We start from the raw sequence: 93,672 nt of genomic DNA, 5'->3' as shown, positions 1-93,672 counted from the left end.
GTGCGGCGGCCGCCGATGTAGTTGTGTCCCAGTAACGTGGTCATGAGTGATTCCTTGACCGGCCAATAAGGCTGGTAATTGAGGACTTAAAGCGCACGCACCTGGCCGATGGCCAACGGTGGGGTGCTTTCGCCGATACCGTTGACCAACGGCGCGCCGAACTCATCGAGGCTGATCTGAAAACGATCGCCCGGCTGGGTTTTCACGCCGTCGGCAAACGACAGCGTGGCGGTGCCGAAGTAGTGCACGTGGACATCGCCGGGGCGCAAAAACTGCGTGTATTTGAAGTGGTGGAATTCGAGGTTGGCGAGGCTGTGGCACATGTTGTCTTCGCCGCTGAGAAATTCCTTTTCCCATATCGTTTCGCCGTTGCGTTTGATGCGGCTGGTGCCGACCAGGTGCCTGGGCAATTCACCTACGCGCAGCTCGGGACCATACGAGCAATAGCGCAGTTTCGAATGCGCCAGGTACAGGTAATTGCGCCGTTCCATCACATGGTCGGAAAACTCGTTGCCCAAGGCATAACCCACGCGATATGGCAGGCCGTCGTCGCCAATGACATAAAGACCGGTCAATTCAGGTTCTTCACCGGCGTCCTCTGCAAACGGCGGCACCGGAAAATCCGCACCGGGGCGCACGACGATGCTGCCGTCACCCTTGTAGAACCATTCCGGTTGCGCGCCAACCTGCCCCTCCGCCGGTTTTCCGCCCTCCAGGCCCCACTTGAAGATGCGCATGGTGTCGGTCATGCCGGCTTCGACGGCGCCGTCCTGCTGGTGCATTTTGTCCCGCGCCGCTGCGCTGCCCAGATGAGTCAGGCCAGTGCCGCTGATCAGGCAATGGGCCGGGTCCTCGTGATCCAACGGCGGCAGGACCTTGCCCTGTTGCAACAGTTGCGCGTAATCCGGGCCTGCCTCGGTGCCGCGTTGAGCGACTTCTTCTTGCAGGCTACGTTGGGCGCGAATCGCCGCGAGTGCCAGTTCACGGGTGCTGCGGGTGCCTTTGAGCACCTGCACCTGGGTCCCGTCGACGAGGCCGACCTGACGCTCACCGGCAGTATTTTCAAATTGAATCAGGCGCATGACGGCCTCCAGAAAGTCGGGGATGGCGCCGCCCGAAAGCGACGCCTCAAGGTCACTCGATGATGTTGAAGTCGCTCAAATACTCATCGGAGATTTCCAGACCCAGGCCTGGCGTGTTGTCGTCGAGCTGGATGTAGCCGTTGACCGGTTGCGGCTCGCCCTTGAACACGTAGTAGAAGAGTTCGTTGCCGACCTCGACGTCGAACACCGGGAAGAACTCGGCCATTGGCGAGGCAGTGGTAGACATGGTCAGGTGGTAGTTGTGCATCTGTCCGGCGTGGGGAATAACCGGCACCGACCAGGCTTCGGCCATGGCGTTGATCTTGCGCGCGGCGGTGATGCCGCCCACGCGGTTGGTGTCGTACTGGATCACGTCGACAGCGCGACGTTCCAGCAGGTCTTTGAAGCCGTAGGAGGTGAACTCATGCTCACCGCCAGAGATCGGCATGATCCCCATTTTTTTCAGCTCGATGTAGCCCTCGATGTCATCGGCGATCACCGGTTCTTCCAGCCAGCGCGGCTCGAATTCGGCGAGTTTGGGCAACATGCGCCGCGCATATTCCAGGGTCCAGCCCATGTAGCATTCGAGCATGATGTCGATGTCGGGGCCGGCCAGATTACGCAGCGCGCGCACTTGTTCGATGTTCTTGCGCATGCCCGCCGGGCCGTCTTTCGGGCCGTAGCCGAAACGCATTTTCAGCGCGGTGAAACCCTGGTTCAAATAGCCCTGGGCTTCTTCGAGGAACAGGTCGAGGTTGTCATTGGCGTAGAGTTTGGAGGCGTAGGTCCAGATTTTTTCCTTGGTGCGCCCGCCGAGTAATTTGAACACCGGCTTGTTTACGGCTTTGCCCATGATGTCCCAGATGGCGATGTCGATGGCCGAGATCGCCGCCATGCCGATGCCTTTACGGCCCCAGGCGTGGCTCTGGCGGTACATCTTCTGCCAGATGTATTCGTTGTCGAACGGGTCTTCGCCGATGGCGATCGGGGCCAGGTAGGTGTCGATGATTTCCTTGGCCACGCGCGGCGCCAGTGCGCAGTTACCGATGCCGACCAGACCGGTATCGGTCTCGACTTCCACCACCAGCCAGCCGTGAAAACGGAACGAGCCCATGGCGTCACCGCGTTCGAACAGGATGTCGCTGGCGTTGGTGCAGAAGTGTGCTTGAGGGGGAACGACTTTGCCTTTCCACTCAAAAACGCGGGTACGGATGGCTTTGATTTTCATGAATACAGTTCCTTGCGCTGCCGGCTTCTTGTAATTGTCAGGTCGCTGCGCAGAGCCGCTCGGGAGCGGGTTCCGGCATTCGATGGAGCGACTTTAGCCAGCGCTCGGGGGAGCGGATAATCACTTATGCGTATCCGGCGATAACCCTGGGTGATCACACCAATGGATTTTTGCCTGAATGGGGTTATCAGGCACAACGCAAACCCAATGTGGAGCGACGGTTCAGCCTGTTCGAGATGGAGCCAATACAGACCACCAGGATTTTTGTATCCGAGAAAAATCCAAAAAAAAACCCCTCTTTCGAGGGGCTCTTCAAGTAACGCTATCAGGCATCAAGCCATCTGAATGATGGTCTGCATGATGGTGCTCTGGGTGGAGATGGTCTTGGCGTTCGCCTGGTAGTTGCTCTGCGCCTTGATCAAATCAACCAGTTCATTGGTCAGGTTGACGTTGGACTCTTCCAGGGAGTTGGAAACCACTGAACCCAGCGTGCCGGTTTTCGGTGCATCGATACCCGCCACACCCGAGGAAAATGTTTCTTTCCAGCTAGAACCACCGATTGGCTGCAAGCCTTGTTCGTTGGCGAAGCTGGCAATGGCTACCTGGCCGATGGCCTTGGTTTGCTGGTTGGTGAAGTTGGCGGTCATGACACCGTTTTCATCGATGGTCAGACTGGCGATCTGGCCAGTGGCGTAGCCGTCCTGGAACTGCGCAGTACGGGCGGTTGGCGAGGCGTACGACGAGGTTTTAGTCATGTCGAAGGCAATACCGCCAACAGCGGCGTCCGAACCGTTCAGGGCCCAGGTTGGCGGGTTGGCGTTGGCGTCAACCAGCACGCCCGGTTTCCAGCCTGTCATGGTCAGAGTGGTACCGGTTTGCGTCCAGCCCGCGCCACCCGTCAGGGTCTTGATGCTGCCATCAGGATTGAAGGTGAGGTCAGCCGTGATCGGCACCGGAGGGTTTGCAAGCGGGTCGGTTGGGCTACGGCCGTCCATGTAGGTGTAAACGGTCCAGGAGTTGGACGCCGCATTTTTAACGTAGTACTGGTCCATCGTGTGCTGGTTGCCCTGCGTGTCGTACACAGGGGTGGAAATGGTCTTGTTGTAGCTGTTGGTGTCCTTGACGTTGAACGGCGTCACGGTTGGCAGCGGATCCGAGGAGTTCAGGTTCATCGTCTGATCGACACGCGTGGTCGCATTCGGCGCCAGGCTCGACGTGTCGATTTTCAGGTCAGTCAGCACGCCGTTGATGATCTTGCCATTGGCGTCTACGCCATAACCCTGCAAGCGATTACCGTTGTTGTCGACCACGTAGTTTTCGGCGTTGGTCTTGAACGCGCCGGCACGGGTGTAGCTCAGGGAACCGTTGTCGCTCATGATGAAGAAACCGTTGCCCTGGATGCCCATGTCCAACACGTTGCCGGTGTTGTTCACATCGCCCTGGCCGAACTGTTGGGAGACGTTGGCCAGGCGCACGCCGTTGCCGATGGTCTTGCTGCCGGTGCCCAGGCGGGTGGCCGAGTACACGTCTTCGAATTCTGCACGGGAGGATTTGAAACCGGTGGTCGCGACGTTGGCGATGTTGTTGCCGGTTACGTCCAGTTGTTTGTTGGCTGCATAGAGACCGCTAAGGCCGATATTGAAAGACATATTCCACTCCTTTGTGCCGTGTTAGTCGGCTCTATATACCAATGGTTTGTACTTTGGACAGGGCAATGCTGCCCAGGCCGGCCAGGTTCAGCATCAACTCACCGCCGGTCTGGCTGATGGTCACGCTGTTGACGGTTGCGGGCAGGTAAGTCACCAGCGAGGTCGCCTGGCTGTCGTAAGTCGCGGTGGCGGCGAACTTGTACGTCCCGGCCTTGGCCACTTCGCCCGCATCGTTCTTGCCATCCCAGATGAAACTGGCGTTGCCGGCTGCCTGGCTGCCCAGGTCGATGGTGCGAATGACTTTGCCATCGGCATCGGTGATCTTGACCGTCACCGGGTTCGTCGATGCCGGCACGACCGCCGTACCGTTGAAACTTTTGGAGGTATCGACCACGGCGGTGTCGGTCTGGGCGACAACCGAGCGGCCGACCAGCGAAGACGCTTGCAACGCTTGCGACGAGTTGTAATTGCCGGCAATGCCGGTGACCGTATCGTTGAGCGTGGTGATGCCTTCCAGGCTACTGAACTGCGCCAACTGAGCCACGAACTCACCGTTGTCCTGCGGCTCCAGCGGGTTCTGGTTTTTCAGCTGGGTGACCAGCAATTGCAGGAACGCGTCCTTGCCCAACGCTTTCTTGCCAGTGGCACTGCCAGTGGCTCCGGCCAGGCCGTCGTTGCTGGTGGGGTTGGTCTTGACCGAAGAATTGGCTAAAACATCCTTGATGTTCACGCCGACGCTGGTATCGATAACACTCATCTGAGTCGCCCCTTATCACTGACCGAGGGTCAGGACCTTCTGCATCATGGTTTTGGCGGTGTTCATCATTTCGGCGTTGGTCTGGAACGAACGGCTCGCGGAAATCATGTCGGCCATTTCTTCGACGACGTTGACGTTCGGGTAGTAGACGTAACCCTTGGCGTCGGCAGCCGGATGGTTCGGCTCGTAGCGCGCTTCAAGGTTGCTCTGGTCTTCGACCACGCCCAGCACTTGCACGCCTTGACCGGCAGCATCCTGGTTCTGGAACAGCGAATCGCTGCCGCCGCTCTGGCCGCCCTGGAACATGGTGGCGAACACCGGGTGACGGGCGCGATAGGTCTGGTCGATGCTCGACGAAACGGTTTCGGCGTTGGCGATGTTCGAGGCCACGGTGTTCAGGCGCGTGGTTTGAGCGCTCATGCCGCTACCGGCAATGTTGAAAACACTGGAAAGGGACATGGCTTACTCTCCGCGCAGGGCTGACACCAGCCCTTTGAATTTGCTGTTGAGCAGGGTGAAGCTGGCCTGGAAGCCGACGGCGTTTTCCGCGTAGTTCGACTGTTCCAGCTGGGCGTCCACGGTGTTCTGGTCAATCGACGGTTGCATCGGCGTGCGATACAGCAGCGACTCGTCGCCATTGCCCAGGCCTTGGGCTTCGATATGACGGCTGTTGGTCATGTTCAAGGCAAACGTACCGCTCTTGGTTTTCTCGTTCTGTGCGGCGAGCACTTTCGAGAAGTCCAGGTCCCGAGCCTTGTAGTTCGGGGTATCGGCGTTGGTGATGTTGTTGGCCAGGACTTCGGCACGCTGAGCGCGGAAGCCCAGGGCTTGTTCGTGGATACCGAGCGCTTTATCGAAGCTGATGCTCATGTCGGGAAACCTTCGGGTGACCTGATTTTTCGTAACAGGAGACATAGCAAGCGGCGTGCCAAATGAAAAAAGCCCATAAACCGGGGCTTTGCCGGGAGTGGCAAGGCGGCAATGCCAGAAAAGCGGCAACCGGTTTCCGCCATCTGCCGCTTTTCTGCCGCTTTCTCACTGGCAACTCCATTCCCCTGTGGGAGGTGCTGGAGGAAAAAAATCAGGCATAAAAAACGGGAGCCCTCTGAGGTCTCCCGTTTTTTTGATCCTGCCAACGAATCACTTCGCCTGGTAAATAATCCCCGGGCTGCACTGGACCATCTGGTAATGATCCGGCAAACCGTTCAGCGCTTCGGACGCGCCGAGGAACAGATAGCCACCTGGCTTGAGCGTGCTGTGAATGCGCAACAGGATGTCTTTTTTCACCTCGGCGGAGAAGTAGATCAGCACGTTGCGGCAGAACACGATGTCGAACTTGCCCAGCGCTGCGTAGCTATCCAGCAGGTTGAACGAGCGAAACTCCACCCGGCTCTTGATCGGCGCCTTGATTGCCCAGCGTCCCGGCCCTTTCGGGTCGAAATAACGCTGAAGGCGCTCGGGCGACAGACCACGGCCAATCGCCAGGCTGTCGTACTCGCCAGTCTTGCAGTTGGTCAGCATGGTGCCGGACAGATCGGTGGCCACAATCTGCGCGCCCATCTTCAATTGGCCCAGGTTGACGCGCTCGAACTCATCGATGGACATCGACAGCGAATACGGTTCCTGCCCCGATGAACAGGCCGCCGACCAGATCCGCAAGCGCTGACCAGGTGCGGCCTTGATGGCTTCGGGCAACACCTTGTTCTTCAATACTTCAAAGGGATAGGTGTCACGAAACCACAAGGTTTCGTTGGTGGTCATGGCATCCACCACCATCTCGCGCAAACCGCTGCGTGGCTGGGTCTGAATGCGCTGGACCAGTTCACCCAGCGACTTGATGCCCTGCTGTTCCATCAGTTTGTTGAGACGGCTCGAGACCAGGTACTGCTTGTTTTCACCGAGCAAAATGCCACAGGCCTTTTCCAGGAAGACCCGGAACTGTTCGAAATCCAAATTACCCGTAGACAAAGATGCCGCCTCTTAAATCGTATGAACCACCAGGAGCAGAAGGCTCCTAGCTGATATCTGCTGCTTTGATCCGGTCGACTACCCGGGATGCCAGGTCATCAGGACGGAACTTGGCAAGGAAGTCATCGGCACCGACTTTCTTGACCATCGCCTGATTGAAAACCCCCGACAACGAAGTATGCAGGATGATATGAAGCTTTTGCATGCGTGGGTCGTTGCGGATCTCGGCCGTCAGCGTGTACCCGTCCATCTCCGGCATCTCGATGTCGGAAATCATCATCAGGAACTCTTCTTCCGGCTTTTTCCCTTCGTCGACCAGCTTGCGCAGGTAATCCAGCGCTTGCCTGCCGTCGTTCAACGCCACCACTTCAACGCCGACGGTTTGCAGGCAACGAGTGACCTGCTTGCGCGCCACCGACGAGTCATCGACCGTCAAGACCTTCAAGGACAAGGCCTTGTGCTGGGTCTCGACATCGATCACACCGGCTGAAATCGCGTCCGGTGTCGGCGCTACTTCCGCCAACACTTTTTCGACGTCGATGATTTCGACCAGCTGGTTGTCGACCCGCGTCACAGCCGTCAGGTAATGATCGCGTCCGGTACCCTTGGGTGGCGGATGAATCTCCTCCCAGTTCATGTTGACGATGCGTTCCACCGAGCGCACCAGGAAACCCTGGGTCTTGGTGTTGTACTCCGTGATGATCACGAACGGATTGCTTTGATCTTTCAACGCGCCGGAGCCGGTCGCCATCGCCAGATCAAGAATCGGAATGGTTGCCCCCCGGATACTTGCCACACCGCACACGACAGGACTGGATTTGGGCATCAGCGTGAGTTTGGGGCATTGCAGCACCTCCCGAACCTTGAACACGTTGATCCCATAAAGCTGCTGGCCGTCGAGACGGAACAACAACAGCTCGAGGCGATTCTGCCCTACCAGTTGCGTGCGCTGGTTTACCGCATCCATTACACCAGCCATGCACCGACTCCTACACAACGCTTGAGTGTGTTGCGACGCGCTGTCATCACTAAACGGCACGGCGCTTGCTTTTGAACGCTTATGAACACAGAACCGACATTTTTTCGACGCCTGACATCAAACGCTCGCCAATGGCTTTGCGCGATATCGGCCGTGTGCCTGTTCAACGCTGACAGTCCTGCCCTTGCTGATGCAGTTACCTTGCCTGACATGCTTATCGGCGTCACTCAGGGCTTTCTTGAGTTCACTGTCGAAGACTATTTGGCGAGCAGTCAAACCGAAGGTCGCTATGAGATTCAGGTCAACCAGCTCGACCCCCGACTGCGTATGCCCCTGTGCGACAAGGAATTGACAGCCACTTTAGAGAGCCCGGCGACCCCGATTGGTCGGGTCACGGTCAAGGTCCGGTGCGACAGCAGCGCCCCCTGGACGGTTTTCGTACCCGCTCAAGTCCGCCTGTTTCGCGACGTTGTCACCACCACCCGACCACTCAAGCGAGCCGGCTATATCGAACCGGGTGACGTCATGCTGCGCGAACGAGACATCAGCCTGATCAGCCAGGGTTATTTCACCTCCACGGATCAGGCGATCGGGCAGAAACTGACCCGACCAACGGTCACCGATCAGGTCCTGACGCAGGTTCATCTGGAACAGGCCGAAGTCATCACCAAGGGCGACCAGGTGGTGATTACCGCCCGCAGCGGTACGCTCAGCGTGCGCATGCCGGGCGAAGCCCTGTCGAATGGCGGTTTGCGTGAACAGATTCGGGTGAAAAACCTCAACTCCCAACGGGTCATCAAGGCGCAAGTCATCGCGCCAGGCCAGGTGGAAGTGACCATGTAGAGATCTCTGTGGGTGAAAATATGGCGCTGACCGTAGCTGTTCCCTAAACTGTGCCGCACGCCGGAAATGCGCTGGCGCATGCACGCTCATTGATAAATGGGCCTAAAGTTTTTGCAGGGAGAGCCGAAAACATGGCAAGCGTCCAAATTCCCAGAGGTTTTTAATCATGGTCATCGACTTCAACCGTTTGAACAGTTCCTCGTCACTGCCCGGCAGTACGCGTACCAGCGCCAGCAAGGACACTGCCGAAGCCGGCAAATCCGCGCCGCTGAATACCCTGGCAGAACAGGCCAGTACCGCCAAAAGCGGGGAATCGGTACACCTCAGCAATGAGGCTCAGCAGTTGCAGAAGGTCACTGACAAGCTGCGCGATCAGCCTGCCGTCGACAACGCCCGGGTGGCCGAGTTGAAAGCAGCGATTGCCGATGGCAGCTATAAAGTCGACAGCAACCGTGTAGCCAGCAAACTGCTCAACTTCGAAGCCCAGCGCTAGGCCACGGCCTGCGCCAGGCTTTTGGACGCTTAAACCCCAAGGCCAGCCATGCACGACACTAATTTACTGCAACTGATCATCGACGACTTCGCTCCAGCTCAACACTTGCTGGAATTGCTGCAGACCGAGTCCCTCGCACTGCATGGTCGCGACATGCCGCTGCTCGAAGACATTCTGGCGAGCAAACAGGCAATGATCATTCTGCTCGAACAGCATGGCCGCAAACGCAGCGAAATCCTCGCCAGCCTCAACCTGCCCACCAATCGCCAGGGCCTGGAGCAACTCGCCAGCCAATCAAGCGTCGGTGAGCAACTGCTGGAACAGAGCGACGCGCTGACAGCCCTGCTGACTCAGTGCCAGACGATCAATGTCAACAATGGTCAGTCGATCCTGATTCAGCAGGCCGCCACGGCCAATCAGCTGAAAATTCTTACCGGCGGCGAACCACCCGCGCTTTACGATGCCCGCGGATCGACCTCCCACTTAGCGAAGCCACGCCCGCTCAGTCAGGCTTGAACCTGTCGATGAGTTCGCTCTATCAAGACGTGCCACATGCTGGCAATATGCCGGCTATGCGCAGTCATATTTTGTCCGGAGAATGATGAACCGTGTCCTATGCCTTAAACGCGGAAGATGCTCCGCAGCCACCCAAGGTGCTTTCCACACCAATGGAGATCGCTGGCAACCTTCGGCAGCTACAAGAGAGTCATGACCCGCTGATCATTACGTTTCATGAGCGCAACCAGCGTTTCCAGAGCTATCTGGTAGACGTCGATCGTGACGCCAACATGATCGCCCTGGACGAAATGGTGCCGCGCGATGGCGAGCGCTATCTGCTGGCGGGCGAGTCGTTTCGGGTCGAAGGCTTCCATGATGGTGTGCGCATCGCCTGGGAAAGCAACGGCCCACTGAGCATCGACGAATTCAGCAACACGCGCTGCTATCGCGGCAAACTCCCTGACGAAGTGGTTTACCACCAGCGCCGCAACGCCTTCCGGGCGGCATTGAAGCTGGCGCAGTTGGTCGAGGTCGAACTGGGTGGTGAAAAGCTCAAATCGCCGGTCAGCGGCAAGCTGCTGGATATTTCCGCCACCGGCTGCAAGCTGCGTTTTGACGGCGACATTACCGGCCGGCTGCAATTGGGTCAGGTCTACGACCGCTTCACCGCCGCCCTGCCCTTCGGCAGCATGACCACACCCGTGGAGTTGCGTTATCTGCACTTCGAAGAAAAGGTCTCCACTACCTTCGCCGGTATCCGTTTTCATAACATGAGCGGGCTGGTGCAGCGTCAGGTCGAGCGGTTCGTGTACCAGCTTCAACGTGAAGCACGGCGCTTCGACAAAGACGACCTCTGATACGACGCGTCAAAAAAACGGGCAGTCCCTTGCGGTGACTGCCCGTTTTTTTATGCATGCAAAATCAGGGTCTGGCTTCAGTAAAACTTTGTTCGCGTCCCGAGTCAGGGTCTTGTGGTGGCGTCGAATCTGCTTCTGGCTCCACTTCGGGTCCCGGTTCCGATTCTGGATGGGGCGGGCTGTGCATCTGCTCCTGCACGACCTGCTCATCGACCCGTGGATCAAGGCACGCCACCAGCGGTGAACTCGACATGCTGTCCGGCATGGCCACGTGATGCAGCGGCGCATCGTCGACCTGATGCAGGTTGGTGACCGCTTTCGGGCGGATCCGCCACACCAGCACCAGCGCGAAGAAACTGAAAAACGCATAAAGCATCTGGCTGCCAAACAACTTCATCAGCACCCCGGCGACCAGCGGCCCGATGCTGGCGCCGACGCCGTAGGTCACCAGCAGCATCGCCGTCAGCGAGACCCGACGATCTCCTTCGACGTGGTCATTGGAGAACGCTACCGCCAATGGATACAGGCAGAACTGCACCAGCGAACACAGGAACCCGGAAATGAACAACACCTCAATCGGCACGACCTTCAGGATCGCCAGCGGTAACGCAGCCACGGCCAGACTGAAGGCAAAACAGCGGATCAACAGTGCCCGGTCATAACGGTCGGACAGCCAACCCAGCGGCCACTGCACCAGCAGGCCGGCAAAAATACAGCTACCCATGAACAGACCGACCTGCTCGTTGGACAACCCCTGTTGGGAGGCATACAACGGCGCCAGACCGTAGAACGAACCCACGATCAGCCCCGCCCCCAGCACCGTACTCAACGACTGCGGCACGCGCTTGATGAAGAAGCGCGGCTCCATTGGGGCCGGGTGCAACGCCGCCGGGTGAATCCGTCGAGTCAGCGCCACCGGCACCAGGCACAAGGCGAAGCACAGGGCGACCAGCATCAGCAGTTCCAGGCCCAGGCCGGGGTGCATGACCAGAATCAACTGACCCAGTACCAACCCCAGATAGGAAGCGATCATGTAACCGCTGAACACCTTGCCGCGCTTGTGGGCGTCGGCTTGTTCGTTGAGCCAGCTCTCGATGACCATGTACTGGCACATCATGCCCAGGCCGACGATCACCCGCAGGAACAGCCAGGCCGGCAGCCAGTCGGTCAACCCATGGCCGAGCACGGCCGCACCAACAATCCCGGCACACGCGGCATACGCACGGATATGCCCGACCCGGGCAATCAGTCGGTGACCGATCTTGCCGCCCAGCACCAGGCCGAAATAGTTGGCCGCCATCAACGCACCGACCCACAGGCTGTCGACGTTATCGGCGGCCAGGCGCAAGGCCAGGTACGTGCTTAACAGGCCCGAGCCGATCAACATCATCAGCGAGGCGAAATACAGAGCTCGAAAGGATTTCCAGATTTGGCGCATCGGCGTTCCGAGCGGCTCCTTGCAGTGAAGATCGGACTATCGAAACAATAGACCGAAGACGGCGAAGCGTCAGGCCCGGGTTGCTAAAACACGCCGTTCCCAGGGAGTAAGTTCGTCAAAGAAGCGGGTCAGCTCAAATGGACTTCGAAGCGACGTAGCCTTCGATGAACTCATTGCCAAACAGTTCCTTCGCCAATTGGCTACGTTTCAGACGCTCAAGTACAGCCTGCAAGGTACAGGGCTACGAAAAGATACTCGGCAGCTCAGATTCGTCCTGCCAGAAGGCATTCGACGACGCATACGGGTGGTACGCCCCGAACAAAATAGACTTTGCCCGCTCAGAATATCAAGCAGCGCCACACAATAAAGAATTGTCAGGGCAGGTAAAGGCTGAACACTCCACCGCCCAACGGACCGCCGTTGCTGAGCCGGGTACTCCCGCCGACACCATTACGCTGGTGCAGCGCGGCAATCCGACCGGCAAAATACAGGCCCAGGCCGGTGCTGCTACTGCTGTAATTGATGCCCTGCACATAGTCGGCCTGAAACTCGATCATCTCGCAGGGATAGCCGTCGCCATCGTCATTGACGGTCAGCACCAACTGGCCGCCCTCGTCACTGACGCTGATCAGCAATGACTGGCGCGCGTAACGAATGGCGTTGTTGATGATGTTGGCCAACACCGAGGCAACCAACTCACGGTCGAAGAAACCCAACGGGCTCAAAGGGTCGACTTCATAGGTCGCGATAATGCCGCGACTGGCGAAGACTTCCTGATGGCTGGCCAGTTGCGCTTCCAGAAAGTCATCCAGATCATGGTAGGCCGGCTGCAACGGCAGCTGATTGACGCCCAGTTTGTACAGGCCCAACAACTGCACCAGCATGCCATTGAGGTGCGCGAACTCATACTCGATGACGCCCTGCTCCGGGCTGTGCTGCGCCGGATCGGGCAAGCGGGACAGCCACTGGCTGTGAGCCTGAATCAGCATGGCCAACGAGTTCTTCATGTCGTGTACGGTGGAAGCGATCACCGTCGAAAAATCCAATGCCGGGTTGTCTGGGCTCATCCGCCGAACGCCTTGATTTTCAGTTTCTGATAGCGCGGATAACGCGCGTCGGTGTCGGGCATCAATCCGACCATTTTCAGGCAGACCCGACATTCTTCGATTTCGGCCGACGGCACACTGGTATCAGTACCGTGCAACAGCGACTGCGCCATGTTCAGGGCGATACTGATATTTTTGGGCTGCATCGCCAGCGCTTTGCGGAACACCGCTCGGGCCTCCGCCAGGTTGCCGGTCTTGTACACCCGCACGCCCTGACGGTTAAGGTCGGCGGCCGCGTTGCTGGAACTGAGGATCGTCGGGTCATCGGTCAGCTTGGCGATCCCCTTCATCACCACCGGATCGTCACCGTAGATTTCCGCGCAGTTTTTCAACATCGACGCTCCGGCGCTCGCCTGACCAAGCATCTGCAACTGCTTGGCCACCAGCAGCGCCGCTTCGGCACTCATGAATTGCTCCATGCCATCGAGGCGCATCATCGCTTGCTCGGTGAGCTTCTCGGCCGTTTCGGCGTCGTTTAGCAACAGACTGGTGGCTTTCATCAGGCGCGCACGAATCTGCAGGCCCGGGTCGCTCGGGTTCTCCTTGGCCACCAGGCTGAGGGTCGTGTTGATTTCCAGGCGAGTGCGGGTATCCAGCCCTTTCTCGCTGCCTTTGCTGATCAGGGCGTGTGCCAGTCCCAGATTGCTTTCGGCATCCTTGAAGCGCGACTGAGCACCTTGGGACACTGCCTGGCGGTAGGCCCGGGAGGCGGTGTCGAAATCTTCGTTGGCCATTGCCAGTTTGCCTAGCAGCGCTTGCCGGCGCACGGCCAGCGGCGACAGGCGAATGGCCTCTTCCAATACTTTCTGCGCGCCCCTGTTGTCGCCTTCGACCACCAGCACGTCGGCCATGCCGTCATACAGCGCCGGCATCATCGGAAACACTTTCAGGGCTTTTTCGTAGATGCCCTTGGCCTGGCTGACGTGACCGCGCTTGAACAGCAACTGGCCCAGCCCGGCAAACGCCCACGGCAACGGCCGATCAGCAATGATGCTGTCATAGAGGCGTTCCAGCGCTTCGTTCTGATTCAAGTCGCGCAACGCATCTGCGCGATAACGCAGACACAGCGGCGAATAACGGATGTCCTTTTTGCACAGTTCGATACAGGCATTGAGCACTTCCAGCGGTTTGCCACGGTCGAGTGCTTGCAGGATCGGCTTGAGCAAGTTCTTGCGCTGCTCCAGACGCTCCAGGCGCTGAGCCAGGCCAGAGCGGTTGAACGGCTTGGTCAGGTAGGCATCCGGTTCGTGCTCCAGCGCGCTGAGCACCATGGCCTGGCTGGTTTCGGCGGTGACCATGACGAACACACTTTCATGGCTGATCAGCTTCTCGATCATCAAGTCTTCGAGGACCTGCTGACCGTTCTTCTTGCCGTCGCCAAGGTGAAAATCCTGCAGGATGAAATCGTAGGATTTCTGCGAACACATGCGCAGCGCCTGTTCGCCTGTGTCTGCGGTATCCACGTCCTTGACGCCCAGCTCACGCAGCATGGACCTGACGGAACTGCGGAAATCCGAGAAATCATCGACGATCAGAAAACTCTTTTGGTGATACGACAGCATCGAAGATTTCCAGGCAATTTTAAGAAGAAGAAAAGCATGACCGTTCGGGTTATCGGCCAACAGTACCGTTACCTTTAGGTTGAGAGGGACTCATCGACGGGCGATCTGGCGGGCTCGACGCCTGCCAAAGAACTTTTAACCAACGCGTACGTTGTTTAGCGCAGCAGATGCACGGCCAGGCCGACGACTGCACAGGCCATCAGCACCTGAATCACGCCCCGCTTGAAGCGGAACAACGCAATGGCCGCTGCGATCGCGATCAGTGCAGAGGGCCAATCCAGGCTGCCGCCAAAACCGTTCGGCCAAAGCACGTGATAGCCGAAGAAACACGCCAGATTGAGAATCACACCAACGACGGCTGCCGTAATGGCAGTGAGAGGGGCGGTGAACTTGAGTTCATTGTGGGTCGATTCCACCAACGGACCGCCCGCCAGGATGAACAGGAACGAGGGCAAGAAGGTGAACCATGTCACCAGGGAGGCAGCCACAGCCCCCGCCAGAAACACCTGATCGGCACCGAATACTTGCGAGACATAGGCCCCGACAAACCCGACGAAAGCCACCACCATGATCAACGGCCCGGGCGTGGTTTCGCCCAGCGCCAGACCATCGATCATTTGTGTCGGGGTCAGCCAGCCATAATGACCGACGGCGCCCTGATAAACATAGGGAAGCACGGCATACGCACCGCCAAACGTCAGCAACGCCGCCTTGGTAAAGAACCAGCCCATTTGGGTCAAGGTGCCTTCCCAACCAAAGAGTGCGGTCAAAACTCCCATCGGCAATGCCCATAGCACAGCGCCAATTAGTGCGAGCGATACCACTTTCACCCAGCTGAATCTTGCATGATCCGGAGTCGGGGTGTCGTCGTCGATCAAGGCCGGGCCGAAGGACTTTTTGGCGGCGCCATGACCACCCACCCTGAATTTCTCGGGCGTCAGGCGGCCACCGACATACCCGATCAGTGCTGCGCCCAGAACGATCAACGGGAATGGAAGATTGAACGCGAAGATTGCTATGAATGAAGCGGCCGCTATCGCCCATAGCCAATTGTTTTTCAATGCCCGAGAACCGATTCGATGGGCCGCCTGCACAACGATGGCGGTCACGGCAGGCTTGATGCCATAGAAAAGCCCAGCCACCACAGGCACTTCGCCAAAGGCGATGTACAGCCACGACAAAGCGATCAGGATGAACAACGAGGGCAACACAAACAGCACGCCAGCAATTACCCCGCCCCAAGTCCGATGCATCAGCCAGCCGATATAGGTGGCCAATTGCTGGGCCTCTGGCCCTGGAAGCAACATGCAGTAGTTGAGGGCATGCAGAAAGCGTCGTTCGGAGATCCAGCGCCGACGCTCCACCAGCTCCTGGTGCATGATCGAGATCTGTCCGGCTGGCCCGCCAAAGCTGATGAAACCTAACTTCAGCCAGAACCAGAATGCTTCACGAAAACTGATCGCTTGCGGCCTCGACAGCTCTTCTTCATCCATGGGTATAAAGCCTCTGGAAACGAGTCAGCAGGTAGTGTGCGATGCGGGTACTGACAGAAAGGCATTCTGATGCTTTTAGGGTTAGCGACGCATGACTGCTTGTACGCTGATCCAATCAGGTTTCAAACGCCGCGTTGCGCTAGACGCCATGAAATAGATGGTGTCCCAGGGCAGGTTCGAACTGCCAACCTTCCCCTTAGGAGGGGGATGCTCTATCCAATTGAGCTACTGAGACACAAGTCGCCCGCACGAGATGTGGTGCGATAGACGGCGTGCATGTTAACGGGCGGGCTTGAGTTTGTCATGTCGTCCGTAGGCTTTTTGACTGTAGGCAGACGACCCCAAGACCGTGGCCTTGTATACCGTGCAAATTGCATCCTCTCAAAATGCCAGCATTGCAATTTGCAAGACGCCCTCCTCTTATAGATAAGTTAATTCGTTGTTTTTAAAGGAATTAATAGCCGTTAAACTCTTGGCATGCGGACTGCTTCTATTGTTCTCAAGAACAACTGAGGCCAGCCTCATGAACTGCGCACTTTTTCTCTCAAATACGATCGCCCTTGCAGTCCTGGCAGGATTTCATTTTACGCCCGAGAACAACCCGGTGCAGGTTGCTCATCGCACACCGCATTACCTTCAACTGCAAAAAGCCCCGCAATTGGCGATCATGAATGATCAGCGTGGCTTGATTCGCCAGGATGTGAGCCAGGAAGTCAGTCCGGTGTCGCAGCCTTCAGAACGCTTGGTATTTTAAGTAACCCCTTATCAGGAGCACAGCATGTCCAAATCAGCCGCAGGATTTTTGATCCTTGCCTTACTGAGCGGCATTCTTCATATGGCATTGGTTCAGGAGGCCGCCGTTACTCTGCCCCTGATTGCCTGCGGCGTTTTCGGCGGGTTGTTTGTGTTGGCGCTGATTGTCGGGCGAAAAATCAAGTTTGATCCGGTCCTGCGTTAAATTTCAGCAGACTGATCAGATGCGCAACGGTAAGCGCGAGCTCCCCTGAGTTATCGAGTCGATGAATCTGCGTATCGCCGGGTAAATCGTCCGCCGTGAAGTGACCGTTGCGGCTCAGTCGCGCTTCAATCTGCGCAAGACTCTCACGGCCACGCCGCACCAGGCGTTGACGCAATACTTCATCCTTGACGGTCAACAGTACCGGCAGAAGTGCCGGGTAGCGCCGCATCGCCTCGGCAAGATGACCGCGAGAACCGTTGATCAAGACCTGCCGGCCGTCCTTTAGCCACTGATCAATCTGAATCGGAATACCATAATCCAGCCCATGGGCGTGCCATGACAACGCGAATTGACCCTCGTCTTTGCGGCGCGCAAATTCTTCGCGGGATACACCGATGGCGTCCTCGCCCACACTCTCTGCGGAGCGCGTGATCACTCGCCGTACAACTTCAACGCCCATCGACTGCAAAGGTTTTCGAGCCGCTTCGATGAGGCTGTCTTTGCCGGCCCCGGAAGGCCCCATCAAATAAATCAGCCTGCCATCCATCTTGAATCATCCCCCCACTGCGCGTCCGCCCCTAGTAAATCGGCAAATTGCCACTATCCTGTATAAGACAAGGATCAAAGATCGAATCCGCATAGCATGCACCTTCAGGCGACTTGAGACATCTCCTGTCGGGCAGATGTCGCGGTCAGCGATACGGCGATGTATTAATTTTCCAACCAGTCCGCATTTCTGAAAGCAGGTGCTGGCAGAAAGCCTTTACCCGGTTCAATATTTGTCACAGAATTGACGCCAATGATATGGCTACGTTGAGGCATGATGCGCGCCTCTCTCAATTCAGGTTGAACATTTGGCCAGGGAGCTTGTCCTATCAGACATCCTGCGGCCAATCCCGAGAACCGCTCCCCTGAACTAACCCGGTTAAATATATGCGCCCATTGAAACAGGCAATTTATTCCAGCCGTACGGCTGACAAGTTCGTCGTACGTCTGCCAGACGGAATGCGTGAACGCATTGCCGAGGTGGCTCGCAATCATCATCGCAGCATGAACTCCGAAATCATTGCGCGCCTTGAGCAGAGTCTTATCCAAGAAGGCGCTCTGGGCGAAGAGTTGAGCATGCGCCTGGACAGCCCGGAGCTGTCATTGCATGAACGCGAATTGCTGCAACGCTTCCGTCAACTTTCCCACCGCCAGCAAAACGCACTGGTTTCGCTGATCGCCCATGATGCCGAATTGACCGCAGACGCTTCTTGATTCAACCCGAAAGCTCAAGCCAGCATAATCGCTGGCTTTTTTTTGCCTGAAATTTGGCAAAAAGAAACCCGCCGATGGCGGGTTTCTATATGCGGACAAGTCAGAGCAGGAAAATCGTCGCCAGCCCGAGGAAGATGAAAAAGCCACCGCTGTCGGTCATGGCGGTGATCATCACACTCGCGCCCATCGCCGGGTCGCGTCCCAGCCGCGCAAGGGTCATCGGAATCAGCACCCCCATCAATGCCGCCAGCAACAGATTGAGCGTCATGGCGGCAGTCATGACCACGCCAAGAGACCAACTGCCATATAGCATGTAGGCCACTACCCCAATCACACCGCCCCAGACCAGGCCATTGATCAAACCGACCGCCAGCTCTTTACGCATCAGCCGCGAGGTATTACCGGTACTCACCTGATCCAGCGCCATGGCCCGAACGATCATGGTGATGGTCTGGTTGCCGGAGTTGCCGCCGATACCGGCCACGATCGGCATCAACGCCGCCAGTGCCACCAGTTTTTCAATGGAGCCTTCAAACAGACCGATCACCCGGGATGCGATAAACGCGGTAATCAGGTTGACCGCCAGCCAGGCCCAACGGTTACGCAGTGATTTCCAGACCGACGCAAAAATATCTTCTTCTTCGCGCAGACCCGCCATGTTGAGAACTTCGTTTTCGCTCTCTTCACGAATCAGGTCGACCATTTCATCGATGGTCAGACGACCGATCAGCTTGCCGTTCTTGTCGACCACGGGCGCCGAGATCAAGTCGTAACGTTCGAATGCCTGAGCAGCGTCGTAGGCGTCCTCGTCCGGGTGAAAACTCACCGGATCGCTGGCCATGACGTCCGAAACCTGTTTTTCCGGATCGTTGACCAGCAAACGCTTGATCGGCAGCACACCCTTGAGTACGCCGTCATAATCGACCACAAACAATTTGTCGGTGTGGCCCGGCAGCTCTTTTAGGCGACGCAGGTAACGCAGAACCACTTCGAGACTGACATCCTCACGGATGGTCACCATCTCGAAGTCCATCAGCGCACCGACCTGCTCCTCGTCATAGGACAACGCGGAGCGAACGCGCTCACGCTGCTGCCCATCGAGGGTTTCCATCAGCTCGTGGACGACGTCTCGCGGCAGCTCGGAAGCCAGGTCAGCCAGTTCGTCGGCATCCATGTCCTTGGCCGCCGCCAGGAGCTCATGATCGTCCATGTCGGCGATCAGGGTTTCACGGACCGAGTCGGATACTTCGAGCAGGATGTCGCCGTCGCGATCCGCCTTGACCAGCTGCCAAAGCGTCAGACGATCGTTCAGCGGCAGCGCTTCAAGGATGTAGGCGACGTCGGCGGAGTGCAGATCATCGAGCTTGCGTTGCAGCTCAACGAGATTTTGCCGGTGAACCAGGTTCTCGACCCGATCGTGATGCGGACCTTCCTGGCGATGAGTCAGGTCTTCGATGACCCGCTGACGCTGCAACAGCTCAACAACTTGAGCGAGGCGGTCCTGCAGGCTTTCTTGCGTTTTCTTTACTTCAACTTCGGACATAGGCGAACTCCACTCCCAGCAGCGGGGCACGCCGGAAGGATCAATCAGTCAATTCATGATTGGTAAAACGGGATACTGAGTAACTACTGGGTAAGTCCATGGAGGTATTCCACAAGCCCCGGCGGGGCTGACGGGGGCAATGATACACCGCCCAACGGTTTTAAACGTTAAAAAATCGTGGCTGAAACAAGCGCTTGCAAGACAAACCTGAGCGCCACCTTATCTATCCAATTGCGACGACTCATTCTGAAAAGAAAACACACCGCCCTCGAAAAATGTAGCAGCTACCCTTGATATCGACCGTCATGGAGGACGCCAAATGCCGCCGATCGCGTACTATTTTTTGCTGACCGCCCTGCTCTGCCTGCCGCCCCAGCTGCACGCAGGCACTGTTCACCGATGTGAAGCCCCCAACGGGCAGATCACCTTCACCACCTTGAGCTGCACGGCCGAAGAGCGCCTGTCTTTGCAGGATGTGCACACCTTCACACCCGGCAGTACGATGGCACTCATGCCAAGCGCCGAAACAGGCGAAACATCCAGCATGAAAAACAAAAGGAGAGCGCCGACCATCGTGGGTCAGGCCGAGGACAAATGCGGAAACCTGATCAACGCCAAGGAACGACGCACAGCGATTATCAATCAACGTGTCGTCGCCGGCATGAGCCAGCAGGACGTCGAGAGCGCTCTCGGCAAGCCAGACAAGATCAGTATCAGGAATTCATCAACAAGCTACCGCTACGACACCAAGCGAGGTCGTAGCGCGCACGTCGAGTTTGATGAGAAAGGATGCACTAAAGGAAAAGCCAAACTCCAGACGGCAAAAAGCCCGCGTTAAACGCGGGCTTTTTGTTGTTTGGTGCACTCGACAGGATTCGAACCTGTGACCGCTCGGTTCGTAGCCGAGTACTCTATCCAGCTGAGCTACGAGTGCATTTTGTGTTTTTAAACCAGACCACAACTGGCTGAAGCAAAGTCGCTCGCATTACTGCAAACAACTCTTAAATGGTGCACTCGACAGGATTCGAACCTGTGACCGCTCGGTTCGTAGCCGAGTACTCTATCCAGCTGAGCTACGAGTGCATTTGTTGCCGCGCATTATAGGCCGTCTAATCTCTATGTCAAACACTTTTTCTAGTAATTTCAACAACTTACCGAAGAAGCCAGATTACAACGTACTACGCAAATAATGGCGGAGAACGGGGGATTCGAACCCCCGACACCCTTTTGAGGTGTACTCCCTTAGCAGGGGAGCGCCTTCGGCCACTCGGCCAGCTCTCCGCAACACGGGGCGTATCTTAACCAACCTTTTCCCCGTTTGCAAACATAAAAAACGATAAAAATTAATGGCTTGGTTCTTCGTCCTTCTCTTTCTTTATACGCAGGTAAATTTCCTCACGGTGCACTGCTACCTCTTTCGGGGCGTTCACACCGATACGCACTTGATTTCCTTTGACGCCGAGCACGGTAACGGTGATTTCGCCATCACCAATAATCAGGCTTTCTGCGCACCGCCGGGTCAGAATCAGCATACCTTTCTCCTAACGCATTTCATTTCAGGGACAACAGTCTGCAAAAAAAAGGCACTCGACCCACAACCAGAAAGATCGCAGCCCTATATGCCTGAGTATTGACCAGCGCGAGCAAAAGAACAGTCTTGGGTCGCGCTATTCAAAAAAACAAAAGGCGCGGTCAGACCGCGCCCTTCGGCAAACGCATCACTCGCCCTGTCGGGCTGGTGCGTCCAGTTCGAAAGCCGTGTGCAGAGCGCGCACGGCCAGTTCCAGGTACTTCTCTTCGATCACGACGGAGACTTTGATTTCCGACGTCGAGATCATCTGGATGTTGATGGTTTCCTTGGCCAGTGCTTCGAACATGCGGCTGGCAACGCCTGCGTGGGAGCGCATGCCAACGCCGACGATCGAGACCTTGGCGATCTTGGTGTCGCCGATGACTTCACGGGCACCCAGCTCGCCAGCGGTTTTTTCCAGCACGGTTTGCGCCGCCTGGTAGTCGTTGCGGTGCACGGTGAAGGTGAAGTCGGTGGTGTTATCGTGCGCAACGTTCTGCACGATCATGTCGACTTCGATGTTCGCGGCACTGATCGGGCCGAGAATCTTGAAGGCAACGCCCGGGATGTCTGGCACGCCACGGATGGTCAGCTTGGCTTCATCGCGGTTGAAAGCGATACCGGAAATGATCGGCTGTTCCATGGTTTCCTCTTCATCAATAGTAATGAGGGTGCCCGGACCCTCCTTGAAGCTGTGCAGTACGCGCAGCGGAACGTTGTACTTGCCGGCGAACTCGACCGCACGGATCTGCAACACCTTGGAACCGAGGCTGGCCATTTCCAGCATCTCTTCGAAGGTAATCTTGTCCAGGCGCTGGGCCACGGATACCACACGCGGGTCGGTGGTGTAGACACCATCTACGTCGGTGTAGATCTGACACTCATCAGCCTTCAAGGCTGCTGCCAGTGCCACGCCGGTGGTGTCGGAACCGCCACGACCGAGGGTGGTAATGTTGCCGTGCTCGTCGACGCCCTGGAAACCGGCGACAACCACCACACGACCGGCCTTCAGATCACCACGAATCTTCTGGTCGTCAATCTGCAAGATACGCGCTTTATTGTGCGCGCTGTCGGTCAGGATCCGCACCTGATTACCGGTGTAGGACACCGCTGGCACGCCGCGCTTGATCAGCGCCATGGCCAACAGTGCAATCGTCACCTGCTCACCGGTGGAGACGATCACATCCAGCTCGCGAGGAACTGGCTGGTCGCCGCCACTGATTTGCTTGGCCAGATCGATCAGACGGTTGGTTTCGCCGCTCATTGCAGACAGCACAACCACCAGGTCATCGCCGGCATCGCGGAATTTCTTAACCTTGTCGGCAACCTGCTCGATTCTCTCGACGGTGCCGACCGAGGTGCCTCCAAATTTCTGTACGATCAAAGCCATTTCAAAGCCGCCTCTGCCCATGAAGGGCGCCCAAATTATCACTCAAACAGCGTTCTGGCCCGCGACTAGACCGCGGGCCGGAAACACTGCCTTATAAACCCTGCTCTACAAATGGAACGGTCAGGGCCAATGCTGCATCCAGAGCGCCAGCGTCTGTACCGCCGCCCTGCGCCATGTCTGGACGACCACCACCCTTCCCGCCCACTGCCGCAGCGGCTTGCTTCATCAAATCACCGGCTTTGAGTTGGCCAGTCAGGTCTTTGGTCACACCTGCAACCAGCACGACCTTTTCCTCATGGACACTGCCGAGCAGGATCACTGCGCGGCCGAGTTTGTTTTTCAGTTGATCGACCAGCGCCAGCAGCGCCTTGCCATCCTGACCATCCAGACGCACGGCCAGTACCTTCACGCCTTTGACGTCCAGGGCAGAGGCCGACAGATCGTCGCCCGCCGCACTGGCAGCCTTGGCCTGCAACTGCTCGAGTTGCTTCTCCAGCAGACGGTTGCGCTCCAGCACAGCCGACAGCTTGTCGATCAGGTTGTCGCGGCTACCCTTGACCAGGTTGGCCGCTTCCTTGAGTTGTTCTTCAGCCGCATTCAAATAGGCCAGTGCCGCAGCACCCGTGACTGCCTCGATACGACGTACACCAGACGCCACACCGCCTTCGCTGATGATTTTCAGCAGGCCGATGTCGCCGGTACGGTTGACGTGGATACCACCACACAGCTCAACCGAGAAATCGCCGCCCATGCTCAGCACGCGCACGTTGTCGCCGTACTTCTCGCCGAACAGCGCCATGGCGCCTTTTTGCTTGGCGGTTTCGATGTCGGTTTCTTCGGTTTCAACGGCAGAGTTCTTGCGAATCTCTGCGTTGACGATGTCTTCCAGCGCTTTCAACTGCTCAGGCTTGATGGCTTCGAAGTGGCTGAAGTCAAAGCGCAGGCGCTGACTGTCGACCAACGAGCCTTTCTGCTGGACGTGATCGCCCAGCACCTGACGCAATGCAGCATGCAGCAGGTGAGTCGCCGAGTGGTTCAGCGACGTCGCGTGACGCACGTCGGCTTCAACGTGAGCTTCCACTGGAGCACCGATCGTCAAGCTGCCCGAAGCCAGCACGCCGTGGTGCAGGAACGCGCCACCGGTCTTGGTGGTGTCACGCACGTCGAAACGCGAAGCGCCGGCCTGCAAGTAACCGCAATCACCCACCTGACCGCCCGATTCCGCGTAGAAAGGCGTCTGGTTCAAGACGATCACGCCCTCTTCACCTTCACTCAATACATCGACCGCCTGGCCATCTTTATACAGACCGACAATTTTCGCCGAACCGCTGGTCGCTTTGTAGCCGGTAAATTCGGTGGCCACATCAACCTTCACCAGACTGTTGTAGTCCATGCCGAAAGAGCTGGCAGAACGGGCACGGACGCGCTGGGCTTCCATTTCACGCTCGAAACCTTCTTCGTCGATGGTCAGGCTACGCTCGCGAGCGATGTCGCCGGTCAGGTCCATCGGGAAGCCGTAGGTGTCGTAGAGTTTGAACACTACATCACCCGGTACCACGTCGCCTTTAAGGTCAGCCAGATCCTGCTCGAGGATTTTCAGGCCCTGCTCCAGAGTCTTGGCGAATTGCTCTTCCTCGGCTTTCAGAACGCGTTCGATGTGCGCCTGCTGGGATTTCAGCTCCGGGAAAGCTTCGCCCATCTCGGCGACCAAGGCCGCGACGATCTGATAGAAGAAGCTGCCCTTGGCCCCCAGCTTGTTGCCGTGACGGCAAGCGCGACGAATGATCCGGCGCAGTACATAGCCGCGACCTTCGTTGGACGGCAGCACGCCGTCGGCAATCAGGAAGCCGCATGAGCGGATGTGGTCCGCCACGACTTTCAGGGAAGCCTGAGCGTCGTTGGTGCAACCGATGGCCTTGGCCGAAGCGATCAGCAGGCTCTGGAACAGGTCGATTTCATAGTTCGAGTGAACGTGCTGCAGAACGGCACTGATCCGCTCCAGGCCCATGCCGGTGTCGACCGACGGTGCTGGCAGCGGGTGCAACACGCCATCGGCGGTGCGGTTGAACTGCATGAACACGTTGTTCCAGATTTCGATGTAACGGTCACCGTCTTCTTCCGGCGAACCCGGTGGGCCGCCCCAGATGTCGGCGCCGTGATCGTAGAAAATCTCGGTGCAAGGACCGCACGGGCCGGTATCGCCCATGGTCCAGAAGTTGTCGGACGCGTACGGCGCGCCTTTATTGTCGCCGATACGCACCATGCGCTCGGCCGGCACGCCGATTTCCTTGGTCCAGATGTCGTAGGCTTCGTCATCGCTGGCGTAGACGGTGACCCAGAGCTTTTCTTTTGGCAGGTTCAGCCACTGATCGGACGTCAGGAAGTTCCAGGCGTAGGTGATGGCGTCACGCTTGAAATAATCACCGAAGCTGAAGTTGCCCAGCATTTCGAAGAAAGTGTGGTGACGAGCGGTATAACCGACGTTTTCCAGGTCGTTGTGCTTGCCGCCGGCGCGCACGCATTTCTGGCTGCTGACCGCGCGGGTGTACGCGCGTTTTTCCTGGCCCAGGAAGCAGTCCTTGAACTGGTTCATCCCCGCGTTAGTGAACAGCAGGGTTGGGTCGTTGCCCGGAATCAAAGAGCTGGAGGCTACACGGGTGTGGCCTTGCTCTTCGAAGAAGCGAAGGAAGGCTTCACGGATTTCTGCGCTTTTCATTAGGATCTTCCACGGAGGCTGCGGCCAAAGGCCTGTTCGAAACGTCAACAGACGAAGCGACGGCAAAGGGCCGCATTATATCGGCCCTGCGCGCGGGGTACAGCGTGTTTATACGATAGAAACAGTCAATTGGAGCGCTAACGCTATCACTTGCGCAAAAAGTCGACGAATGCCGCGACGACCTGCTCGATTTGCTCACGACTGACATCCATGTGCGTGACCATACGCAGACGCCCCGCCGCACTCAACTTGATTCCGCGCTCGGCGGCGAACGTCTTGATTGCTTCAGCCCTGTCGCCCATCTGCACGTAAACCATGTTGGTCTGCACCGGTTCGACGTCGTAACCCGCCGCACGCAAACCTTCGGCGAGGCATTGCGCATTGTCATGGTCATCGGCCAGACGCTGGACATTGTTATCCAGGGCATACAAACCCGCCGCGGCCAGAAGCCCGGCCTGACGCATGCCGCCCCCGACCATTTTGCGCAGACGGCGCGCCTTGCCGATCAACTCGGCAGAGCCGCACAACACCGAACCGACTGGCGCACCCAGGCCTTTGGACAGGCATACCGACACGGAATCGAAGTGCTGGGTGATTTCCCTCGCATCAACACCCAGTTTGACGGCTGCGTTATATAGCCGCGCACCGTCCAGATGCAGCTGCAGCCCATGTTCATGGGTAAAGCTTCGGGCCCGCGCCAGATATTCAAGTGGCAGCACTTTGCCCTGCATGGTGTTTTCCAGCGCCAGCAAACGGGTGCGGGCGAAGTGGAAATCGTCCGGTTTAATCGCTGCGGCAACATGGGCCAGGTCCAGCGAGCCGTCGACTTGTACTTCCAATGGTTGCGGCTGGACCGAACCGAGCACCGCCGCCCCACCACCTTCGTACTTATAGGTGTGAGCCTGCTGGCCAACAATATATTCATCACCGCGTTCGCAATGCGCCATCAACCCCAGCAAGTTACTCATGGTACCCGTCGGCACGAACAGCGCAGCGGCGAAACCAAGGCGTTTTGCCAGTTCGGTCTCCAGACCGTTGACCGTCGGATCCTCACCATAAACGTCGTCACCGGTGGCCGCTTTGGCCATCGCGTCGAGCATCCCGGCGGAGGGTTGGGTGACGGTGTCGCTGCGAAGATCGATAACGCTCATGAATCTGGCCTCGGTAAGCAGGGGAAATCCCTTCCAGGCAGGAATTACTGCGGGCATGACACCGAATAATCAACCCTTGAGTGGGAAAAGGCCGCTCAAGCCAGCGAAAAAGTGGATAGCAATTATCAGATAGCCGTCATGTTCAGGCAGGAAATATGTGTTAAAAACGCTGCGCTGCCAGACATTCTGACGGCAAAACGTTCTCAGGGCGGGGTGCAACTCCCCACCGGCGGTAATTGCGCGCAACGCGCATAGCCCGCGAGCGCTTGGCGACAGGCACGGCAAATGGCTGTGCATGACGACAAGGTCAGCCGACCCGGTGTGATCCCGGGGCCGACGGTCATAGTCCGGATGAAGAGAGAACGGGATTCACGCCAAAGGGCAGTCCGCAGGCATTCGTACCAGCATGCGCACCCTGAAATCCCCATTCGATTCATATGCCCTGTTTTATACATAAACAGGAGTCAGAACATGCAACCCACCGCAATCGATAGCAAAAGCAAAAACCATCAGGGCGAGCGCGTTGCGTTCATCCAGGCCTGCTGGCACAAGGAAATCGTCGATCAAAGCCGCAAAGGCTTCGTGGCCGAAATGATTGCTCAGGGTTATCAGGAATCGGAAATCGATTTCTTCGAAGTCGGCGGCGCGTTTGAAATCCCGCTGCACGCCAAGTTGCTGGCCAAATCCGGGCGTTATGCTGGCATCGTCGCGGCAGGATTGGTGGTCGACGGCGGGATTTATCGCCACGAATTCGTTGCACAGTCGGTAATCAGCGGCCTGATGCAGGTCCAGCTTGAAACCGAAGTGCCAGTGTTCTCGGTGGTTTTGACCCCGCACCACTTCCATGCCGGTGAAGAACATCAGAAATTCTTCTTCGAGCATTTTGTGCATAAAGGTCAGGAAGCGGCGAAGACGTGCGCGGATACGCTGCACAAGATGCGGGCTTTGCGTCGTAGTGAGCCGCGTGCGGTAGCTGTTTAGTCTGATGATCGTTCCCACGCTCTGCGTGAGAATACCTCAATGGACGCTCCGCGTCCGCTACGGCATGGGACGCAGAGCGTCCCGGGCTGCATTCCCACGCAGAGCGTGGGAATGATCAGTTATTGGAGTCAGGCCAGGTTTTCGTCGGTGGTCGGCACGATCAGGATGCCGGCACGCAAGCCGTTCTTCACCTTGGGGTTCGGGAAGATGATCCGGGCGCCCTCTTCTTCGATAATCCAGCGGGTATTGGCGATGTCTTCCGCCAGCAGGTAACCCACGTCCAGTTCAGAAAAGTTCTCGATGTCCGCCGGAAGGTTCAAGCGGAAGCTGTCGCTGTGCTTGATGATTTCCCGTGCCACGCTGTACAGCTGCAAACCGTCCAGCGCCGATTCGGTCAGTTCCGGTTCGGTACCTTCGATGATCTGTTTCAGGCGGGTTTCCAGCAGGGAAACATTGACCCCGACGTTTTGCCCGAACGGCCGCGCCTTGCCCAGTTCGAGGGTGAAGGCCTCGGCGCCCAGCTTGTCGTAGGTGTAGGAACTGAAGACGATGGATGGTTTGTTCTGCAACAGCACCGCCTCCATGCCGGCAGCACGCAGGCGCGCCAGCTCCTTACGCGAATGCTGGCGATCTTCCTTCCAGGGGTACAAGGCGAACTGCTCGATTTTCGAGCCGCGAATCGCGGTATGCAGGTCATAGTGCAGACGCTGGCGATCCGGCAGGCTGAAGAAAACCGCCGCCAGCCGCTCCAGTTCACAAGCGCGCAAGGCTTCTGAGCCGCTGCTCTGTTCGTGACGGCCATTGAACAGCCGATTGACGTCCTGTTCGATGTAGCGCTCGCCTTTACGGATCGCGTCAGGGTTACCGAACAGAAACAGAATTCGTGCACGTGGCTTCAAGTCGCCACGAGCGATGTCATGCAACAGGCGATCAAGCAGCTCGATCGGCGCTGTTTCGTTGCCATGGATACCGGCCGACAACAGCAGGTCCAGGCCATTATCGCGAGCCTCAGGTGGCCGGACTTCCAGCGCACCTTCGCTCAACCAGCGCATCCGCACGCCTTCGACAGTCAGTTGAGTCTTCTCCGCCGGTTCGCGGCCGGCGAGGGTCAGTTCAAGCAGTTTGCCGAGGGCGAGCATAGAGCGGTTTCCTTAGTGGTCGTGTGCGCAATCCGGGCCATGCACGTGGTCTTCGTCACCGATTTCAGCCGGTTCCATTTCCAGTTGCAGACTTACCAGATTAGTCGCCAATGGACGCAGCAGCAGGTTTGCGTATTCCGCGTCGCCTTCTTCAACGTCCACACCGATCAGCAGTTGGCCACGGCCATCGTGCTGGATCCACAGCTCTTTGCCTTGCCACATGACCGCGACGCGGGTGCAGGAAGTTTCCAGTTGCGTGCCGTCGGTGTCTTCAAGGATCAGCTGCAGGGTATCGCTCATGGTTTTACGCTCTCGTTTGAGACTTTCAATTGATCTGGAATGGATAAACCGCGCCCAGTTTAAGGATTTGCGTCAGTTCATCCAGTGCCGTCCGGCACTCAAGCAGCAATTGCGGGTCCGCAAGATCGTTTTCGGTCATGCGGTCGCGGTAGTGCTTGTCGACCCATTCGGTCAACGTGCCGTACAACGGGGCCGTCATGATAACCCCTGGGTTGACCGCCGCCAGTTCGGTTTCATTCAGTGCGACGCGCAGTCGCAGGCAAGCCGGGCCACCGCCGTTCTGCATGCTTTGCTTCAGATCGAAAACCTTCACTTCGCGGATCAGGCCGCCGGAGCTGGTCAAACCTTGCAGGTATTGCCAGACACGCTCGTTGCCACGGCACTCTTCCGGCACGATCAACAGCATCGAGCCGTCAGGACGCGACAGCAGTTGGCTATTGAACAAGTAGGAACGAACGGCGTCTTCGACGGTGACTGCGGAACGCGGTACGCAGACTGACTGAAACTTCCCGCCGACTTTGGCGAGTTTGCTTTGCAGTTCGGCGAGCATCTGTTCGGTGTCGAGGAAGGCGTCCTCGTGATAGAACAACACCTCACCGTTACCCACGGCGATCACATCGTTGTGGAATACGCCCTGATCGATCACCGATGGGTTCTGCTGCGCGTAGACCACGCCGTCTTCGCTCAGGCCGTGCAAGCGGACAACGGCCTGGGACGCTTCCAGTGTCTGGCGCGCCGGGTATTTCTGTGGTGCCGGGTAGCGAGTATCAAAGGCACTGCGACCGAATACGAAGAACTCGACGCCCGCTTCACCGTATTCACGGCAGAAACGGGTGTGGTTGGCGGCGCCTTCGTCACCGAACTGCGCCACGGCCGGCAAGGCAGCGTGGTGAGCAAAGTGTTGCTGATCGGCGAACATGGCGCCCAGCACGCGGCTGGTGGTCGGGTGTTCAATGCTGCGGTGGTATTTGCAATTGAGGTTGGCAGCGGTGAAATGCACGCGGCCATCCGCGGTGTCGGCACTCGGGCTGACCGTGGCGGCGTTGGCCACCCACATGCTCGACGCCGAGCAACTGGCGACCAGCAACGGCATCGCTTCTTTGGCGGCGCGCTCGATCACTTGAGCATCGGTACCGCTGAAACCCAAACGGCGCAGTGCAGCCACGTCCGGGCGTTCTTGTGGTGCCAGAACGCCTTGTTGAAAGCCCATTTCCATCAGCGCTTTCATTTTCGCCAGACCTTGCAGCGCAGCTTCCTTCGGGTTCGAGGACTGCTGGCTGTTGCTCTGGGATGCGACGTTGCCGTAGGACAAACCGCCGTAGTTATGGGTCGGCCCCACTAGACCGTCAAAATTGACTTCATAGGATTTCATCAGCGAGGCTCCACGAAAATCTGTTGTTATAGGCATCAGTAAAATGACTGCAATGCGATCTATGTAGCAGCTGCCGAAGGCTGCGTTCGGCTGCGTAGCAGTCGTTAATCGGTACACCCTGTTTCCAGATCAGAATCATGGATACCGCTATCGCGACTGCTTCGCAGCCGAACGCCGCCTTCGGCAGCTGCTACATAAGCCCTACGAAAGCTTCACGCCTGGGGTCAGAGCGGCAGGCAACACCAGGCTCGGGGTTTCCAGCGAGGCCACCGGGTACGCGCAGTAATCTGCTGCGTAGTAGGCGCTGGCGCGATGGTTGCCCGAGGCGCCGACACCGCCGAATGGCGCGCTGCTCGCAGCACCGGTCAGTTGCTTGTTCCAGTTGACGATACCCGCACGGCTTTCCAGCCAGAACTGCTGATAACGCGCTTCGGAATCCGACAGCAGACCGGCCGCCAGACCATAGTCGGTGTCGTTGGCTTCGACGATTGCCGCTTCAAAATCAGCGTAACGGATCACTTGCAGCAACGGCCCGAACAGCTCTTCGTCTGGACGATCAGCGACAGCCGTCACATCGACGATACCCGGGGTCAGCAACGCAGCCTGAGCCTGAGGCTGGGTCATTTCCAGCAAGGCCACTGCGCCATTGGCCAGCAAGTGTTCTTGCGCATCCATCAACGCTTTCGCTGCGCCCAGAGAGATGACCGAGCCCATAAACGGTGCCGGTTGCTGATCAAATGCACCGACTTCAATCGTCGCGCAGACCGCCACCAGACGCGCCAGCAGCGTGTCGCCCCAGGCGCCCTGCGGCACCAGCAAACGACGTGCACAGGTGCAACGTTGACCGGCAGAAATGAACGCCGACTGGATGATGGTGTACACGGCGGCATTGAGGTCCGCCACTTCGTCGACCACCAGCGGGTTGTTGCCGCCCATCTCCAGCGCAAGGATCTTGTCTGGACGACCGGCAAATTGCTGATGCAAGTGATTACCCGTGCGACTGGAACCGGTGAAGAACAAACCGTCGATGCCCGGGTTCGCTGCCAGGGCGATACCGGTTTCGCGAGCACCTTGCAGCAGGTTCAATACGCCCGCCGGCAGACCGGCTTCGATCCAGCATTTAACCGTCAACTCGGCGACTTTCGGGGTCAGCTCGCTCGGTTTGAACAACACGCTGTTACCGGCCAGCAGCGCCGGCACGATGTGACCGTTCGGCAAGTGGCCAGGGAAGTTGTAAGGGCCGAACACCGCCACCACACCATGCGGCTTGTGGCGCAGCACCGCCGTGGCGTCGCCCAGCGGGCCGCTCTTCTCGCCGGTACGTTCGCGGTAGCTCTGCACCGAAATCGCGATCTTGTTGACCATGCTGGTCACTTCAGTCGCCGATTCCCACAGCGGTTTGCCGGTTTCCTCTCCGATACAGTGCGCCAGTTCGTCAGCCTTGCTTTTCAGCGCAGCGGCAAAGGCCTCAAGCACGGCAATGCGCTCGTCCAGCGTACGCCGGGCCCAGCCCGGGAACGCCTGACGCGCGGCTTGCACGGCGGATTCAACCTGAGCAACCGTGGCGCCTTCGCCGGACCACAACACTTGCTGGGTTACCGGGTTCAGCGACTGGAAGGTTTCGCCCTGGCCGGCCAGCCATTCACCTGCGATGTATAGCGAATTCATTATTTCGACTCCCTAGCTGCAGACAACGCAACGGCGCGCACTTGATCGCCAGCGTTGAGTTGAAGGCGTTTGGCGGTCAGCGGATCAACCACCAGCGTGCCGGCGGCGAGGCGTGCTGGCGCGGCAGTGATCCGGCAGTCTTCGCGCTTGCGGTTGTGAATCAGGAAAGGCGTCGCGTCATCACCTGGCGTGCCGATGGCCAACACCAGCGCCTCGCTGTCACGTACCGCGCGGATCTTGCCGGTTTCGCACTCAACGGCTGGGCCGGCGTCGAAAATATCGACGTAGCCCTGGTAGCTGAAACCTTCGCTCTTAAGCATGGCCAGCGCCGGTTCGGTGTCCGGGTGAACCTGGCCGATGACGTTGCGCGCGTCTGGCGACAGGAAGCAGGTGTACAGCGGAAACTTCGGCATCAGCTCGGCGATGAACGCCTTGTTGCCCACACCGGTCAGGTAGTCGGCCTGACTGAATTCCATTTTGAAGAAGTGACGGCCCAGGCTTTCCCAAAATGGCGAGCGCCCGGCTTCGTCGGACACACCGCGCATCTCGGCGATGATCTTGTTGCCGAACAGTTGCGGGAACTCGGCGATGAATAGCATCCGCGCCTTGGCCAGCATGCGGCCATTGAGGCCGATGCGGTAATCGGCGTGCAGGAACAATGAGCACAACTCCGAGTTACCGGTCAGGTCATTGGCCAGGAACAGCGTCGGGATCTCGCGGTAGATGTTCAGCTCTTGCGAGGCGCTGACCGTCAGACCAACCCGGAAGTTGTACCAAGGCTCGCGCAGGCCGACCGCGCCGGCGATGGCGGAAATGCCCACCACACGACCGTTGTCGTCTTCGAGCACGAACAGGTAGTCCGCATCAGCGCGCCCGGCTTCGCCGCGAAAGGTCTTTTCGGCCCAGCCGACCCGATGGGCCAGACGTTCTTCGTTGGCCGGCAAAGTGGTCAGGCCGGTGCCGGTGCTGCGGGCCAGGTCGATCAGAGCGGGTAAGTCGCTGCTGCGTACGGGACGAACGATCATGCTATCTCCTCAAACGGGTCGCTTGCGCCACCCGTGAAATTTCGCTGCTTTCCAGGCATTTCTTTCTGGAAATCCAAGCCGGCGTTAAACCGCCACCAGGCGCACGCTGGCACCCTCACCGACGCCCAAGGCTTCGGCCGCTTCCAGATCCAGGGTCACGGGTTTGCCTGGCGCGTAATCGAGCTCAAGCAACACGGCGCGGTAATCCTGCAACTGGGCATTGGCCACCAGGTACTGACGACCGGCACCTTTGACCGGCTCACCGATTTTCACCGGCACGACGCGGCTCTGGGCGATCGAACGGATTCCCGTCACACGTGCGTGCAAGGTCGGGCCGCCGTCGAAAATGTCGATGTAGTGATCGGTTTCAAAACCTTCGCGCATCAGGATGTCGAAGGTGATCTGCGCCCGTGGATGCACCTGGCCCATCGCCTCTTGAGCGGAGTCCGGCAGCAGCGGCACATAGATCGGGTAATGCGGCATCAGTTCGGCCAGGAACGTGCGGCTTTTCAGACCGCACAAACGTTCGGCTTCAGCGTAGTTGAGGTCGAAAAAGTTGCGGCCGATGGCATCCCAGAATGGCGAGTCACCGTTTTCATCGCTGTAGCCAACGATTTCGGTCACCACGGAATCGGCAAAGCGTTCCGGATGGCTCGCCACGAACAGCAAGCGACCACGAGAGTTGAGCTCGGCCCAAGGCGACCCCACCAGCTCGCGCTGTACGTAGAAACTGGTCAGCAAGCTGTTGCCGGTCAGGTCGTGGCACTGGGAGAGCACGTGAATCTTGTTATGAATCTTCAGCTCGCGGGAGGCGTGCACGAAGGTTTCATTACGGAAGCTGTAGAACGGCTCGGAATAGCCTGCCGAGGCAACGATGGCCGAACAACCGGCCAGCTTGCCGGTGGCAGTGTCTTCTAGGACGAAGAAATAGCTCTCTTCGCCGTTAAAGCTGACTTCGGCAGAGAACGAGGCCTCGCTTGCGGCGATTTTGTCGCTCAGGCGTTCAACGTCATCCGGCAAGGAAGTGACACCAATCGGGCTATCCGCAGCCAGACGCTGTACCTCGCCCAGATCAGCCATTTGCGCGGGGCGCATCACCAGCATGGTGTCACTCCTTAATCTCAGAACTTACAAAAGAAAAAATCCCGGGCCATCCCTGAAACAACTCAGAGTCAACTGTGGGAGCTAGCCTGCTAGCGATAGCGTCCTGCCAGGCAACAATGATGTTGGCTGTCAGGCCCTCATCGCCAGCAGGCTGGCTCCCACAGTTTGATCCGGCCCGGCATAAAAATTGGGTTCGACGCCTGAACAATCAGGCGCCGAAGGGTCTATCAGGCTTGCGTCAACTTCGCCACGGCACGTTCGAAGCGGTCCAGACCGGCATCGATGTCCGCATCTTCAACCACCAGGCTAGGCGCAAAACGCACCACGTCCGGGCCTGCTTGCAGAATCATCAGGCCTTCACGTTCGGCGGCGTTGAAGATGTCCTTGGCTTTGCCTTTCCAGGCATCGCTCAGCACGCAACCGATCAGCAGGCCCAGGCCACGGACTTCAGTGAAGAGACCGTATTTCTCGCCGATCTGCTCAAGGCGCGCCTTGAATTTGTCGTGCTTGGCATTGACGCCAGCCAGCACTTCAGGGGTATTGATCACGTCGATCACGGCTTCAGCGACAGCGCACGCCAGCGGGTTACCGCCGTATGTAGTGCCATGAGTGCCGACAACCAGGTGTTTGGCCAAGTCTTCGGTGGTCAGCATGGCTGCGATCGGGAAACCGCCGCCCAAGCTCTTGGCACTGGTCAGGATGTCCGGGATAACGCCGTAATGCTGGTAGGCGAACAGCTTGCCGCTGCGGCCCATACCGGTTTGCACTTCGTCGAATACCAGCAGTGCATTATGCTCGGAGCACAGATCACGAGCGCCTTGCAGGTAAGCCAGTTCAGCCGGCAATACACCGCCCTCGCCCTGTATCGGTTCCAGAACCACAGCGCAGGTCTTGTCGGAAATGGCCGCTTTCAGCGCAGCCAGATCGTTGTACGGCACGTGGGTGATACCGGTGATTTTCGGACCGAAACCATCGGAGTACTTCGACTGGCCACCGACGTTGACGGTGAACAGGGTACGGCCGTGGAAGCTATTCAGCGCGGCGATGATTTCGTACTTCTCGCTGCCGTAACGATCGAAGGCGACGCGACGGGCCAGCTTGAATGCGGCCTCGTTGGCTTCGGCGCCGGAGTTACAGAAGAACACACGCTCGGCAAACGTGGCGTCAATCAGCTTATGGGCCAGGCGCAGGGCCGGCTCATTGGTGAACACGTTGGACACGTGCCACAGCTTGTTCGCCTGCTCGGTCAAGGCACCGACCAGCGCCGGGTGTGCGTGGCCCAATACGTTAACGGCTATCCCGCCGGCGAAGTCGATCAGCTCGCGGCCAGACTGGTCCCAAACGCGGGAACCGGCACCGCGCACAGGGATGAAAGCGGCAGGCGCGTAGTTGGGAACCATTACCTGGTCGAAATCGGCGCGTTGTACCGCAGCGTGCTCAACGGACATCGGAGTCTCCTGAAGAGAAAACACTCGCCTGAAACTGGCGAGCGATGGGGGGATTGTAAGGACAGTTTTCAGCCCGGCCTTGCCGCCAAGCGACAACTTCTTATAGCGCAAACCCCGGTTTCACCCGGGTTTACGGCAATGCGACATATAGCGTCGCAAAGGCGCAGTTTAAACCGCCGGCACAGGTTATAGGCAGGCTTGTCGACCGGTGCGGTAAATATGTACCGCACGCACTGCATCCTCGTCTGTTTTGCTGGGGCTCAAACCAAACGCTAAGGGAATAGCGCATGAATCAAGACGATATTGAACTCGGCAGCCAACCGGACACCCATTTTCATCACCTCTACCGAAACCTGCCCGCGTGGGTATTGGAATCCTCAGTCGAAACGCGCAACGCCCTGAAGAACGCCAGCCTTGAAGTGCCCCAGTGGCACCGCACGGCGGACCGACTGCAACATCAGGTGCTGAAAACCTCAAGCCAGACTCACCTGGCCCAGCGAAACCGGTTGGGCTCGATGTTGGCAAAACTGCAAAACGCCCGGGATTTTGCCGAGTCGATTCTGGGGCCGGCCCTGAAAGCCCGGTTCGACCTGGACGTAGACGTCAAAACCACCTTCCTGCGCCTGTACATCCCCCAAGCCACGCCCTTCTTCGCGATCAAGACCGGCGCCGCCCGCACATGGACGGTATCGCTGCTAGACGCAGCGTTGCACAACTTTCAGGCGTCAGAGACCGAGGCTGATGCCTATGAGCCGGCTTCGACGTTTATCACCAAACCGTCGCCTACAGGGCAGTTCGAAACCCTGCCGCTGGTTTCCCGAAAAATCACGATTCCAGGCTTTACCCGGTTGTGCCGGGAGCTGGACATCGGCGGCCAGTACAACGCCTACCTAAAAGAAAACCTGGGGTTGACCAACCCGGTGATCGGGGCCGTCTTGAAACCGAATGTCATGAGCGCGAACAAAGCGGCACTGCGCTCTGCGTTGCACCTGGCCCATGCACGCAGTGATATTGATAGCGACGCCTTCAACGCGATCTACCGCGTACTGGAAGGACGCGCGAGCCTGCTTTGGGACGGTCACCCCCTGCATTGTCATGACCTGACGATGATGTCTTCATCGCTGACCGGCATTGTCATTTTTGGTGCCAAATCGAGCCGGGCAACCAAGGCTACCCGCATCATTGCCTACATTCCGGATGACCCGCAGCATCCGCTCAAGCTGTACGCCGACACCGTGGCGTTCATGACCGAACTGACCCGCAAGCTGCGTTCGCCCGCTTATCAAACCTTCTTCAGCCGCTTCGTCGATCACGCGGAACGAGGGCATTTTTTTGCCGACCTTAACAGTCGCTTGCGAATGGTGACATGGCATCAACACACTCACGGCGATCCACTGCCAAGCTGGCGCGAAACGCCCATCGACAAGCCTAACCTGCAATTTTCGATGACGCCGTTCAGAGCGGGCCTGTGGAATCACCTGTACCAACGACAACTGAACAAAATCATCAACGACGCGAGCACAATCGCCGTCTCCACCGCTCGTGTCGATCAAACTGCGCGATGGGCGCTGTGGGACGCGTTCAGCAAAATCGCCTCCACGATCCTTGAAGTAGCGACGTTCGTTGCCCTGCCCTTTGTGCCGTTTCTGGGCGAGTTGATGCTGGCCTATATGGCCTACCAGCTTCTCGACGAGACCTTTGAAGGGATCATTGACTGGGCGCAAGGGCTGAAAAAACAAGCGTTCGAGCACTTGATCGGCATCGTCGAAACGGCGGTGCAAGTGGGAACCTTCGCGGTGGGCGGCGCCATCGCCGCCGGCACCTTCAGTCGCCTCCTATCCCGCGAAACGGCGGCACTTATCGCGCCGCTAAAACCCGTACCCACACCAGAGGGCAAAACCAGATACTGGAAGCCGGATCTGGCGCCGTACGAACAAACCATCGAACTGCCGGCAGAGAAAAACCCCGATCTCCTGGGCCTGTACCGCCACGAGGGCAAAACGCTTCTGCCTCTTGAAGGAAAACTGTACGCCGTACGGCCAACTCGCGATGCCCTTCAGTTTCAGATTGAACACCCAAGCAACAATGACAGCTATAAGCCGTCATTGCGGCACAACGGTCATGGCGCCTGGCAAACAGAACTGGAGCAACCCCTGCATTGGAACCGGGAAACCGTCCTGCGGCGTCTAGGGCACAGTGTCGAATCGTTTTCCAGCGCCGAGCGTGAACAGATTCTGCGAATCAGCGGTTATCACGACAACGTGCTGCGAGAAACCCATGTCGAAAACCATCGCCCGCCATCGCTGCTGACCGACACGATCAAGCGATTCAGGATCGACCGGGATATTCAGACGTTTATCGAACAGATTGGCAGCGACCAGCCTGAGCAATACAGCAAGGCTGATCCGCTCATGCAGCATCAGTTGCTGACCCGGTTCGACTCATGGCCTGTCGATACCCTCCTGCCCGAACCGGGAGCCCAGACACATACCTTGCGAAAGCAAACCGCGGATATCGCCCGAAACTACCGCAAGTCGCTGTTCGAGCTTCGTTATCGCGAACAGGAAACGACCGAAGACCTGCCCACCCAACGACTGCTCGCCGACTTTGAGGGGCTACCGACCGATATTGCTCATGAGCTGGCGAGCAATGCGTCGGGTAACGAACTGAGGCAATTGCACAATGGGACCACACCTCAACGCCTGAAGGACGTAGCAAGAAAAGCCCTGGAGGCTGTGCGCGCATCCCGAGCCTATGAAGGCCTCTTTTCTGATGCCCTGGCGACCGCAGACACCCACACGCTCGCCTTGCACAGCCTGGATTTGCTACCCGGATGGCCTGCCGATGTGCGCATCGAGGTGAGGGACTTCGCCCCTGACGGGACCGTGCGCGACAGCATTGGACCCGTCGACGCATCGATCCGAAAAACGCTGGTGCGCAACGAAAACGGCGTTTACCAAGTGCTTGATGACAGCCAGACGCCGCTGTTCTCTGGCGACTTTTATCAAGCCATCCTTCAGGCACTGCCGGATACCGAGCGCACCACACAGGGCTTCTCCATTGGAGAAGGGCTACTGCTCAAACAGCGCATTTCCACGCAGGCCCTGGACCACCCACAGCTTCGTGCACTCTTTGCGAAAAACCCTCATCGAAAACCCTTCTATGATCCAACGACCATGCGCCTGCCCGGAGGTACGGAAGGTTACCCGCACATTGGTCCCGCAACGCCAACGCTCAACGAAAGGGTGCGCGAGGTTTACCCAAGCATCTCCGAGGACGAAATCCAGTCCATGGTCCTCATGCTGCAGCGTCATCCCAGTGGCGCCCGTGTAGAACTATCACGGCTGGCAAACGAGCTGGCCCGTCTGCACCAGGATCTGGGGCGCTGGATCAACGACGCCCCGACCGCCCACCCGCAAACCCGACTTGCACTGAGCGATCTGGACCGCGAGGTCGCGCGTCGCAATCGCACCCAGCTAGCCCAGGAAATCCAGCGCAGCTGGCGCCGCCAGTCCGAACGGGATTTCGACGCGCCAGATGGCAGCGAGCAGTATGTGCTGAGGTTTGCAGAACCGATCCTGGGCGACATGCCGACACTCACCGCCGACTTCAGCCATGTGTCGCTGCTATCTCTGGAAGGTAATCATACTGCGCAGGGTGTGTCGGAGTTCCTGAACCGATTTAGTGGGCTTCGCCGCCTGGAGCTGCGCCGTTTCGCCTTGACCACCCTCCCCGAGGCCATCACCCGAATGCCGAACCTCGATGCGCTGGTGTTAAGTAATTGCGGTATCAGGATGAACACTGCCACGTGGTCAAAACTGACTGCATTGAACAAATTGGTCATGCTGGACCTGTACAAAAACCCGTTCGAAATCGTACCTCGCATCGACTCGATGAACGAACTTGTTCACCTTGATCTAAGCGATACCAACTTGACCGCCATCCCGGTCGGAGCCCTGCAGCATCCAAAACTCGATACCCTCCTGCTGATGAACAACAAGATCAGTGAGTTGCCTGTCGAGTTGTTCGAGAGTTCGCTGTACGAAAAACGCGGTGTGCACCTTACGCACAACCCGATTTCCAACCGCTCACGGGAACTTGTCAAACAACATCATTTCGACAGCGCTTACGACATGGGGGTCTACGCACCCGAGGCGGATATTGATCGCGTCAGGACGCTGTACCCTGGTATGGAAGTCGAGCAAGCGAGTGAATTTGTCTACGAGTTGCCGGGCACACTGGAGGATGGTCGGGCAGACCTGTCGCGCCTGGAAGAGGAGCTGACTCGCTTGAGAACCGATTTGTCTGCCTGGACCGCCGACCTTCCCGCCCAGCATCCTTTAACAGGCGAACCGTTCAGCCCCCTGCAACTGATTGCCGAGCAAGCCAACCGCGACGAGTTCAAGCAACTGGTGGAGAAGTGCTGGCAGCGTGAAGCCGCACTGGATGATTTCGGCGACAGCCTGGAACCCACTTACGAGTTGAGCATTCGCCCGATCATCATCGGAGAACTGCCCACCCTGAGTGCAGACTTCAGTCATGTGTCCGCGCTGGAGTTGCTGAGTGAGGATGGCTTGACACGTGCCGGCCGATTCCTGGAGGCCTTCCCGAACCTCAAAAGCCTGAGGTTGCGCAACTGCACGCTAGGTGACATTCCCGATGCCGTGTTCAACATGGGAAAACTCAGGTCACTGTCGCTTCCCAACTGTCGTGTCAGCCTGTCAGCAGAGTCGGCAAACGCACTGGCCGGAATGGACCAGCTCGATTATCTCGACCTGGGCTATAACCCACTGACACAACCACCTGATCTTTCGCAAATGCCGGGGTTGGCGACCGTCCTGCTCAACAACGCCGGCATCACCGAAATACCCAAAGGCTTGCTTAACCTGGAGGAACTGGACTGGGCGGATTTGAGCTCGAATGCGATCACCACAGTACCCAGCGACTTGATGGAACTGCCAGTGGAAACTGCGGAAAACATTACGTTGAGAGGCAACCCGTTGTCAGAGGAAAGCCTGTTACGGCTAATCAATTATTACGAACGCACGGGAGCAGATTTCGGCTTGGACGAAGTCATCAATCGAGGGGAAATGGAAATTTCCACCTCTGAAGGTTCCGAGATCGACGAGTAACTCAACCGCGCTCGGATGGCACCGACGACAACTCGAACGGGCTGCTGCTGCGCCGCTGGTTGCGATCCTCCCGCGGCGTGGCACCGAAGAAGTTGCGGTAGGCGCTGGAGAAATGCGGCCCCGAAGAGAAGCCACACGACAGGCCGATCTGGATGATCGACTTGCTGGTTTGCATCAACATCTGCCGCGCCTTATTCAAGCGCAGCTCAAGGTAATACTGGCTCGGCACACGGTTGAGGTATTGCTTGAAGATGCGCTCCAGCTGTCGACGGGATACGCACACATGCTGGGCGATTTCGTCGGTGGTCAGCGGCTCTTCGATGTTGGCTTCCATCAGCAACACCGCTTGCGTGAGCTTGGGATGGCTGGAACCGAGACGGTTTTGCAGCGGAATGCGTTGGCGCTCGCCGCCTTCGCGGATGCGCTCGACGACCAACTCTTCGGACACGGCGCCGGCCAGTTCGGCGCCGTGATCACGGGCCAATACTGCCAACAGCAAGTCGAGTACCGACAGGCCGCCGCACGCCGTCAGGCGATCGCGATCCCAATCGAATAGATGGCTGGTGGCGATGACTTTCGGGAAGCGTTCGGCGAAATCGTCCTGCCAGCGCCAATGCACGGCAGCGCGATAGCCGTCGAGCAAACCCAATTGCGCCAATGGGTAGACACCGGCCGACAAACCGCCAATCACGCAACCGGCCCGCACCAATTGTTTCAACGCACTGCTGAGCGCCGGCGCGAGTGTGGTCGGTGGCTCATCGGCGAGCAGAAACAGCTTCTGGAAATTTTCGAGCTTGCCGGCCCACGGTTCACCCGGCAATTGCCAGGCGCCTTCGGTCGGCGGTTCGGCCTGCAAAAACGACAGTTCGTAAACCACGTCCGGATGCACACGCTGGGCAACACGCAAGGCCTCCTCAGCCAGCGCAAGCGTCAGTGCTTTAGTGCTGGGCCAAATCAGGAAACCAATTCGATGGGCAGTCATGGCGGGCAATCCGAAACGAAAATCAGTAATGAAGGCACGGACCAATGCTAGCCCGTAAATGAACGCAAATCTCAAAACCTGCAGCGATCTAAATGTGGGAGCGAGCCTGCTCGCGAAAGCGGTGAATCAGTCGACATCTACGTTGAATGTCACACCGCATTCGCGAGCAGGCTCGCTCCCACAGGGGATCGGGGCCAGCCTCTAAATTGCGAAGCATGCACTATCCCAGTGCGTAACGGGAGCTATTACTTGAGGCTGCCCGAGAGGAATTGTTGCAAACGTTCAGACTGCGGATTAACCAGCACTTCACGCGGGTTGCCACTTTCTTCGACGACACCTTTGTGCAGGAACACCAACTGGTTCGACACTTCACGGGCAAAGCCCATTTCGTGCGTCACCACCACCATGGTCCGGCCTTCCTGGGCCAGGGCCTGCATGACTTTCAGCACGTCGCCGACCAGTTCCGGGTCGAGTGCGGACGTCGGCTCGTCAAACAGCATCACTTCAGGTTCCATCGCCAGCGCACGGGCAATGGCCACTCGCTGCTGTTCGCCGCCGGACATGTGGCCAGGGTAGGCGTCCTTGCGGTGACCCACGCCTACCTTGTTCAGGTAGTGCTCGGCTTTTTCCCGGGCTTCGGCCTTGGACATGCCCAGTACGTGAACCGGCGCTTCCATGATGTTTTCCAGCGCGGTCATGTGCGACCACAGGTTGAAATGCTGGAACACCATCGACAGGCGCGAACGCATGCGTTGCAGCTGTTTCGGGTCGGCCGCCTTCAGAGCGCCGTCCTTGTTGGCGACCAGTTTCAGCTCTTCGTTGTTGAGCAGAATCTTGCCCGCGTGCGGCTGCTCCAGCAGGTTGATGCAGCGCAGGAAGGTACTTTTGCCGGAGCCACTGGAGCCGATGATGCTGATCACATCGCCAGCCGCCGCTTTCAGGGACACGCCCTTGAGCACTTCGTGACTGCCATAGCGTTTATGCAGGTCTTGGACTTCAAGTTTGTACATGCGGTCGGTTCTCACAAAAACAGTCAGTCAGTCGTTGAGCAAGCGCCCGTGACGCAGCGCTTCGCGCCCCGCCACCTTGGCCAGCCAGAAACCGGGTTGGGCATAACGCAGCCGTTCAATGGCAAACAGCACCCCGGACGTACCAGCACACACCGTGCTGACCCGATCCGACAACGGATCGATCACTTCAAAAATCTCGTCACCGGCTTCGATCCACTCACCGGGTTTACGCAGGAAACTCACCACACCCGGGTGCGGTGCAAACAGCAATTCAGTGCCGTCGAACGGCAGGCCTTCGCACGCTTCTTGCGCAGGCTGGGGCCATTCGCCGCTGATCAGTCCTTGCTCGGCGAGGAACGCCAGAATGCCTTCGGCATGAGCCACTGACTCAACACGACCGGTATCGGCCTGACCACCCAGTTCAATGGTAGTCGCCAGACAGGCCAGCGGAATTTGCGCATCGGGGAACAAGCGCGACAGACGCAACCACGGCAGCGAACAGGCCTCGTCGAAGGAACTGCCGCCGGAATCTTCTGCCAGCAAACCGACCCGCACATTCAGGTGCGCGGCCAACGAACGCCACTGCGGCCAGTGCTGCGGCAAGGCATACATGTGCAGCGCCGCTTCAGCATCGCAGTGCAAATCCAGAACGACGTCGGCGGTGCAGGCGTGGCTGAGCAAGATGCGCTGCATGCCTTGCAACTGGCTACTCGCCTCTGGCAATGCGGCCAAATGATCGGCCATTGCCTGACGGATCAGGCGAATATTAGCGTGCGGATCATCACCCAGATGTCCGTCCAGCGCAGCGGCCACTGGCGCGCTCAGCTCAACGAAATCGCGGTTGAAGTTCTTGCCGCTGCCCGCGTCGAACCGCCCCTGATGATTGCCCTGCAACAGCTGACCGAGGCCCAGTGGGTTGGCCACTGGGACCAACTCGATCACGCCATTGAGCAAGCCTTGGGTTTCGAGCTCGGCCAGGCGCTTTTTCAGCTCCCAGGCCGTGCGCATCCCCGGCAGCTCATCGGCGTGCAGGCTGGCCTGGATGTAGGCCTTGCGCTCACCGATGCCGAAACGGAACACCGAAATCTGGCGTTCGCTGCCCAGGTGGCTCCACGGCAATGCATGATCGATGCGTTCCATATCAGTGCTTCCGCGGGGCCAGGTAGCCCAGCCAGCGGCGCTCGGCCATTTTGAACAGCTTCACCAGAATGAAGGTCAGGCACAGATAGAACACGCCCGCCGTGATGTACGCCTCAAACGGCAGGTAGAACTGGGCGTTGACCGTGCGCGCGGCACCGGTGATGTCGATCAGGGTCACGATGGACGCCAGACTGGTGGTCTGCAGCATCATGATCACTTCGTTGCTGTACTGCGGCAGCGCCCGGCGCAGGGCCGATGGCAGCAGGATGCGCTTGTACATTTTGTAGCGCGACATGCCCATCGCCTTGGCGGCTTCGATCTCGCCATTCGGCGTGGCCCGCAGGCTGCCGGCGATGATCTCGGCGGTGTAGGCGCTGGTGTTGATCGCAAAGGCCAGGCACGCACAGAACGTTGCGCTGGACAGCCACGGCCAGAGGAAGCTTTCACGTACCGCTTCGAATTGCGCCAACCCGTAGTAGATCAAAAACAGCTGCACCAGCATCGGCGTGCCGCGGATCACGTAGGTGTAGAGCCAGGCAGTCATGTTGACGGCCGCGTTCTTCGAGACCCGCATCAGGCCCAGCGGCAACGCGCACAGCAGGCCAAAAAACAGCGACAGCGCGAGCAATTTGAGGGTAGTCACCAGGCCACCGAGGTACAGTGGCATGGCCTCCCAGATGACGTTGTAGTCGAAGATCATAGATCGGCCGCCCTTACGCCTACCGAGTAGCGCTTCTCAAGGTGACGCAATGCCAGCAACGAGACACTGGTGATCACCAGGTACATCGCCGCCACCGCGAGGAAGAAGGTGAAAGGCTCGCGGGTGGCATCTGCCGCCTGCTTGGCCTTGAACATCATGTCTTGCAGACCCACCACCGAAATCAACGCGGTGGCCTTGGTCAACACCAGCCAGTTATTGGTAAAGCCCGGAATCGCCAGGCGAATCATCTGAGGCACCAATACCCGGAAGAACACCTGAAAGCTGCTCATGCCGTACGCCATGCCGGCTTCTGCCTGCCCTTTCGGGATTGCCATGAAGGCGCCACGGAAGGTTTCCGACAGGTACGCACCGAAGATGAAACCCAGGGTGCCGATACCGGCGGCCAAGGGGTTCAAGTCGATGTAATCGTCAAAACCGAGCAGCGGTGCAACGCGGTTGAGCAGGTCCTGGCCGCCGTAGAAAATCAGCAGGATCAGCACCAGATCAGGAATACCGCGGATCACCGTGGAGTACAGATCGCCCAGCCAGGCCAGCCAGCGAATCGGCGACAGACGCAGCGCAACGCCGATCAGCCCCAGAACGATGGCCAGGACCATGGACGACAAGGCGAGCTGAAGCGTCAGCCATGCGCCATCGAGGATGACAGCCCCGTAGCCTTTCAACATGATTCAGGTCCTCGAAAGTTGGGATGAAAAAATGGCGCAAACCTCAGAGATCCTGTTGCTTGCGCCATTTCTGACTTGTCGTTGCGACGTATTTACTTGCCGTAAATGTCGAAGTCGAAGTACTTGTCCTGGATTTGCTTGTACTTGCCGTTCTCACGAATGGCGACGATGGCGGCGTTGAGCTTCTCCAGATCAGCCGTGTCACCTTTGCGAACAGCAATACCTACGCCGTCGCCGAAGTATTTGACGTCGGTGAAGGCCGGGCCCGCGAACGCGAAGCCTTTGCCTGCGTCGGTTTTCAAGAAGCCGTCATTCAACAGCGTAGCGTCCGCCACGGTGCCATCGAGGCGGCCAGCGGCCACGTCGAGGTAAATTTCGTTCTGCGAACCGTAAGGCTTGATCTCGGCACCCAGCGGAGCCAGGACTTCGCGGGCAAAACGCTCGTGGATCGAACCACGTTGCACGCCGATGTTCTTGCCCTTCAATTCAGTCAGGCCATCGCTGACTTGGGTGCCAGCCTTCATGACCAGGCGGGCCGGGGTGTTGTAGTACTTGTTGGTGAAGTCGACAGACTTCTTGCGGTCTTCAGTGATCGACATGGACGACAGGATCGCGTCGATCTTGCGCACTTTCAGTGCCGGGATCAGACCGTCGAACTCTTGCTCGACCCACACGCACTTGACCTTCATCTCTTCGCACAGGGCATTGCCGATGTCGTAGTCGAAACCAACGATGCTGCCGTCCGGTGCTTTGGAAGCGAACGGAGGGTAAGCCGCTTCGATGCCAATTTTCAGAGGCTTTTCATCGGCGAAGGTTGGCAGGGACAGCACGGACAGTGCCAGGGCGCCAAGCAGCACGAGTTTCTTCATCTTGGGACTCCATCGGTAAAGGGCAAAAACGGCAGAGTGAGCGATAGCCCAATATGCGAGTGAGTAGAACCAGACAACGATGCTGCGCTGTAGGAATCGCGCGCTTTTTTCAACGCGAGCCACAACGAGCGAGTGATCGGCATTCTAACGACAGGCCCGAAGCCGATATTTCTTCAATGCGACAACTAATTACAGAAGCACCGAGAAAGCCGCCAGAGCGCGTTGACAGCCCTGCAAAATCATGCAGGAGCAAAAGACAGTAAACCGATCTATGTAGCAAATTGCGGGCCTATTATTGGCAAACCCCGCAAATCCGGCAAGCTTGGCGTTGTGTCTTATTTTTCAGGGGGGCTGAAGCGGCCCGGGAATGGGCTTTGACGTTTCCCATCGCCCCGGATTTACGCGGGCGGTTACACATTCAGTTACTTGAAGGGTGATGGGTAACAGTGGGAAAGCACCTACAACTGAAGCCGATAATTATTGGACCTGCGTTGATCGTTCCCACGCTCTGCGTGGGAATGCCGCCTGGGACGCTCTGCGTCCCTTCCGGTGTGTGACGCAGAGCGTCATTGGATGTGTTCCCACGCGGAGCGTGGGAACGATCGGCACAAAAAACCCCACCAGGCTCAACACCTGGCAGGGTTTCGATGACTCAAGAACCGCTACTTAAGCAACATTCATGGTCTTGTGCGTATCAATCAAATGCTGCACCACACCCGGATCGGCCAGGGTGGAGATATCCCCCAACCCATCGTATTCAGCCGTCGCAATCTTGCGCAGAATCCGGCGCATGATCTTGCCCGAACGGGTCTTCGGCAGCCCCGGTGCCCACTGGATCACATCCGGTGAGGCAATCGGACCAATCTCCTTACGCACCCAGTTTTTCAGCTCCAGACGCAGCTGCTCGCTCGGCTCTTCGCCGCCGTTCAGGGTGACGTAGACATAAATGCCCTGCCCCTTGATGTCGTGCGGCACACCGACCACCGCCGCTTCGGCGACTTTCGGGTGAGCGACCATCGCGCTTTCAATTTCGGCAGTGCCCATACGGTGGCCGGACACGTTGAGCACGTCATCCACGCGACCGGTGATCCAGTAGTAGCCATCCGCATCACGACGCGCACCGTCACCGGTGAAATACATGCCGCGGAACGTCTTGAAGTAGGTATCAACGAAACGGTCATGGTCACCGTACAGCGTGCGCGCCTGACCTGGCCACGAATCGAGAATCACCAGGTTGCCCTCGGCAACGCCTTCGATGATGTTGCCCAGGTTGTCCACCAGCGCCGGCACCACACCGAAGAACGGACGTGCCGCCGAACCCGGCTTGAGGCCGTGGGCACCCGGCAAAGGGCTCATCAAGGTTGCGCCGGTTTCGGTCTGCCACCAGGTATCGACAATCGGGCAACGGGACTGGCCGACGTTCTTGTAGTACCAATCCCACGCTTCCGGGTTGATCGGCTCGCCGACCGAGCCCAGCAGACGCAGGCTGCTGCCATCCGCGCCTTCAACGGCAGCGGTGCCCGACGCCATCATCGCGCGGATCGCGGTCGGCGCGGTGTAGAGGATGTTGACCTTGTGCTTGTCGACGATCTTCGCCACCCGGGTGATGTCCGGATAGTTCGGCACGCCTTCGAACAGCAGCGTGGTCGCGCCATTGGCCAGCGGGCCGTAGACGATGTAAGTGTGGCCGGTGACCCAACCAACGTCAGCGGTGCACCAGTAGACTTCGCCCGGACGGTAGTCGAACACACGCTCGTGGGTCATCGCCGCATACAGCAGGTAACCGCCGGTGGTGTGCTGCACGCCCTTGGGCTTGCCGGTCGAACCGGAGGTGTAAAGGATGAACAGCGCTTCTTCGGCGCCCATCTCTTTCGGCGCGCAGACAGTGCCGGCCACTTTCATCAGGTCTTCGTACCAGATGTCGCGATGCTGGTTCCACTTGATGTCGCCACCGGTGCGCTGGCACACGATGACTTTCTGAATGCTGCTGGTTTCCGGGTTGGTCAGTGCGTCGTCGACGTTGGCCTTGAGCGGGATCTTCTTGCCGGCACGAATACCTTCGTCCGCCGTGATCACCACTTTGGATTTGCAGTCGATGATGCGACCGGCCAGGGCTTCCGGCGAGAAACCACCGAACACTACCGAGTGAATCGCGCCGATCCGGGTGCACGCCAGCATGGCGACCACGGCTTCGGGGATCATCGGCATATAGATAGTCACCACGTCGCCGCGGTGCACATCCTGGCCGCGCAAGGCGTTGGCGAACTTGCAGACTTGTTCGTGCAGCTCGCGGTAGGTGATGTTGCGGCTTTCGGAAGGGTCATCCCCTTCCCAAATGATCGCGACTTGATCGCCGCGCTCGGCCAGATGACGGTCGAGGCAGTTGTAGGAAACGTTCAAGGTGCCGTCGGCGAACCACTTGATGTCGACATGGTGATCGTCGAAGGAGGTCTGCTTTACCGTGGTGAAAGGCTTGATCCAGTCGAGGCGCTTGGCTTGCTCGCGCCAGAAGCCGTCCGGGTTGACGACCGACTGCTGGTACATGGCCTTGTAGGTCGCCTCGTCTGTCAGCGTGTTAGCCAGGACCTCGGGACGAACGGGATACAGGGAAGCCGCACTCATCTTTCTTACCTCGGTGGAATAGTTGTTTTTGTATGACACCTTTTTAGCCGTGCCAGCCCCATAGAACCATTCGACGATGGTAGTAACAAGCCCCTACAAAATGTCGTGAAATGCCCATAAACCCCTAATCCAGGCAATTTCATAACCCAGCCATAACGCAACCTGTAGCAGCTGGCGAAGCCTGCGTCCGACTGCGCAGCAGTTGTAAACCCAACTAAACGCGGTCTGGCTGATACACCGCAACTGCTGATTTTACGACTGCTGCGCAGTCGGACGCAGCCTTCGCCAGCTGCTACAGGTTGTGCGTCGCCTTGAATAAATGCCGCTCTCTCGGGGATTGTTACGAAATCTGTCAAAAGTGTTTATCAAAACCACGCCTATATGAATAAAACCCCCACGCCTAAAATCTGCCCCGCCAACCAGGCAATCTGATTAACCAAGTTGCAGCCCCCACGAAGGCCGTTAATCAAACACCCCGACATCCAAGCTCCACACGCAACCCCACAAAGGTTGCGTGACCCCATTCGACCTCTAAAAGGTAAATCCGAAATGAAAGCTTTATTAGTTCTGGCCCTCAGCAGTCTGTGCGCAACCGCCATGGCAGACGAGGTCCCGACTGATGTCGCACAGCAACAACCGGCCATTGAGCAATACACTTACGCCACCCACTTGGACATCGCCAAGGTTGTTTCCATGAGCGAAGTACCGAATGTGTGTGAAGTTGTCCCGATGAAAATGGAATACGAAGACTCCAAGGGCCAACGCCATATTCTGAGCTACAGCGTGATGGGTAATGGCTGTTCTAATGGCTGATCTGGACTGCACCGAATCGGGCTATTTCAGCTGATGGCTGAAGGTCGATTCCAGCCCGGCTCCGGTCGGGCTCAGTTGTGTTTGCAGACGGCGAAAACCGCCACGAAACACAACATGTAGTGAAAAACGGCGTTTTTGGCTATTTTTTGAGCAGAAATGTTTCAGCGTCAAAAATTACGAAAAAAAATCTACACCGTCCAAAGCCCTGTATTCCCTCGGTTTGCCCGAAAAACCCGCCCTTCCGGCCATTCCATGAGCCGATTCGCCGCACCACGCCGGTGAAAATTTCCCTATAATGCCGCCTTAACGGGCCTGCAATATCCCCTTACAGGGATGAAACGCCAGTCTGGAGCCCCGCAGTAGCGTTTAACGCTGGTTGCGCCCATCAGTGGCTCTCGCAACCCCGTACAAAATTCTGTTTTATTGCCTGCCTTGGCTGCAAAAAACGATTCCTTAAGATCCAACGCGGTCAGACCGACCGTGTGAACAACCATCACACGGGCATCTGGCCCTCACGCAGGAGACGACACGTCATGCTGAGCTGGGACGAATTCGACAAAGAAGACAGCGGCGAAGCCGTGGTAAAAGGCGCTAACGCCGGCCACGCGACCGAAGCCAACATGGACCGACTCGACACCGCTGGTGGTGTCGCCGCTCAAGAAGCTCGCGCCGTAACCGCGAACGACTCTGCCGCAATCGCCCGTGCCAAAGCTGCCCTGGACACCCTCGACGTTGCCGAAGGCCTCGCCGAACTCGAAGGCGCCTCCGCCCGCGTCGCTGTCGACGAAAAGCGCATGATCAACTGCCGCGCCGACCTCAACCAACTCGTACCGTTCAAGTACGACTGGGCCTGGCAGAAGTATCTGGACGGTTGCGCAAACCACTGGATGCCGCAAGAAGTCAACATGACCGCCGACATCGCCCTCTGGAAAGACCCGGAAGGCCTGACCGACGACGAGCGCCGCATCGTCATGCGCAACCTCGGCTTCTTCTCCACCGCCGACTCCCTGGTTGCCAACAACCTGGTCCTGGCCGTGTACCGCCTGATCACCAACCCGGAATGCCGCCAGTACATCCTGCGCCAGGCGTTCGAAGAGGCGATCCACACCCACGCCTACCAGTACTGCATCGAATCGCTGGCCATGGATGAAGGCGAGATCTTCAACATGTACCACGAGATCCCATCGGTCGCGAAAAAAGCCACCTGGGGCCTCAAATACACCCGTTCGATCTCCGATCCGAAGTTCGAAACCGGCACCGTCGAAACCGACAAAGAACTGCTGCGCAACCTGATCGCCTACTACTGCGTTCTGGAAGGCATCTTCTTCTACTGCGGCTTCACCCAGATCCTCTCCATGGGCCGCCGCAACAAAATGACCGGCGTCGCCGAGCAGTTCCAGTACATCCTGCGCGACGAATCCATGCACCTGAACTTCGGCATCGACGTGATCAACCAGATCAAAATCGAAAACCCGCACTTGTGGGATGCCGAGATGAAGGAAGAGGCTTCGCAGATGATTCTGCAGGGCACTCAGCTGGAAATCGAATACGCACGTGACACCATGCCTCGCGGGGTTTTGGGGATGAATGCGGCGATGATGGAGGACTATCTGAAGTTCATCGCTAACCGTCGTTTGAGCCAGATTGGTTTGAAGGAAGAGTATCCAGGGACGACTAACCCGTTCCCTTGGATGAGCGAGATTATGGACTTGAAGAAAGAGAAGAATTTCTTTGAGACGCGGGTTATTGAGTATCAGACTGGTGGGGCGTTGAGCTGGGATTAAGCCCAAAACTTTAGACCACCTATAAAATTTAAAAAACCTCGCAGTATGCGAGGTTTTTTTTAACAAAAAGAACAGAAAATGAGCGTAGTTTTTCAACATCTTCTGAAATTTTTTCAGTCTTAAATTGAAACGATGCTTGTCAGATCAAACGTCACCAACCATCGGGGACTCAGTTCCTCGATGGTTTCCACTTCGGCGTTTCCCCTCCATCCGGCGACCCTACGCCCATCCAGAAAGCAGCTTAGCTTCTCCCCTCATCTGTATTACCAACAGCCATATACACAGAAGATATTTAAGCCACAACATTTTGATCCCTTAACGGAAATGACGGCAACATCGAGGTTGTCGGTGTAAGCCTCTCGGATACTTGAACTGCCTTCCTCTTCCCACCTTTTGCAAAACCCGCTGCGCGTGTCTCTATTCGCTTTCGCTCTGCATTCAGCCCTCATTGCCGGTATCATTTTATTGACCGCTGTCGCCGGCTAACCGTCAAAAGTTCAGTCAATAGGATGACTAAGGCCCAACGGGCTATCTGACCTTTTGGGAAGGGATAAACGCTATCTATCTATAATGGGTCGTTTGCGCCCCATAGCGACAGGCAGAAGTCGCCAATAAGGAGTCGTCTGGCTCGAACCTAATGCTCTACGTTGAAAGGTCTGCTACTGATCGCGCGTAGGCCGCCGTTGCAATTTTCAATCAGCGCCAACACATCTGATGGTATAAAGCAGTGACTGGCTGGCTGTGTCAGCCCGTTTCCGGAATGGTTTCCGCCGGCGTGGCGCCATGCTTTCTGTGGTTCAACGGCGACACGCCTGCCCGTTGTTTGAATGCCTGTCTGAATACCCGATCCGATTGAAAACCGAGCATCTGCGCGATGACAGGGATCGGGTGCCTAGTCGCTGATAGCAGCTCTGAAGCCAGTTGCACCCGCCATGAAATGAGATATTCAATCGGCGGCTGACCCACCAAGTGCGTGAAGCGCGCTGCAAACGCTGAGCGCGACATACCTGCCGTCGATGCCAATACCGGCACGGTCCAAGGGCTGGCGGGTTTGGCATGCATCGCCTCCAAAGCCTTCGCCACTTTTTCGTCTCCAAGCCCACGTAACCAACCGATTGGGTGGTGTGGTTCGGACTGTATGAAGGCTCGCAACAGGCTGACAAAGGTCATCTCCGCAAGCAGTTTGGCTACGGCGAAGTAACCGGGCTTGGTTTCTTCGCGCTCAGCCTGTAGCAGCGCCACTGCGGACTCGACACCCGGAAACACGCCATTATCGACGCTTCTCAGCACAATGAACTCTGGCAAAACATCCAGCAGAAGATTCCGCCCCCGTCCCTGGAACGTGAATGCCAGGCCCAGCAGTTGCGTTTCCTCGCCACCGGCTCCCCACTCCACCCGTACGGGCGCGGACGGCCGATGTTCGGTGTCCAGGCCTTCGAACGTTGGTTGTTGCCATACCTCAGACAAAGAGGCCAATGCCGAGTCTGGAGCCGACGCCAACGCACATACGCCCCCACGGGGAGCCAGCAATGTATCGCCGCGCGACAGTTTTTGCGGAGGATGTCCTGGCGCGTAAAACCAGCAATAGCCCTCAATCAAGGTCATGCAGAACCCAGGGCTGAAGTCTCTGATATCCACGCCCCAAGGAGCCGACAGTCGCCATTCAGAGATGACAGTCGACTCGACTTTTAGCGAAAGTAGTACATTGCTGAGCAGATCCATCGTATGCCCGATTCAGGATGATAAATCCGAAATACTGGGCCAAATGTCGAATTCGTTCAACGTTCACCTCACTGCTTACGCCTGAAGATGATGGGTATGGGCTCAAAGTAAATGTCCACGGATTGCGCGCTTACAGGAGCGACTTTTAGCTCTGTAAGCGCTTAGTTGGCGAACTCGCCGAGACGAGAGCCCGCCGAGTAAGCGATTTGGAATCCTCTAGTCGCTTGCAACCGCTTGTACCAATCCGACACTTTTGGCAGGTCACTCCATAGCGAACTCATTCCCAAGTCTTCGAGCCGCACAATACTCGGCATGACTGCTATATCCGCAAGCGTCAACCGGTCGTTGGCGAGCCAAACGGTTCGCGCCAGAGCATGCTCCATGCGATTTAACGTTTGATTGATACGCTCCATTGCCCCATCAAGCTTCTGCTTGGCGAAACCTTCAGCGCCAACCTCCAATGCAAAATATTTACGCAGCGGTAGACGACTCGCAAATTGCTGGCGCTGGTCGTCACTCATTGCCCTCAAGGCGCCGCCAAAAAAATTTTGAAAGGAGGGATAACGAATAGAAGGCGTCATGACTTCGTCGAGGTATTGAACCCATGCGCGCATATGCGCTCGTTCAACCGGATGTTCAGGTACGAAACGGGGCAGGGGGAAAACCTCATCGAGGTATTCATTTATTACGCTCGAATCAGTGATTACCGCGTCATCGTGAACAAGAGAAGGGACAAGACCGTTGGGGTTTATCGCTAAATATTCCGGGGAAATATGTTCGCCTAGCTCCAGGCGAAGTCGCTTATCTACATAAGTCACGCCCTTCTCACCTAAGACAAAGCGTACCCGCTGACTGCAGGTGGAAAAACCAACATTATAGAGCTCTATTTCGCTCATCTTCTTATTTTCCTTATATCTACGGAACACATGGCAGCGACAACCTAAGGCAGTCTGATCAAAAGACTATAAAGTCTGTGTCACTTTTACCAATGGCTAACAACGATGGGTGCTATCAGGGCGAGCGATAGCATCCTCCGTTACCTGCCACGCATTAATTACGCAAGGTTAGCTTGCCCAATAATCGAGCCCCCTACTCGAGCTAATTTCGCAATAGCTGATAAGCACGCCTTATCGATGCCATTTTACCGATAAAACCGATTATCCACCGAATCGATACGACACATCTCTAGCAGCCATTTTACACATGCACATCAGACCAATAGGCTGCGAACACCGACCAAATGCCGATGCCATTGCCCGCTTCTAGCAGACGTATCGGACACCAAACAAAAATAAAGAAAGGTCCATCAATGCTGTCCAATCCTGAGTCTTTACAGTTTGCACTCGGCATGTTTTCGGCGGCCGGCGGCCCCGCATTTCCGGGTGTTGTAATCAACGAACGTGTTATCGCCTTGGAGGCATTGCGTCCTGCCTGCGCACGCCTAGGGGTTTATTTGCCTCAAGGTCGGGACCTTTTCGACATCCTCCAGGAATGGTCGAGCACAATGGGGGCTCTGACTCAAGTTGTGCAAGAAGTGGGCCTCGACCCCACGTTATCGGCCGTCGCTCTGCCTCTTGAAACATTGCTCGTCCATGCGCCTCTAGATCGCCCACGACAAGTGATTTGCTGTGGGGCCAACTACTTCAAACATGTCGTCGATTTGATTGTGGCCGGTGAGGTGGGCAACTCGCCAGAAACAGCGGGCATGGATAAAGATCAACTGCGTACCTACGCCCAAAACCTAATGAAGGAACGGTCTCTCCATGGCTCGCCGTATGCCTTTAGCAAGCCGGCCGCGACCATAACTGGCCCTTACGATCCAATCATCCTGCCCAAGCATGCGAAAAAGCCGGACTGGGAGCTCGAATTGGCCGTTGTCATTGGCAAAACTGCTCGTCATGTCAGTCGCGAGCACGCCTTGGATTACGTGGCCGGGTACACCATCGCCAATGATCTGACCAGCCGCGACCATATCTGGCGGCGCGATGATATGAAGGCCATGGGCACCGACTGGATTTCCAGCAAGAGCAGCCCGACCTATTTGCCGCTAGGCCCATTTGTGGTGCCCGCAATATTTATTACTGATCCGCAAAACTTGAGACTGACGCTCAAGCTCAACGGGGAAGTTATGCAAGATGAAGTGACCAGCGACATGATTTTCGACGTCGCCAGACAGATTGAATATCTCTCCGGACTCGTCCAATTAAATCCAGGCGATATTATTTGCACTGGTTCTCCTGCAGGTAACGGAACGCACTACAACCGATTTCTTCAGCCAGGCGATGTGTTGGATTGCGCTATCACCGGACTGGGCAGCCAACGCAACCTTTGCCTAAACGAACAGTAACAAGAGGAAATAGACAATGATTAATGGTATTGAAACGTTGTTATACGGCGTGGACGACGTTGAACTTTGCACTCGCTACTTCGTGGACTTTGGCCTGCCGCTTATTGAAAGTAACGAACACTATGCACACTTCCAGTTGGATGAAAGCTCTAACGTCATTATCCGTTCGATTAACGACCCGCTGATTCCTAAGAGCAGCATCGTCGGTACCGGCGTACAAGAAGTCATCTGGGGCGTCGACACTCAACACAATCTTGAGCGTTTGGTTAAAGAGCTTAGTGTTGATCGTGAAGTGCGTCTGGACGACGACGGTACTGCTCATTGCCTCACTGACGACGGTCTCGCTATCGGCCTGCGTGTTTACACCAAACGGCCTGTGGAGTCGGCGCCAAGCCCCATTAATTCCCCTGGCAACATCAATCGCATCAACCAACACAAGAAGTGGATCACCAAGGCCCGCCCCAAAGCCATCCAGCACGTGGTGTTTCAAACACCCAATGTTGAAAGCTCCTGGGCGTTCTTTCGTGATCGCTTGCACTTTCGCGTGACCGACATCCAGGCAGGTTTTGGCATCTTTGGTCGCGCCCCCGGCGCTCGTGACCATCACAATATTTACTTCATCAACGCCAACTTGCCTTTCAAGGGCCCGGACGTCTGGGGCATGGATGGGCTGTTGCGTTTCGACCACGCCAACTTCGGGGTCGACGATGTCGATGAAATCATGGTCGGCTCCAACCATATGCAGCGCCAAGGCTGGCCTAAATCACACTGGGGCTTGGGCCGTCACCGCATCGCCTCATCCTTGTTTATGTACCTGCCCTGCCCTACCGGTGGGCAAGCCGAATACGGTGCGGATTCCGACCACCTGGACGACAGTTGGGTGCCGCGAATTTGGAACCCCATGTTTGGTTTCTTCAGCTTCATCACCAACATGCAGCCCTTCATGATCGATGCGGCGCCGTGGGAATACATCTACGCGCCGGGCTATACCCCCGACGGTAAAGGGGTGAGCGGGCTCGGTGCTTATACAGGTGAAGCGATCTCCTTCAGAACACCTTGAGGAGAATGTCAGGCAGATGCCTTATCCACCTGCGGATGAGGTATCGCTGACGTTCATGTTTTGTCGAGCCCGTTAACAGGCAACACGACCGGCACATGTAAAAAGGGAGTTGGCTGTGCATAACACTCAGCAGTTCGCCTGCCGCATAGGAAATTTTTCAGTCGCCGGATGCGCCCCCTTTCCGGCGCTAATGATAGGTGAGCAAGCCATACCCGTCTCGGCGCTGCACCCACATGCTCAAGCGTTGAACCTGCCGCTTTCCGGCACCCACTCGATAGCGGCGCTGATTGAAAACTGGCCATTCAATCAATCGACACTCGTCCAGCTGGCCAAACATATCGAGCGAATTGGCTGGGCCGGTCCGACGCTACTACCCGGAGCCGCGGTAATGCATCCGCCCGTCTCGCCTCGTCAGGTGTTTTGTACGATTGGCAACTATCGCTCGCAACTCATTGAAGCTTTTCACGACAAGGCGCCGGCAGGCACCCCGTCTAACGAGACAGACAGCGCCGCCAAGGCTTTTATCGAAAAACGCCGCCAGGGCGAACCCTATATCTGTTCCAAGCTGCCGTCCGCACTGCTAGGGCCAACGTCTACTTTTTCGATAGCGCCTCACACCACCATGGCCGACTGGGAGGTTGAATTGGGCGTTGTCATCGCCAAGCCGGCACGCCATGTCACGGTCCGTGAGGCGAGGGACTACGTAGCGGGCTTCACCGTCGTTAACGACATTACGTTCCGCGACCGGGTTTTTCGCGCAGACCCTCCAGGCTTTGGCACCGACTGGCTACAGGCCAAAGATGCACCCGGTTGCCTTCCCACGGGCCCGTATCTGATCCCCGCTGATTGCGTCGCCGATCTCGGGCAATTGCACCTCTCGCTTCGCCTCAACGGCGAGACGATGCAGAGCGAATCGACCAGCGACATGATCTTCAGCGTGTACGAGCAGATCGCCTACCTCTCAAGCAAAGTCCAGCTATGGGCCGGCGACCTGATTTGCACGGGTTCTCCCGCCGGATTCGGCGCGCATTACGGCTGCTACATCGGCTCCGGTGATGAACTTCAGGCCAGTATCGGCGGCTTCGGCAGCCAACACATCACCTGCACATAATTTGACCGTGCAATAAACGGAAAATGAAATGAACAGCACCCACACACGTACCGTTTTACTAACCGATTTCGCCTGGCCAGATGATTCGGTCGAGCGCCAGATCATTGAAAAAGCGGGCTTCACGCTAGTCAGCGGACCCGCTAACCCGGCCCCAGCCGTGGTCATCGAGGATCTGGTTCGCAAGCATCAGCCCGAGGCAATCCTGACCTGCTGGGCTCAAGTTTCCGAGGCAGCGATTGAGGCAGCGACCAACCTGAAAATTGTCGCGCGCCTTGGCGTCGGACTGGACAACATCGCGGTCGATCAAGCCACCCGCAACGGAATCTGGGTCACCAACGTGCCCGACTATTGCGTCGAAGAAGTGTCTGATCACGCTGTCGGCTTGGCATTGGCCTGGACGCGTGGCTTGGTCAGCTTTGATCGCGAGGTGAGTCAAGGCCGCTGGAATCCGGCCGGCGCAGCATTGCGCCGGCTCAAGACCCTCACCGTCGGTATCGTCGGCTACGGGCGTATTGGGCGACGCACCGCGCAGAAGCTTCAGGCATTCAACCCGCGCCTGCTTGCATTTGATCCCTACCCTTCAAAAGAATCTGGAGTGGCGTTCGTCGAGCTCGATGAGCTGATGCGCCAGGCCGACGTCGTCATCGTGCACGCTCCGCTGACGTCCACAACCCATCACCTCATCAACCAGGAGCGCCTCGACCTGCTCAAACCTGGCAGCTTCCTCATCAATGTCAGCCGCGGTGGTGTTGTCGATACCGACGCGGTCATCCGCGCCCTCGAAAGCGGCCAACTGAGTGGCGCGGGCCTGGACGTACTAGAACACGAACCACAGGTACCAACAAAGTTGCTGCACCATCCCGGCGTAATCATTACCCCTCATGTGGCCTTTTCTTCCGATGCCTCGCTGGTGGAGTTGCGCCAACGCGCCAGTGAAGAAGTCGTTCGGGTGCTTCTGGGTGAACAACCACAGCAAGCCCGCAATCAGCTTTAAACAAAAAAATTATTAGGATCCCCCATGGCCAACCCAACTATTTCCTCCGTACATGCTCGCCAGATCCTCGACTCCAGAGGGCGTCCCACCGTAGAAGTCGACGTGCTTCTAAGCGATGGCAGCTTGGGACGGGCGGCAGTCCCGTCCGGTGCCTCTACCGGCGCGGCAGAAGCGCATGAACTGCGCGACGGCAATGCCAATTACTACGAAGGGCGCAGCGTGCTGAACGCCGTGGCGCATGTAAACGGTGAAATAAGCCGAGCCTTGGCCGGTAAGCTTGCTTTCGAGCAAAACGCAATTGACGCGCTGCTGCTCAACCTCGATGGCACCGCGCAACTCAAACGCCTCGGCGCCAACGCCATTCTGGGCTGCTCGTTAGCTGTGTGCCGTGCCAGTGCCGTAAGCGCCCGCCAGCCCCTGTACCAGCGCATCGCCGAACTGGCGGGCATTACGACGCTCAGCATGCCGATGCCTATGGTCAATATTCTCAGCGGTGGTTTGCATGCCGGGCGCGGGATGGATGTCCAAGATTTTCTCGCCATCCCGGCCAGTGCCACCTCCATGGAGGAAGCCATTCACAACGTATCGCGTATGCGCAGCGCAGCGACACGCGTAATGCAGCGCCGTGGCCTGACCACCTTGCTGGCTGACGAAGGCGGTCTATCCCCTGGCCTGAAAACAGGTCGTGAAGCGCTGGAACTCATGGTGGCAGCGGCGGAAGAGGCAGACCTCGAACCAGGCAAGGATATGGTCATCGCCATCGATGTGGCGGCCAGTTCACTAAAGGGGCCGAACGGCAGCTATCGCTTCGCCAAAGAAGGACGGGACCTGAACAGCGATCAAGTGATCGATATGCTGGACGGCTGGGTACGCGATTTTCCCATCGTGTCGATCGAAGACGGCCTGGACGAAGAAGACTGGCAAGGCTGGGTGAAACTCACCAGTTTGCTCGGCAACAAAGTGCGCCTGATCGGTGACGATCTGTTCAGCACCAATCTGGATCGCTTGCAGCGTGGAATCAATGGCGCAATCGCAAATGGCGTGCTGGTGAAGGTGAATCAGAACGGCACGCTCAGCGGCACCCTCGAGGTGATTGCCGAAGCGCGGCGTGAAGGCTACGCCCCTGTGGTGTCAGCGCGTTCCGGTGAAACCGAGGATGATTTTATCGCTGACCTGGCTGTTGGCACCGCGGCTGGGCAAATCAAAATTGGGTCGGTGCGCTGCTCGGACCGGCTATCCAAATACAACCAGCTATTACGCATTGAAGAGCAGAGTCGCGCCGCGTTTGCCGGCATGTCTGCCATTCGTATTGGTGTATGAGGACCCTGCCATGACCGGCCATTTCGTTGTTTCAACCGAACTCCGCGAATTCTTGATTCGCAGCAGCCTCTTATCCCCCACCCAAGCGATTACCTGGACTCCGCTCACAGGCGGCGTCTCGTCGGACATCTGGAAGGTTGAAACACCTGGACGCGTTCTGTGCATCAAACGAGCGCTGGCCAAGCTCAGAGTAGCGGCCGATTGGGAGGTGCCTGTTTCGCGCAATGCGTATGAATGGGAGTGGCTCAAGTTTGCTGCTACGCACGTCCCTCAAGCGGTGCCCGCACCGTTGGCTCACGATCCGGACGTCGGCCTGTTCGCTATGGAATTTCTTGCCGCAGAACAGCATCCAGTATGGAAGCAGCAGTTGCTGGATGGACACATAGAACCATCGGTGGCGCGGGAACTGGGATCTTTAGTCGGCCGGCTGCATCACACCAGTCGAAGATCGGCAGCTCTGGCGCAACGTTTTGCCACTGACGAAAACTTTGACGCCCTGCGGCTGGATGCTTACCTGCGGGCCACAGCCGTACGCCATCCGCAATTGGCCAGCCGGTTATTGGCGTTGGCCGAACGCACCGGTTCGATCCATACCGCGCTGGTTCACGGTGACGTAAGCCCGAAAAACATTCTGGTCGGGCCCAACGGACCCGTGATTCTGGACGCAGAATGTGCCTGGTATGGCGACCCGGCATTCGACGTCGCCTTTCTGCTCAATCACCTGCTGCTGAAGTGCTTGGTGAACCCACACCTGACTGAGGGTTACCTCGACAGTTATAGGCAGTTCTCCCTGGCTTACTTCGAAGCCACAGCGCCTGAAGACCGAGCGGACATCGAAGCACGGGCATCAACCCTGCTGCCGGCGTTGCTCCTGGCTCGTGTGGATGGGAAGTCGCCTGTGGAATACCTGTGTACCGAAGCGCCCAAAGCACTGATTCGCGCATTTTCTACACGGCTAATTCTGAACCCCAGTTTTGAATTGAACGATATCGCCAAACAATGGCAAGGTGTAATCGCTAGCGCCTGAGCACTGGGATCACAACAATAAAAAGGTGAACAACATGACGAACATCAAAGCCAAGAAGGTGCTCATTGTCGGCGGTGGCATCGGCGGGCTAACCGCAGCTATTGCTTTGCGCCAAGTCGGTATAGACGTCGATTTAGTGGAGCTGAAAGCGGAATGGAGCGTCTACGGCGTCGGTATTATTCAGCAAGGCAACGTGGTTCGAGAGATGGCACGATTAGGTATAGCCGATCAATGCCTAAGCCATGGCTACTCTTTCGACAAAGTCCGTATTTGCAATGCTCAAGGCAATGAATTAACCATTATTCCGGGCAAGCGCCTGGCCGGGGATGCGTTTCCTGCCAACATGGCGCTCCCGCGCATAGACCTGCATAACATCTTGCTGGAAAAGGCGACCCGCCTGGGTGCACATATCGAGCTAGGCGTTACGGTCGAGAGCTTTGAGCAGAAACCTGACGGCGTCTCCGTTTGCCTGACCACAGGGCGCATCAGCGAGTATGACTTGCTGATTGGTGCCGACGGCATCTATTCCAAGATTCGCGCGATGCTCCTGGGTGACCAGTTCAAACCTGTCTTCACCGGCCAGGGTGGCTGGCGCTGCAATATGCCACGCTTTCCTGAGATTGATTGTCTGACGGTATATCGTGGCGAACGAGGGGGGCAGGCTGGATTCTGCCCGCTCAAAGACAACCTCATGTATATGCTGCAAACCACTGCCGAACCTGGCAACCCGTGGTTCGATGCGAACGAGCTTCACACGTTGTTCAAGCAGCGCCTGGCTGAATTTGAAGGCCCTATCGCGCGTGCCCGTGATGAGTTCGTAACCGACCCCGCGCAAGTCATCTACAAGCCCTTTGAAACAATTTTTATGGAGCAGTGGCACGCCGGGCGCGTGCTACTGATTGGCGATGCGGTCCATGCCACAACTCCGCACCTCGGACAGGGCGCCGGCATGGCAATCGAGGACGCAGTGGTAATTGCGGAGGAATTGCAAGCCTACCCGGTAGAAAAAGCGTTGGAGCGCTTTATGGTGCGCCGGTTTGAACGCTGCAAATTTATCGTTGAGACCTCCCTGCAAATCGGCACATGGGAGATGGACCGAAGCCTACCGGCAGACTTCGACGGCGCAGTACGGCGCATGCTCGAAGTCACAGCGCAGCCGATTTAAGCGGAGAAAACTTTATGAGCGAAGACAGTCTTACCCCGCAAGAGCGCCATATCCTCGATCTGGAGAACAAGCGCTGTGCCGCCCTGGGCAGTGGCGATCTCTCTACACTCGGCCAACTGTTGTCGCGTGACCTTTTGCACGTTCACACCCGAGGCAACAGCGATAGCTACGAAAGCTATCTCGACTATATGCGCTCGTTTCTTGAAGTGTTGAAGGTCGAACGGGGGGAACTACGTGTGCGCATCTACGGCGAAACCGCGGTAATGACCGGCACCCAGGTCAACACCGCCCGCCTGCGCATTGGCGACCCGCAGGTCATGCGGATTGAATCCAAAGCCATGCAAGTATGGGCCAAAGAGGCCGACGGCCAGTGGCGCCTGGCCGCGTTCCAGGCAACGCCCATCGGCGTTCCGACGCCTGTCAACTAGCCTCACCACTGCTCTCTGGAACGGCGGGCTCGTTAGAGTTTCGCCGCTTCCTCAACCAAGACCTTGCGCAACCACACTAGAGCTGGATGGCTATCGCGATTTTTATGCCATTGCACCATCTGATTCAAGGCTGGGATCTTCATCGGCGCTTTTAATACACGCACCGGAAGGTATTGCGCAGCAAGGTTGGCCAGCCGGCGATGTACGGTAGCGATACGTTGCGTGCCAACCACCAAAACAGGCGGAGCGATCAGGCTGGTACAGATCAATTCGACCCGACGATTAACCCCATGTTGTTCAAGAAACCAACCATCAAAAGCGGCTACCCGGTTGGGCCCGAACTCTACGGAAATATGTCCGGCGTCGAGGTACTCCTCGAACAACAGCGTTTCGCCGATGGACGTATTGCCGGTCCAAACCAAACAGTCATAATTTTCTTCATACAGCTTTTCGCTGGGATGGTTGGCTGAGGCTACCTGCTCAGGCAGCACTAGCAGATCCAGCTCGCCGCGCTCTAGAGCATCAAGCGGTCGATCCTGTTGCGACAACACGTGCAGCCTGATATTCGGGGCTTCCAGCGCTATCCGTTGCGTAACCGCTGGCATCAACAGAATCAGCGTCAACTCGGACACCATGATTCGGTAGATATGGTCATCGGTCGCGGGATCAAACGTAGGCCGACTAACAATCTGCGATTCGATACTCATAAGCACCTCGCGCACGGGCTTGGCAATCGACTCGGCTAACGGTGTCAACTCAAGGTTGCGTCCCACCTGAATCAACAACTCATCATCAAAGTAAGCGCGCAATCGGCTCAAGGCACCGCTCATTCCTGATTGCGTCAGAAACACTGCTTCGGCCGCTCTACTGATGCTTCTATGCGCCAACATTGCGTCGAGCGCGACTAAAAGATTCAAATCCAGACTCTTAAAACGCATATAGCCTCCCCTTCACGGATTCGATGCCCGCGAGTTTTTTAGCCATCTTACACATACAACGAGTGACGGATAACAGGAGTCTGAACCGATCCCAGTTGCGTACATTGAAAAGAAGCTGTTGAGTGGATCTCTCCAACGCCTAGCAGCAGTGCCAGCCCTAGTGCGGCTTTTTGTAGTAACCCACCGCAACTAGGTAGTTGTCACTCTTTCGTACTAGCGCATACTTTTCTTCGACCTTGGAGGTCACTGGGTTTTTCCAGCGGTAGTCATAACTGGCGCTCGCCTGTTTGGCCATTTTTTCGAGGATCGGTCTACCCACTGCCCGGCCATTCGGATCTTTGATGGTGGCGAAGTCCACGCCAATTAGACGCGAGTTATAGCCATGGGCGACGTACCGGTGCGTGCTCACGTCGACAATAAAAAGATAGAGATCATCCTGGCGGAATTCCGCAGAAAGATTATTGATAGCCGCGATCGTTGCCGCCGGATCTTCCTTTAGCTTTGCGACGGCGTGGTCCAACAGCATCTGCGCCTGTTGTTTACTAGCCCGGGGAAGATAATGCCCCACCGCCAGAATCCGTTCACCTACGCGCTGGTAGTAAACCTGCTTGAGCTCGACCTTGCCATCGAGAGCATTCATCCACCGATATTCGGCTTTCTTGGCCACCCCTTCCGGGATTTTGAGTGCACTGGCGAATGCCTTCTGCAACTCCGGTTCCAACGCCTTGGAGACATTGCGACCAATCAAAACAGCTGACGCACCGCCGCTGGCCTGCATGATGCCGTTGGTATCAACGACAAACACGTAGCGCTCGCCGTCAATGAACTCACCTTGACGGCTGAAAGCAGCAAATGCCGCATCACCTTGAACACGGTAATACTCAACGGCGCTCTGCAGCAGCCGCTTTGCCTGCAGGGAGTCGTCACCGGATGTCTCGGCATGTGCCAGCAGGCTTAACGCCTGTATTACAAACAGGCCGAAGCCTCCCAATCTCGATACGCGCATTTTGATTACTCCATGGCTACAACCGACCACCCTGTTATGTGCTTAGAGAACGCGCACATCCAGCGTCACTCAACACGCCAATCCTCCCGACAATAGGCAAATAAGACTGGAAGGCGTGGGTGCTCCTTTTTTCTCGCGGTCAGAAAAAACACGCGCGCGCCTACTCCTCAAAAATGGCCACCGCACGAATAAAGCCAGCCGAGGCGTGTTTGATCTTGTACGGAAAACACGAAACCAGAAATCCGTGGTCTGGCAGTATTTCGAGATTGGCCAACTTTTCCATTTGTCCGTAGCCAATATCGCGCCCCGCCTTGTGCCCTTCCCAAATGATCGAGGCGTCGCCGCTGGCGGCAAACCGCTCGCGGGTGTACTTGAAGGGCGCGTCCCAACTCCAAGCGTCGGTTCCAACCACCCGCACCCCGCGTTCCAGCAGCCACAACGTAGCTTCGCGGCCGATGCCGACGCCGGCATCCAGATAGCCCGGCTGACCAAAAATCGCCCCGGCGCGGGTGTTTATCAGCACGATATCTAGCGGCTGCAGGACATAGTCGATACGCTCGAACTCGGCCGCCATCTCTGCTCCTGTTACTACGTGGCCGTCGGGCAAGTGGCGCAAGTCGAGCTTTACCCCAGGTCGTAGACACCAATCCAGGGGCAGTTCATCAATGCCCCACGCCGGTTTTCCTCCATCGGTGGTGGACGCGTAGTGCCAAGGTGCATCCATGTGGGTACCGCTGTGAGTGGTAATCTCCAGGCGTTCGGCAGCCCACGATTCATTGCCCGGTAGCTGACTCATTTCCAGGCCGGGAAACATCGCCGCCATCTCTGGCCAGCCTTGTTGGTGATCCATGTAATGAATCTTCGGCAGCAACGGTGGCGGATCGGTGTAAGGGTTGTTATCCAAGGTTACGGACAGGTCGACAAAGCGCTTTTTCATGGTTGCAAAATTCCTTCCGAATTTGCCGCCCGACGGCTGGCTATCACTGAGCTAAGGGTATTACGTAGCAGCCCGGCGGGGCTGCCGTCATGACGAAATCCCAGCGCTCGCGCTTGGGTCGTTTTGATTGGCGGGAATCTACCCAACACGTTTTCAAGCGCGGGGTCTGGTGCATAACTCACCAGCTCACGCCGTTCATTGCCGTAGCGGTTTGCCAGCGCAGTCACAACCTCTTCCACTGATAGGCGTAGCACGGGCAGCTGCCACACCCGGTCACGCGCAATAGTGCGGGTATCTAATTGCGCAGCGTGAAGCAGGTTGTCTACACAGCAAACCGCGGACATCCACCACGATGCGACTTGGGGCGATACGGGGCAGCGATAAGGTCGGTTGCTGGCAACCGAGTGCAGTAGCTCGCTCATAAATGCCGAACGCAGACCGTTGGATTCGTGCGGGTGAGCAACGATGGCCGGTAATCGCACAACGCGACCATCGACTTCGCCACGGCGCGCTAGGTCGCAGATCGCGGTTTCCACCATCAACTTATGCGCCCCATAGGACGTGTCCGGCCTGGGCAGCTCTCGCTCGCCCATGCGGGTGGGCAGCTCGGCACCATAGACCGCAATGCTGCTGGCGTAGACCAGTACGGTCGGACGCGACAACATACGCAATTGATCCAGCAATTCCAGACTGGCCATCAAGTTTACCTTGTTACCCAGAGAATAATTCTCCTCAGCCACACAACCTGGAATGCTGTCCAGATGAAACACTACATCAGCACCGTCCGCCAACGAACGGCGCAACAACGCAACGTCGGTTATGGTTCCGGTATAAGTACGCAGACGCGCATCGGAAGGCAGATCGCTCAGCTGTTGATCCAGTAATAACAGTCTGGAAATGGGCCGACCGTTCAGTTGCCCTAGCGCCAGCAGTCGCTGCACTAACGCGCGTCCGACCAACCCGTTTGCCCCTGTGACCATCACACGCATACTGCTCTCCTTACTGCACGGCTTCGGCCTGCACTACACGTTGATCGATCGCGGAAAATATCGACTGGCCATCTGCGCCAACAACCTCCATGCGCACGCGGTCGCCGAAGCGCATAAAGCCAGTTTGAGGTTCACCGTGGGTTATCATTTCGATGGCTCTGCGCTCAGAAATACACGCTGAACCGACGCTGCGATCGTGATTCGAAACCGTACCTGAGCCGATCAAGGTACCGGCGCCGAGACGGCGAGTCAGCGCGGCATGGGCGATCAGCTCGAAGAAGCTGAAGTGCATGGCGCCGCCGTTCGGGTGACCAAACCACTCGCCGTTCCATTCAACCTTCAAAGGCAAATGCACCCTCCCCTCCCGCCATGCCTCGCCCAGTTCATCGGGTGTGACGGCTACGGCAGCGAAGCTCGAAGATGGCTTGGCGTGCAGAAAGCCAAAGCCGGTTTTCATTTCCCGTGGCGCTAGAGCGCGCAGGCTGACATCGTTGAGTTGCAGCACCAACTTCACATGGCTGACGGCCAGCGTCGCGGAACAGCCAATTGGCACATCGTCTACCAGTACAGCGAACTCGCCCTCGAAATCGATGCCGTGGGCTTCGCTTGGCAAGACGATGTCATCCCGACCGCAGAGAAAATCATCACCTGCGCCCTGATACATCAGAGGCGTCTGTTCAACCCCTTCAATCGGATCCAGGTGAAAGGCCTTTTGCATCAGCTCACCGTGACTCAGAAACGCTGAACCGTCGCACCACTGATAGGCACGCGGCAAAGGTGCGGCAGCTTGCGCAGGGTCGAACGCAAATGCGCCGGCGGCCTGGCCATCATTGAGCTGGCCGTAACGTTCCTGCAGCAAGGGTTCAACCCGGCTCCAGTTTTCCACCGCGCTTTGCAACGTGGTAGCAATATCGCTGACATCCAAGGCCCGTTGCAGGTCGCGCGATACCACCACCAGCCGGCCGTCGCGGCTCGTGGACTTGAGGCTGGCTAACTTCATGGGCGTACCTCGTCGTTCTGTTCGGCGTTGGAGCGCCCACTCTGGAGCAAGCTATCGACGATCCGCCGCGCCCGGTTAGGTCCGACATCAACATGAATATCGATCATAGGCTGCACACCGAAACGCAGCAGATTGGCGTACTGGGCTTCAATGATTTGTTTGTCTTCATCGAAGGTCAGCTGGGTTTGTTCCAGCACCTTGCGCAAAGTCTCGTCCGGGTTTGAAACTGGATTGGTGGCCATGCTCCAGAAGTAGTGACAGCTGGTGGCGGTTTCCGGAGTGATGCCGTGGAAGCCACGCATATGGAAACCACCACGTTTGGGATCGTCCACTGGCTCGCTGCCGGCGTCCACGGCGCCTGTCCAGATTTTCAGGTGCGACAGGTGGAATTCGATTTCCTGCCAGCGATCAATTTTCCCTTTGAAAGGATACGCTGCGGTATAAGTCGGTGGAGGATCGGACTCCGGCATATAACGCACCACCCGTACCGACTCTTCATCGCCAGCGACTTGGGTCTGGGCGTTCATGTGGATACGGGCGTTGCCGCCGATAGTGTGCAAGTGCACATAACCCAGGTGGCTTAGGTCCAGCAAGTTGTCGTGGATAAGCTGCCAGGGGGCGTCATAGTGGTACACGTCACCGCCAAACAGGTATTCGCCGCTGGTGTGATGAGGATAGGCAGGCGGCTCGCGTAACGGAGCGGCCAGCACATCGTGGCCAAACCAAACCCAAAGAATCTGATCTTGCTCGCATATGTGAAACGAGCGCACTTTGGCTTTGCCCGGAATTTTCACCTGCCCTGGAATTTCCAGGCATTGGCCGGACGTGCTGTACAGCAGCCCATGATATCCGCAACGTACCCCCTGCTCTTCCACAGTACCCAGCGACAGCGGCACGGAGCGGTGACAGCAGCGATCTTCCAATGCCGCTACCTGACCGTTACCGGTTCGGAATATAACCAGTGGTTCACCCAACAACGTTCGCGCCAACGGCTTGTTATTGAGTTCCCAGGAAAAGCCCGCGACATACCACTGATCCAGCGGAAATGCGGCAGCGGGTTTGTCGTGTAGCGGATCAAACGGTTGGGTAACGTGAACACTCATCGTGGTTCTCCAGGTGGTCAGGCCAGACGGCAAGCCTGAGCAAAAGACAGACGCGGACCGGCCGGCCTCAACTTGCTCTGGTCGCCATAACCGAGGCTGCACAGAAAATTGCTTTTCCAGCGACCATCAGCAAAAAACGTGGCGTCTACCAGCGCGTTATCGAAGCCGGACATCGGACCACAATCCAGGCCCAAAGCCCGGGCCGCCAACATTAAGTAAGCGCCTTGCAAGCTGCTATTGCGCAGAGCAGCGACATGCGCCCCCTGAGGGTTGTCGCGATACGGAGCGCCCGCGTCATAGATGGGAAACAGCTCGGGCAGGTACTCGAAAAACCGGGTATCAAATGCCACGATGGCCGTGACCGGAGCCTGCAACATCTTCTCGCCGTTATGCCCCTTGAGGGCTGGCAACAACTGCTGCTTGCCAGCATTCGAGCGCACGAAAACAAAGCGCGCCGGACAACAGTTATTGCTGGTCGGCCCTTGCTTGAGCATGTCGTATAGCTGGCTCAGCAACGCGTCGGGCACCGTTTGATCACGCCAGCCATTGTGCGAACGGGCGCCGATGAACAGCTGCTCGATGGCTTCTTTGGATATAGGTTGAGTCATCACATACACCTTAAAGATCAAGGACAAGAAGGGCACTCTTGGCCCTGGAACAACACGGTGTGAATTGGTCATTACGAGCGTGTTCTGCATCGGTCATAAACATATCGCGATGGTCTGGCACACCTTCTAGAACGCGGGTTATGCAGGTGCCGCAAATACCTTGCTCGCACGACAGCGGAACATCGACGCCAGCGTCCAGCAGCACATCGGCAACGCTGCGATCAGCAGGCACGCGCAGACGCAGGCCAGAACTCGCTAGCTGGATTTCAAAGCTGTCGCTGTCGGCGGCGCCGGTCGGCGCCGCGGCGAAGTACTCACGATGCAACTGAGCATCTTGCCAACCCTGCTCACGGGCTGTTCCCAGCACATGTTCCATAAAGCCGGTGGGACCGCAGACGTACAGGTGATGCGAGGGATCGGCATTTGCCAACACCCGCGCCGTGTTCAGTCGCTGAATAGACTCGCCATCATCCCTATGAAAATGCACACAGGTTGCAAACCCTGACTCGCGCAGGCGCTCAACGAACGCCATTCCAGAAGCACTGCGCCCGCAGTAGTGCAGCTCAAACGCCTTGCCGGCATTTGCCAGACGTTCCGCCATGCACAGAATCGGTGTGATGCCGATGCCGCCGGCAAATAGAAAGCTGTATGCAGCCTCATGCTCCAAAGGGAAAAGATTGCGCGGCTCGCTGATACGCAACGTTGAGCCTTCTTTCACAACCTCGTGCATACCTTTGGACCCGCCACGGGAGTTGGGATCCAGCAGCACGCCAATCTGATAGCGATGGCGCTCTTCCGGGTGGTTACACAGTGAATACTGGCGCACAAGGCCATTGGGCAAGTGGACGTCTATATGTGAGCCTGCGCTGAAGGGCGGCAGGACTGATCGGTCAACCGCCGCCAGTTCAAAACTGTAAATGCCGTCAGCTTCACGCTGTTTGCGGGTAATTTGCACATCGATCATATGTTCATCCTCGTACTTAGCGCTCGGCTGCCTCGCCAGAAAGCCATTTCTGCGTCGCTCGTTGGCGCATTTGGTGATCGCCACCAAGGCATCGGGCTAGGCGAACCGCATATGTGTGTCAGGGGTTGTGGCGAGCCAGCGGCACGACCTTGCGTGAGCGCAGGCTCATGCACCCCAATGCCACCAGCAACTGCAACGCGCCGACCAGCATCAGGGCGCCAGGCAGCTCGCTGGTGTCACCCCGAGTGATGGCAAGGACCATAAGGGGGCTGATGAACTCGCCGGCAAAAATCGCGGCGGTGAAGCCGCCGCTGGCGCGTCCGCGATGGTGGAAATCAACCAGTGACATGACCCAGGTGATCAAGGTTGGCAGCATCAAGCCGATGCCCAAACCGTTGATCAGCACAGCCACGATTACCAAGGGATGATTTTGGGCGTAGGCCATCAGCAAATCGCCAATGGCGGCCATCGTAAAGGCCAGCAACAACAGCCGTTTTGGCGATTGGCTGCCCAGAAGCCGGAAGCTCAAGGCACCCGCTACTACACCCAGTTGGCTAGCCCCCATGGTCATGCCAATTTGCTGAGGCGCATCGACATGCAGCAGGTTAAGCAAGTAACCCACTTGAACCGGCACGACGAACAGACTCGCCCCCGCGAGCATGGTCATGCCATAGATCGGCAACAGCGCGGCCCAGGGAAAACGGCCGGTCGCCGCGGCGCCCTCCACCGCCGATCGTTCGCGTGGTTCCCACAAAAGAGCCGCCATCAATGGCAAGAACAACAGGCCGACGGTGTACAACGCAAAGGGCGTGCGCCAACCATTCTCACCCAGTAATCCGCCTACCCCCATGAACACAGCCGCCGACAGTGACGTTGAGACCATTTGCAAGGCAAACAGGCGTTCGCGCTTTGTGCCGTCGAAGTAGTCCCCCATGAGCGTTGTGCAGCAGGTCATGATCGCAGCCTCGGCTAGACCGATCCCGGCGCGGCTGATAACGATGGCTTTAAGTGACTCAAGCCACAGCGGCAATACCCCGCACAGCGTGTAGAGCAGCATGCCGCCCAGCAGTAACGACTTACGGCCAACCCGGTCAGCAATCACACCGGCAAAGGGGGCCAATAGGGCGATTACCAACGCCGGAAGCGTCAGTGCCACCGGTACTAGCACGGCCGCACCAGGGGTAGAGGAGAAATGTTCTTGCATGCGCGGCAGTACCGGTGCCAAAAGCACTGCGCCGAGCACCGGCAGACAACTGCCGAGTAATAACAGCAGCGACTGAGGTAAACCCGCCTGGCGTTCAGCAATCACGGTCAAGGTCCACCGAAATACTGCACATAGCAGCGCCATAGCTGGCCATGCCGGCGATCAATTCGTGCCTCATCATCTTTCCGACGCTGATCAAACACACCTTCATGTCGTTCATCACAAAGCCCTCTCTTGTTGTTATTGATGGCGGTGGCTCAGCGCCGCTGAACCAGTAGCAGGGATTCTTGCTGCCCCGTTGGGTACGGTTGCGTGACGGCGTCCAACGGAACATCATCGCGCTCGGTGCTTCGCGTGACGGTGGCCAGGCTCGCTTGGCCTTTGTATACGCGCTTGAGCGGCAACAGGAAGTAAGCCAGCGCCGGCAGCAGCACCAGCGCGCCCACCATGTTCCAAAGGAACATGAAGGCCAGCAGCACACCCATGTCGGCCTGGAACTTGATCGGTGAAAAGGCCCAGGTTCCCACGCCAATAGCGAGAGTCACCCCGGTCAGCATCACGACCTTGCCGGTAGAAACCAACGCGCGGTAATACGCTTGGGAAAGGCTTTCACCTTGGCGCATATGGCCGAGCAAAATACTCATCACGTAGAGCGCGTAGTCCACGCCAATGCCGACCCCCAGCGCAATGACCGGCAAAGTGGCGACCTTTACGCCGATGTTCAGCCACACCATCAGCGCCTCACAGAGCACCGAGGTAAGCATCAGCGGAATGACGGCACACACCGTGGCGCGCCAGGAGCGGAAGGTGATCAGGCACAGGAGGATCACGGCGCCGTAAACCCAGAACAGCATCTCGCGGTTGGCCTGCTTGACCACGATGTTGGTGGCTGCCTCGATACCGGCATTGCCGGCGGCAAGGAGGAACTGCACCTCGTCAGTGTTGTTGGCGGCGGCGAACTGCTCCACGTGGTCGACCAGCCGCGTCAGAGTTTCAGCCTTATGGTCGGTGAGGTATGCATACAGGGTCAGCAGGCTGCAATTTTCGTTGTACAAACCACGCGGCGCGCTGGCGGTGATCATGTTGAGCATCGCTTGGTTGTTCTGCAGCTCGTACCACTTCGGACTGCCTTCGCTCATGCCGACCAGCATGCGGCGGTTCAGCAGGGCTAAAGAGTTGGTGGCGTCCACCCCAGGCAGGGCACGCAGTTGCCAGTCCAGCGCATCGACCTTGTTAAGAATGTCGTAGCGCGCACAGGCACCGGCAGGGGTTTTGATCATCACCGCGAACAGGTCACTACTGGCCCCGTAACTGCGGGTCATGAATGCATCATCCTGGTTATAGCGCGAGTCTGGCCGCAGCTCCGGTGCTCCAACATTAAGATCACCGATGCTCAGTTGCAAACCAACGATAAACCCTAGCGCCGCGAGTGCGAGGCTGACGCCAATACACAAGCTTGCCCAGCGCCGCTGCGTGAACAAGTCGAGGAAGCGCCAAAAAAAGTGGCGGCTCTGTCCGGCGCTTTCGGCCTGCTCGCTTTTCAAGCTCAGCGTCGCGGCGCGCCCACTTACGCCCACATAGGACAGCAGCACCGGCAACAGAATGAGGTTGGTGAAGATGAGCACGGCCACGCCTATGCTGGCGATAACAGCAAGGTCCTGGATGACCTGGATCTTGATGATCATCAGCACGGCAAAACCGACCGCATCACACAACAAGGCCGTGAGTCCCGCTAGAAACAGGCGACGGAACGTAAAACGGGCAGCCACAACGCGGTGCATGCCGCGACCGATGTCCTGCATGATGCCGTTCATTTTCTGCGCGCCATGGCTCATGCCAATGGCGAAGACCAGAAAGGGAACCAACACCGAATAAGGGTCCAACTGGTACCCGATCAAGGGCAATAAACCGAGCTGCCACACCACTGCAATCAAGGAACATAGCACCACCAGCAAGGTGCTGCGCACACAGCGGGTGTACCAGTAGAGCACCACTGTGGTGATAAAAATGGCTATCGCAAAGAACAGCACAATCTGCTGCAGGCCTGCGATCAGGTCGCCGACTTTCTTGGCAAAACCTGTGATGTGGATATCGACGTTGGCGCTCTGGTATTCACTGCGCAGCGACTCCAGCTGCTCCGAAAGTGTCGTGTAATTGAGAGGTTTGCCATCCGTGGTGGTGGCCAGCAGGGGGACGTAGATGATGCTGGAGGTCTGGCTAAAGGCAACCAGTTGGCCAATTTCGTTGGACAGTTGCACGTTGCGTCGCAAAGCGGCCAGACTCGACGAGCTGCCGTCATAGTCATCGGGAATAACTGGGCCACCATCCAACCCCTCCTCCGTCACCGCAACCCACCTTGTAGCGGGTGTCCACAGCGACTTCATAAATGCGCGATCAACACCCGGCAGCAGATAAATCTTATCGCTCAAGGCCTGTAGGGTTCGCAGGTAGTCAGGGTCGTAGATATCGCCATTTTTATTGGCTACCGCGATGCGCAACGCATTGCCTAAACCACTGAGCTCTTGTTGGTGCTCAAGGTAGTTGGCGATATAGGGATGATGCGTGGGAATCATCTTTTCAAAGCTGGCGTTGAGCTCAACACGGCTGCATTGATAGCCGAGCACCAGGGTGGTCAGCAGGCAAAACAGCAACACCCAGAAGCGGTGATTGAACAGCGCCCGTTCAAGGATAGAGCCAGAGCGAGGATCAAACTGCGCGGTGGTTTGTTGGCCGTCGGCCAAGGTGGTACCAAAAACGTTCATAGCCTCACTCCGAAACAACATTAGCTGGCAGCGGCACACGCGTAAGCCCGCTAAATCCTGCAACAATCAGGCTTCCATCATCAGCCTGGATCACGCCGGCCACCGGCAGCCCCAATGGTTTGGTCAACGCACGCAGGGCATCGCCGCTGCGGCCGTCGCTAACGTATAAGCCCCCACCTTGATTGGCGAACAGCACCTGGCCGCTGGCCAAGACCACGGAGTCACTAAAGGAGATGGGTAACCCAACGTTGAGCGGTTGGAAGGTGTCGCCAGCATCGTGGCTGATAAATGCATTGCCTTTCAGGCCCGCAACCAACAGCGCGCCATCGGAGCGGCTTTGCGCTGTAAACAGACTGCCTCCATACGGACTTTCCAACTGCGCGAACGAGGCACCATCGTCATCCGACCGGGCGAGGAACCCTTGCTCACCGGCAACAAACCAGCGCTGCCCTTGCTGGCTGATAGCATACATATGCAGGTTCATCGGGTTGTCGATATGGCCCATGGTCGACGTCCAGGTTGCACCGCCATCGACGGTTTGCATCGCCAGGCCAAACGCGCCGACAATCAAACCGCGCTGGGCATCCACAAACTTCATAGCCAGGAACGGCTTGTCCGGACCATCCGCTACCAAGCGCTCAGCACTGGCGATTCGAGCTTCCGCTGCTGACGCATCGGTGGCGGCGGCCTGCTCATTGCGCGCAGCCGTCAGCTCGATCTGCGCCGCACGGGTACCGTCTAGTTGCAACGTCCAGTGCTCGCCCGCATCGGTCGTCGCCAACACCACACCCGCATGGCCTACAGCCCAGCCTTGGCGGTCGTTGACAAACTGCACAGCGCTGAGCGTGACCGATACCGGCACGTCGGCTTGACGCCAACTCTGCCCATTGTCGTCTGAGAGCATCACGATGCCGCGCTCCCCTACTGCGACGAGCCTCGCGCCGGCGCGCGCGAGGTCAAGCAGCACGGTTTTTTGCGACGGCGCAACATGCATCGCCGGCGTGCCCAAGGGCGACACCACTGCCGCGGTTTGAGCCACCCCCCACTGAGCGCTCAGCGACAACGCAACAGCCAGCAGCAACGAGCACCTTTGACGAATTCTTTTCATTAACTACCTCGGTAAATCATGTGCTGTGTCATTCGTGGCGGCGGGGACACCACGTCCCCGCCTCCTGCCTAGCAACACATGGCTCTTAACGCACTCCCTGCCCTGCCATCGCGTTTGGAGAGAACTCAGATTTTTTGTAGCGATCGACAATCGCGTACTGCGAGTTCTTGCCGCCAAAGACGCTTTGCACGAACCAGGTGCCGGAGGTCAGGTCGTAGAAACCTGAGGTCAGCTGTGCGACGGCGGGAAGATCAGGCATCACGGCCGGCAACGACCACAGGCTCTTGGCGAGTTGGCCATTGGCATCCCAACGGTCGCCTAACATGGCTTGCCAGGTATCTTCGTCGAGGTAGTAGCGACCCTTGGGAAGCTGGTGACGTTTGCCCGGCTCCAGATTGGCCTCCACCACCCAGACGCGGTGCAGTTCCCAACGTACGTAGTCCGGGTTCAGGTGGCTTTTAAGCAGCAAATCTTCAGGCTTTTGCGCGGTCAGCACTTTGTTGGCGTTGTAAGGGATATAAAGCTCTTTCTTACCCACCAGCTTCCACTTGAAACGATCAAGACGACCTTGGTACACGCTCAGTTCGTCAAACGACATTACCCCGGCGGTCGCTGGAGTCGGCGTGTCGCAACAGGCGTTCGGCAGCTTGCGCACCCGGCGTTGACCGGTCAGATAGACGTGCGCCTGGGACAGGTCGCCATTGATGTTGGTGCGGCCCACGATCTGCTCGCCGGCGCGCAACGGTGGCCCGACGTTGAGCAGACGGAACATCCAGTAGTCGCCGTCAAAGGTGTCGGCGGAGCCTTCCTGAAAGTAATACGGCATCTCCTGAATGGCTTTGCCGTCGGTGGTCATCACCTGATTCCCATCCGCCGTCATCAGGTAATGGCGAAAATCCAGTGCGATCGAGGTGCCCCGCCAATTGAGCAGGTGGTTCCACATTGCCTCGTCGCCGTTATGCGGCACCGGAAACGGGATACCGCCAAACGCACCCTGCGGGACCGGGCCAGCACTGCTATCAACCAGCTTGGCATTAGTAGCGTTCTTCAGGGTGTTGTCGTATACCCATTGCGGCGCAGCCGCACTGCGGTGGGTGGGGTAGATATCTAGGCGATAGGTTTGGGGGTACCGCTTCAACATCTCCTTGGTGCCGTCGCTAAGTTTGTCAGCGTACTTGTCCATGTTGGTCGAGTTGATGCTAAACAACGGTTTATCAGCTGCGAATGGGTCGCCGCGTTTACCGCCAGGTTGGAATGCCGGATCCACTTTGGTGTAACCGCCATCCCATGCCGGAATGGTGCCATCGGCATTGCCCGCCTTCTCTGCGCCAAAGGGCGTCAGGGTTTTGCCCAATGCAGCGGCTTCTTCTGGGGTGGCAGCAGCCAAAGCCAACGGAGCAACAGCGGCCAGTACGGTCAGGCACAAGGCCTTGAGGGTGAACTGAGTAGGCATGCGCAAGTCCTCTTAAAATGTGGTCTTGACGGAGAAAGACAAGTAGTCTCGGTCTTTCAGCGATTGCTTCATGATGAACTGGGTGGCTCCATTGAGGGCTGTGTCCTCGGCGCCGTAGTAATGCGTGTAGGTGAGGCCTGCGGTAACGCGGTCCAGGTAGGTGGCGGTAATGCCGATGTTCATATCGCCGCCGTTGTCCGGGCCGAACGCACCGATCACAGCGGATTTGCCCAGCGGGAAGTAGCTGATGCCGACCGGAACACTGATATCGATGCCAGAGAAAAACTGGCGGTAGGTCGGGGTGTAAACCACCTTGAAACCGAGACCGTCATCGGTGACATTCGGGTCCAGGGCGGCGCGGTTTTGAGTGACGTTCAGCAACCGGTTCCAGGCCATCTCACCGACAAGTCCCGACTCATTGGCAATGAAGTTCGGCCCGAAGGAAGCCAATACGTTGAGGTTGACGTGGGCAGTACGGCCGATGGCGTACAGCGGGTCGCTATCGTTATTGGCTTCAACGCCAGGCAGGACGGTTTGACCGTTGGAAACCAGCGGCATGTTCCAGCGCATCGAGGCTTCACCGGCGAAGCTGTATTCCTCGACGGTGGTAGAAAAACTCGCGCCCAGGGCCTGAATGTCTTCCGGGTACACCCAGTAGTACTCACCGATTTGGCCGGTGCTGAAGTTCGGCACACTAGTAGAAGGTTTGAGGTACAACTTGGGGGTTTTGTCGTGGTACTGGATCGCATAAAGGCCGTATTCGACCGTCTCCGCGCTGAATTTCAGCTGCAAGCCGCCCTGCCCCGAACTTTTTGCTTCCTTGTCATTGCCGTGGAAGAACGCCGCCGGGCTGCTGGCATTGCCACCGAGGAATGCTGGGAAGGGTGCCCCCACGATCAAGCGTTCGTTGCCTTCACCGATGATGTCACTTGTGGAGAAATAACTGCCGGCGCCCGGAAGACGCGTTTCTTCCCATTCCAGTTGGTAGAAGGCGCCGAGCGACACGTCGTCGGTCAGTTGAAAGGTCCCCGACAGCTGATTGACCGGACGGGTGATTTCCTTGAACTGGGTGTTAGGGACGGACTGCGCCTTGACCACGTCGACCGGCCCCATGCCACCGGCTATGCCGTTGGCACCGAAGAACAGACTCTCGCCCCAGATCAACCCGTGGCGCCCGGCGCGCAATGACGTGGAGTGATCGCCCAACTCGCCGTTCCAGTACACAAACGCATCAAGTAATTCGCCGTCACCGCCGTGCAAGTGGCGGGTGTCATCGGTAAATTCGTCATAGGGCACCGAACGCGCGTTGGCACGTGGCGGATCAGTGTTGTCGTTGTCTTGCTGATATTCGGTGTCGTACCAGGCGGCGCCACTGAGGCGCGCGCCGACGTTTTTGAAGGACATATCCAGTTCGGAAAGGATATCGGTACGGTTAGAGATCAGGCCCTTTTTGAAGGCCCGATCACCGTCGTCCTGATTGAGTGCCACCTGCCCATCAACGAGTTTGCTACTGGGGTTTTGGGCGCGCCAAGCGGCGCTGTACTTGACCGTGTTATCCCAACGCAGGCTGAAGTCCGGGTTGCCGGTGTCCACCTGAAACGCCATAGCCGCTGGCGCGCCAAGCACCAAGGCAGCAGCCAGCGTCAGACGATTGGGTACGCGCCGCGGAACGGCGACCTTGCGAATCGACATCGAAGTAACCCTCTTTATTGTTTTTGTGTGGCGGATCGTCTGCATAACCGTCCCGGCATCGGTATCGAGCCCATGAAGGGATGGCGGTTGTTACTAAACCAATTCGACCGCGCGCCATGCTCGGCTAACGCGAACTGATGGGTTGACCCGTGCGCTCGAACATTTGTCGAACCAGGTTGATTCGGTCTGAACCGTGGTCGTAGACAATGCTTTAACATCAGCCACCTGAAAGGCGACCTGATGGGCGATCATGGGAAAGAATTTGGAGGTGCAATGCCGAACGGATTGACCAGGGTGTCGTGGCGGATATTTGTCACCCAAAAGCCGCGTGGCCACTTTGAAGAACTCACCATCTTCATGCAGAGCAAGGCGTAAAGTCCCGACATTCGCCGATTGGTTGGGGCCCACGAGGCGGCGCCCTGGAACGCCAGCCGGAGGCTTTACATAGGCGTTATAGATACCGACATCATCGAACGCATCGGCTGCTTGCAGAGCGCTGCCCAGCACACCAGGACGCGCCATTTTGCGCATCACGTTGCAGCGCTGAGGGATGCCGACGCCATGCAACGTCGACTCAGATTTGATCTCGACCAAATCCACTCGAACACCTTTGCGACGCAAAGCAATGTCGGCGCACACGCCACCGATACTGCCACCAACGACCAAATCCTTAACAAGCTGGCTCATGGCTCTTCTCACTTTTTATTTTTATTAGTCCGGCTAACGCTGGCCCAACTTCAGGCTTCATTGATGCCTGCGATTGCAGTCAGCAGCTGCCGCGTGGTCGTTACTTTCCGGGTAAATCGCAAATTTTACTAATGGCAGGTAGGCATACGATGTATCGCTACCGGAGATGGCTGCCCTAAGTCACTAAAAATGGATACTGAATCACCTCAAGCAAGAGATTTTCACCCACGACGCGCCGAGCCGATTCATCGAACTTCTGTCCCAAACGCTTGCCGTAGACGCACTCGCCGCATCAGGCAAAGAACCGCGACTATCTACGTGGCAGGCGATCATCTAAGAATCGGCAGACAGAAAGAGATCTTTTCCATGCTCCAGGTGCACGTCGAGATGCGGGAATTTTTTGCGATTAACCGACATTTTCCCGCCGACGTCTCAAGGCTAAAAACCCTGCCGGGCGAACAAAAATGCCGAACCTTATGGTTCGGCATTTTTTCCGCAAGGCTTAATCACGCAGGCTTAACCCTCATGCCCGTGCGCACATTCTCACGCCGCACTGAAGGTTCGATGGGGATCGATTACAAACTTCTTCGGTACTCCCGCATCGAACTCGCCGTAGCCCTTGGGTGCGTCGTCCAGGCTGATGACTTGCACGCCCACCACTTCGGCAATATTGATACGGTCCCACATAATGGCCTGCATCAAGGCGCGGTTGTACTTCATTACCGGCGTTTGGCCGGTATGGAAGCTATGAGACTTCGCCCAGCCAAGGCCAAAACGAATGCTCAGCGCCCCTATCTTGGCCGCGGCATCCACTGCACCCGGATCTTCCGTAACGTAGAGCCCCGGAATCCCAATCTTGCCAGCCACTCGGGTGACCTGCATTAGCGAGTTAAGTACGGTGGCCGGCGCTTCGTGTTGCACACCCGAATGGCCATGGCCACGCGCCTCGAAACCAACCGCATCCACCGCACAATCGACTTCCGGCTCCCCCAACAGGGCAGCAATCTGTTCATGCAACGGCGTGTCTAGGGACAAATCGACGACCTCAAAGCCCTGCGCCTTGGCGTGCACCAACCGAACCGGATTGACGTCCCCGATAATGACCACGGCCGCACCGAGTAAGCGCGCCGACGCGGCAGCCGCCAAACCGACTGGCCCAGCGCCGGCAACATACACTGTGCTACCCGGCCCCACCCCTGCCGTCACGGCGCCGTGATAGCCCGTCGGCAGGATGTCGGAAAGACAGGTAAGGTCACGTATCTTCTCCATCGCCTTGTCGCGGTCAGGCAACTTCAGAAGATTGAAGTCGGCATACGGCACCAGCACATAGTCGGCCTGACCACCCGTCCAGTCGCCCATGTCGACATAACCGTAGGCGCCGCCAGCGCGAGCAGGATTCACCGTCAGGCAAACTCCGGTGTGCTGCTCCTTGCAGGAACGGCAACGCCCACACGCAACGTTGAACGGCACGGAAACCAGGTCGCCAATCTTGAGATGCTCGACGTCACTGCCTTTTTCAATGACCTCACCGGTAATTTCGTGGCCCAGTACCAAGCCGGCTTGTGCCGTCGTGCGGCCACGCACCATGTGCTGGTCAGAACCACAGATGTTGGTCGAAACAACCTTGAGAATAACGGCATGTTCGATCTTGCGACCACGAGGATCCTGCATCTTGGGGTAGGCAATTTCCTGTACTTCGACCTTGCCTGCGCCCAGATATACAACACCACGATTGTCTGTCATGTCCTTGTTTCCTTTTGTTGTTTTATTTGTATGGGATCGGCGCGACAGCGTGTAGGTGATTGATGACCGCAGCCGCCGCAAAGGCCGTCGAACCCAGCCTCGGCAACCTCGCACGGGACGGGTGCGCGGGCAAATTGCGCCTTGGGATGCCAGCTATCGCCCACAGCAATACGTGCGTGAGCCCTGACTTGCAGCGTGAGAAAGGATGGGTTTATCGCGTAGAAGGAGCATGAATTTTTGGCATAGCTCGGTAGCAATATCTTTCACTACCTAGTACGAGGCTCGCTCCGTACTGTGCATCTGAGTACAACAATAAGGCGCACACCATGTCCCGCATTCACGTTAACTGCAAAACCTTGTTCACCGGGCTGGAAGACGATGCCCGTAGCGATCAGGCCCTGGTGATTGAGAACGGCGTATTCAGCTATGTCGGGCCTCAGAGCTCGGCCCCCAGGCCGGAACTCGGGGATGAAGTTGTCGATGCCGGTGACCACTTCGTGATGCCCGGCCTGGTGGATGTTCATACCCACCTGGTGTTTGGCAACGCCAAAAGCGAAGAAGACGTCGACCTGTTTGTGTCACCAGAATTTCGCGCCCTGCGTGGATTGTTTTTTACCCAGCACGTACTCGCTGCCGGCTATACCTCGGTGGTGGTGCCAGGCGATGCCGGTCAGTGCAGCGTCTCCGTACGCAACGCAATCAACGCTGGCATGTTCAAAGGGCCGAGAATTGCCGCGAGCAGCAACGTGATCGCCAACCGCCAAAGTCTGAACGATTGGTTCCCGAGCTGGGTCGGCACGCCGGATTATTTTACCGGTCGCCTGTGTGAAACCCGAGATGAGCAGGTTGCCGAAATACGCCGCCAGGCCAAAGACGGCGTCGACCTGATTAAGATCAGCATGGATGGCGCGCATATGCGTGAGAACGGCGAGCACATCGCCGCCTTCACTCAGGAAGAGACCAGTGCAATGGTCGCGGAAGCCCACCGCCTGGGCAAAAAAATCGCGGTACATGCCTACGGCCGCGAAGCGGTCATGTACGCCGCGAAGGCCGGCGTGGACGTGATCTTCCATGCGTTCTTTCTGGACGATGCCTGTATCGACGCGATCCTGCAGTCGGGCTCGCATATTGCGCCGACCTTGACCATGCTCGCCAACAATGTGGAGTTCGCCGAGACGTACGAAGCCTCTACCAAGTCCGGCTATCGCGCCATGCAACAACGCGTTATTGATATCGGTTGCCGTAACCTGCGCAAAGCCCGCGAAGCCGGTGTGCCCTTTATGACCGGCAGCGATGCCGGCTTTGCAATTACCCCCTATGGCGAATGGCACGCGAGGGAAATTGAAATACTGGTCGAGTGGCTGGGTTTCAGCCCAGCGCAAGCGTTGCGGGCGGCGACCTCGGTTTCCGCCAAAATGATGCCGGCCACGCAAAAAGTAGGCGCGCTGGAAGTAGGCCGTCGGGCCGACTTCATATTCGTTGAAGGCTCTCCTCTACAGAACGTTTCGATCTTGCAAGAGCGCGAAAAAATCCGTGGTGTGTTCTTAGGTGGCGTCCGCGTTCAAGCACAAGTGCCCGGCTATGACCCCAATCGCGTGAGCGACTTCAACACCGTGAAGTGGTCCGAACTGCACACCCGCAAACGCGCCGTTGAAATGGGTAAACGCCCCTCCTCCATTGACTTGCCGAAGGCATCCCTATGAGCAAACTGACCCTCGCCCAGGCTTCGATCATTGTCGATGCGGCCCTGGCTGAAGCCCGGCTTCTACAACTTCAGCCCATTTGCGTCGCCGTACTCGATGCCGGCGGCCATGTGCTAGCCATCAAACGTGATGAGCGTGCCAGCTTGCTACGCCCACAAATTGCCAACGGTAAAGCGGCATCGGTGCTCGGCATGGGCTTCGGCGGCCGCGAACTGGCACGGCGTGCGGCACTAATGCCGGTGTTCTTCAACGCCTTGAGCGACCTCGCCGGCGGCAACATGGTGCCGGTCCCTGGCGGAGTTCTGATCCGTGATGCTGGCGGAGAAGTCATCGGTGCCGTCGGTATCAGTGGCGACAGCTCCGACAACGATGAGCGTTGTGCGCTGGCCGGTCTGCTGGCCGCCAAATTGGTCGCCGATTGCGGTATCAGCGAGTAAATAAAAACCGTTTTCTCTTTCACTCACCACAGGTATTAGTTGCAATGAATCAACAACTCATTCAGGAAGTCATCGAGGCAGAAGGCCTACGTCGCACTGCACTTATTGCGGACGACCGAGAGGCTATCGCCCAACTGTTCACCGATGACCTAGTGTACGTACACACTACCGGCATGGTGCACGACAAAACCGAGTACTTGGCCTATGCCCGCGACGTAGTCCGTTACCTTGATGTCGAACGCGGCAGGCTGGAAGTGCGCCTGTATGGCGACATTGCGGTCATGACCGGCTCCCAGATCAATACCTTGCAAAAACGCGGCGAAGACACTCCGGTTCGCGGTGAGGGCTTTGTCACTCAGGTGTGGCTCAACGGCCCTGAGGGCTGGAAGATCACCTCGTTCCATGGCAGCCGCTTGCCGCAGTAAGGCCGGCGCAGCACCCGCAGACCATTGCTTCAATTACGCCTTACAATAAAAACGATGAGGAGGCTTCATGACCCTGATTGCCACTGACACAACGGCCGTCCCTGAAGGGATTATCAAACCCAATTACCCGCGCAACTGCTGGTGGGTAGCCACTACCTCTACGCAATTGGGCCGCGAACCGTTGGCCTTGACAATGCTGGACACCAAAGTGGTTCTTTTTCGCAAGGAAGACGGCACAGTAGCAGCACTGGAAGACCGCTGCCCCCACCGCTGGGCCCCGCTCTCCTCGGGCAAAGTGGTGGGCGACGCGATCCAATGTGGCTATCACGGTTTTACCTTCGACGCGACGGGGAGCTGTGTACGGATTCCCTCACAGACGCAAATTCCCAGCCGCTGCAAAGTCCGCGCATACACAGCCGTCGACAAGCCGCCTTTTGTCTGGGTATGGATGGGCGACCCGGAAAAGATCGTGGAAGGGCCTCCTGTGGAAGCCGAATGGCCGGCCGACCCCAACTACTCCTCCTGGAGTGGCGAAACACTTGCCCATGGTAACTACATGCTGCTGAAAGAGAACGTGCTGGATCTCACCCACTTCGGCTACGTACACGCCACCTCATTCAAAATTCTTGACTGGGTGGGCGCGCCGACGGTGACCGTTACTGAAGATCAGGTCAGTTTCCGGCAGGATTTCAAGGAGTGCAATTTGCCGCCCATGTTTGCCGAAGTAACGGCCATCGGCATGCAGAAAAAGGTCAATCGGTATAACTATGGCAGCTATGTGTCTCCGGCCCTGAACGTGGCCACTCTGGATATCGAGGACCTGAACGCCGAGCCGGGAAAGCGCACGCACTTCAAGTTCCGCGTGCTGCACGTCACCACTCCGGAGACGCCGACGCGCTTCCGCTATATGTGGTTCGGCGGCTTTGACATTCCCGACATGGACCCAGTCACTCTGAACATGTGCAAGACCCTGACCGAGATTGGCTTTGCCGAAGACAAAGCCATTATCGAGGCGGTACACCGCAATATCATGGAAGACCCACGTCACCTTGACTACCCGGAAATCATCGTAGCTACCGACCAGGCGGCCATTCAGGCGCGGCGAAAACTGATGGCGCAAATAGAAAAGGACACTGCCGAATAGGCCCTTGGACTGGCTGCTCCGTTGACCGGGCGGCACCCACAGGTGCTGTCGCTTGGGCTGATCCGAGACGCTGCGGCTTAGCCGTTAGCTACTTCCGCCAACAACTGGCGGAACCAGATCAAGGCGGGATCGGCATCCTGGTACGCATGCCATTGGACCACCTGCAACGTCGGTGGCATCTCCAATGGCGGCGCCAGCAGGCGCAGGGGGAAGCGCCGCGCATACAACCGCGCCAGGCGGCTGTGCATGGTAGCGATGCACTCACTACCCACCACAAATTCGGGCATCAGGCCGAACTGATCAACCGCCACCCGCACCCGTCGTTCAAGGCCGCGACTGGCAAAGAACTCAGCCTCCATACTGCCATTCGCGGCCGTACCCGCTTCGCGCACCACATGGGGCAGCGCCAGATATTGCTGCACCGTCAGGCTGTCGCCTACCCTGTGATTGCCCATACACACAATGGTGCTGAAGCCATCTTCGAATAACGGTTCCTGCGGATGACGCGTTGAGCGATGCGCATGGGGAATGATCAAAAGGTCGCAACTGCGATGCTCGAGTACGTTATCGGCCAGCCAGCCGGGCTCCAGACTTTTCTGCGGAAAAAGGGTTTCCACGCTCAGATCTACGTCCGGCGCAACTTGTGCCAAACGCCGCTGCACTTGGGGCAGCAGCACTGCAATCACATAGTCGGAAGCCATAATCCGAAACCGCCGGGTTGAACGCCGAGGGTCAAACTGCACATTGGAAAAGGCAATTTCTCGCGCGCTTTCCAGCACCTGATTGATCTGCGGATAAAGACGTTGCGTCAATGCGGTGGGCACCATCTTGCCGCCCACGAGGACGAAAAGCGGGTCGTCGAAATGCTCGCGCAATCGGCCGAGCGCGGCACTCACGGCCGACTGCGTCAAATGAAGGCGCGAAGCTGCACGGGTGACATGCTGCTCGATAAATAACGCATCCAGGACAGCCAGCAAGTTCAAGTCCAACCCGTAATAGCGCATCGTCCACTCTCTTGGTGGGGTTCAGTACACGGCAGCTTCGCGGGCTACCTGGCACGCAGATCAGCCAAGCGTAACAACAGATCTACCACATCTTCGAGGTAGAACGCCGCCCCGCCGGGTACTGGCTGCATCTACTGCTGCACCAGGAGCGGACGAATAAAAAACGTACTTGTGTTCGAGCCGGGCCAGCTCATCGGCCTACTGTGACCATGTATGCGTAGTCTTGCGCATCAGGTCTGAAAGTAGCCGACTGCGGCATTTAGCTCGTCGCCGACGCTTTGCAATTTGGCCGTGGCCTGCTCCAGATGCTGGCTATCGCGCGCATTGTTTTCGGCAACTTCACGCACCGACCGCACACTAGCACTGACTTGCGCAGCAACCACACTTTGCTGTTCGGCGACCTCGGAAATTTGCTGGTTCATCAGTTCGACGCTCGATACCGCTCGCGTGATCCGTGCAAGTGCTTCTGATGCGTGGCCGGCGAGTGCAACTGTCTCGTCGGTCAGAACCCGACTGCCCTTCATGCGCTCGTCCACTTGTTGGGCCACCGCACGCAAACGGGCGATCAGCCCCTCGATTTCCGATGTGGACTTCTGCGTACGCTGGGCTAGGCCACGCACCTCGTCAGCGACCACCGCAAACCCTCGACCATGCTCCCCTGCACGCGCCGCCTCTATCGCAGCGTTGAGCGCGAGCAAATTGGTTTGTTCGGCCACAGACTTGATCACATCCAGTATGCCACCGATCGCCGAACTCTCGTGCAGCAGCGATTGCATCGCTTCCGAGCACCCAACCATCTCCAGCACCAGACAATCGATCTTGTTCCCCGCCAAGCGCACCAACTCGTCCCCTTCACGCGCTTGAACGTCGGCCTGAGCCATGGCGATGCTGGCGTCGCCGGCATTGCGCGCCACCCTGGCCGCGGTGGCGATCATTTGCTGCATGGCGTCGGCGGTCCTTGCCGATTCCTGCAACTGCTGCTCCACACCCTGACTGTTGCGCGTGGTCATAGTTGCCATATTTGCCGCCGTGATATTCAGCTGCCCTACACCCTGGCCGATGCGGCCGACTAGGTTGCGAAGATTGCCCAGCATCGTTTCCACAGTCACGAGCAGTTGACCCAATTCATCCTGGCGCTTGGGGCTGCCCATCACGCTAGCAATATCGCCTGCCGCCGCCCGTTGAGTAAGCCGAACGACGATACTCAACGGCTGCACGATACTGCGCCTGATCAGCACGCCGGCACTAACGCCCAAAATCAGGGCTACCAGCGTAATCAGCGCTAATTGACGGTAAGCACTCTGGCTGTCGCTGCCAATGGCCAAACTCTGCTCCTGGCTGACCTGGGCAAGCAGGTCGCCGACACGTTGCGCCTGAATGCTCATGGACGCCAACGCTTGGGCGCTCTCTATACGGCTCTGAACAAACCGCTCAAACGCTATGCGGTAATCGGCCAACGCTACGCTCGCAGCGTTTAGCGAGTCCAATTCAGCGCCGCTTAAGTCGCTAGTTTGTACCTGCATGGCGGACGTGAGATCACTTACGCTCATTTCCCAGTCACTGCGGTAACGATCATCACCATCCATCGCATAATAGAGCTCGCTGTCTCTGAGCTTTTCCAGCTTCTCGCGCAAGCCTACGGCCTGCTCGAGTTGTGTCGTTTGCTCGGCGGTTGGTAGTTGCCCTGCCTCTATCAATGCATTGATGGCGTCCATCTGATCGAGAAACACCATGGAAAAACTGGACCCCGCCGCTTGTGCCCGCTTCTGCATACGCAGCCGCTCCTCACGCGCCGAACGTAAGGATTGCGCATAGTGCACAAATTGTTCCAAGTAGGCGTTTGCTGCAGCCTGGATGGCTGACTGATCAGATGAATTGGCCGAGCGGCTCTGTACCCCTTTGCCCAGCTCGGCTACCGCGTTGCTCACACGTTCTGCCACTTGCGTGTCCAGGGTGAGGGCAAATTCCTTCTCATCAATTCGCGCTTGCAGAATAAGTGCCTGCGTGGCGGCCTGATCCCGCAATTGCTCGCTGCGAACCTTGAGTAACGTCAGTGAGTGAGAGGCGGCCAACCCCACGCCGAGGGTAAACACCAAAACCAAGCCAAAGCCGAGAGAAAGCTTGGTGCCGACAGATAAGTTTGCTAGCACGCGCGAAAGGAAGGACATAGCTGAATACAACTCATAGTGAGCGAAATGCACGGAAAGCGACGACTGGGGCCCGGGCTAGCGCAGGTTGCTTAGTCGCTGTGCAGGTGAGCACTGTGGCGTTGGTCTTTGGGCGGAGCTGCCCGGCAAACGGTCACCAACCATACCGGTAGAGTAAGTGGCGGCGATGGTTATGCGCTCGGCTTTTTTGCCTACGCAGCGGAGTGTCGCGATGGGAGTTAGGTTGGTCATAGCGACGTCCTTTTTTTATTATTTTCCGCGCCGTGGCACTAATGCAGAACGCAGTTCACAGTGTGCCAATCTAAGACTTCACCGCAGCAAACTCCAATCGATTACCGGGCTATTAGGTATCAGTAACGCCGATGCTTGTTGCAGGTGCCGGAAAGGAGCTTAACCAACCGAGCTATCCGCAGTCCGATATCAAGAGCATAAATCCGTTTTTATGGCGTAAAGCGTGTATCGCGTCTATGCCGAACTCCTTAACATCCTCGCTAACAACAATAACGAGGCGACAACGATGCTGAATAATTCTGAGAACTGGCGTGCAGGCAAGCGGGTGGCTGTGGTGGGCGCCGGGCCCGGTGGGGTTTCCGCGGCACTGGCGTTGCACCGACAAGGTTTTGATGTCCGGGTTTTCGAGAAAAACCCCGAACCGAAACCCATCGGCGGAGCCGTACTGTTAAGCGTGCCAGTTTTGGCGGTGCTGCGGGACTACGGTGTCAAGATGGACAATTTTGGTTCATTCACCGTTACCGAATTCAGAAACAACAAAAACCACTTGCGAGCTCGCCTTCCCTTTAATGCCTCGGTAGAAAAGTCATTCGGTATGAAAGGGTGGCATTACGGCATGTTGCGCTCGAACGCCTTCGCCCGAATGATGGAACTGATGCCAGAGGGCATGCTGGTGCCCGACTCTGATTTCGACAGTTATGTTGAGCAGCCAGACAGCGTGATAATCAACTTCAAAAACGGCACCCATGTGGAGGCCGATATTCTGGTTGGCGCCGACGGCATCCGCTCCGGCGTCTCAAAACAAGCGTTTGGCGATCTTGGGCTATTTCATGTGGGATTGCGCGCCTGGCTGGCGTGGTGTGATCCCATTGAAGGCATTCCCGCGAATACCGGCAGAATCATTCACTCACGAAAGTACCAGGCCAGTTTTTTTCCGATGCTTCACGATGGCAAGCCCGGCTACGAGTGGTGGATTGTTGAACCGTCAAAACAAGGCTCGCCAGTTCCCGACGACGTGAAAGGTCATATAGCGAAGATTCTTAAAGATTTTCCTGATCCGCTTCCGCGCTTCCTCGAAGCTACCGACATGAATACGCAGATCTTCAAGTGGGAAATCTACAACCGCCCCTCGCTGCAAAAATGGAGCAATGGGCGCGTCGTTTGCCTGGGCGATGCCGTGCACCCGGTATCCCCTTACGCAGCGTACGGCATGGGCATGGCCATTGAAGACGGCTACTTTCTAGCCCGGGCGCTCGGCGGGTGTGACTTACACGACGGGGACAAAATCGCCAACAGCTTTTCGGTCTTCGAGCAAGAGCGAGTAGCATACGTTAATCACAACGTTGAATTTGCCAGGAAGCTTGGCAACGTCTTCCATCAACTCCCCTACCCTCTAGCGAAACTCAGAGACTTTGTCTTCGACCATACCAAATTTCTGAGCAATATGATTAGTCGGGACTACCTGAGCGAAGCTGAGAAAATGTCGTTATCGCTCCAAGAGCTGCATAGAAGAGCCTGATGCTTTAGCCACACCCCGGCGGTAGTGTTCACAGAAACGCTGGGGACGCCGGTTGCGGTCTGAAGACGAGTTCTGATGTTAAAAAACGTGGTAGATAGCGATTCGTTAGCGTGTAACAGGGCCAGTATTCATTCACTACTATGTAACAAAGCCTGCTTGCGTAGCAGGCTCAACGTAGCCTTCAAGCTGTAACTCAAATGATAAAAGCTTACTACTGGCCGTTTTCTGCCTGTGGTGGCCGGCTGGAAACGACCCAGGCTGTGTGAAACACGCTGGACGCATTTAAACTGAGTTTTGCTTGTGTAACCAGCAAGCGGAAGCGCGAATTGCTCCTAGTAGTAACATCACCCCTCGTAATTCTGTTTGGGCCGCGTCAGCGGTCCAAACGGCTACTAACGGTCCAGCTAGCGGTTGGATTTACGCCCTGATCGCTTCTAGCAGTCCTGCGATGCCGAAGATGCTCATCATTCGTTTGAGGTTGCAGGCCAACACATGAAGGCTCATCTCAGTGCTTACCCTCGGCAAGTTTTTGGTCAGGAAGTGGGTACTTCCCATCCAGTATTTGCGCGTTCCAAACGGATGTTCAACGGACTGTTGGCGATGCCTCATCATCGCTGGATCATTTTCCAGCCGTACCTGCATCGCATACTACGGCCTCCTGTTCCCAGCGCTTTACTCGGCGCTCCTTACCCGTCGTACACCGCTTCTGCATTGCGCAGGACTTACAACGCGAGAACCAATAACAGTGCGGTAGCATGCCGTCTTCCACCGAAGAATGCCGCTGGGTCAGTAACTGTCCCGCAGGGGCATCGATACTCGTCCGATGGAGCAACGTAGATGAAGTCCTGCTTACCACATCGGCCTTCGCCTTTGCTGCCGGAAGTCTGGGGTTTCGGTATGAAGGTGGTGATACCCCGTGCTCGCAGAAGGATTTCCAGCCCTTTGTAGTAGCCTCGGTCGGATACTACCGTCAGCGACTCAGCGCCGATCTCTTCACACGCTTGGTTCGCCATTTCCTGAAAAGTGGTCCACTGAAAAACCTTAGCGTACGCGTCAACAACGCTAACAACCGTCGCAACTTCAACAGCGACTTCGATCAGACCCGCATCATCTTCAACTATCAACTATCAACTATCAACTGTCACTCTGATCCTCCCGGCAGGGGCGCTTGTCGCTCCTGCAGCTCTCCTCCTCCTTGCGTTACTATGGCGAATCCCCTCGCTGGAAGTCGTCTACATGAGTAAACCCGGTCAAATGGTGCTAGTGGCACTGCGCAAAATGATTGCCTCGGGCGAGCTGGCGGCGGGCGAGCGGCTGATGGAAATCCCGACGGCGGATCGGTTTGGCGTCTCGCGCATGCCGGTGCGTATGGCTTTCCTGACCCTCGAACAGGAAGGCTTACTGGTACGTCACGGTGGACGGGGCTATCAGGTGCGCTCGGTGAGTGCCGACGATATCGCCGGAGCCTTGGAGGTGCGTGGGGTACTGGAGGGGCTGGCGGCGCGGCAGAGCGCCGAACGCGGATTGACCGAGCAAGCGCAGGCAGCACTGCACGAATGCCTAGTGAAAGGCGATGCATTGTTCGACAAAGGCTACGTAACAGAAGAAGACCTTGAGGCCTTCCATGACCTCAACATGCGCTTTCATCAGGTGATCGTCGAAAGCAGCGCCAACCCCGCCATCGCCGAAGCGCTGGCGCGCAACGACCATCGGCCCTTCGCTTCAGTGTCAGCGCTCGCTATTGATCGCGAAGACATGATGCGCGAATACCGACGCTTCAACTTCGCTCACATGCAGCACCACTCGGTCTTCGATGCACTGGTCAACCGCCAGGGCGCACGCGCCGAAGCCATCATGCGCGAACACGCCAATGCAACCCTGCGCTACGCCGAGGTATTCGGCGCGATCAGCAATAGCGAACGGATGAAAGTGATCGCGCGCGGCGAATAACCGGTTTGGTCAGAGGTCCAGCACCAATAGCGCCGATTTAGCCCTTGAACAGCAGGGCGTGAACTGATCGTTTGCCGCTTGCTCTTCTTCGGTGAGGAACAGGTCACGGTGATCAGGCACCCCTTCCAGCACTCGGGTCAGGCAGGTTCCGCAGACGCCCTGCTCACAGGAAATCGCAATTTCGACACCGCGACTTTCCAGGACCTGGACCACGGTCTTGTCGGCTGGAATGTCGAACACCTGCCCGCTGCTGCCAAGCTTGACCTGGAACGTCCCATCGCCACGGGTATCGACCGGCGCAGCCGCGAAGTACTCACGGTGCAACTGCCCATCGCCCCAACCTTGGGCGCTGGCGCTGTCGAGCACAAACTGCATGAACCCTGCAGGGCCACAAACATACAGGTGCAAGTCCGGCCCCGGATTGGCCAGGACCTTGGCGACATCCAGGCCCGTATCGGCTTCTTCATCGAAATGCAGGTGCACGCGATCGGAAAAGGAGGCCCCTTTGAGCCGTTCGGCAAAGGCCGCGCGCTCACTGGAGCGAGCGCAGTAATGCAGCTCGAAATCGGCACCGCTCTGGGCCAGTTGCTCGGCCATGCAGAGAATCGGCGTGATGCCGATGCCGCCGGCGAACAACAGGCTGCGTTGGGCATCAGCGACCAACGGGAAAAGGTTGCGCGGCGCGCTGATGAACAGCCGATCGCCACTGTTGATCTGCTCATGCATGCTCTGGGATCCACCGCGCGAGGCGGCGTCCTTGAGCACGCCGATCAGGTAGCGATGGTGCTCTTGCGGGTGGTTGCACAATGAATACTGGCGGATCAGACCGCTGGGCAGATGCACGTCGATATGGGCCCCGGCACTGAAGCCGGGCAAAGCCCCGCCCTGTGCACAGGTCAACTCGTAGCTGCAAATATCCAGGGCTTCGTTGTTGCGGGATGTCACGACGACTTCAATCATGGCGAACCTTCACGACCGGCCACCGCAGTGGCCGCGAACAAGATCAATGGGAGTGGACGGGCGTATTGCTCCAGGACGCAGCCCTTCGCTATTTGGCCGTGGCAATCAGCTCGACAGCCGGTGCTCGCTCACGCGCGATGATGCGTTCCAACACGCGCCTGGACTGCACACCACCGGCATCAATATTGAGCTTGAGCAAGTTGCGCTCAGGATTGGCCAGCAGGTTTTGCTGCTGCTGTTCGAGCATGTCGAGGTCTTCGCTGAAAATCTTCCCTTGGCCCTCGCGGATGGTATCGGTCAGGGCTTCGTCGTGCGGATTGAAGTTGCGTGCCATACCCCAGAAGTACCAGATCGAGGTCTCGGTTTCCGGTGTAATGAAGTCGACTACTATGCTTGCGGCTTTGTGTTGCGGCTCAGCGTTGTAACCGCCCTTGCCAGCGTGAGCCACGCCCACCTCAATCAAAACGTGACTGGGCGGACTGAAGCGGCAGATCTGCCAACGGTCTACCGGCACGTCGTCGGCCAGGTTGTTGCCACGCAGGGCCATGCGCCAGAACGGTGGCGCCATGATGTTTTCCATGTGCCGTGCGGTGACCACTTCGTCACCCTGAACGGTAGTGAGCGGGGGCGCCTCATCGATCTCTTTCTGGCCGATGCTGGAAGCGTGCACGTAGGTTTCGTGGGTGAGATCCATCAGGTTATCGATCATCAGTCGATAGTCGCAATTGATGTGGAACAGCCCACCGCCGTAGGCCCACTCATCGCTGACAGCCCATTCCAGATGATGGATCAGGGCTGGGTCAGCCTTGTCCTGCTCCCCAGGCCAGACCCAGATAAAACCATAACGCTCTTCAACTGCGTAGGTCTTGTTGCACGGAAAGCCCCGGACGCGCTGACCTGGCATTTCGACTGTTTTGCCGTCACAGCCCATCACCAGGCCGTGGTACCCACAGACCAGGTTGCCATTCTCGACATATCCAAGTGAAAGGGGGGCGCCGCGATGTGGGCAAAAATTCTCGACGGCCGCAACGCGCCCTTCATGGCCTCGATAGAAAACGATTTTCTCACCGCATATTTGCCGCCCAAGGGGCTTGCTTACGATCTCGTCGGGGGTGCAGGCGACATACCATGTGTTTTTCGGATACATGAGAATCTCCGGGGGCAGGCTTGTTTTTATGGATCCATTTGATCGGAAACAACCGATTTAAGTCAAGACTTATGTAAACAGGCAACTCCCAATGGATCCATTAATGCGAGCTCATCAAGATTTATCCTTTCTAGCACCTTACATAAGCGATGCCGCTGCCGTCCTGATTATGCCGTGGCATCGAAATAACGCTCCGACGAAAATCGCCCACGGGGAGCTCTCCTGCCGGTCACTGGTGAGGGCGCATTTTGTGTTTGTAAGGCGGGTCTGCACTCCAGACTGTTGGCGCTGATTGAAAAC

At 57.5% G+C, this 93,672-nt stretch carries 79 protein-coding genes, 4 tRNA genes, 5 pseudogenes and 1 riboswitch; of the genes and pseudogenes, 28 read left to right on the top strand and 60 right to left on the bottom strand.

The genetic code is table 11. From position 1 onward, the window contains the following. Positions 1-86: 86 nt before the first annotated feature. The 6 genes from araD1 to flgB form a co-directional block, all read right to left on the bottom strand. On the bottom strand, positions 87-1,082 hold the full coding sequence (gene araD1 / locus PMI22_RS22375) for an AraD1 family protein (protein ID WP_007943925.1): 996 nt from the start codon (positions 1,080-1,082) through the stop codon (positions 87-89). Between the two features lie 52 nt (positions 1,083-1,134). After that, the gene (locus tag PMI22_RS22380; protein ID WP_007943924.1) at positions 1,135-2,310 is read right to left on the bottom strand and encodes an L-rhamnonate dehydratase; all 1,176 of its coding nucleotides are present in this window, start codon (positions 2,308-2,310) and stop codon (positions 1,135-1,137) included. A 332-nt stretch (positions 2,311-2,642) separates the two neighbouring features. Beyond that, a complete protein-coding gene (gene flgE / locus PMI22_RS22385; protein WP_007943923.1) occupies positions 2,643-3,959 on the bottom strand; it encodes a flagellar hook protein FlgE in 1,317 nt (438 codons plus the stop codon). Positions 3,960-3,990: 31 nt separating this feature from the next. Next, a complete protein-coding gene (gene flgD / locus PMI22_RS22390) occupies positions 3,991-4,716 on the bottom strand; it encodes a flagellar hook assembly protein FlgD (RefSeq protein WP_007943921.1) in 726 nt (241 codons plus the stop codon). Between the two features lie 15 nt (positions 4,717-4,731). Next, on the bottom strand, positions 4,732-5,175 hold the full coding sequence (gene flgC / locus PMI22_RS22395) for a flagellar basal body rod protein FlgC (RefSeq protein ID WP_007937507.1): 444 nt from the start codon (positions 5,173-5,175) through the stop codon (positions 4,732-4,734). 3 nt (positions 5,176-5,178) lie between these two features. Further along, positions 5,179-5,586: a flagellar basal body rod protein FlgB gene (gene flgB / locus PMI22_RS22400; protein WP_007943919.1), complete on the bottom strand. Its 408-nt coding sequence runs from the start codon at positions 5,584-5,586 to the stop codon at positions 5,179-5,181. Between the two features lie 62 nt (positions 5,587-5,648). Here flgB and PMI22_RS31285 point away from each other — a divergent pair, with 62 nt between their 5' ends. Then, positions 5,649-5,807, top strand: a complete 159-nt coding sequence (locus PMI22_RS31285; RefSeq protein WP_157214408.1) for a hypothetical protein — start codon at positions 5,649-5,651, stop codon at positions 5,805-5,807. A 49-nt stretch (positions 5,808-5,856) separates the two neighbouring features. On the opposite strand, the gene cheR is transcribed toward PMI22_RS31285, so the two are convergent. Beyond that, entirely contained in the window at positions 5,857-6,684 is an 828-nt protein-coding gene (cheR, locus tag PMI22_RS22405) for a protein-glutamate O-methyltransferase CheR (RefSeq protein WP_007943918.1), read from the bottom strand. Positions 6,685-6,730: 46 nt separating this feature from the next. Beyond that, a complete protein-coding gene (locus tag PMI22_RS22410) occupies positions 6,731-7,663 on the bottom strand; it encodes a chemotaxis protein CheV (protein ID WP_007943917.1) in 933 nt (310 codons plus the stop codon). 81 nt (positions 7,664-7,744) lie between these two features. Here PMI22_RS22410 and flgA point away from each other — a divergent pair, with 81 nt between their 5' ends. From flgA to PMI22_RS22430, 4 genes are all read left to right on the top strand, one after another. Continuing rightward, entirely contained in the window at positions 7,745-8,506 is a 762-nt protein-coding gene (gene flgA / locus PMI22_RS22415) for a flagellar basal body P-ring formation chaperone FlgA (RefSeq protein ID WP_081502754.1), read from the top strand. A gap of 166 nt (positions 8,507-8,672) precedes the next feature. Then, positions 8,673-8,999: a flagellar biosynthesis anti-sigma factor FlgM gene (gene flgM / locus PMI22_RS22420; protein ID WP_007943915.1), complete on the top strand. Its 327-nt coding sequence runs from the start codon at positions 8,673-8,675 to the stop codon at positions 8,997-8,999. A 48-nt stretch (positions 9,000-9,047) separates the two neighbouring features. Beyond that, a complete protein-coding gene (locus PMI22_RS22425) occupies positions 9,048-9,515 on the top strand; it encodes a flagella synthesis protein FlgN (protein ID WP_007943914.1) in 468 nt (155 codons plus the stop codon). Positions 9,516-9,607: 92 nt separating this feature from the next. Beyond that, positions 9,608-10,354, top strand: coding sequence for a flagellar brake protein (locus tag PMI22_RS22430; protein ID WP_007943913.1), 747 nt, complete (start codon positions 9,608-9,610; stop codon positions 10,352-10,354). A 64-nt stretch (positions 10,355-10,418) separates the two neighbouring features. Here PMI22_RS22430 and PMI22_RS22435 read toward each other — a convergent pair whose 3' ends face one another. The 6 genes and pseudogenes from PMI22_RS22435 to PMI22_RS22455 all read right to left on the bottom strand — a co-directional run bounded on the left by PMI22_RS22435 (position 10,419) and on the right by PMI22_RS22455 (position 16,188). Then, a complete protein-coding gene (locus PMI22_RS22435) occupies positions 10,419-11,792 on the bottom strand; it encodes an MFS transporter (RefSeq protein ID WP_007943912.1) in 1,374 nt (457 codons plus the stop codon). A gap of 69 nt (positions 11,793-11,861) precedes the next feature. Then, positions 11,862-12,033: pseudogene (locus tag PMI22_RS31280) on the bottom strand (glutamine synthetase family protein); the annotation flags it as partial. Positions 12,034-12,166: 133 nt separating this feature from the next. Next, positions 12,167-12,859, bottom strand: a complete 693-nt coding sequence (locus PMI22_RS22440; RefSeq protein ID WP_007943911.1) for a sensor histidine kinase — start codon at positions 12,857-12,859, stop codon at positions 12,167-12,169. Beyond that, complete coding sequence (locus PMI22_RS22445; protein WP_007943910.1) at positions 12,856-14,460, bottom strand: tetratricopeptide repeat-containing response regulator; 1,605 nt, start codon at positions 14,458-14,460, stop codon at positions 12,856-12,858. Before PMI22_RS22445 ends, PMI22_RS22440 begins: the two co-directional genes overlap by 4 nt. Before the next feature lie 155 nt (positions 14,461-14,615). Further along, positions 14,616-15,953, bottom strand: coding sequence for a chromate efflux transporter (gene chrA / locus PMI22_RS22450; protein WP_007943909.1), 1,338 nt, complete (start codon positions 15,951-15,953; stop codon positions 14,616-14,618). 158 nt (positions 15,954-16,111) lie between these two features. Further along, positions 16,112-16,188, bottom strand: a tRNA-Arg gene (locus tag PMI22_RS22455). 288 nt (positions 16,189-16,476) lie between these two features. On the opposite strand from PMI22_RS22455, the gene PMI22_RS22460 reads away from it, so the two are divergent. Together PMI22_RS22460 and PMI22_RS22465 are read left to right on the top strand one after the other, a co-directional pair. After that, complete coding sequence (locus PMI22_RS22460) at positions 16,477-16,707, top strand: hypothetical protein (RefSeq protein WP_007943908.1); 231 nt, start codon at positions 16,477-16,479, stop codon at positions 16,705-16,707. Positions 16,708-16,731: 24 nt separating this feature from the next. Beyond that, positions 16,732-16,911, top strand: coding sequence for a PA3371 family protein (locus PMI22_RS22465; protein WP_007943907.1), 180 nt, complete (start codon positions 16,732-16,734; stop codon positions 16,909-16,911). Here PMI22_RS22465 and phnN read toward each other — a convergent pair. Next, complete coding sequence (phnN, locus tag PMI22_RS22470) at positions 16,886-17,458, bottom strand: phosphonate metabolism protein/1,5-bisphosphokinase (PRPP-forming) PhnN (protein WP_007943905.1); 573 nt, start codon at positions 17,456-17,458, stop codon at positions 16,886-16,888. The two genes, PMI22_RS22465 and phnN, sit on opposite strands and share 26 nt — an antisense overlap. Before the next feature lie 386 nt (positions 17,459-17,844). Between phnN and PMI22_RS22475 the strand changes: the two genes are divergently transcribed. Further along, positions 17,845-18,171, top strand: a complete 327-nt coding sequence (locus PMI22_RS22475) for an Arc family DNA-binding protein (protein WP_007943904.1) — start codon at positions 17,845-17,847, stop codon at positions 18,169-18,171. 100 nt (positions 18,172-18,271) lie between these two features. On the opposite strand, the gene mgtE is transcribed toward PMI22_RS22475, so the two are convergent. Continuing rightward, complete coding sequence (gene mgtE, locus PMI22_RS22480; protein ID WP_007943903.1) at positions 18,272-19,714, bottom strand: magnesium transporter; 1,443 nt, start codon at positions 19,712-19,714, stop codon at positions 18,272-18,274. A gap of 319 nt (positions 19,715-20,033) precedes the next feature. On the opposite strand from mgtE, the gene PMI22_RS22485 reads away from it, so the two are divergent. Further along, the gene (locus PMI22_RS22485; protein WP_007943902.1) at positions 20,034-20,552 is read left to right on the top strand and encodes a hypothetical protein; all 519 of its coding nucleotides are present in this window, start codon (positions 20,034-20,036) and stop codon (positions 20,550-20,552) included. A gap of 19 nt (positions 20,553-20,571) precedes the next feature. Here the strand turns inward: PMI22_RS22485 and PMI22_RS22490 are convergent. The 7 genes from PMI22_RS22490 to ltaE form a co-directional block, all read right to left on the bottom strand. After that, positions 20,572-20,648, bottom strand: a tRNA-Arg gene (locus PMI22_RS22490). A 72-nt stretch (positions 20,649-20,720) separates the two neighbouring features. Further along, positions 20,721-20,797 (bottom strand) — tRNA-Arg (locus tag PMI22_RS22495). A 107-nt stretch (positions 20,798-20,904) separates the two neighbouring features. Continuing rightward, positions 20,905-20,995, bottom strand: a tRNA-Ser gene (locus PMI22_RS22500). 62 nt (positions 20,996-21,057) lie between these two features. Beyond that, complete coding sequence (gene csrA, locus PMI22_RS22505; protein ID WP_002554426.1) at positions 21,058-21,246, bottom strand: carbon storage regulator CsrA; 189 nt, start codon at positions 21,244-21,246, stop codon at positions 21,058-21,060. 186 nt (positions 21,247-21,432) lie between these two features. Then, positions 21,433-22,674: an aspartate kinase gene (locus PMI22_RS22510; RefSeq protein ID WP_007943901.1), complete on the bottom strand. Its 1,242-nt coding sequence runs from the start codon at positions 22,672-22,674 to the stop codon at positions 21,433-21,435. Between the two features lie 91 nt (positions 22,675-22,765). Beyond that, complete coding sequence (gene alaS, locus PMI22_RS22515) at positions 22,766-25,390, bottom strand: alanine--tRNA ligase (RefSeq protein ID WP_007943900.1); 2,625 nt, start codon at positions 25,388-25,390, stop codon at positions 22,766-22,768. A gap of 146 nt (positions 25,391-25,536) precedes the next feature. Continuing rightward, a complete protein-coding gene (gene ltaE, locus PMI22_RS22520; protein WP_007943899.1) occupies positions 25,537-26,541 on the bottom strand; it encodes a low-specificity L-threonine aldolase in 1,005 nt (334 codons plus the stop codon). Between the two features lie 195 nt (positions 26,542-26,736). Then, positions 26,737-26,909: riboswitch (FMN riboswitch) on the top strand. A gap of 103 nt (positions 26,910-27,012) precedes the next feature. Here ltaE and PMI22_RS22525 point away from each other — a divergent pair. Beyond that, a complete protein-coding gene (locus PMI22_RS22525) occupies positions 27,013-27,522 on the top strand; it encodes a 6,7-dimethyl-8-ribityllumazine synthase (RefSeq protein ID WP_007943897.1) in 510 nt (169 codons plus the stop codon). A gap of 128 nt (positions 27,523-27,650) precedes the next feature. Here PMI22_RS22525 and astE read toward each other — a convergent pair whose 3' ends face one another. The 7 genes from astE to PMI22_RS22560 all read right to left on the bottom strand — a co-directional run bounded on the left by astE (position 27,651) and on the right by PMI22_RS22560 (position 35,578). Beyond that, positions 27,651-28,661: a succinylglutamate desuccinylase gene (gene astE, locus PMI22_RS22530; RefSeq protein ID WP_007943896.1), complete on the bottom strand. Its 1,011-nt coding sequence runs from the start codon at positions 28,659-28,661 to the stop codon at positions 27,651-27,653. A 12-nt stretch (positions 28,662-28,673) separates the two neighbouring features. Next, a complete protein-coding gene (locus PMI22_RS22535) occupies positions 28,674-28,961 on the bottom strand; it encodes a hypothetical protein (protein WP_007943895.1) in 288 nt (95 codons plus the stop codon). 25 nt (positions 28,962-28,986) lie between these two features. Continuing rightward, positions 28,987-30,333, bottom strand: coding sequence for an N-succinylarginine dihydrolase (astB, locus tag PMI22_RS22540; RefSeq protein ID WP_007943894.1), 1,347 nt, complete (start codon positions 30,331-30,333; stop codon positions 28,987-28,989). 201 nt (positions 30,334-30,534) lie between these two features. Then, a complete protein-coding gene (gene astD / locus PMI22_RS22545) occupies positions 30,535-32,004 on the bottom strand; it encodes a succinylglutamate-semialdehyde dehydrogenase (protein WP_162830873.1) in 1,470 nt (489 codons plus the stop codon). Then, positions 32,001-33,026, bottom strand: a complete 1,026-nt coding sequence (astA, locus tag PMI22_RS22550) for an arginine N-succinyltransferase (protein WP_007943892.1) — start codon at positions 33,024-33,026, stop codon at positions 32,001-32,003. Before astA ends, astD begins: the two co-directional genes overlap by 4 nt. A gap of 84 nt (positions 33,027-33,110) precedes the next feature. Beyond that, positions 33,111-34,130, bottom strand: a complete 1,020-nt coding sequence (aruF, locus tag PMI22_RS22555; protein ID WP_007943891.1) for an arginine/ornithine succinyltransferase subunit alpha — start codon at positions 34,128-34,130, stop codon at positions 33,111-33,113. Between the two features lie 227 nt (positions 34,131-34,357). Further along, positions 34,358-35,578, bottom strand: a complete 1,221-nt coding sequence (locus tag PMI22_RS22560) for an aspartate aminotransferase family protein (RefSeq protein ID WP_007943890.1) — start codon at positions 35,576-35,578, stop codon at positions 34,358-34,360. Positions 35,579-35,865: 287 nt separating this feature from the next. Here PMI22_RS22560 and PMI22_RS22565 point away from each other — a divergent pair, with 287 nt between their 5' ends. Continuing rightward, complete coding sequence (locus tag PMI22_RS22565; RefSeq protein WP_007943888.1) at positions 35,866-40,710, top strand: dermonecrotic toxin domain-containing protein; 4,845 nt, start codon at positions 35,866-35,868, stop codon at positions 40,708-40,710. A gap of 1 nt (position 40,711) precedes the next feature. Here the strand turns inward: PMI22_RS22565 and argR are convergent, their stop codons facing one another. From argR to acs, 7 genes are all read right to left on the bottom strand, one after another. After that, a complete protein-coding gene (gene argR, locus PMI22_RS22570) occupies positions 40,712-41,692 on the bottom strand; it encodes a transcriptional regulator ArgR (protein ID WP_007943887.1) in 981 nt (326 codons plus the stop codon). 245 nt (positions 41,693-41,937) lie between these two features. Next, on the bottom strand, positions 41,938-42,702 hold the full coding sequence (locus PMI22_RS22575; RefSeq protein ID WP_007943885.1) for an ABC transporter ATP-binding protein: 765 nt from the start codon (positions 42,700-42,702) through the stop codon (positions 41,938-41,940). Between the two features lie 27 nt (positions 42,703-42,729). Next, a complete protein-coding gene (locus PMI22_RS22580) occupies positions 42,730-43,842 on the bottom strand; it encodes a M14 family metallopeptidase (protein WP_007943883.1) in 1,113 nt (370 codons plus the stop codon). A 1-nt stretch (position 43,843) separates the two neighbouring features. Next, positions 43,844-44,542: an ABC transporter permease gene (locus PMI22_RS22585; RefSeq protein WP_007943882.1), complete on the bottom strand. Its 699-nt coding sequence runs from the start codon at positions 44,540-44,542 to the stop codon at positions 43,844-43,846. After that, positions 44,539-45,228, bottom strand: coding sequence for an ABC transporter permease (locus PMI22_RS22590; RefSeq protein WP_007943881.1), 690 nt, complete (start codon positions 45,226-45,228; stop codon positions 44,539-44,541). Before PMI22_RS22590 ends, PMI22_RS22585 begins: the two co-directional genes overlap by 4 nt. A gap of 92 nt (positions 45,229-45,320) precedes the next feature. After that, a complete protein-coding gene (locus PMI22_RS22595; protein ID WP_007943880.1) occupies positions 45,321-46,097 on the bottom strand; it encodes an ABC transporter substrate-binding protein in 777 nt (258 codons plus the stop codon). A gap of 666 nt (positions 46,098-46,763) precedes the next feature. After that, positions 46,764-48,719 (bottom strand): acetate--CoA ligase, encoded by a 1,956-nt coding sequence (gene acs / locus PMI22_RS22600; RefSeq protein ID WP_007943879.1) that lies wholly within the window; start codon positions 48,717-48,719, stop codon positions 46,764-46,766. 549 nt (positions 48,720-49,268) lie between these two features. Here acs and PMI22_RS22605 point away from each other — a divergent pair. Continuing rightward, the gene (locus PMI22_RS22605) at positions 49,269-49,532 is read left to right on the top strand and encodes a DUF2790 domain-containing protein (RefSeq protein ID WP_007943878.1); all 264 of its coding nucleotides are present in this window, start codon (positions 49,269-49,271) and stop codon (positions 49,530-49,532) included. A 533-nt stretch (positions 49,533-50,065) separates the two neighbouring features. Then, positions 50,066-51,316, top strand: coding sequence for a ribonucleotide-diphosphate reductase subunit beta (locus PMI22_RS22610; RefSeq protein ID WP_007943877.1), 1,251 nt, complete (start codon positions 50,066-50,068; stop codon positions 51,314-51,316). Between the two features lie 744 nt (positions 51,317-52,060). Here the strand turns inward: PMI22_RS22610 and PMI22_RS29920 are convergent. Continuing rightward, positions 52,061-53,038 carry an AraC family transcriptional regulator gene (locus PMI22_RS29920; protein WP_007943876.1) on the bottom strand — a complete coding sequence of 326 codons (978 nt, stop codon included), beginning with the start codon at positions 53,036-53,038 and terminating at the stop codon, positions 52,061-52,063. Positions 53,039-53,199: 161 nt separating this feature from the next. Next, the gene (locus PMI22_RS22615) at positions 53,200-53,934 is read right to left on the bottom strand and encodes a glutathione S-transferase family protein (protein WP_007943874.1); all 735 of its coding nucleotides are present in this window, start codon (positions 53,932-53,934) and stop codon (positions 53,200-53,202) included. A gap of 413 nt (positions 53,935-54,347) precedes the next feature. Here PMI22_RS22615 and PMI22_RS22620 point away from each other — a divergent pair, with 413 nt between their 5' ends. The 8 genes from PMI22_RS22620 to PMI22_RS22655 all read left to right on the top strand — a co-directional run bounded on the left by PMI22_RS22620 (position 54,348) and on the right by PMI22_RS22655 (position 62,490). Then, positions 54,348-55,385 (top strand): fumarylacetoacetate hydrolase family protein, encoded by a 1,038-nt coding sequence (locus PMI22_RS22620; RefSeq protein ID WP_007943873.1) that lies wholly within the window; start codon positions 54,348-54,350, stop codon positions 55,383-55,385. A gap of 16 nt (positions 55,386-55,401) precedes the next feature. Further along, positions 55,402-56,445: a hypothetical protein gene (locus PMI22_RS22625; protein WP_007943872.1), complete on the top strand. Its 1,044-nt coding sequence runs from the start codon at positions 55,402-55,404 to the stop codon at positions 56,443-56,445. A 115-nt stretch (positions 56,446-56,560) separates the two neighbouring features. Then, entirely contained in the window at positions 56,561-57,556 is a 996-nt protein-coding gene (locus tag PMI22_RS22630; RefSeq protein WP_007943871.1) for a fumarylacetoacetate hydrolase family protein, read from the top strand. A 28-nt stretch (positions 57,557-57,584) separates the two neighbouring features. Continuing rightward, positions 57,585-58,550: a C-terminal binding protein gene (locus tag PMI22_RS22635; protein WP_007943869.1), complete on the top strand. Its 966-nt coding sequence runs from the start codon at positions 57,585-57,587 to the stop codon at positions 58,548-58,550. A 24-nt stretch (positions 58,551-58,574) separates the two neighbouring features. Beyond that, positions 58,575-59,870 (top strand): phosphopyruvate hydratase, encoded by a 1,296-nt coding sequence (eno, locus tag PMI22_RS22640; RefSeq protein ID WP_007943868.1) that lies wholly within the window; start codon positions 58,575-58,577, stop codon positions 59,868-59,870. Between the two features lie 10 nt (positions 59,871-59,880). Continuing rightward, a complete protein-coding gene (locus tag PMI22_RS22645; RefSeq protein ID WP_007943867.1) occupies positions 59,881-60,897 on the top strand; it encodes a phosphotransferase family protein in 1,017 nt (338 codons plus the stop codon). 34 nt (positions 60,898-60,931) lie between these two features. Then, on the top strand, positions 60,932-62,062 hold the full coding sequence (locus tag PMI22_RS22650; protein ID WP_007943866.1) for an FAD-dependent oxidoreductase: 1,131 nt from the start codon (positions 60,932-60,934) through the stop codon (positions 62,060-62,062). A gap of 14 nt (positions 62,063-62,076) precedes the next feature. Then, complete coding sequence (locus PMI22_RS22655) at positions 62,077-62,490, top strand: nuclear transport factor 2 family protein (RefSeq protein ID WP_007943865.1); 414 nt, start codon at positions 62,077-62,079, stop codon at positions 62,488-62,490. A 32-nt stretch (positions 62,491-62,522) separates the two neighbouring features. Here PMI22_RS22655 and PMI22_RS22660 read toward each other — a convergent pair whose 3' ends face one another. The 15 genes from PMI22_RS22660 to fdhA all read right to left on the bottom strand — a co-directional run bounded on the left by PMI22_RS22660 (position 62,523) and on the right by fdhA (position 80,684). Next, complete coding sequence (locus PMI22_RS22660; RefSeq protein WP_007943864.1) at positions 62,523-63,428, bottom strand: LysR family transcriptional regulator; 906 nt, start codon at positions 63,426-63,428, stop codon at positions 62,523-62,525. Positions 63,429-63,585: 157 nt separating this feature from the next. Then, on the bottom strand, positions 63,586-64,434 hold the full coding sequence (locus PMI22_RS22665; protein ID WP_007943861.1) for a cache domain-containing protein: 849 nt from the start codon (positions 64,432-64,434) through the stop codon (positions 63,586-63,588). Positions 64,435-64,594: 160 nt separating this feature from the next. After that, positions 64,595-65,371 carry a cyclase family protein gene (locus PMI22_RS22670; RefSeq protein WP_007943860.1) on the bottom strand — a complete coding sequence of 259 codons (777 nt, stop codon included), beginning with the start codon at positions 65,369-65,371 and terminating at the stop codon, positions 64,595-64,597. After that, positions 65,368-66,360: an NAD-dependent epimerase/dehydratase family protein gene (locus PMI22_RS22675; protein ID WP_007943859.1), complete on the bottom strand. Its 993-nt coding sequence runs from the start codon at positions 66,358-66,360 to the stop codon at positions 65,368-65,370. The genes PMI22_RS22670 and PMI22_RS22675 overlap by 4 nt, the downstream gene beginning before the upstream one ends. Positions 66,361-66,370: 10 nt before the next feature. Further along, on the bottom strand, positions 66,371-67,360 hold the full coding sequence (locus PMI22_RS22680) for a fumarylacetoacetate hydrolase family protein (protein WP_007943858.1): 990 nt from the start codon (positions 67,358-67,360) through the stop codon (positions 66,371-66,373). After that, on the bottom strand, positions 67,357-68,463 hold the full coding sequence (locus tag PMI22_RS22685) for an aromatic ring-hydroxylating dioxygenase subunit alpha (RefSeq protein WP_007943857.1): 1,107 nt from the start codon (positions 68,461-68,463) through the stop codon (positions 67,357-67,359). Before PMI22_RS22685 ends, PMI22_RS22680 begins: the two co-directional genes overlap by 4 nt. 17 nt (positions 68,464-68,480) lie before the next feature. After that, the gene (locus PMI22_RS22690) at positions 68,481-69,071 is read right to left on the bottom strand and encodes a malonic semialdehyde reductase (RefSeq protein WP_007943854.1); all 591 of its coding nucleotides are present in this window, start codon (positions 69,069-69,071) and stop codon (positions 68,481-68,483) included. A 10-nt stretch (positions 69,072-69,081) separates the two neighbouring features. Further along, positions 69,082-70,035 carry a PDR/VanB family oxidoreductase gene (locus tag PMI22_RS22695; protein ID WP_007943853.1) on the bottom strand — a complete coding sequence of 318 codons (954 nt, stop codon included), beginning with the start codon at positions 70,033-70,035 and terminating at the stop codon, positions 69,082-69,084. A gap of 118 nt (positions 70,036-70,153) precedes the next feature. Beyond that, positions 70,154-71,344: an MFS transporter gene (locus PMI22_RS22700; RefSeq protein WP_007943851.1), complete on the bottom strand. Its 1,191-nt coding sequence runs from the start codon at positions 71,342-71,344 to the stop codon at positions 70,154-70,156. Between the two features lie 152 nt (positions 71,345-71,496). After that, positions 71,497-74,001: an efflux RND transporter permease subunit gene (locus PMI22_RS22705; protein WP_007943848.1), complete on the bottom strand. Its 2,505-nt coding sequence runs from the start codon at positions 73,999-74,001 to the stop codon at positions 71,497-71,499. Positions 74,002-74,005: 4 nt separating this feature from the next. Beyond that, the gene (locus PMI22_RS22710; RefSeq protein WP_007943847.1) at positions 74,006-75,109 is read right to left on the bottom strand and encodes a WD40/YVTN/BNR-like repeat-containing protein; all 1,104 of its coding nucleotides are present in this window, start codon (positions 75,107-75,109) and stop codon (positions 74,006-74,008) included. Between the two features lie 85 nt (positions 75,110-75,194). Further along, positions 75,195-76,562 (bottom strand): DUF1329 domain-containing protein, encoded by a 1,368-nt coding sequence (locus tag PMI22_RS22715; protein WP_007943846.1) that lies wholly within the window; start codon positions 76,560-76,562, stop codon positions 75,195-75,197. A gap of 12 nt (positions 76,563-76,574) precedes the next feature. Beyond that, entirely contained in the window at positions 76,575-78,254 is a 1,680-nt protein-coding gene (locus tag PMI22_RS22720; RefSeq protein WP_007943845.1) for a DUF1302 domain-containing protein, read from the bottom strand. Positions 78,255-78,347: 93 nt separating this feature from the next. Further along, complete coding sequence (locus PMI22_RS0129180; RefSeq protein ID WP_007943844.1) at positions 78,348-78,941, bottom strand: hypothetical protein; 594 nt, start codon at positions 78,939-78,941, stop codon at positions 78,348-78,350. A gap of 543 nt (positions 78,942-79,484) precedes the next feature. Further along, positions 79,485-80,684: a formaldehyde dehydrogenase, glutathione-independent gene (gene fdhA / locus PMI22_RS22725; RefSeq protein WP_007943843.1), complete on the bottom strand. Its 1,200-nt coding sequence runs from the start codon at positions 80,682-80,684 to the stop codon at positions 79,485-79,487. A 326-nt stretch (positions 80,685-81,010) separates the two neighbouring features. On the opposite strand from fdhA, the gene PMI22_RS22730 reads away from it, so the two are divergent. From PMI22_RS22730 to PMI22_RS29915, 4 genes are all read left to right on the top strand, one after another. Next, complete coding sequence (locus PMI22_RS22730) at positions 81,011-82,387, top strand: metal-dependent hydrolase family protein (protein ID WP_007943842.1); 1,377 nt, start codon at positions 81,011-81,013, stop codon at positions 82,385-82,387. Further along, on the top strand, positions 82,384-82,824 hold the full coding sequence (locus tag PMI22_RS22735; protein WP_007943841.1) for a GlcG/HbpS family heme-binding protein: 441 nt from the start codon (positions 82,384-82,386) through the stop codon (positions 82,822-82,824). Before PMI22_RS22730 ends, PMI22_RS22735 begins: the two co-directional genes overlap by 4 nt. A gap of 44 nt (positions 82,825-82,868) precedes the next feature. Continuing rightward, positions 82,869-83,249 (top strand): nuclear transport factor 2 family protein, encoded by a 381-nt coding sequence (locus PMI22_RS22740; RefSeq protein ID WP_007943839.1) that lies wholly within the window; start codon positions 82,869-82,871, stop codon positions 83,247-83,249. 67 nt (positions 83,250-83,316) lie between these two features. Continuing rightward, on the top strand, positions 83,317-84,393 hold the full coding sequence (locus PMI22_RS29915) for an aromatic ring-hydroxylating dioxygenase subunit alpha (protein ID WP_007943838.1): 1,077 nt from the start codon (positions 83,317-83,319) through the stop codon (positions 84,391-84,393). 77 nt (positions 84,394-84,470) lie between these two features. On the opposite strand, the gene PMI22_RS22745 is transcribed toward PMI22_RS29915, so the two are convergent. The 3 genes and pseudogenes from PMI22_RS22745 to PMI22_RS32430 all read right to left on the bottom strand — a co-directional run. Further along, on the bottom strand, positions 84,471-85,397 hold the full coding sequence (locus PMI22_RS22745) for a LysR family transcriptional regulator (RefSeq protein ID WP_007943836.1): 927 nt from the start codon (positions 85,395-85,397) through the stop codon (positions 84,471-84,473). Between the two features lie 230 nt (positions 85,398-85,627). Then, positions 85,628-86,134, bottom strand: a pseudogene (locus tag PMI22_RS32435) (methyl-accepting chemotaxis protein); the annotation flags it as partial. Positions 86,135-86,485: 351 nt separating this feature from the next. Then, positions 86,486-86,782 (bottom strand): annotated as a pseudogene (locus PMI22_RS32430) (HAMP domain-containing protein); the annotation flags it as partial. Positions 86,783-88,019: 1,237 nt separating this feature from the next. Between PMI22_RS32430 and PMI22_RS22755 the strand changes: the two are divergent. Continuing rightward, positions 88,020-89,315, top strand: a complete 1,296-nt coding sequence (locus PMI22_RS22755; RefSeq protein ID WP_238543878.1) for an FAD-dependent oxidoreductase — start codon at positions 88,020-88,022, stop codon at positions 89,313-89,315. A gap of 417 nt (positions 89,316-89,732) precedes the next feature. Here PMI22_RS22755 and PMI22_RS31895 read toward each other — a convergent pair. Then, positions 89,733-90,328, bottom strand: a pseudogene (locus tag PMI22_RS31895) (transposase); the annotation flags it as partial. Between the two features lie 3 nt (positions 90,329-90,331). Here PMI22_RS31895 and PMI22_RS31890 point away from each other — a divergent pair. Together PMI22_RS31890 and PMI22_RS22760 are read left to right on the top strand one after the other, a co-directional pair. Then, positions 90,332-90,445: pseudogene (locus PMI22_RS31890) on the top strand (OprD family outer membrane porin); the annotation flags it as partial. Positions 90,446-90,551: 106 nt separating this feature from the next. Continuing rightward, positions 90,552-91,265 (top strand): GntR family transcriptional regulator, encoded by a 714-nt coding sequence (locus PMI22_RS22760; RefSeq protein ID WP_007943831.1) that lies wholly within the window; start codon positions 90,552-90,554, stop codon positions 91,263-91,265. A 9-nt stretch (positions 91,266-91,274) separates the two neighbouring features. On the opposite strand, the gene PMI22_RS22765 is transcribed toward PMI22_RS22760, so the two are convergent. Together PMI22_RS22765 and PMI22_RS22770 are read right to left on the bottom strand one after the other, a co-directional pair. After that, a complete protein-coding gene (locus PMI22_RS22765) occupies positions 91,275-92,225 on the bottom strand; it encodes a PDR/VanB family oxidoreductase (RefSeq protein ID WP_007943830.1) in 951 nt (316 codons plus the stop codon). An 88-nt stretch (positions 92,226-92,313) separates the two neighbouring features. Beyond that, positions 92,314-93,372: an aromatic ring-hydroxylating oxygenase subunit alpha gene (locus PMI22_RS22770; protein WP_007943828.1), complete on the bottom strand. Its 1,059-nt coding sequence runs from the start codon at positions 93,370-93,372 to the stop codon at positions 92,314-92,316. Positions 93,373-93,672 lie beyond the last annotated feature (300 nt).

Source organism: Pseudomonas sp. GM21, assembly GCF_000282215.1.
Classification (GTDB): Bacteria; Pseudomonadota; Gammaproteobacteria; order Pseudomonadales; family Pseudomonadaceae; genus Aquipseudomonas.
Note: the sequence above shows the minus strand (reverse complement) of the source record. Positions and strands in the feature narration are given on the sequence as shown.

Excerpts from the sequence above, each read along its gene's own strand:
- PMI22_RS22695 (WP_007943853.1), bottom strand. The coding sequence starts at position 70,035 with ATGATCGATGTGCAAATTACCCGCAAACAGCGTGAAGCTGACGGCATT.
- PMI22_RS22680 (WP_007943858.1), bottom strand. The coding sequence starts at position 67,360 with ATGAAGTTAGCCAGCCTCAAGTCCACGAGCCGCGACGGCCGGCTGGTG.
- PMI22_RS22575 (WP_007943885.1), bottom strand. The coding sequence starts at position 42,702 with ATGTACAAACTTGAAGTCCAAGACCTGCATAAACGCTATGGCAGTCAC.
- astE (WP_007943896.1), bottom strand. The coding sequence starts at position 28,661 with ATGCTCGCCCTCGGCAAACTGCTTGAACTGACCCTCGCCGGCCGCGAA.
- chrA (WP_007943909.1), bottom strand. The coding sequence starts at position 15,953 with ATGGATGAAGAAGAGCTGTCGAGGCCGCAAGCGATCAGTTTTCGTGAA.
- PMI22_RS22590 (WP_007943881.1), bottom strand. The coding sequence starts at position 45,228 with ATGTTGAAAGGCTACGGGGCTGTCATCCTCGATGGCGCATGGCTGACG.
- PMI22_RS22745 (WP_007943836.1), bottom strand. The coding sequence starts at position 85,397 with ATGCGCTATTACGGGTTGGACTTGAACTTGCTGGCTGTCCTGGATGCG.
- PMI22_RS22580 (WP_007943883.1), bottom strand. The coding sequence starts at position 43,842 with ATGGAACGCATCGATCATGCATTGCCGTGGAGCCACCTGGGCAGCGAA.
- PMI22_RS22620 (WP_007943873.1), top strand. The coding sequence starts at position 54,348 with ATGCTGTCCAATCCTGAGTCTTTACAGTTTGCACTCGGCATGTTTTCG.
- PMI22_RS22685 (WP_007943857.1), bottom strand. The coding sequence starts at position 68,463 with ATGAGTGTTCACGTTACCCAACCGTTTGATCCGCTACACGACAAACCC.
- PMI22_RS29920 (WP_007943876.1), bottom strand. The coding sequence starts at position 53,038 with ATGGATCTGCTCAGCAATGTACTACTTTCGCTAAAAGTCGAGTCGACT.
- PMI22_RS22710 (WP_007943847.1), bottom strand. The coding sequence starts at position 75,109 with ATGAAAAGAATTCGTCAAAGGTGCTCGTTGCTGCTGGCTGTTGCGTTG.
- PMI22_RS22475 (WP_007943904.1), top strand. The coding sequence starts at position 17,845 with ATGCGCCCATTGAAACAGGCAATTTATTCCAGCCGTACGGCTGACAAG.
- csrA (WP_002554426.1), bottom strand. The coding sequence starts at position 21,246 with ATGCTGATTCTGACCCGGCGGTGCGCAGAAAGCCTGATTATTGGTGAT.
- PMI22_RS22440 (WP_007943911.1), bottom strand. The coding sequence starts at position 12,859 with ATGAGCCCAGACAACCCGGCATTGGATTTTTCGACGGTGATCGCTTCC.
- PMI22_RS22605 (WP_007943878.1), top strand. The coding sequence starts at position 49,269 with ATGAAAGCTTTATTAGTTCTGGCCCTCAGCAGTCTGTGCGCAACCGCC.
- PMI22_RS22535 (WP_007943895.1), bottom strand. The coding sequence starts at position 28,961 with ATGAGCGATACCCTGCAGCTGATCCTTGAAGACACCGACGGCACGCAA.
- PMI22_RS22465 (WP_007943907.1), top strand. The coding sequence starts at position 16,732 with ATGTCCAAATCAGCCGCAGGATTTTTGATCCTTGCCTTACTGAGCGGC.
- PMI22_RS22585 (WP_007943882.1), bottom strand. The coding sequence starts at position 44,542 with ATGATCTTCGACTACAACGTCATCTGGGAGGCCATGCCACTGTACCTC.
- PMI22_RS22380 (WP_007943924.1), bottom strand. The coding sequence starts at position 2,310 with ATGAAAATCAAAGCCATCCGTACCCGCGTTTTTGAGTGGAAAGGCAAA.
- PMI22_RS22770 (WP_007943828.1), bottom strand. The coding sequence starts at position 93,372 with ATGTATCCGAAAAACACATGGTATGTCGCCTGCACCCCCGACGAGATC.
- PMI22_RS22625 (WP_007943872.1), top strand. The coding sequence starts at position 55,402 with ATGATTAATGGTATTGAAACGTTGTTATACGGCGTGGACGACGTTGAA.
- PMI22_RS22675 (WP_007943859.1), bottom strand. The coding sequence starts at position 66,360 with ATGCGTGTGATGGTCACAGGGGCAAACGGGTTGGTCGGACGCGCGTTA.
- ltaE (WP_007943899.1), bottom strand. The coding sequence starts at position 26,541 with ATGAGCGTTATCGATCTTCGCAGCGACACCGTCACCCAACCCTCCGCC.
- PMI22_RS22740 (WP_007943839.1), top strand. The coding sequence starts at position 82,869 with ATGAATCAACAACTCATTCAGGAAGTCATCGAGGCAGAAGGCCTACGT.
- phnN (WP_007943905.1), bottom strand. The coding sequence starts at position 17,458 with ATGGATGGCAGGCTGATTTATTTGATGGGGCCTTCCGGGGCCGGCAAA.
- PMI22_RS22650 (WP_007943866.1), top strand. The coding sequence starts at position 60,932 with ATGACGAACATCAAAGCCAAGAAGGTGCTCATTGTCGGCGGTGGCATC.
- mgtE (WP_007943903.1), bottom strand. The coding sequence starts at position 19,714 with ATGTCCGAAGTTGAAGTAAAGAAAACGCAAGAAAGCCTGCAGGACCGC.
- flgC (WP_007937507.1), bottom strand. The coding sequence starts at position 5,175 with ATGTCCCTTTCCAGTGTTTTCAACATTGCCGGTAGCGGCATGAGCGCT.
- PMI22_RS22485 (WP_007943902.1), top strand. The coding sequence starts at position 20,034 with ATGCCGCCGATCGCGTACTATTTTTTGCTGACCGCCCTGCTCTGCCTG.
- PMI22_RS22525 (WP_007943897.1), top strand. The coding sequence starts at position 27,013 with ATGCAACCCACCGCAATCGATAGCAAAAGCAAAAACCATCAGGGCGAG.
- PMI22_RS22425 (WP_007943914.1), top strand. The coding sequence starts at position 9,048 with ATGCACGACACTAATTTACTGCAACTGATCATCGACGACTTCGCTCCA.
- astB (WP_007943894.1), bottom strand. The coding sequence starts at position 30,333 with ATGAAATCCTATGAAGTCAATTTTGACGGTCTAGTGGGGCCGACCCAT.
- PMI22_RS22435 (WP_007943912.1), bottom strand. The coding sequence starts at position 11,792 with ATGCGCCAAATCTGGAAATCCTTTCGAGCTCTGTATTTCGCCTCGCTG.
- PMI22_RS22760 (WP_007943831.1), top strand. The coding sequence starts at position 90,552 with ATGAGTAAACCCGGTCAAATGGTGCTAGTGGCACTGCGCAAAATGATT.
- flgB (WP_007943919.1), bottom strand. The coding sequence starts at position 5,586 with ATGAGCATCAGCTTCGATAAAGCGCTCGGTATCCACGAACAAGCCCTG.
- PMI22_RS22565 (WP_007943888.1), top strand. The coding sequence starts at position 35,866 with ATGAATCAAGACGATATTGAACTCGGCAGCCAACCGGACACCCATTTT.
- PMI22_RS22735 (WP_007943841.1), top strand. The coding sequence starts at position 82,384 with ATGAGCAAACTGACCCTCGCCCAGGCTTCGATCATTGTCGATGCGGCC.
- flgA (WP_081502754.1), top strand. The coding sequence starts at position 7,745 with ATGAACACAGAACCGACATTTTTTCGACGCCTGACATCAAACGCTCGC.
- PMI22_RS29915 (WP_007943838.1), top strand. The coding sequence starts at position 83,317 with ATGACCCTGATTGCCACTGACACAACGGCCGTCCCTGAAGGGATTATC.
- PMI22_RS22715 (WP_007943846.1), bottom strand. The coding sequence starts at position 76,562 with ATGCCTACTCAGTTCACCCTCAAGGCCTTGTGCCTGACCGTACTGGCC.
- PMI22_RS22595 (WP_007943880.1), bottom strand. The coding sequence starts at position 46,097 with ATGAAGAAACTCGTGCTGCTTGGCGCCCTGGCACTGTCCGTGCTGTCC.
- flgM (WP_007943915.1), top strand. The coding sequence starts at position 8,673 with ATGGTCATCGACTTCAACCGTTTGAACAGTTCCTCGTCACTGCCCGGC.
- flgE (WP_007943923.1), bottom strand. The coding sequence starts at position 3,959 with ATGTCTTTCAATATCGGCCTTAGCGGTCTCTATGCAGCCAACAAACAA.
- astA (WP_007943892.1), bottom strand. The coding sequence starts at position 33,026 with ATGATCGTTCGTCCCGTACGCAGCAGCGACTTACCCGCTCTGATCGAC.
- PMI22_RS22765 (WP_007943830.1), bottom strand. The coding sequence starts at position 92,225 with ATGATTGAAGTCGTCGTGACATCCCGCAACAACGAAGCCCTGGATATT.
- PMI22_RS22720 (WP_007943845.1), bottom strand. The coding sequence starts at position 78,254 with ATGTCGATTCGCAAGGTCGCCGTTCCGCGGCGCGTACCCAATCGTCTG.
- PMI22_RS22510 (WP_007943901.1), bottom strand. The coding sequence starts at position 22,674 with ATGGCTTTGATCGTACAGAAATTTGGAGGCACCTCGGTCGGCACCGTC.
- PMI22_RS0129180 (WP_007943844.1), bottom strand. The coding sequence starts at position 78,941 with ATGAGCCAGCTTGTTAAGGATTTGGTCGTTGGTGGCAGTATCGGTGGC.
- PMI22_RS22445 (WP_007943910.1), bottom strand. The coding sequence starts at position 14,460 with ATGCTGTCGTATCACCAAAAGAGTTTTCTGATCGTCGATGATTTCTCG.
- eno (WP_007943868.1), top strand. The coding sequence starts at position 58,575 with ATGGCCAACCCAACTATTTCCTCCGTACATGCTCGCCAGATCCTCGAC.
- PMI22_RS22635 (WP_007943869.1), top strand. The coding sequence starts at position 57,585 with ATGAACAGCACCCACACACGTACCGTTTTACTAACCGATTTCGCCTGG.
- PMI22_RS22705 (WP_007943848.1), bottom strand. The coding sequence starts at position 74,001 with ATGAACGTTTTTGGTACCACCTTGGCCGACGGCCAACAAACCACCGCG.
- PMI22_RS22730 (WP_007943842.1), top strand. The coding sequence starts at position 81,011 with ATGTCCCGCATTCACGTTAACTGCAAAACCTTGTTCACCGGGCTGGAA.
- acs (WP_007943879.1), bottom strand. The coding sequence starts at position 48,719 with ATGAGTGCGGCTTCCCTGTATCCCGTTCGTCCCGAGGTCCTGGCTAAC.
- aruF (WP_007943891.1), bottom strand. The coding sequence starts at position 34,130 with ATGCTGGTGATGCGCCCCGCGCAAATGGCTGATCTGGGCGAGGTACAG.
- PMI22_RS22670 (WP_007943860.1), bottom strand. The coding sequence starts at position 65,371 with ATGAAAAAGCGCTTTGTCGACCTGTCCGTAACCTTGGATAACAACCCT.
- PMI22_RS22615 (WP_007943874.1), bottom strand. The coding sequence starts at position 53,934 with ATGAGCGAAATAGAGCTCTATAATGTTGGTTTTTCCACCTGCAGTCAG.
- flgD (WP_007943921.1), bottom strand. The coding sequence starts at position 4,716 with ATGAGTGTTATCGATACCAGCGTCGGCGTGAACATCAAGGATGTTTTA.
- PMI22_RS22665 (WP_007943861.1), bottom strand. The coding sequence starts at position 64,434 with ATGCGCGTATCGAGATTGGGAGGCTTCGGCCTGTTTGTAATACAGGCG.
- PMI22_RS22560 (WP_007943890.1), bottom strand. The coding sequence starts at position 35,578 with ATGTCCGTTGAGCACGCTGCGGTACAACGCGCCGATTTCGACCAGGTA.
- PMI22_RS22690 (WP_007943854.1), bottom strand. The coding sequence starts at position 69,071 with ATGACTCAACCTATATCCAAAGAAGCCATCGAGCAGCTGTTCATCGGC.
- alaS (WP_007943900.1), bottom strand. The coding sequence starts at position 25,390 with ATGAAAAGCGCAGAAATCCGTGAAGCCTTCCTTCGCTTCTTCGAAGAG.
- PMI22_RS22645 (WP_007943867.1), top strand. The coding sequence starts at position 59,881 with ATGACCGGCCATTTCGTTGTTTCAACCGAACTCCGCGAATTCTTGATT.
- PMI22_RS22610 (WP_007943877.1), top strand. The coding sequence starts at position 50,066 with ATGCTGAGCTGGGACGAATTCGACAAAGAAGACAGCGGCGAAGCCGTG.
- argR (WP_007943887.1), bottom strand. The coding sequence starts at position 41,692 with ATGACTGCCCATCGAATTGGTTTCCTGATTTGGCCCAGCACTAAAGCA.
- PMI22_RS22660 (WP_007943864.1), bottom strand. The coding sequence starts at position 63,428 with ATGCGTTTTAAGAGTCTGGATTTGAATCTTTTAGTCGCGCTCGACGCA.
- fdhA (WP_007943843.1), bottom strand. The coding sequence starts at position 80,684 with ATGACAGACAATCGTGGTGTTGTATATCTGGGCGCAGGCAAGGTCGAA.
- PMI22_RS22460 (WP_007943908.1), top strand. The coding sequence starts at position 16,477 with ATGAACTGCGCACTTTTTCTCTCAAATACGATCGCCCTTGCAGTCCTG.
- PMI22_RS31285 (WP_157214408.1), top strand. The coding sequence starts at position 5,649 with ATGAAAAAAGCCCATAAACCGGGGCTTTGCCGGGAGTGGCAAGGCGGC.
- PMI22_RS22410 (WP_007943917.1), bottom strand. The coding sequence starts at position 7,663 with ATGGCTGGTGTAATGGATGCGGTAAACCAGCGCACGCAACTGGTAGGG.
- araD1 (WP_007943925.1), bottom strand. The coding sequence starts at position 1,082 with ATGCGCCTGATTCAATTTGAAAATACTGCCGGTGAGCGTCAGGTCGGC.
- PMI22_RS22655 (WP_007943865.1), top strand. The coding sequence starts at position 62,077 with ATGAGCGAAGACAGTCTTACCCCGCAAGAGCGCCATATCCTCGATCTG.